103 protein-coding genes and 1 pseudogene (2 of these 104 only partly in view) are annotated in these 115343 nt (G+C 49.4%); 74 read left to right on the top strand and 30 right to left on the bottom strand.

The genetic code is table 11. The annotated features are described in order from the left end of the window. Both ACFPYJ_RS04350 and ACFPYJ_RS04345 read right to left on the bottom strand, forming a co-directional pair. Positions 1-103 carry the 5' end (the start) of a hypothetical protein gene (locus ACFPYJ_RS04350; protein WP_379186809.1) on the bottom strand. It extends 485 nt beyond the left edge of the window, so only the first 103 of its 588 coding nucleotides appear in the window; its start codon is at positions 101-103; its stop codon lies beyond the left edge, outside the window. Positions 104-149: 46 nt separating this feature from the next. Further along, positions 150-1190 (bottom strand): LacI family DNA-binding transcriptional regulator, encoded by a 1041-nt coding sequence (locus ACFPYJ_RS04345; protein WP_379186808.1) that lies wholly within the window; start codon positions 1188-1190, stop codon positions 150-152. 259 nt (positions 1191-1449) lie between these two features. Between ACFPYJ_RS04345 and ACFPYJ_RS04340 the strand changes: the two genes are divergently transcribed. The 5 genes from ACFPYJ_RS04340 (at position 1450) to ACFPYJ_RS04320 (ending at position 10761) form a co-directional block, all read left to right on the top strand. After that, positions 1450-2886 (top strand): L-fucose/L-arabinose isomerase family protein, encoded by a 1437-nt coding sequence (locus ACFPYJ_RS04340; RefSeq protein ID WP_379186827.1) that lies wholly within the window; start codon positions 1450-1452, stop codon positions 2884-2886. Between the two features lie 17 nt (positions 2887-2903). Continuing rightward, on the top strand, positions 2904-3743 hold the full coding sequence (locus ACFPYJ_RS04335) for a transketolase (protein ID WP_379186807.1): 840 nt from the start codon (positions 2904-2906) through the stop codon (positions 3741-3743). Positions 3744-3745: 2 nt separating this feature from the next. After that, the gene (locus ACFPYJ_RS04330) at positions 3746-4684 is read left to right on the top strand and encodes a transketolase family protein (RefSeq protein ID WP_379186806.1); all 939 of its coding nucleotides are present in this window, start codon (positions 3746-3748) and stop codon (positions 4682-4684) included. A gap of 12 nt (positions 4685-4696) precedes the next feature. Beyond that, the gene (glpK, locus tag ACFPYJ_RS04325; protein WP_379186805.1) at positions 4697-6199 is read left to right on the top strand and encodes a glycerol kinase GlpK; all 1503 of its coding nucleotides are present in this window, start codon (positions 4697-4699) and stop codon (positions 6197-6199) included. Positions 6200-6771: 572 nt separating this feature from the next. Beyond that, positions 6772-10761, top strand: coding sequence for an S-layer homology domain-containing protein (locus ACFPYJ_RS04320; protein ID WP_379186804.1), 3990 nt, complete (start codon positions 6772-6774; stop codon positions 10759-10761). A gap of 55 nt (positions 10762-10816) precedes the next feature. Here the strand turns inward: ACFPYJ_RS04320 and ACFPYJ_RS04315 are convergent, their stop codons facing one another. Further along, complete coding sequence (locus ACFPYJ_RS04315) at positions 10817-12589, bottom strand: cache domain-containing sensor histidine kinase (protein WP_379186803.1); 1773 nt, start codon at positions 12587-12589, stop codon at positions 10817-10819. Positions 12590-12606: 17 nt separating this feature from the next. Beyond that, positions 12607-14163 carry a response regulator transcription factor gene (locus ACFPYJ_RS04310; protein ID WP_379186802.1) on the bottom strand — a complete coding sequence of 519 codons (1557 nt, stop codon included), beginning with the start codon at positions 14161-14163 and terminating at the stop codon, positions 12607-12609. A gap of 214 nt (positions 14164-14377) precedes the next feature. Between ACFPYJ_RS04310 and ACFPYJ_RS04305 the strand changes: the two genes are divergently transcribed. The 6 genes from ACFPYJ_RS04305 (at position 14378) to ACFPYJ_RS04280 (ending at position 23555) form a co-directional block, all read left to right on the top strand. Next, positions 14378-15352, top strand: coding sequence for an ABC transporter permease (locus ACFPYJ_RS04305; RefSeq protein WP_379186801.1), 975 nt, complete (start codon positions 14378-14380; stop codon positions 15350-15352). A gap of 25 nt (positions 15353-15377) precedes the next feature. Further along, positions 15378-16271: a carbohydrate ABC transporter permease gene (locus tag ACFPYJ_RS04300; protein WP_379186800.1), complete on the top strand. Its 894-nt coding sequence runs from the start codon at positions 15378-15380 to the stop codon at positions 16269-16271. 135 nt (positions 16272-16406) lie between these two features. Then, the gene (locus tag ACFPYJ_RS04295; protein ID WP_379186799.1) at positions 16407-18044 is read left to right on the top strand and encodes an extracellular solute-binding protein; all 1638 of its coding nucleotides are present in this window, start codon (positions 16407-16409) and stop codon (positions 18042-18044) included. A 73-nt stretch (positions 18045-18117) separates the two neighbouring features. Further along, entirely contained in the window at positions 18118-20169 is a 2052-nt protein-coding gene (locus ACFPYJ_RS04290) for an alpha-galactosidase (RefSeq protein ID WP_379186798.1), read from the top strand. Between the two features lie 182 nt (positions 20170-20351). Continuing rightward, on the top strand, positions 20352-21110 hold the full coding sequence (locus ACFPYJ_RS04285; protein WP_379186797.1) for a phytanoyl-CoA dioxygenase family protein: 759 nt from the start codon (positions 20352-20354) through the stop codon (positions 21108-21110). Positions 21111-21296: 186 nt separating this feature from the next. Further along, a complete protein-coding gene (locus ACFPYJ_RS04280; RefSeq protein ID WP_379186826.1) occupies positions 21297-23555 on the top strand; it encodes an ATP-dependent helicase in 2259 nt (752 codons plus the stop codon). Between the two features lie 218 nt (positions 23556-23773). On the opposite strand, the gene ACFPYJ_RS04275 is transcribed toward ACFPYJ_RS04280, so the two are convergent. Next, complete coding sequence (locus ACFPYJ_RS04275; protein ID WP_379186796.1) at positions 23774-25027, bottom strand: MFS transporter; 1254 nt, start codon at positions 25025-25027, stop codon at positions 23774-23776. 14 nt (positions 25028-25041) lie between these two features. Next, entirely contained in the window at positions 25042-25479 is a 438-nt protein-coding gene (locus ACFPYJ_RS04270; RefSeq protein ID WP_379186795.1) for a MarR family winged helix-turn-helix transcriptional regulator, read from the bottom strand. Between the two features lie 382 nt (positions 25480-25861). Here ACFPYJ_RS04270 and ACFPYJ_RS04265 point away from each other — a divergent pair, with 382 nt between their 5' ends. The 4 genes from ACFPYJ_RS04265 (at position 25862) to yunB (ending at position 29422) form a co-directional block, all read left to right on the top strand. Further along, on the top strand, positions 25862-26839 hold the full coding sequence (locus ACFPYJ_RS04265) for an ABC transporter ATP-binding protein (protein ID WP_379186794.1): 978 nt from the start codon (positions 25862-25864) through the stop codon (positions 26837-26839). Beyond that, positions 26836-27639 carry an ABC transporter permease gene (locus tag ACFPYJ_RS04260; protein ID WP_379186793.1) on the top strand — a complete coding sequence of 268 codons (804 nt, stop codon included), beginning with the start codon at positions 26836-26838 and terminating at the stop codon, positions 27637-27639. Before ACFPYJ_RS04265 ends, ACFPYJ_RS04260 begins: the two co-directional genes overlap by 4 nt. A 6-nt stretch (positions 27640-27645) precedes the next feature. Then, a complete protein-coding gene (locus tag ACFPYJ_RS04255; protein WP_379186792.1) occupies positions 27646-28428 on the top strand; it encodes an ABC transporter permease in 783 nt (260 codons plus the stop codon). Positions 28429-28525: 97 nt separating this feature from the next. Next, complete coding sequence (gene yunB / locus ACFPYJ_RS04250) at positions 28526-29422, top strand: sporulation protein YunB (RefSeq protein WP_379186791.1); 897 nt, start codon at positions 28526-28528, stop codon at positions 29420-29422. Positions 29423-29574: 152 nt separating this feature from the next. Here yunB and ACFPYJ_RS04245 read toward each other — a convergent pair whose 3' ends face one another. Further along, a complete protein-coding gene (locus ACFPYJ_RS04245; protein ID WP_379186790.1) occupies positions 29575-30675 on the bottom strand; it encodes a M23 family metallopeptidase in 1101 nt (366 codons plus the stop codon). Positions 30676-30849: 174 nt separating this feature from the next. Here ACFPYJ_RS04245 and lipA point away from each other — a divergent pair, with 174 nt between their 5' ends. Both lipA and ACFPYJ_RS04235 read left to right on the top strand, forming a co-directional pair. Beyond that, positions 30850-31746: a lipoyl synthase gene (lipA, locus tag ACFPYJ_RS04240; RefSeq protein WP_379186789.1), complete on the top strand. Its 897-nt coding sequence runs from the start codon at positions 30850-30852 to the stop codon at positions 31744-31746. 19 nt (positions 31747-31765) lie between these two features. Further along, positions 31766-32698: a YutD-like domain-containing protein gene (locus ACFPYJ_RS04235; protein ID WP_379186788.1), complete on the top strand. Its 933-nt coding sequence runs from the start codon at positions 31766-31768 to the stop codon at positions 32696-32698. A gap of 76 nt (positions 32699-32774) precedes the next feature. On the opposite strand, the gene ACFPYJ_RS04230 is transcribed toward ACFPYJ_RS04235, so the two are convergent. From ACFPYJ_RS04230 to ylbJ, 3 genes are all read right to left on the bottom strand, one after another. Further along, the gene (locus tag ACFPYJ_RS04230) at positions 32775-34514 is read right to left on the bottom strand and encodes an ABC transporter ATP-binding protein (protein ID WP_379186787.1); all 1740 of its coding nucleotides are present in this window, start codon (positions 34512-34514) and stop codon (positions 32775-32777) included. Then, positions 34514-35311: an NAD kinase gene (locus ACFPYJ_RS04225; protein WP_379186786.1), complete on the bottom strand. Its 798-nt coding sequence runs from the start codon at positions 35309-35311 to the stop codon at positions 34514-34516. The genes ACFPYJ_RS04230 and ACFPYJ_RS04225 overlap by 1 nt, the downstream gene beginning before the upstream one ends. A gap of 69 nt (positions 35312-35380) precedes the next feature. Then, positions 35381-36481 carry a sporulation integral membrane protein YlbJ gene (gene ylbJ, locus ACFPYJ_RS04220; RefSeq protein WP_379186785.1) on the bottom strand — a complete coding sequence of 367 codons (1101 nt, stop codon included), beginning with the start codon at positions 36479-36481 and terminating at the stop codon, positions 35381-35383. A 449-nt stretch (positions 36482-36930) separates the two neighbouring features. Between ylbJ and ACFPYJ_RS04215 the strand changes: the two genes are divergently transcribed. Beyond that, positions 36931-37311 (top strand): globin domain-containing protein, encoded by a 381-nt coding sequence (locus ACFPYJ_RS04215; RefSeq protein ID WP_379186784.1) that lies wholly within the window; start codon positions 36931-36933, stop codon positions 37309-37311. 25 nt (positions 37312-37336) lie between these two features. Next, positions 37337-38041 (top strand): DUF2225 domain-containing protein, encoded by a 705-nt coding sequence (locus tag ACFPYJ_RS04210; protein ID WP_379186783.1) that lies wholly within the window; start codon positions 37337-37339, stop codon positions 38039-38041. Between the two features lie 61 nt (positions 38042-38102). Here ACFPYJ_RS04210 and ACFPYJ_RS04205 read toward each other — a convergent pair whose 3' ends face one another. Next, a complete protein-coding gene (locus ACFPYJ_RS04205) occupies positions 38103-38339 on the bottom strand; it encodes a hypothetical protein (RefSeq protein ID WP_379186782.1) in 237 nt (78 codons plus the stop codon). Then, a complete protein-coding gene (locus tag ACFPYJ_RS04200) occupies positions 38336-38533 on the bottom strand; it encodes a YycC family protein (RefSeq protein ID WP_379186781.1) in 198 nt (65 codons plus the stop codon). The genes ACFPYJ_RS04205 and ACFPYJ_RS04200 overlap by 4 nt, the downstream gene beginning before the upstream one ends. 204 nt (positions 38534-38737) lie before the next feature. Here ACFPYJ_RS04200 and ACFPYJ_RS04195 point away from each other — a divergent pair, with 204 nt between their 5' ends. Beyond that, complete coding sequence (locus tag ACFPYJ_RS04195; RefSeq protein WP_379186780.1) at positions 38738-40546, top strand: M3 family oligoendopeptidase; 1809 nt, start codon at positions 38738-38740, stop codon at positions 40544-40546. Between the two features lie 197 nt (positions 40547-40743). Next, on the top strand, positions 40744-41208 hold the full coding sequence (gene ndk, locus ACFPYJ_RS04190) for a nucleoside-diphosphate kinase (RefSeq protein WP_379186779.1): 465 nt from the start codon (positions 40744-40746) through the stop codon (positions 41206-41208). Between the two features lie 66 nt (positions 41209-41274). On the opposite strand, the gene ACFPYJ_RS04185 is transcribed toward ndk, so the two are convergent. Beyond that, positions 41275-41913 (bottom strand): nitroreductase family protein, encoded by a 639-nt coding sequence (locus ACFPYJ_RS04185; protein ID WP_379186778.1) that lies wholly within the window; start codon positions 41911-41913, stop codon positions 41275-41277. Between the two features lie 306 nt (positions 41914-42219). Between ACFPYJ_RS04185 and ACFPYJ_RS04180 the strand changes: the two genes are divergently transcribed. From ACFPYJ_RS04180 to ACFPYJ_RS04130, 11 genes are all read left to right on the top strand, one after another. Further along, positions 42220-43383 carry a P-loop NTPase family protein gene (locus ACFPYJ_RS04180; protein ID WP_379186777.1) on the top strand — a complete coding sequence of 388 codons (1164 nt, stop codon included), beginning with the start codon at positions 42220-42222 and terminating at the stop codon, positions 43381-43383. Further along, positions 43340-44578, top strand: a complete 1239-nt coding sequence (locus ACFPYJ_RS04175; RefSeq protein WP_379186776.1) for a CpaF family protein — start codon at positions 43340-43342, stop codon at positions 44576-44578. Before ACFPYJ_RS04180 ends, ACFPYJ_RS04175 begins: the two co-directional genes overlap by 44 nt. Then, complete coding sequence (locus ACFPYJ_RS04170) at positions 44575-45399, top strand: type II secretion system F family protein (RefSeq protein ID WP_379186775.1); 825 nt, start codon at positions 44575-44577, stop codon at positions 45397-45399. Before ACFPYJ_RS04175 ends, ACFPYJ_RS04170 begins: the two co-directional genes overlap by 4 nt. 34 nt (positions 45400-45433) lie before the next feature. After that, a complete protein-coding gene (locus ACFPYJ_RS04165; protein WP_379186774.1) occupies positions 45434-46270 on the top strand; it encodes a type II secretion system F family protein in 837 nt (278 codons plus the stop codon). 72 nt (positions 46271-46342) lie between these two features. After that, a complete protein-coding gene (locus ACFPYJ_RS04160) occupies positions 46343-46528 on the top strand; it encodes a Flp1 family type IVb pilin (protein ID WP_379186773.1) in 186 nt (61 codons plus the stop codon). After that, positions 46512-47279, top strand: coding sequence for a TadE/TadG family type IV pilus assembly protein (locus ACFPYJ_RS04155; RefSeq protein WP_379186772.1), 768 nt, complete (start codon positions 46512-46514; stop codon positions 47277-47279). The genes ACFPYJ_RS04160 and ACFPYJ_RS04155 overlap by 17 nt, the downstream gene beginning before the upstream one ends. Continuing rightward, a complete protein-coding gene (locus tag ACFPYJ_RS04150) occupies positions 47279-49492 on the top strand; it encodes a hypothetical protein (RefSeq protein WP_379186771.1) in 2214 nt (737 codons plus the stop codon). Before ACFPYJ_RS04155 ends, ACFPYJ_RS04150 begins: the two co-directional genes overlap by 1 nt. Further along, positions 49455-50438: a TadE/TadG family type IV pilus assembly protein gene (locus ACFPYJ_RS04145; protein ID WP_379186770.1), complete on the top strand. Its 984-nt coding sequence runs from the start codon at positions 49455-49457 to the stop codon at positions 50436-50438. Before ACFPYJ_RS04150 ends, ACFPYJ_RS04145 begins: the two co-directional genes overlap by 38 nt. Before the next feature lie 29 nt (positions 50439-50467). Next, positions 50468-50983, top strand: coding sequence for an A24 family peptidase (locus tag ACFPYJ_RS04140; protein ID WP_379186769.1), 516 nt, complete (start codon positions 50468-50470; stop codon positions 50981-50983). 122 nt (positions 50984-51105) lie between these two features. Beyond that, positions 51106-52149: a DUF6382 domain-containing protein gene (locus tag ACFPYJ_RS04135; protein ID WP_379186768.1), complete on the top strand. Its 1044-nt coding sequence runs from the start codon at positions 51106-51108 to the stop codon at positions 52147-52149. Further along, the gene (locus tag ACFPYJ_RS04130; RefSeq protein ID WP_379186767.1) at positions 52119-52682 is read left to right on the top strand and encodes an FHA domain-containing protein; all 564 of its coding nucleotides are present in this window, start codon (positions 52119-52121) and stop codon (positions 52680-52682) included. Before ACFPYJ_RS04135 ends, ACFPYJ_RS04130 begins: the two co-directional genes overlap by 31 nt. A 19-nt stretch (positions 52683-52701) precedes the next feature. Here ACFPYJ_RS04130 and ACFPYJ_RS04125 read toward each other — a convergent pair whose 3' ends face one another. From ACFPYJ_RS04125 to ACFPYJ_RS04115, 3 genes are all read right to left on the bottom strand, one after another. Beyond that, positions 52702-53604 (bottom strand): TIGR01777 family oxidoreductase, encoded by a 903-nt coding sequence (locus ACFPYJ_RS04125; RefSeq protein ID WP_379186766.1) that lies wholly within the window; start codon positions 53602-53604, stop codon positions 52702-52704. Positions 53605-53628: 24 nt separating this feature from the next. Then, positions 53629-54165 (bottom strand): hypothetical protein, encoded by a 537-nt coding sequence (locus tag ACFPYJ_RS04120; RefSeq protein WP_379186765.1) that lies wholly within the window; start codon positions 54163-54165, stop codon positions 53629-53631. A 275-nt stretch (positions 54166-54440) separates the two neighbouring features. Beyond that, complete coding sequence (locus tag ACFPYJ_RS04115) at positions 54441-54872, bottom strand: DUF2621 domain-containing protein (RefSeq protein WP_379186764.1); 432 nt, start codon at positions 54870-54872, stop codon at positions 54441-54443. Between the two features lie 301 nt (positions 54873-55173). On the opposite strand from ACFPYJ_RS04115, the gene ACFPYJ_RS04110 reads away from it, so the two are divergent. From ACFPYJ_RS04110 to ppnP, 4 genes are all read left to right on the top strand, one after another. Beyond that, on the top strand, positions 55174-56301 hold the full coding sequence (locus ACFPYJ_RS04110; protein WP_379186763.1) for a deoxyribonuclease IV: 1128 nt from the start codon (positions 55174-55176) through the stop codon (positions 56299-56301). Positions 56302-56357: 56 nt separating this feature from the next. Next, the gene (purU, locus tag ACFPYJ_RS04105; protein WP_379186762.1) at positions 56358-57257 is read left to right on the top strand and encodes a formyltetrahydrofolate deformylase; all 900 of its coding nucleotides are present in this window, start codon (positions 56358-56360) and stop codon (positions 57255-57257) included. A gap of 435 nt (positions 57258-57692) precedes the next feature. Beyond that, positions 57693-59708 (top strand): transketolase, encoded by a 2016-nt coding sequence (gene tkt / locus ACFPYJ_RS04100; protein ID WP_379186761.1) that lies wholly within the window; start codon positions 57693-57695, stop codon positions 59706-59708. Positions 59709-59804: 96 nt separating this feature from the next. Then, positions 59805-60122, top strand: coding sequence for a pyrimidine/purine nucleoside phosphorylase (gene ppnP / locus ACFPYJ_RS04095; protein WP_379186760.1), 318 nt, complete (start codon positions 59805-59807; stop codon positions 60120-60122). Between the two features lie 169 nt (positions 60123-60291). Here the strand turns inward: ppnP and ACFPYJ_RS04090 are convergent, their stop codons facing one another. Continuing rightward, entirely contained in the window at positions 60292-61242 is a 951-nt protein-coding gene (locus ACFPYJ_RS04090) for an NAD(P)-dependent oxidoreductase (protein WP_379186759.1), read from the bottom strand. Positions 61243-61575: 333 nt separating this feature from the next. On the opposite strand from ACFPYJ_RS04090, the gene ACFPYJ_RS04085 reads away from it, so the two are divergent. The 6 genes from ACFPYJ_RS04085 (at position 61576) to ACFPYJ_RS04060 (ending at position 67546) form a co-directional block, all read left to right on the top strand. Further along, positions 61576-62925 carry a glucose-6-phosphate isomerase gene (locus tag ACFPYJ_RS04085; RefSeq protein ID WP_379186758.1) on the top strand — a complete coding sequence of 450 codons (1350 nt, stop codon included), beginning with the start codon at positions 61576-61578 and terminating at the stop codon, positions 62923-62925. A 6-nt stretch (positions 62926-62931) separates the two neighbouring features. Continuing rightward, entirely contained in the window at positions 62932-63564 is a 633-nt protein-coding gene (locus tag ACFPYJ_RS04080; RefSeq protein ID WP_379186825.1) for a YigZ family protein, read from the top strand. Between the two features lie 205 nt (positions 63565-63769). Continuing rightward, the gene (cysT, locus tag ACFPYJ_RS04075; RefSeq protein ID WP_379186824.1) at positions 63770-64576 is read left to right on the top strand and encodes a sulfate ABC transporter permease subunit CysT; all 807 of its coding nucleotides are present in this window, start codon (positions 63770-63772) and stop codon (positions 64574-64576) included. After that, positions 64573-65370 (top strand): sulfate ABC transporter permease subunit, encoded by a 798-nt coding sequence (locus ACFPYJ_RS04070; protein ID WP_379186757.1) that lies wholly within the window; start codon positions 64573-64575, stop codon positions 65368-65370. Before cysT ends, ACFPYJ_RS04070 begins: the two co-directional genes overlap by 4 nt. Positions 65371-65373: 3 nt before the next feature. Then, a complete protein-coding gene (locus ACFPYJ_RS04065; RefSeq protein ID WP_379186756.1) occupies positions 65374-66438 on the top strand; it encodes a sulfate/molybdate ABC transporter ATP-binding protein in 1065 nt (354 codons plus the stop codon). An 82-nt stretch (positions 66439-66520) separates the two neighbouring features. Further along, positions 66521-67546, top strand: a complete 1026-nt coding sequence (locus ACFPYJ_RS04060) for a sulfate ABC transporter substrate-binding protein (protein WP_379186823.1) — start codon at positions 66521-66523, stop codon at positions 67544-67546. A gap of 123 nt (positions 67547-67669) precedes the next feature. Here ACFPYJ_RS04060 and ACFPYJ_RS04055 read toward each other — a convergent pair whose 3' ends face one another. Further along, positions 67670-68842, bottom strand: a complete 1173-nt coding sequence (locus ACFPYJ_RS04055; RefSeq protein WP_379186755.1) for a PdaC/SigV domain-containing protein — start codon at positions 68840-68842, stop codon at positions 67670-67672. Positions 68843-69056: 214 nt separating this feature from the next. Between ACFPYJ_RS04055 and ACFPYJ_RS04050 the strand changes: the two genes are divergently transcribed. Both ACFPYJ_RS04050 and ACFPYJ_RS04045 read left to right on the top strand, forming a co-directional pair. Next, positions 69057-70115 (top strand): YeiH family protein, encoded by a 1059-nt coding sequence (locus ACFPYJ_RS04050; RefSeq protein ID WP_379186754.1) that lies wholly within the window; start codon positions 69057-69059, stop codon positions 70113-70115. A gap of 37 nt (positions 70116-70152) precedes the next feature. Then, positions 70153-70239 (top strand): annotated as a pseudogene (locus ACFPYJ_RS04045) (spore germination protein); the annotation flags it as partial. Positions 70240-70477: 238 nt separating this feature from the next. Here ACFPYJ_RS04045 and ACFPYJ_RS04040 read toward each other — a convergent pair. Then, complete coding sequence (locus ACFPYJ_RS04040) at positions 70478-71284, bottom strand: Cof-type HAD-IIB family hydrolase (RefSeq protein WP_379186753.1); 807 nt, start codon at positions 71282-71284, stop codon at positions 70478-70480. A gap of 82 nt (positions 71285-71366) precedes the next feature. Next, the gene (locus ACFPYJ_RS04035; protein ID WP_379186752.1) at positions 71367-72215 is read right to left on the bottom strand and encodes a helix-turn-helix transcriptional regulator; all 849 of its coding nucleotides are present in this window, start codon (positions 72213-72215) and stop codon (positions 71367-71369) included. Positions 72216-72349: 134 nt separating this feature from the next. On the opposite strand from ACFPYJ_RS04035, the gene ACFPYJ_RS04030 reads away from it, so the two are divergent. The 3 genes from ACFPYJ_RS04030 to ACFPYJ_RS04020 all read left to right on the top strand — a co-directional run bounded on the left by ACFPYJ_RS04030 (position 72350) and on the right by ACFPYJ_RS04020 (position 76824). Further along, complete coding sequence (locus ACFPYJ_RS04030; protein WP_379186751.1) at positions 72350-73291, top strand: aldo/keto reductase; 942 nt, start codon at positions 72350-72352, stop codon at positions 73289-73291. A gap of 219 nt (positions 73292-73510) precedes the next feature. Continuing rightward, positions 73511-74932 carry a S41 family peptidase gene (locus ACFPYJ_RS04025; protein ID WP_379186750.1) on the top strand — a complete coding sequence of 474 codons (1422 nt, stop codon included), beginning with the start codon at positions 73511-73513 and terminating at the stop codon, positions 74930-74932. Positions 74933-75324: 392 nt separating this feature from the next. Then, positions 75325-76824: an IMP dehydrogenase gene (locus ACFPYJ_RS04020; protein WP_379186749.1), complete on the top strand. Its 1500-nt coding sequence runs from the start codon at positions 75325-75327 to the stop codon at positions 76822-76824. Between the two features lie 123 nt (positions 76825-76947). Here the strand turns inward: ACFPYJ_RS04020 and ACFPYJ_RS04015 are convergent, their stop codons facing one another. Beyond that, on the bottom strand, positions 76948-77553 hold the full coding sequence (locus ACFPYJ_RS04015) for a DUF2087 domain-containing protein (RefSeq protein ID WP_379186822.1): 606 nt from the start codon (positions 77551-77553) through the stop codon (positions 76948-76950). A gap of 772 nt (positions 77554-78325) precedes the next feature. Here ACFPYJ_RS04015 and ACFPYJ_RS04010 point away from each other — a divergent pair. Further along, complete coding sequence (locus tag ACFPYJ_RS04010) at positions 78326-78991, top strand: MBL fold metallo-hydrolase (RefSeq protein WP_379186748.1); 666 nt, start codon at positions 78326-78328, stop codon at positions 78989-78991. A gap of 25 nt (positions 78992-79016) precedes the next feature. Here ACFPYJ_RS04010 and ACFPYJ_RS04005 read toward each other — a convergent pair whose 3' ends face one another. The 3 genes from ACFPYJ_RS04005 to ACFPYJ_RS03995 form a co-directional block, all read right to left on the bottom strand. Beyond that, positions 79017-79982 carry a helix-turn-helix transcriptional regulator gene (locus ACFPYJ_RS04005; protein ID WP_379186747.1) on the bottom strand — a complete coding sequence of 322 codons (966 nt, stop codon included), beginning with the start codon at positions 79980-79982 and terminating at the stop codon, positions 79017-79019. Between the two features lie 15 nt (positions 79983-79997). After that, the gene (locus tag ACFPYJ_RS04000; RefSeq protein ID WP_379186821.1) at positions 79998-80924 is read right to left on the bottom strand and encodes an RluA family pseudouridine synthase; all 927 of its coding nucleotides are present in this window, start codon (positions 80922-80924) and stop codon (positions 79998-80000) included. A gap of 682 nt (positions 80925-81606) precedes the next feature. Next, on the bottom strand, positions 81607-82425 hold the full coding sequence (locus ACFPYJ_RS03995) for a phytanoyl-CoA dioxygenase family protein (protein ID WP_379186746.1): 819 nt from the start codon (positions 82423-82425) through the stop codon (positions 81607-81609). Between the two features lie 138 nt (positions 82426-82563). On the opposite strand from ACFPYJ_RS03995, the gene ACFPYJ_RS03990 reads away from it, so the two are divergent. The 7 genes from ACFPYJ_RS03990 (at position 82564) to ACFPYJ_RS03960 (ending at position 91344) form a co-directional block, all read left to right on the top strand. Then, a complete protein-coding gene (locus tag ACFPYJ_RS03990; RefSeq protein WP_379186745.1) occupies positions 82564-83439 on the top strand; it encodes an AraC family transcriptional regulator in 876 nt (291 codons plus the stop codon). Positions 83440-83569: 130 nt separating this feature from the next. After that, the gene (locus ACFPYJ_RS03985) at positions 83570-85129 is read left to right on the top strand and encodes a stalk domain-containing protein (protein WP_379186744.1); all 1560 of its coding nucleotides are present in this window, start codon (positions 83570-83572) and stop codon (positions 85127-85129) included. Between the two features lie 123 nt (positions 85130-85252). Then, on the top strand, positions 85253-87067 hold the full coding sequence (locus ACFPYJ_RS03980) for a B12-binding domain-containing radical SAM protein (protein WP_379186743.1): 1815 nt from the start codon (positions 85253-85255) through the stop codon (positions 87065-87067). Positions 87068-87132: 65 nt separating this feature from the next. Then, the gene (gene mgrA, locus ACFPYJ_RS03975; protein ID WP_379186742.1) at positions 87133-88122 is read left to right on the top strand and encodes an L-glyceraldehyde 3-phosphate reductase; all 990 of its coding nucleotides are present in this window, start codon (positions 87133-87135) and stop codon (positions 88120-88122) included. 303 nt (positions 88123-88425) lie between these two features. After that, positions 88426-88710 (top strand): hypothetical protein, encoded by a 285-nt coding sequence (locus ACFPYJ_RS03970; RefSeq protein WP_379186741.1) that lies wholly within the window; start codon positions 88426-88428, stop codon positions 88708-88710. A 177-nt stretch (positions 88711-88887) separates the two neighbouring features. Continuing rightward, positions 88888-89865, top strand: coding sequence for a phosphotransferase (locus ACFPYJ_RS03965; protein ID WP_379186740.1), 978 nt, complete (start codon positions 88888-88890; stop codon positions 89863-89865). 219 nt (positions 89866-90084) lie between these two features. After that, positions 90085-91344 (top strand): MFS transporter, encoded by a 1260-nt coding sequence (locus tag ACFPYJ_RS03960; RefSeq protein ID WP_379186739.1) that lies wholly within the window; start codon positions 90085-90087, stop codon positions 91342-91344. Between the two features lie 519 nt (positions 91345-91863). On the opposite strand, the gene ACFPYJ_RS03955 is transcribed toward ACFPYJ_RS03960, so the two are convergent. From ACFPYJ_RS03955 to mnmL, 4 genes are read right to left on the bottom strand one after another with little or no spacing between them, the layout of a single operon-like run. Continuing rightward, the gene (locus ACFPYJ_RS03955) at positions 91864-92829 is read right to left on the bottom strand and encodes a type I phosphomannose isomerase catalytic subunit (RefSeq protein WP_379186738.1); all 966 of its coding nucleotides are present in this window, start codon (positions 92827-92829) and stop codon (positions 91864-91866) included. 55 nt (positions 92830-92884) lie between these two features. Further along, positions 92885-93277 carry a VOC family protein gene (locus ACFPYJ_RS03950; RefSeq protein ID WP_379186737.1) on the bottom strand — a complete coding sequence of 131 codons (393 nt, stop codon included), beginning with the start codon at positions 93275-93277 and terminating at the stop codon, positions 92885-92887. A gap of 46 nt (positions 93278-93323) precedes the next feature. Then, positions 93324-93974 (bottom strand): class I SAM-dependent methyltransferase, encoded by a 651-nt coding sequence (locus tag ACFPYJ_RS03945; protein WP_379186736.1) that lies wholly within the window; start codon positions 93972-93974, stop codon positions 93324-93326. Next, positions 93975-94943, bottom strand: a complete 969-nt coding sequence (mnmL, locus tag ACFPYJ_RS03940) for a tRNA modification radical SAM protein MnmL/YtqA (protein WP_379186735.1) — start codon at positions 94941-94943, stop codon at positions 93975-93977. A gap of 324 nt (positions 94944-95267) precedes the next feature. Between mnmL and ACFPYJ_RS03935 the strand changes: the two genes are divergently transcribed. Next, positions 95268-95453 carry a hypothetical protein gene (locus tag ACFPYJ_RS03935; RefSeq protein ID WP_379186734.1) on the top strand — a complete coding sequence of 62 codons (186 nt, stop codon included), beginning with the start codon at positions 95268-95270 and terminating at the stop codon, positions 95451-95453. A 157-nt stretch (positions 95454-95610) separates the two neighbouring features. Next, complete coding sequence (gene trmB / locus ACFPYJ_RS03930; protein ID WP_379186733.1) at positions 95611-96393, top strand: tRNA (guanosine(46)-N7)-methyltransferase TrmB; 783 nt, start codon at positions 95611-95613, stop codon at positions 96391-96393. On the opposite strand, the gene ACFPYJ_RS03925 is transcribed toward trmB, so the two are convergent. Beyond that, a complete protein-coding gene (locus tag ACFPYJ_RS03925) occupies positions 96312-96869 on the bottom strand; it encodes a phosphatase PAP2 family protein (protein ID WP_379186732.1) in 558 nt (185 codons plus the stop codon). The genes trmB and ACFPYJ_RS03925 overlap by 82 nt on opposite strands. A gap of 367 nt (positions 96870-97236) precedes the next feature. Between ACFPYJ_RS03925 and ACFPYJ_RS03920 the strand changes: the two genes are divergently transcribed. The 6 genes from ACFPYJ_RS03920 (at position 97237) to ACFPYJ_RS03895 (ending at position 102009) form a co-directional block, all read left to right on the top strand. After that, a complete protein-coding gene (locus tag ACFPYJ_RS03920) occupies positions 97237-98415 on the top strand; it encodes a glycosyltransferase family 4 protein (RefSeq protein ID WP_379186731.1) in 1179 nt (392 codons plus the stop codon). Between the two features lie 304 nt (positions 98416-98719). Next, positions 98720-99958 (top strand): glycosyltransferase family 2 protein, encoded by a 1239-nt coding sequence (locus ACFPYJ_RS03915; RefSeq protein ID WP_379186730.1) that lies wholly within the window; start codon positions 98720-98722, stop codon positions 99956-99958. Positions 99959-100157: 199 nt separating this feature from the next. Then, positions 100158-100745 carry a translation initiation factor IF-3 gene (infC, locus tag ACFPYJ_RS03910; protein WP_379186820.1) on the top strand — a complete coding sequence of 196 codons (588 nt, stop codon included), beginning with the start codon at positions 100158-100160 and terminating at the stop codon, positions 100743-100745. A gap of 27 nt (positions 100746-100772) precedes the next feature. After that, on the top strand, positions 100773-100976 hold the full coding sequence (rpmI, locus tag ACFPYJ_RS03905; protein ID WP_379186729.1) for a 50S ribosomal protein L35: 204 nt from the start codon (positions 100773-100775) through the stop codon (positions 100974-100976). A 49-nt stretch (positions 100977-101025) separates the two neighbouring features. Beyond that, positions 101026-101385 (top strand): 50S ribosomal protein L20, encoded by a 360-nt coding sequence (gene rplT / locus ACFPYJ_RS03900; RefSeq protein ID WP_379186728.1) that lies wholly within the window; start codon positions 101026-101028, stop codon positions 101383-101385. Between the two features lie 213 nt (positions 101386-101598). Next, positions 101599-102009, top strand: a complete 411-nt coding sequence (locus ACFPYJ_RS03895; protein ID WP_379186727.1) for a hypothetical protein — start codon at positions 101599-101601, stop codon at positions 102007-102009. 6 nt (positions 102010-102015) lie between these two features. Here ACFPYJ_RS03895 and ACFPYJ_RS03890 read toward each other — a convergent pair whose 3' ends face one another. Then, positions 102016-102471, bottom strand: coding sequence for a GNAT family N-acetyltransferase (locus ACFPYJ_RS03890; protein ID WP_379186726.1), 456 nt, complete (start codon positions 102469-102471; stop codon positions 102016-102018). 533 nt (positions 102472-103004) lie between these two features. Here ACFPYJ_RS03890 and ilvB point away from each other — a divergent pair. From ilvB to ACFPYJ_RS03835, 11 genes are all read left to right on the top strand, one after another. Beyond that, positions 103005-104750: a biosynthetic-type acetolactate synthase large subunit gene (gene ilvB, locus ACFPYJ_RS03885; protein ID WP_379186725.1), complete on the top strand. Its 1746-nt coding sequence runs from the start codon at positions 103005-103007 to the stop codon at positions 104748-104750. Continuing rightward, positions 104747-105232, top strand: coding sequence for an acetolactate synthase small subunit (gene ilvN, locus ACFPYJ_RS03880; RefSeq protein WP_379186724.1), 486 nt, complete (start codon positions 104747-104749; stop codon positions 105230-105232). The genes ilvB and ilvN overlap by 4 nt, the downstream gene beginning before the upstream one ends. Positions 105233-105395: 163 nt before the next feature. Continuing rightward, the gene (ilvC, locus tag ACFPYJ_RS03875; protein WP_379186723.1) at positions 105396-106388 is read left to right on the top strand and encodes a ketol-acid reductoisomerase; all 993 of its coding nucleotides are present in this window, start codon (positions 105396-105398) and stop codon (positions 106386-106388) included. A 203-nt stretch (positions 106389-106591) separates the two neighbouring features. Beyond that, complete coding sequence (locus ACFPYJ_RS03870) at positions 106592-108136, top strand: 2-isopropylmalate synthase (protein WP_379186722.1); 1545 nt, start codon at positions 106592-106594, stop codon at positions 108134-108136. A 229-nt stretch (positions 108137-108365) separates the two neighbouring features. Then, positions 108366-109727 carry a sensor histidine kinase gene (locus tag ACFPYJ_RS03865; RefSeq protein ID WP_379186721.1) on the top strand — a complete coding sequence of 454 codons (1362 nt, stop codon included), beginning with the start codon at positions 108366-108368 and terminating at the stop codon, positions 109725-109727. Further along, entirely contained in the window at positions 109727-110386 is a 660-nt protein-coding gene (locus ACFPYJ_RS03860; RefSeq protein WP_379186720.1) for a response regulator, read from the top strand. Before ACFPYJ_RS03865 ends, ACFPYJ_RS03860 begins: the two co-directional genes overlap by 1 nt. A gap of 320 nt (positions 110387-110706) precedes the next feature. Then, positions 110707-111786, top strand: a complete 1080-nt coding sequence (gene leuB / locus ACFPYJ_RS03855; RefSeq protein WP_379186719.1) for a 3-isopropylmalate dehydrogenase — start codon at positions 110707-110709, stop codon at positions 111784-111786. A gap of 295 nt (positions 111787-112081) precedes the next feature. After that, a complete protein-coding gene (locus ACFPYJ_RS03850; RefSeq protein ID WP_379186718.1) occupies positions 112082-112630 on the top strand; it encodes a peroxiredoxin in 549 nt (182 codons plus the stop codon). 181 nt (positions 112631-112811) lie between these two features. Then, a complete protein-coding gene (locus tag ACFPYJ_RS03845) occupies positions 112812-113225 on the top strand; it encodes a hypothetical protein (RefSeq protein WP_379186717.1) in 414 nt (137 codons plus the stop codon). A 129-nt stretch (positions 113226-113354) separates the two neighbouring features. After that, on the top strand, positions 113355-114182 hold the full coding sequence (gene sigI, locus ACFPYJ_RS03840; protein ID WP_379186716.1) for an RNA polymerase sigma factor SigI: 828 nt from the start codon (positions 113355-113357) through the stop codon (positions 114180-114182). Beyond that, positions 114179-115343, top strand: partial view of an anti-sigma factor domain-containing protein gene (locus ACFPYJ_RS03835; RefSeq protein WP_379186715.1) — the 5' portion only. It continues 191 nt past the right edge of the window; 1165 of the gene's 1356 nt are visible here — the first part of the coding sequence; its start codon is at positions 114179-114181; the stop codon falls past the right edge of the window. The genes sigI and ACFPYJ_RS03835 overlap by 4 nt, the downstream gene beginning before the upstream one ends.

Below are 115343 nucleotides of genomic sequence, written 5' to 3'. Positions count from 1 at the left end.
GGCGCACCCCGCCGCATACTCGCGCTTCGCATTGGCGGCGCACCCCGCCGCATACTCGCGCTGCGCATGGCGGCGCACCCCGCCGCATACTCGCGCTTCGCACTGGAGGCGCACCCCGCCGAATATTCGCACTTCATGCCGGGGGGCGGTTACTCGGCGGGAGGGCGCGTCGACTGTCTTTGTTTGAGCTGCGTATCGACGATCGTCTTTGTTTTTGCCGATTCGTTCGACTCGATCGTTTGGAGAACGAGGTCGACCGCCAAATGGGCCATCCGCTCCTTGTCCACATGCACGGTCGTCAGTTCGGGCGTCACGATGACCGCCTCGGAAATATTGTCGAAGCCGACGACCGATACGTCGTCTGGAATTCGGTAACCAAGCTCGCTGAGCGTTTTGATAGCGCTGATCGCGATATAGTCGCATTCGCAGAAAAACGCCGTCGGAAGCTGACGGCCGGCTTCGAGATAAGCGGCCAGCTGTCGTTTCAGCGCCTCCTGGGAGGTCAAGATCGTCGGGGCGACGGAGAACATGCGCTCCTCCTTCACATCCAGGCCGTATTCGCGCAGCGCTTCTTTGAAGCCGCGCTTCCTGTCGTCGAAATTGCGGATGCGCACATCCGATGCGATATAGCCGATCTCGCGGTGGCCGATACCGCATAAATGAGAGCCGACCTGGTACGCGCCCATCACATTGTTGATAGAGACGAAATGAACGGGCAGTGTTTCGTAGCAGGTATCGAGCACGACGAGCGGAGCGGACAAATCGTCTGCGACCGCCGCAATTTGCGCCTGGTTCAGGTTCGTTCCGAGCAGAATGATCCCCGCGCTGCCGTTCTCCTCCGCGACGGTTTTTATTTCTTTTGCAAAGCTGTCCATCTCAATGGAAGAGAAAATGAGCGAATAGCCTTTGGTGCGGCATCTTTCCTCAATATAGTGAATCAACTCCCGGAAGAAGGGCTGCTGATAGTACTGCTCAAGCACGATGCCCGAGTTTGCGAAGGCCAGAAACGTCAGCGATTTCATTGGGCCGTCCGCCGGCACGGCTCTGAATTTCGGAAGGTAGCCGTTTTCTTTCGCGATCCGTAATATTTTGTCGCGGGTTTCCGCGCCGATCCCCTGCTTCCCGCTAAATGCAAGCGAAACGGCCGATTTTGACACACCCGCCAGCTTTGCGATATCCTCCATTTTCAACGGCGACAGCCTCTTTCCTTGTGGTGTTGATCAGTAATTTTAGTTTACATGGCCTATCCATTTAAAACAAGATAACTAAACTAAATTATTAATTTAGTCAAAAATACTAAATTATAATCACTTATTAACTAAACTAATTGACTTAACTAAATTATGGTGTTAATTTTGAGGAATAACTCATTAAATCGTATAAACTGTTTATTTGTTTAGTTTAGTGTTGCATCCGATTTATTACATCTATTCAGAGGAGAAAAGCGAAATGAAACCCACATTTAAATTAGGCTACGCGCCTACGCGCCGTTTTGTGTTCAGCACGGAAGACGCTTTCAGGTACAAGGTGCTGATCAAGGAGAAGATCGAAAGCTTCGGTATGGATATCGATATTGTCGATCTGGAGGGAATCAACAGCGAAGGATTGCTGTACGACGACAATATCAATGCAGATCTCATTGCGGAGCGTTTCCGGAAGGAAAACGTCGACGCGGTCTTTTTCCCGCACTGCAATTTCGGCACCGAAGATACGGTCGCCCGCGTGGGCAAGGCGCTCGGCAAGCCGGTACTGCTTTGGGGACCGCGTGACGAAGCTCCGCTTGAAGACGGCATGCGGCTGCGCGACACGCAGTGCGGCCTGTTCGCAACCGGCAAAGTACTTCGCCGTTTCAGCGTGCCTTTTACTTATGTGACGAACAGCCGTGTGGACGACCCCGTGTTCGAGCGGGGCTTTACCAACTTCGTTGCTGCAGCCAACGTGGTGCGTCAGTTCCGAAACCTGCGCATCCTTCAAATCGGACCGCGCCCTGCGTCCTTCTGGACCATGATGTGCAACGAGGGCGAACTGCTGGAGCGGTTCGGCATTGAAATTCACCCCATTACACTGGTCGATATTCAGCGTGCATCCAAACGCATTGAGAACGGTACCAGCGCGGAATTGGCCGAGGCCATCGATTACATTAAAGCTAAGCTGGATTGGTCCGAGGTGACTGAAGCCGATGTACGGCGTATCGCATCGCTGAAGGTCGCCATGAAGCAGTACGCGGTTCAGACCGGAAGCACCGCAATCGCGATCCAGTGCTGGTCTTCGCTGCAAGACGCCATGGGCATCATGCCTTGTCTGGCGAACGCCATCCTGACCGACGAGCAAATTCCGGTCACCTGCGAGACGGACATCCACGGAGCTATCACGAGCGTCATGATCCAAGCGGCCACGATGAACACGCAGCCGACCTTTTTCGCAGATCTTACGGTGCGTCATCCGGACAATCCGAACGGCGAGCTTTTGTTCCATTGCGGGAATTTTCCGGTATCGCTCTCGGTCGAGAATAAACCACGGCTACGGAAGCATTTTCTGTTCGACGATCATTCCCCGGGAACTCACGAAGGCGAGATCAAAGGCGGCAGTATGTCTTTGGCCCGCTTCGACGGCGACCATGGCGAGTATCAGCTGTTCCTTGGCAAGGCCCGCGGCATTCAGGGACCTTACACGCGCGGCTCCTACGTATGGGTAGAGGTGAACGATTGGCCGCTGTGGGAAGAAAAATTGGTCAAAGGACCTTATGTCCATCATTCGGTTGGCATTCACGCCAACGCTATCCCTGCTTTATATGAAGCGTGCAATTATATTCCCGGTCTTACGCCTGATCCGGTTGATCCGACAGAACAAGAAATTGGGGCCTGGCTGCGTGGAGCAGGGCTCTAAACAAGGAGGCTTAACCAATGGACACGAAGACATTGCAGGTAAAGGCCGCGCAGATCCGGATGGATTTGCTGCGCATGATCCATGGCGCCAAGACTGGCCATACGGGCGGCTCACTCAGCAACACGGATATTCTCACAGCGCTGTATTACAGGGTGATGAAGCTTGATCCTGCGAACCCGAAGTGGGCTGACCGGGACCGTTTCATCGCAAGTAAAGGCCATTCGGTCGAATCGTTATGGTGTATCCTTGCGGATCTTGGTTTCTTCCCGAAGGAGGATCTTGCAACATTCAGCCAGTTTGGAACGAAGCTTATCGGCCATCCGAACAATAAGGTGCCGGGCATTGAGATGAATACAGGTGCTCTGGGTCATGGGCTTGCGATTTCTGTAGGAATGGCGCTGGCTGCCAAAAGGGATGGCAAAGCGTATCGCGTATTTTGCCTCATGGGCGACGGGGAGCAGGCTGAAGGCTCCGTTTGGGAGGCGGCCATGGCAGGCGCATTTTATAAGCTCGACAACCTGATCGGTATCGTGGACCGCAACCGGCTTCAAATCAGCGGTTCAACGGAAGAGGTTATGGGGCTCGACCCGCTCGACGAGAAATGGGCTTCGTTTGGCTGGAACGTTGTCCCTGTAGATGGTAACGATATCGAGTCGCTGCTCGGCGCATTGGAAGCCGTGCCGTCCGTACAGGGAAAACCGACGCTCGTGATGGCAAATACGGTGAAGGGCAAGGGCGTTTCCTTTGCCGAAAATGTGCCGCACTGGCATCATCATGTGCCAAGCGACGAGGAATTAAAGTCGGCGTTAATTGAGCTGTCGGCCGGGCTGCAAAATCAGGAAGGGCAGGTGCGGTAACGATGGCAAATAAAATACCTAACCGTCAAGTGATCTGCGAGACGCTGGTTGAGCTGGCGAAAGAGGACCGTGATATCATGGTGCTCGCCAGTGATTCCCGGGGTTCAGCAGCGATGGCGCCGTTCGCGAACGCTTATCCGGAACAATTCGTGGAAGTGGGTATTGCCGAGCAGAACATCGTTGGCATTTCCGCCGGCTTGGCACACAGCGGTAAGAAGCCGTTCGTGACTTCGCCGGCCTGTTTCCTCAGCATGCGCAGCATTGAGCAGATCAAGGTTGATGTGGCCTATTCTGCGACGAATGTGAAACTGATCGGCATCAGCGGCGGCGTCAGCTACGGCGCGCTCGGCATGTCCCACCATTCGGTGCAGGATTTGGCGGTCACCCGCGCTATTCCAGGGCTTGCCGTTCTGATGCCTGCCGACCGTCATGAGACGAAACGGATGACGGAGGCGCTCGTTGACTACGAGGGAGGTGCCTATATCCGTATCGGTAGAAATCCGGTCGAAGACGTGTACGAATCAGAAGTGTACGAGTTCAAGATCGGTAAAGCAGTCAAGATGCGCGAGGGTTCCGACTTGACGATCATCGCATCCGGCGAGACGGTCCGGGTTGCGCTTGATGCGGCAGCGGAATTGGAGGAAGCAGGCGTAATGTGCCGTGTTCTGAATATGCATACGATCAAGCCGCTGGATGAAGAAGCGATTATCCGAGCGGCGAGGGAAACGGGAAGAATGATTACCGTGGAGGAACACAGCATCCATGGAGGGCTCGGCGCAGCGGTGGCAGAGGTCGTTGTGCAGAATCAGCCGGTTCCTGTTAGCATCCTGGGTATTCCGGACGAACCGGCCATTGCAGGCAAGACCGCCGAGGTGTTCGAACACTACGGCATCAGCGCTGCGGGCATTAAGCGGGTGGCTCTGAATATGCTCGGCAGATAGGGGTGTTTTACTGTGAACAAACAATATCTGCTTACGATCGATCAGAGCACATCGGGCACCAAAGCGTTTGTCATTAACCTTTCCGGAACAATTGTTGCGAGAAGCAATGCCGAACACAAGCAATTTTATCCGTTTCCGGGATGGGTCGAACATGATCCTATGGAGATTTATCATCATGTCATCGAGACTTCGAGAAATGTGCTCCGGAAGGCAGGCATCCAGCCGTGCGAGCTTGCTGCCGTGACTATTACGAATCAGCGCGAGACGGCCGTGATGTGGGACCGAACCACCGGGAAGCCGATAGGCAGCGCCATTGTTTGGCAATGCCAGCGGACGGCGGCGGCTTGCGAATCACTGAAAAAAGCAGGATATGCCGATATCGTTCAAGATAAAACCGGACTTTTGCTTGATCCCTATTTCTCTGCTTCGAAATGGGGATGGATGCTGGAGAATATCGAGGATGCAGCGAAAATGCTGGAAGCAGGAACACTGCTCGCCGGAACGATGGACAGCTGGCTCATATGGAAGCTCAGCGGAGGAGCCGTCCACGCAACAGATGTGACCAATGCAAGCCGAACTTCTTTGTTCAATATTCATAAGCTTCGATGGGATGGGGAGTTATGCAAGATATTTGGCATTCCGCCCGAGATTCTACCTGAAGTGAAATTCTCAGACGACCGATTCGGATTCACGAACATTTCCGAGCTTTTTGAAGAGCAGGTGCCTATTACCGGTATCATCGGGGATTCTCAAGCAGCGTTGTTTGGCCAGCTTTGCTTCGAGCCGGGTATGGCCAAGGCAACTTACGGGACAGGGACATCGGTGTTGATGAACGTAGGGGAGAAGCCGGTGCCGGCAGCTAACGGTCTTGTCCTCGCAATTGCCTGGGGGATGGGCGGGAAAGTGACCTATGCTTTGGAGGCGGTAATCAGAACTTCGGGCGACAGCATCAAGTGGGTTCGCGATAATTTGGGGTTGTTCGCGACTTTCGAGGAGATGGACAATCTGCTTGCCCAGGTGCATGATAACGAGGGCGTCTATCTGGTACCCGCTTTTGTAGGTTTGGGGGCGCCGTATTGGGAGCCGAACGTCAGGGCATCCATCATGGGGATGAACCGCGGCTCAGGCAGACCGCACATCATTCGCGCCGCATTAGAAAGCATCGCCTACCAGGTTTATGACGCCGTCCAGCTTATGCAGGAGGAATCGGGCATTCCTCTTGCCGGACTCCGCGCTGACGGAGGCGCTTCCGACAATGGTTTGCTGATGCAGTTCCAGGCCGATATGATCGGCTCATCCGTGACAAAATCAGATGTCGCAGAGCTCTCTGCGATGGGATCCGCTTATATGGGTGGGCTCGGGATCGGTTTCTGGAGCGGTATAGATCAGATTGCCGGTCAGCACCGGTCCCGCCGGTATTATGAACCGTCTATGGTTGAGGCTGAACGAAAACGCAACTATGAGGGCTGGGTGAGAGCGGTTGCCGCGGTTCTTCACGGCAGTAAGGAAGCTTAGTTGAAAGAGGCTGCGGCTATTCATCATCGATAATAGGGTAGAGGTTGTTCATTCCGACCCTAAATTCTCTTGAGGCAGCAGCCAAGCCTGACACATTTCCGGACATGTGAGCGGACTCCTGTCACCTGCGCCCCTTCAATACTGAATGGAATGACAACCACAACATAGGTTTACCCCTCAGGCAGTTTCAGCTCTACATGCAGAAGCTGCCTTTCTTTGTGTCTGCACTTGGCCTTTCTTGTGTCTGCACTTGTACCTTTCTTTTGTCTGCACTTGTGCCTTTCTTTGTGTCTGCACTTGTGCCTTTCTTTTGTCTGCGCAGCGGCAGTTCCCAGTGTCCACGATGCTTCGAAGGGAGGGTTTTAGCGCTGCATATCGATTAGCAAGCTTTCGATAGACAAACTTAGTCGGATTCCGGTATGTATCGGAGCATCCGGTTATAGTGAAAGTTATGAAAACGCTTCATAATGAGGAAGGATCATAGGAGTAAACCAAGCGTCTTCTTCCAAAACGATACCGCTGCTGATAGGAAGAATCCGCCGAAGAAACTCCATAACAGAAGGAGGAAGTAAATGATGAACAGGCGACTGGTGAAGAAATCCATGTTATTTCTCATGCTGGTGTCCCTTATACTAACATCGAATTGGCAAAGTGCAGCCAAGGTATATGCGGACAGCTCGCAAAGCTATGAAGCTGAAGCTCAAGGAAATACAATGACAGGGAACGCGGCAGTGAGCAGCTGCAGTACATGCTCGGGAGAGAACAAGGTGGGCGGCATGTACCAGGGAAGCTCCTTGCAGTTCAATAACATCACGGTTAGCGAGGCAGGTACTTATACGGTAACCATCGATTATATTTCCGGCGATCCACGTTCGGCAAATGTTAGTGTGAATGGGACTGATATGCAGTATGTGGAGTTTCCTAAGACAACGGATTGGGATACCGTGGGCAGCTTCGAGATTTCAATAGCGCTGCAGGCAGGCAGCAATACCATTCTGATCGATGATAATAACTGGTATGCGCCCGATATCGACCGGATCTCCATAGGAGACAAGGACAACGGGAATCCTGGCGACCCCGGCACGGTGACAGGGGTTACATACGAAGCTGAGGATGCTGCTAATGTCATGAGCGGTAACGCGCAAATAGCCGATTGCAGCGGGTGCTCAGGCGGGAAGAAAGTAGGGAACCTGTACAATGGGAGCTCCCTGCTGTTCCCTAAGGTGACCGTAGAGAAAAGCAGGGATTATGCAATAACGGTCTCTTTCATTTCCGGCGACCCCCGCTCCTTCTATGTCAGCATTAATGGCGGTGAAGCGCAATATTATGATTCATTGAAAACAGAGGATTGGAATACGGTCGGGACGTATAAATTGACCGCGCCCTTAGCGGCAGGCGATAATACGATACTGATCTCCGACGGGAATGGGTATGCTCCGGATATTGACGGTATTCAGGTTCAGCCGGCCGATGACGGGGACGGAAACCCTGCTGAAGATGAGGGCAGCATAGGCGATCCGCTTGAGAAGCAAAACTTTGGATCCATTGAGGTCACCCCATATACGAGCGGTGTTGTGATCGGCAACGGCCAATATAAGGTGACTTATCACTCGTCTACCGGCTATCTGGATTACGCCTGGACGAATGGGCAGGAATTAAAGGGCGTCTACGGATCGATGAAGCTGAACAATCAGATGCTGGAAACGAAGGGCTACGAGACGCATGACTATACATCGGAGAAGATTACTCCCATTGCCAATTCCTTCGGAACAGGGATTGAACTGACCTTTATTCATACGGGGGCGGGTAAGCCGACACTGAAGCAGGTCTATCAATTTTATGAAAATAAAGCTTATTTCCTGACACGGCTGGATGCGCTGAGCGATCAACCCATCAGCACCAACTACATGGCGCCGATTGTGGTCAACCGTACTGGCGGCGTAGTGACGGGCCATGATACGGATAACCGCGCCTTATCCGTTCCATTTGATAATGATGCATGGATTCGCTATAAGTCGCAGACGGTTAACCGGTCTGATGCCAGTTACGAGGTAACGGCTATTTATGACAATACCTCCCGGAATGGACTCGTTATCGGTTCGATCAATCACGATACTTGGAAGACGGGAATCGAATGGACGGGCTCCAGCAGCAAGCTGAACCAATTCACGGTTTATGGAGGAGCTTCATCCAGCGTCACGCATGATTCACAGCCGCACGGAAGTATTTCCGGAACGAAACTGTCATCACCCCTGATCCTGACAGGCGGATTTGCGGATTATCGCACAGGCCTGGAGCAATACGGTGAAGCAAACGCACTAATCGCTCCGCCATTGCAGTTGAGTGCTAAGCTGCCTCAGGGCGTTCCGGTCGGCTGGAACAGCTGGGGCGCTTATGGCAGTGATTTGAGCTTTCAAGACGTTGTCGACACATCGAATTACTTCAAGAATCAGCTGCCTGCTATGAACAATAATGGTGCTGTCTACATCAATATGGACTCTTATTGGGATAACCTGACCGCGGAGCAGCTGAATCAGGCTGTAGCTACCATCAAGGGCAACGGTCAGCAAGCCGGCATCTACTGGGGGCCGTTCGTTTATTGGGGCAATAACATGAGCCAGATCGTTGAAGGCACGAATGATCAGTATACGTACGGCGACATTGTGCTGAAGGATGGATCGGGTACGCCGCTGCCTACCATCGACGGCGCGTATGCGCTTGATCCGACCCACCCGGGGACGAAACTGCGAATGGATTATTATTTGAACAAGTTTAAAGGGCTTGGCTTTACGTTCATTAAACTCGATTTCCTGACGCATGGATCTCTGGAAGGCGCTCATTACGATCCTAAGGTGACAACGGGCATTCAAGCCTACAATGAAGGAATGCGCTACATGAATGAAGTGTTGGATGGCTCGATGTTCATCAGTGAATCGATCGCACCGATCTTCCCATCACAATACGCGCACAGCAGACGTATTTCTTGTGATACGTACGGAGCGATCAATGAATCCGAATATGAGTTAAATTCATTGACTTACGGCTGGTGGCAGAACGATACGATATACAGCTATACGGACCCTGACCACATGGCTTTGACGCGGGCCCGCTCATTAACAGAAGCCCGCAGCCGTGTTAATTCAGCGGTCATTTCAGGGACAGTATTCCTCGATTCGGATGATGTCCATGATGCAGCAGCTCAACAATATATGACAGAACTTTATTCCAACCCGCTTATTAATCAATTAGTGGTCAAAGGAAAAGCTTTCATGCCCGTAGAGGGAAATACCGGAGCCAATGCAGCAGATACGTTTGTTTTGCAGGACGGCAGCGACTATTACATCGCTGTATTCAACTACAGTGCGAATAACGCGGCTGACAAAACAATTGATCTGGCCCGTGCGGGACTAAGCGCGGACCAAACGTATAACCTTCTGGACGTTTGGACAGGAGATACGACATCCTCAAGCGGGTCGCTGTCCTTGACGTTGCAGCCGGCGGAATCGAAGCTGTTCAAGCTGACGCTGAAAGCCGTAACGCCGACGCCGGATCCGGGTACGGAAACTCCAAATCCGGGACAGCCTGCGCCAAATCCGCAGCCTGAATCTCCGAATCAAGTGCAGCAGGTGCTCAGCGGTAAAGATGGCGGTACTCTGCAATGGAAGGGAGTAGCCGCAATTGAGGTGCCGGCAGGAGCTTTCACAGGCTCCGGCACATTATCGGCCCGCTTGCTTCCGGAAGGAGAACAGCCAGCCGTTAATGATTATCAAGCAGTCAGCCCCATCGTTGAACTTCTGAACAGCGCAGGCTCCGTCTTTACTGCTCCTGTCCAGTTAACGTTTAACTATAATGCCGCTGCCTTAACGGGCGATGATACTGAACCGGCGATTTATTATTTCAACGAACAGCAGAAACGCTGGATTTATGTAGGCGGAACTGATAACGGTGACGGAACGATAACGGTTTCAGTCAATCATTTCACGAAGTATGCTGTGTTTGCTGTTCATCCGAAGAAATTTGCCGATCTGACGGGACATTGGTCCGAGTCTTATGCCTCGCGGCTTATTGGAATGAACAGTATGAATGGCTTCGTGGATGGTACCTTCCGCCCGAATGATCTTGTAACCCGTGCGCAATTTGCCCGCATTCTAGCCGATTCACTCGGGTTAAAAGCATCGCTTTCCAGCAGTCAGCCATTCGCTGATGCGTCATCTTTCCCTGCATGGGCACTAAACGGGATTGAAGCCGTGAAGGAAGCGGGGCTGATGCAGGGTTCGCAAGCGGGCAACCAGGCCTACTTCAATCCGAATCAGCAAATGACCCGCGCAGAGATAGCGGTTGTTATCGCTCACCTGCTTGCCTCCACGGAAACAGATGATAAACAAATGGAGTACAAGGACGCTGCGGACATCCCTCAGTGGGCCCAGGCATCCGTTGACAGGATTCAGAGCAAGCAGGTTATGACCGGCTTCCCGGATCAAACCTTCCGCCCGGCTGCTCATGTGACCCGCGGCGAAACGGCAAAGGTCATTGCGCTCCTGCTCGATAATCTTCATGTCTAGATAGAAACATAAAAATCCCGAGCATCGCCAGGCGGCAATGCTCGGGATTTTTATATTAAAGCACACCTCTTGCCGGCATTCGGATTCGTATGCTCGTTCCAATGCCCAGCCTGCTGTATAAGGAGACGCCATATTCCTCGCCGAACGCGAGTTTAATGCGCTGATCGACATTTGTGATTCCGTAGCCGACATCTTCTTTGGCGCGGAGCTTCTCCAAGGTTTGAGGCGTCATGCCCATGCCGTCGTCAATGACCTCCAAGTAGATATCATCGTCTTTCCTGTAGGCTTTGATGATAATGTTGATGCCCGCATCATCGTCCCACACGGCATGATTGATGCAATTTTCCACGAAAGGCTGAAGCGTCAGCTTAACGGTATGGTGGACAAGCACGCATTCATCGATCTGAAAATGAATATGGAGCAGGTCCTCGTACCGGATTTGCTGGATGGAAAGGTAGTATTTGGTCAGGTTGATTTCTTCGTTCAGAGAGATCAAATTCTTCCCTTTATTCAAGGAGATCCGATAAAACTTCGCTAAGTGTGCGACCATGTCCTGAATTTTGGGATCCTTATGCTTCATGGCCAGCGCAGAGATAGAAGCTAAGGTGTTGTATAGGAAATGGGGATTGATTTGCGCCTGCAGAATTTCCATCTCTGCTTCCTGCTTGGAAATTTCCTTCTTGTACACTTCATTAATCAGGTTCTTAAACCGGGAAGCCATTTTATTCAGGGCAAACGACATCTGCCCGATCTCATCGTGGCCCATTGGAATCATCTCCAGATCAAAGTCCTCTCGTTCCAATCGGCGAATGCTCTTCAGCAGCGATTCAATCCGTTTGGTAGACATGCGGGCAACCATATAGATGAGGATGACACTGAACAGGATACAAATAGAAGCCATGAACAAGATACGGTTGGAGGAAGCTATAGCCGGCTGCATAAATCCGCTGTAAGGAACGATGGATACGGTCCGCCAGCCGTTAGGGCTGGCATCGTAGACGACAAGCACCTTCTCCCCTTTGTAGGTGCTCTCGTATTTACCGGCATTACCTGATTTGAAGTTTTCGGGAAGGAGCAGACCCAGATTGGTGTTCAGCAGATCTTTATTCTTGCTCGAGATAATGACACCGTCTTCGTTCACAATGAAGATATCCTTATTATTATCCTCTTTGCCCATCAGGGAGTAGAGGTCTGACTCTTTCACATCGATCGTCAGCACGCCATACGGGAAGTTCAGGCTGTTGTAGTTCAAATAACGAACGAGCGTAAACATAGGCGGCTGTGCAGTTAGCGGAGGAACGGCAGGGGCTTCCGGCGTAATGGTGAAAATCACGTTGCCATAAGTCTGCTGAACCTCTCTGAACCAGGGCTTCTGAAGGATCGAGCCATCCAGCTTCTTGATGAACATATTATCCAAGGGCATGTGCGGATTGGTCGAATAGATGGTAATCCCATTTACCTCCGGATTCGTTGTTAATACATTATTCATTACATTATCGATATACCTGTAAGCATCCAGATACTCCGAATTACCCGTATATGATTTACTCAGATATTCTTGAAGCGTGGAATCCAAGTAGAGTGAAGCTGAGATTTTATTGTAGCTGTTCAGTTTGCTCTGCAGATTGCTGCTGATTTGGGAGGTCGCGAGCGTCATGCCGGAATAGGTCTGGTTAATCAATTGATCTTTGACAGAATGATACGAATAGTAAACGAAAAAGAGAAGCGGAAGTATAGAGACGAGCAGGAATAGGCTGAAGAGTTTCCCCCTCATGCTGAGGTTTAGAAACGGTGCCGTGATGTAGTTATACCATGAGCTCTGCGCCATATCGCATTTCCTTTCGCCTACAATAGTTTCTTGCGGTATTGATTGGGTGTAACCCCTTTATGCTTCTGGAATAAGGAGCAGAAGTAGGAAACATTCTCGTAACCGATCGCTCTGGAAACCTCATGAATCTTCAGCGATTTGTCCTTCAGCAGGTCCGAGGCACGCTGAATGCGGACCTTGGTTAAATATTCAAGTATCGTCTCGCCTGTCTTTTGCTTGAATAGGGTTCGTATATAATTCGGCGTCAGATAAACGTGTTCAGCAAGATCCTCTACCGTTAGGGCTTGACCATACCGGATGTTAATCATTTCAATAATTTGATGGATGACCGTAAGGTTCTTATCATGATCCTTCTCACGGATGACATGCATGATCTGATTGGACCATGCTGTGAGAAAAGCGTGAAGATGCTCAAGCGACTCCGGCTCCATGACAGCCTTCCAGTCGACGATAATCGGGTGCTCGCTGCCGACAGTGCTGTTCTCAAGCAGCGGAGCGAAAAGGCGTTCGATCTCCGAGATCAGCTGCATGGTGCTCGCGATAATGGCATCTTTGCTTGTTCGGTTCGTAGCGAAATAATCGAAGAATCCGGCTATAATAGAAGCCGCTTCATCGGATTGCAGATGAGAGATGGCATGACTGAGCTGTTCAGCCAGGGCAATGGGCTGCGCAGGTGAAGCAGGGGAAGCGGCATGGGGCGTGTAAGGAATGACACGGCCTGTACCGCTGTAGAACTTGTCACCATTGGCTTCCCTTGCTTCGCCATAACGGTCATGCAGCTCCTCCAGGTAACGCCCGACCTCTGATAAACCCACCGACAAGACAACCTCATAACGGATGTTGGCTTCCCCGATTACCTCGTGCCAGCAGCGCATAAGCTCTGCATAATCCGGCTCACCGTTCAGATAAGCGATGGTGCAGTACCGGAATTCATCTACCGGCCAGCTGTAACTGACTGTATTCAGCTCCGCAAGCTTCACAGCGGCAAGCGTCAAGACGGCCTCTTTATTCTTGCTTGATACAGAATCGGAATCAAAGCTGTAGAAACAGACCGTGTACATCCCGATTGATGGGAGTGGATAAGGAAGCATCGCAATGCGGCGAACCCATTTCTTGCGCATGTCTGCAGACTGTTCTATAGATAAGGAACGCACGAGCTTCTCTTTCGTCCCTTCCGAGGATTCGGAGAGCTGCTTGTCTTCCTGGCACTTCAGGATAACACGCTGCATGAGCTGAGCGAGCTCCGCGGTATCAATGGGCTTGAGCAGGTATCCCATCGCTTCAATGCTGAGCGCCGCCTTAATATATTGAAATTCGTCATGTCCGCTTAAGAAGACGATTTTAACATTCTTGTCCATTTGCTTCGCCTTGGAGGCGAATTCCAGCCCATTCATGATCGGCATCCGGACATCGGTCAGAATAATATCCGGCTTGCAGGCTTCCATTACCTTCAGGGCTTCCCGGCCGTTCTTAGCGGTGCCTGCTACAACGATGCCCATATCTTCCCAACGAATGTAATGCTTAATCGCATCCAGCTCCAGCTTTTCGTCGTCCACCAGCAATATTTTGTACATGCCGCAGCACGCTCCTCGTCTTATGTGCATACCGGATTCAACTGCTTTATTGTAGGGTTTGTAACGGATTTCAACAATATCTTTTTTTGAGGTGTGTAGGTTTGCGGTGTGTTTCCACGAATCCGGTTATGGAATCCAATCGGAACCGGCACTTATAATGAGTATACAAAAGCGAACTAGACAAATGAACGGCCGTCATTTGAGGAGGAAAGGCATGGAGGCATACGTAAACAAACAACAACCATCCGCGCTCGGGGGCAATTTCAAACCGAACAAGTGGAGAAAGATGAAGCAGCAAAAATATCTTTATTTCATGATTTTGCCGGCACTTGTGTGCACGTTAATTTTCTCTTACGGTCCGATGTTCGGACTGTATATGTCGTTTATCAACTATTCACCTGGCGGAGGCTCGTTCTTTCACCAGTTCTTTCACAGTAAATTTGTCGGCTTTCAGTGGTTCGAATATTTCTTCACCAATGGCGACTTCTACACGGTCATGCGCAATACGCTCGCCCAGAGCATGCTGTCCCTGCTGATCGGATTCCCTGCTCCGATTATACTCGCGATTATGATCAACGAGGTCGGCCGGGGCTGGTTCAAGCGGACTGTACAGACCGTATCTTATTTACCGCATTTTGTTTCTTGGGTTATTGCAGCGAACATCATCGTCACGGTGCTTTCGTCCGAAGGGGTTATCAATCAAATCCTGATGTCTCTTCATCTGACCGAAAAGCCGATTACCTTCTTGCAAAACGGCCACATGTTCTGGTGTATCATCGCTTTCTCCAATACCTGGAAAGACATGGGCTTCAATGCAATCATTTATCTGGCTGCGATTGCCGGCATCAACCCGGAGCTCTATGAGGCTGCGCGGGTGGATGGGGCTAACCGCTTGCGGCAAATGTGGAACGTCACGCTGCCTTCACTGAAACCGACAATTGTGATTCTTTCGATCCTAGCTGTCGGCAATGTGCTGAATGCGGGATTTGACCAGCAATATTTGCTTCAAAATACGACGGTGCTTCAGTATTCGGATGTCATCGATACGTACACCTACCGATATGGCCTGCAGAACGGAATGTTCTCATACGGTGCTGCCGTTGGATTGTTCAAATCCGTTATTTCCTTCGTGCTGGTCGTTCTGGTGAACGCGTGGTCCAAAAAAGTTAACCAGCAGTCGCTGTATTGATTCCCATGAAAGGAGGACAAAGTCTTTGATAGCATCCAAGAGCTCAAGCGATAGAATTTACCTGGCCTTTGTTTATATCATTCTAACCTTTGTGTTCATCATCACGTTTTACCCCTTCTGGAACATTCTGGTTTTATCCCTGAACAGTGCGGAAGATACGGTACGAGGCGGTATCTATTTATGGCCCCGAGTCATTAATTTCTCTAGCTATGTTCAAATTATGCAGGATCAGGAAATCTTAAATGGTATCAAAATAACCGTTCTCAGAACGCTGATCGGAACACCTCTTGCTCTTGCCGTCATCAGCCTGCTTGCTTTTGCGCTCAGTAAAAAGGAACTCGTAGGCGGCAGGATCATTACGATCTTCTTCATTTTCACGATGTATTTTGGCGGCGGGCTTATTCCGTACTACATGATTTTGAAAAACGTTCACCTGATTGACTCCTTCTTAGTGTATATCTTCCCGAATTTGATGAATGTATTCTTCGTCATCATCGTTAGGACGTTCATGCAGGAGCTTCCGATCGAGGTAGAAGAATCTGCGAAGATGGACGGAGCGAATGATATCCAGATTTTCTGGCAAATCATTCTTCCGATCTGCGTGCCTGTCCTCGTGACAATCGGCCTGTTCTCCGCCATTAACCATTGGAATTCGTGGTTCGATTCTTATGTGTTTACCTATAAGCCGAATTTGAAGACTTTGCAGGCCGTGCTCGTGAAGATTCTTAACCAGTATCAGACCGAATCCTTTACCTCCAGCGCGAGTCAAATGGCGGATTCCTCCAAACGGAACGCTGTATCCTCGGATACGATCCGAATGGCAGCGACGATGGTGGCTACACTGCCGATTATTATGGTCTATCCTTTCCTGCAAAGGTATTTCGTTAAGGGTATGACGCTTGGCGCAGTTAAGAGCTAAAAGAACATGGCATCATTCTTCGAAGTTTGAGGGAATTTAAGGAGGTGAGCACGGCAAGGCGCCAGTAGAAGCAAGCATGCAGGATGAATTTAGGGCAGGGTAATATACAAAAATTGTTACAGGGGGTCTCGTTCCATGTCAGCACTTAAAAAATGGGCTACAATCTCAACCAGTCTCGCCTTGGTCGTCGCATTATCCGCTGGCTGCGGCAATAATAACGGCGGCAATCAGGCTTCTAATGCGGGTACACCGAACAATACGGCAGCTAACGCGAATTCCAAATCCGATGATTTGAAGCCGCTCAAAATCACTTTTTTTGACAAGAATACCGGAGACGCTTTCACCAATGAAGTGGCTCAGGAAATTACGAAACGGACGGGTATTACCGTTGAAATTCAACAGCCGACAGGCAATCCTTCAGAGAAATTGAATTTAATGCTCGCCAGTGACGATCTTCCGGACCTCGTACTGATGGACCGCAGCGGCGACATCGTCAACAAATATATCTCGACGGGCGCTTTGATTCCGCTGAACGATCTCATCGATAAATACGGCCCTGATGTTAAGACGATGTATGGCGATGTCCTCAACAAAACACGTTATACAGACGGCAAGAATTATTATTTGTCCAATTGGTACGGATTTGAAGAAAACGAACCGGTATTCGGCTTTAACCTGAAGATGAATATCCTCAAAGAGCTGGCACCGGACAAAGCGGCAGGGGGTAAACCCTTCAGTGCCGACGAGTTTGAAACGCTGTTGAAGGATTTCAAAGCCAAATATCCGCAGATCAACGGCAAGCCGACAACTGCCCTGACGATGGATGGCTCGAATATGGGAGCGGTTACGGGAACATTCAAAGGCATGTTCGGTTTGAAAACATATTACGAGACGGACGGCAAGCTTCAGTACGATGTTGAAGATCCGAAATACAAAGAAATGATTCTCTACATGAACAAATTGTATACTGAAGGTCTAATCGATACGGACTGGGCGATCAACAAGAAGGAATCGTGGCTGCAAAAGCTTTCTTCCGGAACCGTATTCGGTACAACAGGCGCTTACTGGGATATCGGAAGCGCGAATACGGCGCTCAAGAAAGACGGCGGCGAAGAGAATGAATTTTACGATTATAAAGTTGTAGGTCCAGGCGTTGATCCGGGCAAGACGACTTACGGTCCGAAGGGCTCCCTCGGCTGGGATGCAATTGGTATTACTAAAGCGAACAAGGATCCGGAACGCACGATGAAATTCATCAACTTCCTGGCCAGTGAAGAAGGCCAATACCTGCTGATGTGGGGAGTGGAAGGCAAGCACTGGGATATGGTAGACGGCAAGCATGTTCCGAAGCCGGAAGTGCTTCAAGGCTTCAAGGATGATTGGGCGAACTATTCCAAGACATCAGGTATCCGCAAATGGACATGGTTCATTAAGGGCGGCAAAGGCACCGACGGAACCGTTCTTGATCTGGCCGGCCGCTATGAGCGCAATGAAATCGACAAAATGGCGATCAAGAATCTGGGAGACTCCGTCTGGAACACCGATACGTATGACAACCTCGGCCCGCAGGGCGGAACACCGGAAGCGCTGATCTCGCAGAAGGTATCCGATATCATGACGCAATCCCTTACGAAAGCGATCATTTCCAAATCGGAAGCTGAAGCAGGCGCAGTCTTTGACAAAATGCTATCCGACATGAAAGCGGCGGGAAGCGAAAAAGTCGAGAAAATCATCAACGACAATTACAAGGCAAGACTGGATCTTTGGAAATAAACAAGGAAGAGAATAGGGGGCGGCTTGAAGATGCCGGCCCCTTTTCCTTTTCACAAATTGGAGGCTGAGCAAAATGGCGATTACGAGCGTGGAACAGGATCATACTCTTACGGTGAGCAATGGGATTATGAGTATTCAGTGCGATTTGGCAAGCGGAACAGCACGGTTTCTTTGGCAGGATACGGCCGCTGTCCAGAACGCAGTCAGCCGAATCTCCTTGGGAGACAGGATGCTTACTACCCTCGAAGGGCAGAACCGTTCTTATCAAATCAATGAGGTGGAGAACAGCTTCGGCAAAGGAATGGAGCTGCGGGTCCTTCACCAGATGAATGATCAGCTGGAGCTCGTGCAGATCTTCACGGTTTATGAGGGGTTGAATTACTGCTTCCTGCAGCTTAAAGCCCAGAGCCAAACGATAATCTCAACCAACTATATCGCACCTGTATATTGTATGGACGAAGGAAATGCCGGCGTTTTGAAGGTGAAAGGCGGAGATTCTGCGCAGGAAGAGCTGCTGGCGCTGCTTGTTCCATTCGATAATGACAAATGGGTGCGGTATGAATCGGTAAAGATGCCGGGCCGGTTGGAAAGCTATGAGGTCACGGCTGTCTACCATCATTCATCGCGTCATGGACTCGTATTTGGGTCTGTTACACATGATACATGGAAGACGGGTATCCAACTTGAAAGTGCAGCGGATCAAGCGGTGCAGCGGTTAGAAATCTACGGCGGGGCGGCGGGAGAATATACCCGCGATACGATTGCTCATGGATCGATTTCAGGTACGGAAGTGGTCTCCCCGGCTGTATTCATCGGCTCCTTCGATGATTACAGAGAAGGGTTGAAAACCTTCGGTGAAGCCAATGCCCGCATCGAGCCTCCGCTTGAATGGGAAGGTACGATTCCTTTTGGCTGGAACAGCTGGTCGGCCGTTGGAGGCGAGCTCAGCTTCGACAGCTATACACAGGCGTCGGATTTGATTAAAGAAATGCAGGAGAAAGGATTCCATGACCATGGAGTCGTGTATTTGAATTTTGATTCCTTCTGGACCAACCTCACCAAAGAAGAGCGGCGGCTTGCCGTTGCCCATGTCCATAATAACGGACAGAAGGCGGGAACCTATTGGACTCCGTTTGCCTATTGGGGAAAAAGTGAAGAAGCGGCGGAGCGGACTGTCGAGGGAACGAACGGCTTGTATACCTATGATGATCTCCTGCTCCGTGATGGGGAAGGCCGCGTCCTCCCGGATTTGGATGGCGGCCTTGCGATCGATCCCACGCATCCGGGTAACCTCATGCGAACTGAGTGGATGCTGCAGCAGTTCGTCGAGGAAGGCTTTGAATATGTGAAGCTGGACTTCATGGCTCATGGAACGCTCGAGGGCAAGCATCACCATCCGGAGGTTGACACGGGAATACAAGCCTACAACCTGGGGATGAAGCACATCTGCTCGCTGCTTGATCCCGCGCGAATCGGAAGACGGTTCTTCATCCATCTGTCGATTGCGCCGCTCTTTCCTCATCCCTATGCACATAGCCGCCGGATCTCGTGCGATGCTTTCGGAGAGCTTAAGGACACGGAGTATATGCTCAATTCCTTGACTTACGGATGGTGGATCAATAATACCTTATACCGGTTCAATGATCCTGATCATACGGTCTTATACAAGAGCTATAATCATGAACCGACCACAGAGCATGAAGGCCGCAGCAGGCTGAACGCATCTATCATCGCAGGGACATTGATGCTGATGGGTGATGATTTCCGCATGGAGGAGGCCCGCAAACGCGCACGCGCCTGGCTGACGCAGCCGGCATTAATGGACATCGCGCGCAAGGGAGAGACATTCCTTCCGCTCGAAGGAAATACGGGGCAGCAGGCTGCGGATGTCTTCTATCTGCTTGACCGTTCACCGCTGCAGGAAGTCATCTATGTCGCGATATTCAACTATGATAAAGAACAAGCAGCCGACAAATTCGTGGATTTAACAAGAATGGGTTTGTCCGCGGAGACCGAGTGGCGCTGCGAGGAGCTGTGGTCGCAGGAAGTGAAACAGGTTAAAGGAGATTTACAAGCAGCGCTTGCGCCGGCCGAGTCCGTGATGCTGAAGCTTACCCGGCCTTAGGTGAATGATCGAAAACGCCGTTGAATCGATAACCGCCTCTAAGCACTTCCCTATTATGGATAAGCAGTGTTCAAAGCAGAGTGAGAGTCCTGAATAAATCCTGACGGAAAACGTTTACAGCCGCCTCCTGCATAGGCTATGATGGTGTGGACAACTTCCAAATTCAAGGAGGATCATCGCAGATGAAGCTATCTTATGAACAGAAGCAGTCCATGCTGGAGCACGGTTATGTTCATGTGAAGGATGTAATACCGAAGATTATGGTTGATGAGGCGCTGCGGCATATTAATCACTCCGTGGGGGAAGGGATGAATCCGGCTGATTTGCCTATTTTCAGGTCACAATCCTTTTGTCCGGAGCTGCAAAGCACGCCGCCAATTACGGATCTGTTCAACCGGACACCGGTAAAGGCTTTGGTGGATGATTTGATAGGGGCCGATATGACGGGCCATATCGGCGGCGGGCAGGTGGCGCTCCGCTTCCCTACGCTGCAGGATCCTCCTCACCGTCCAGGTCCTCATCTGGATGGAACCTACTCGCCGACGAATGGAGTGAAAGAAGGCACGATCGCTAATTTCACGATGCTCGTAGGCGTACTGTTAAGTCCTGTAAGGGAGGCAAATTCGGGTAATTTCACCGTTTGGCCGGGAACGCACCAACAGTATGAGCAATACTTTCGTGAGCATGGACCGGAATCTTTACTGAAGGGGCTGCCGAAGGTAGAGATGCCGGAACCGGTTCAGACCATGGGAGAGCCGGGAGATGTATTCCTCGTTCATTACCAGCTGGCGCACGGTGTTGCCCCTAATACTTCGCCGTTCCCAAGATATGCGATCTTCTTCCGGGTGAAGCATATCCATCATAATGAAGATTGGAAAGCGCCGATGACGGATATCTGGCTGCATTGGCCGGGAATGAAAGACATCGTCTCAGGCAAGTGAACGGTGGGCTTCGCGAACTTCTCATCTGCTGCAGATCGAATCCGGAAATAATTTAGCTATTGCTACAAGCGCGAAGTAGAGAGATACTAATAGCATAGATGTTTACGAACTTAAGTTCCCTCTTCACATCGCTGGAGAGGGAATTTTGATGTTGATCGACGGAATGATGGAAGGAATATTGGCATGATGAACAAGAAGCTTGATTTTTTTACGCGCAAAAAAGAAGAGATTGGCGTTTCACTAAATCCCGTGCAGCGTCAGGCTGTGCTGCATACGGAAGGCGCGCTGCTGCTGCTCGCTTCGCCTGGCTCAGGGAAAACGACCACGATTATTATGCGGATCGGGTATCTGATTGAGGAGAAGGGCGTTCACCCCTCACGCATCAAGGCGGTTACGTTCAGCCGGGCTTCCGCGCAGGATATGAAGGAGCGGTTTAAGCGCTTTTTCCCCGGTCATCCCGAGAACAGCGTTGACTTCTCCACGATACATAGCTTGGCCTTCGAGGTGATGCGCGAATATCTGCGTAAGAACCGGATCTCCTTCCAGATCATTGAAGGCACGATTGAGAAGGAAGAGGAAGACGAGGGCGGGGACCAGCCGCCGCTTCATAAGAAGCTGATTTTGCGGGATCTATACAGAAAGATCAAGGGTGACAATATTACGGAAGATCAGATGGAAGAGCTGACTACCTACATCAGCTACATCAAGAATAAACTGATTCCGCCTGATCAATGGGCACAGGTCAAATGTGAAGTGCCTGAGGCAGAGCGTATTCTTCAGGAATATGAAGCGTTCAAGCGGGCGCAGCAAGGCAAGCTGTTAGTTGATTATGACGATATGCTGGTGATCGGCAACGAAGCGCTGGAACGCAGCATGGAGCTGCTCTGGAAATATCAGAACCGGTACGATTATGTGCTGACGGATGAAAGTCAGGATACGTCATTAGTGCAGCATGCGATTGTGGAGAAGCTGGTGAAGAGGCATGGCTGTCTCTGTGTGGTTGCGGATGATGATCAAAGCATCTACGGCTGGCGGGCCGCAGAGCCGCAGTACTTGCTGGACTTCAAGAGAGTCTATCCCGATGCGGATCTGTTGAAGATGGAGCAGAATTACCGTTCCTCGAAGAACATTGTGGGCATCGCCAACCGCTTCATTAAGCGAAACCGGAACCGATACGACAAGAATATGTTCACCCATAATGCAAGCGATAAGCCGATTATTATCAAAAGCCTTGGGGACTACCGCTCACAAGCCAAATACGTCGCCGAGAAGGCGGCAAGGATCGACAATCTGCGCGAAGCCGCGCTGCTTTACCGGAACAACTCATCGTCGATTTCGCTTATGAATGAATTTGACCGCCGTGGGATTCCTTTCTATATGAAGGATGGCGATAACCGCTTTTTCTCCCATTGGATCATTGAGGATGTGCTCAATTTCATGCGGATGTCGTTTACAGACAGGCGTCCTGAGCTTCTGGAGAAAATTCACACCAAATGCACGGGCTACATCACCAAAGCGCAGATGGCGGCAATCATAGGCATCGATAATAATGAGTCGGTATTCGATAATCTGATTAATTTTGCTGCGCTGCAGGATTATCAGCCTAAGCAGCTGCAGGAATGTAAAGAAACGTTCCAGCAGATGAACGGCATGCCGCCCCGGAAAGCAATCCTTACGATTCGGTACAAGCTTGGCTATGAGAAGGCGCTGGATCGAATGTGTGAACGGCTCGGTTTTCGGCGCGAGTATTTGACAGGCATATTGAATACACTGGAAGATATCGCCGACGGACTGGAAACATTGAAGGACTTTGCGGAGCGGTTGAAATATCTGGAGACGATCATGAAGTCCTCCAAGCGGAATAAGAATATGAACGCCATTACGTTCTCTACGCTCCATAGTGCCAAAGGTCTGGAGTTTGAACGGGTATTCATGGTAGATCTGATCGATGGTATCGTGCCGTCAAGCGATGACATGAAGAAGGTGGATGGCGAGGATTCGCCGGAAATGGAGGAGGCGATTCGACTCTTCTACGTCGGCATGACGCGGGCGAAGCAGCATCTGGAGCTCATCTCCTACGCAAAGCGGGACGGAGAAGAGGTTAAAGAGTCGCAATTCGTGACTGCGGTAAGGAATCTTCAAACGCCTCCGAAGGTGGAATCAGCTGCTGCTGAGAAGCCGGCCGCAAGCGGCAGGAACAAAGCGTCTGCGTCTGTATCTGCGGGCAAACCGGGTGATGTGATTATACCCCCAAATCCTTATGCGCTCCGAACCTTTGCCGGAGTGGAAGCCGGGGACCAAGTGCTTCACCGCGTATTCGGCAAGGGGAAGATCACAGCGATGGATGATGCATTCATACACATTCAATTCACGAACGGCTTGAAAAAGCTCTCAGTCGATGCCTGCCTCGATATGGGTTTGCTTGAGCTGGTAAAGCCGGGCTAAACAGGGCGAAGGGGCTGCCTCAAAAGGGCAGTCCCAAGGGATTCAATTCCATCATTCATGAATAAAAGAACCTTAATACCCACTAGGAAAGTGTGGATTTACCCTCAAGAATTTCATTGGAATAAACCGGCGGTTTATTCCAATGTCCATTCTAAGAGATGCACTTTAAGTGAAGCTTAAGGTTCTTTTGTGTGCTAATAAGAGGATTGGACGGCCTTCTAGGAGGCATTCGCGGCTGTATTCACACGAATCTTCCGTGGCTTTATCGCCAGAAGACCAATATATACGATCACGAAAAGCACCATGAATCCTGCTGTCCAGCGGTACATTACGGCATAGCTTGTTGCCGATGCAATCGTGCCAAGCAGCATGGCGCCAACGGCAACGCCAAAGTCCGTCGAGTTGTAAAACAGGCTATTCGTAAATCCATGATGCTCAGGAGCGGATTCGCGGAGCATCCATGCTTGCGTTGTAGGCTGGATAACACCGAGGCCAAGTCCGTACAGCAGGGCAGATCCGATTAACATGGACATGGAGGCTGTATATGAAAGCACCAGTAAGCTTCCTATAATGAACAGGGCTCCCGGAATGAGGAGGACGATATGACCTTTGCTGTCGAATAACCGCCCCGAAATCGGCCGGATGATCAATACGGTAACCGCATTGAACAAGAAGAATATTCCAATATTCTTGAGGTGGACCTCTCCTCCGAATAAAGCGATGAAGCTCAGTAGTCCGCCGTAGGTAACCGAGAACAAGGCATTGAGCAGCGCTGGGAACAGCACTCTTTTATTAAATGGCCGTGATTGGGCCGCAGTTGAGGAAGCATGCATCTTCTCAGCTACCTTGACCGGCTGCTGCGGCATGCTGCGGCTGATCAGAAGCAGAGGTATGATGATGGCTGCCGCGGCAGTCCCAAGCAGAGTCAGCAGAGGAAATCCGTATGAGCCCAGAACCGATAATCCAATCGCCGGCCCGATTGACATCGCCAAGCTGGTCGATAATCCGAAATAACCGATACCTTCTCCAAGCCTCCGCTTCGGAATGATTTGGGATACTAAGGTCGGAAGAACCGTGCTGCTCATCCCAAAGCCGATACCAAAGCAAGCTTTCAGCAACAGCAATATGCCTACCGAATTCGCGAAGGGATAGCATGCAGTGGTTATTGCCGCGATTCCAAGACCTGTGAACAGTAAGGTGCGGCGCTGGAACCGGCGCATCAATGCTGCAGTGGCAAACCGCGCGACAATTGCCGAGAGGGCAAATAAGCTCGTTAATAAACTAAGCGTGAAGGCCCCGGGATCAAACTGATCCTTTACATAGGATGGAAAAGGGGAAAGCAGCATTTGCAGACTAAGGAACAATAAAAAATAGGACAAGGTGAGCGAAATAAAGCTGTTCGTCCAAAGCTTCTCGGGCTTCTCCAGCAGGGTTGGCGGTTGTGACTGATCTTGTAGTGCGGCTGCGGCCATGTTCGTATACACTCCTATTCATGTTGTTGATCTGATATCCCGCTTATGGTATCTCCGATTCTCAGCAGCAGGTCAATGAGCAGATTGTGCTCCTCGTCACTTATTCCTGCCGTAGCATCCTTAATAACCTGCTGCTCGATGGAGACCGTTTCGGCTATAAGCCGGGAACCTTTGACGCTCATGAAGATTAACGTGGATCTTCTATCGCTTGCATCAGGTTGTTTCTTAATTAAGCCTTTGGCCTCGAGTGTATCTAATATACGTGTGGTGGTTGGCTTGTCCTTGCCGGAGCGAAGAGCCAGATCTTTCTGAATGGTTCCTTCCTGCTCATAGATCCGGTGAAGTACAGACCACTGCTCAGGGGTAATATCATAATTGCGCAGCCTCTGCAGCAGTAAATTCGACAGCTTGCGATAGGTTACACCCATAAGAAAACCGATGGAACGATCCAAGCTGCTTGACGTATTTGTGGGCTCAGTCAGGAGAATCACTCCCTTTCATTATATAGTTGTTTTGACAACTATATGCCAGACAACTATTTATGTCAATAAGGAGAAGAGGATGAATGGCAAAAGATTCCTTAAACGCAAAAATCGCCTGCTGCTCAAGGCAATAGGCGATTTCCACTATATGTTAATTCATATTTGGCAATATAAGATTAAAAAAGCAACATGTTCGATGTCGCAAAATTAATTTTTTGAATCTTTGGGTACGAAATAGATGTCCACGACCTCTATAATATTATTATAAACGAAGATTTATTATAAGTCTATACTTTTTTTGCGATTTTGGATATATTTTTCAAGCGGCAAAAAGAGGAGGTTTTGAGTAGAGATGATTACACTTCAAGGCATCAGCAAATCGTTCAAGGTAGCCAGACGATCTGCAGGAATGCGACAAGCGATGAAAGCGCTGTTCGTCAGAGAGCACACTATTGTGGAGGCGCTCCACGATATCTCATTTACCGTTAATGAGGGTGAGATCGTAGGATATATCGGGCCAAACGGAGCGGGCAAATCCACAACCATTAAGGTTATGAGCGGCATACTTGTGCCGGACCGCGGAACATGTTCCATTATGGGATACACTCCTTGGCAGGAACGAAAGGCGTATGTGAGCCATATCGGCGTCGTATTCGGCCAGCGGTCTCAGCTGTGGTGGGACGTACCGGTTATCGACTCATTCGAGCTGCTGAGGGATATTTATAAGATCCCCCAAAGCATGTACAAGAGCAATCTCAATCTGCTCACAGAAACGTTAGGACTCAGCAGCCTGCTTCAAACTCCCGTAAGGCAGCTCAGCTTAGGCCAGCGAATGCGCTGCGAGATCGCGGCATCGCTCCTGCATGGCCCCAAGATTCTATTCTTGGATGAGCCGACGATCGGGCTTGATGCGGTCAGCAAAATCGCGGTCAGGCAGTTTATCAAAACCATCAATAAAGAGAAAGGTGTGACTGTCATTCTAACGACCCATGACATGAGCGACATTGAAGCTCTGGCTGATCGGATTCTGATGATCGGCAATGGGACACTGCTCTACGACGGCAATCTGAGCGAGCTTCGCGGAAGGTTCGGCACACATCGAACGATAACGGTCGATTACCGTGAGAATGCCAAGCCGCTGGAAGTTCAAGGCGCCTCGCTGCTTTCCTGGTCTCCGGAGCGTGCAGTACTCAGCGTGAATACAGAGCAGGTGTTAATGGCTAACGTAATCTCGCGAATATCGGAGCAGGTTGAGCTGGTGGATATGGCGATTGAAACCAAACCCGTCGATGAATTGATTGTCGAGCTGTATAAGGAGCATCAAGTATGAACGCGTATCTATCCGTTTGGAGGCTGCGGTTCATTAATGGGATGCAGTACCGTGCAGCCGCATATGCCGGCATGGTCACCCAGCTGTTTTTTGGTCTTGTATTTATTATGATTTATGTAGCATTTTACGGCCATAGCACGCATGAACAGCCGATTTCCTTGAAGGATGTCGTGACGTATACATGGCTGCAGCAGATTTTTCTCGCTTTTATTATGCTGTGGTTTCGTGATAACGAGATCTTCCAGCTCATTACCGGGGGCAATATCGCTTACGAGCTTTGCAGACCGTGCGGTATTTATGAATTCTGGTTCGCCAAGCTGCTGGCACAGCGGGTGTCAAGCGCGGTTCTGCGCTGTTTTCCTATTCTTCTCATCGCCCTACTGCTTCCACAAACTTATCGGCTCAGCCTGCCTCAGTCAGTGACGACCTTCATGCTGTTTCTTGTAACACTTCTTCTAGGCCTGCTGTTAATTGTCTCCATTTCGATGCTGATCTATATCTCTGTGTTCTGGACGATGTCACCAACCGGCTCCATTCTGATGATCGCCGTGGCAGGCGAGTTTTTTGCGGGGTTGATTATTCCTGTCCCGCTTATGCCGGCATGGCTGCAGCAAGCCTCCTACGCATTGCCTTTCCGCTGGACAGCGGACTTCCCGTTCCGGGTGTACTCCGGGCAGATTCCGCAGACCGAGGCACTGTGGGGAGTGCTGATTCAGTTATTGTGGCTTGCGGCTCTGATCGGTTTTGGCAGGTGGAGCTTGAACCTAGCATTACGACATGTTGTTGTGCAGGGAGGTTGATATGAGATGCGTCTCTATTTCAAATATTTATCTATTTTATTCAAGTCGCAGATGCAGTACAGAACTTCGTTCTGGCTCCTGACTCTTGGCCAATTCTTTATTCCATTCTCGGTATTCGCGGGATTGTATTTCATGTTTGAACGATTCGGGCAGGTGAAGGGCTGGAGCTTCTATGAAGTGACGCTTTGTTTTGCCGTCATTCACCTGTCCTTCTCACTTAGCGAATGCTTCTCCCGGGGTTTCGATGCGTTCTCAAGCTTGGCCCGCAATGGCGAATTCGACCGCTTGCTCGTTCGTCCAAGAAGCACGGCGCTTCAGGTGCTGGGTTCCAAGTTCGAATTCACCCGGTTCGGCCGCCTCATTCAGAGCAGTTTCGTACTGGTCGTGGCGCTGATTCATCTACCCATTGCGTGGAATTTGGCAAAAGTGTTTACGCTGATCCTTATGGTATCCAGCGGAGTCATGATCTTTACCGGTATTTTCATACTGGCGGCGACGCTATGCTTTTGGACGATTGAAGGGCTTGAGGTGGCAAATATCTTTACCGACGGAGGCCGGGAGATGGCGCAGTACCCCCTCAATATCTACCAAAAATGGGTTACGGTGTTCTTTACCTTCATCATTCCGTTTGGGTGTGTGAACTATTTGCCGATGCTCTATATTCTTAACCGGGCGGATGGCAATGAGATCCTCTACATGTTAACCCCCCTCGCAGGATTCTTATTTCTGCTGCCATGCATAGTTGTTTGGCAGCTTGGTGTTCGTCATTATCGGTCAACGGGGTCTTAAGCAGGCTCCCTTGGCGTTAGTTGTCTTCTTTTTTGGGCGGTCCCCGCATAAGCTTGGAATGGGAATGCGGACAACGTACAGAAAAGGAGGCCTTCGCATGCCAAGATGGGGGAGAAGGCGCTGGCTAAGCGTAGTCAGCATAGGCAGCAGCAGCCGCAGCCGGCCACGAGCAGGTAAACGGAGGCCGAGGCGCCGAGGGATGCTGCTATTCATCCTGCTGATTGCCTGCCTATTCATTGTTCAAACCTTTATTTTCGTTGAGCGCAATTTGCAGGAACCGCTGATGACCGTGGCCAAGGTTCGTGTGAAGCAGGTAGCTACGCAAGCCATCAACCAAGCCATCTCTGAACAAGTAGCCACACAGGCCAATCCGGATAAATTAATTGACTGGAAAACCAATGCAAGCGGAAAAATCGCAGGTTTTATGCTGAATTATGCTGAGCATATGCGGATTACTTCCGATACTGCTTTGAAGGTGCAGAATACATTGAACCATATGGGTGACATTCCGGAGAAAATCCCGCTCGGCCAGGCTTTAGGAAGTGCGATTATCGCTTCATTTGGCCCGCGTATTCCTGTAAAATTCGAGCCGATCGGGGCGGCAAAGGTTGATCTGGAAACCAGACAGCAGGACGCCGGCATCAATATGATATTGGTTGAAGTCTACATGCACATCGTTGCGGAGGTTTCCATCATTATCCCATTCGACACAACGCCTGAGCTGGTTGAAACGGATGTGCCGATCTCCTATCTGCTGGTCGTAGGGGATGTACCGATGTATTATTACGACAATAACGGGAAGCCTGTCGGTGACTCCGCGCCTGATGCGCCCAGTATTTCATTGCCGGTTCAGAATGGCCAGAACGGGGTCTCAACGACAGTTCCGCATTCGAATACAGACAGCGACGAGACGGACTCAGCGCTCTGGAACAGCAGCAATGAGAATCAAACAAACAGCTCATCGAATGATACATCCTCCAATAACCAGGAGTGAAAAAAGCGGCTGCCTCCGAGTGGACTAAAGCGGTGACCGCAGGACGGTCGCTTTTTTCAAAGTGTCCGTCCTGCGGGTCACCGTTCACGAGGAGACTGCCGCTTTTTGCTTGAAGATCATAGGACGGCACATTCGCCGTTTGGTCTTTCTTGTTACCGTTTCTTTTTCAGCCTTCTGCGTTCTTCATTTTCCCATTGGCGCAGCGACGGATAAGGATCAAATGACCATTCCATCAAGCCGCGGTCGCGATAAACCCCATAATGCAAGTGAGGCGGGAATTTTCCCTGCGTACCAGGCTTGCCATAGCCCGAGCTGCCTACCCAGCCTACGACTTGACCGGGTTTAACAACGGAGCCCACCTGAATCGTCTTATCGTAGCCCGACAGATGAGCGTAGTAATGATAGATGTTGTTGAGGTCCCGGATTCCGAGCCGCCAGCCGCCGTAAGGGTTCCACCCCTTCACTTCGACAATGCCGTAGCAGGTGCTGCGTACAGGGAGGCCGTGATTGGCAAAGATGTCGGTACCCTCATGAATGCGATAGCCGCCCCAGCTGCGCCTTGTTCCCCACGTACCTTTGTAGGAATAATTGTTACCTACAGGAACGGGGAAAGCATGCTCGAACAGATCGAGCTTGCCGAACGTTTCATAGATCTTCGAGAACTGCTGGATGCGCTGAACCGATCGCGTATTATGATAGTAATCCCAGACACCAATTGAAAAATCATCCTCCGCATCGCCGTACCGCATCAAATGACTTGCAATCGAATACAGTAAATCTGTATCGTTCTTGCGCGAAGCTACGCCGTCACCGTCGCCATCGGAGCCTAAGCCCTTGAACCAACGGATTGAGACAGGAGCTTCGTCTTGGTTGTCCGGATTTAACTGGCCGGCCCATGCCTCTTCCGTTACGAAAATGCTGATCCAATTGCCCAGCTGCTCACGCGTCTTCGAACGGACCTTGGTTATATCCCGTTCATACTGGTCAATGGCAGCAAGTCTGAACCATGGTATTCCCGTTATCATGCTGGTTTGAATATAAAGCTCTTTGCGTTTGTCAAAAGCATTGATTGTTTCCTGCGCTTGTTCTTTCTTTGACGGGCTCGCTGCAGCTGCAATTTGATGGGAGTAGGCATCTAGCAAGCTGGGCTCGGGCTGCTTTTTGGCTGCATAGCAGGCATCGGCGCTGACTGATTGTGCCATTCCGAGCACGCAGGCGGTCAGCATTGTAAAGCGTAATAGGTGATGTCTCAATTGCTTATACCCTCCAACCACAAAAGGTTAGCCTAACAGCTAGGCCGGAATTCAATGCTAAGCGGAGCAAAAAGGCGTCTAACGCAATAACGGTATGATTTGCAAATCATTGGTTTTTATGCGAAACATGCTATAATGAAGGCATAGGATATAACAGAAAGCAGGTATGCCCTCATGAATACGAAGCAGAAAGCATCGCTTCCTAAACCGGACTGGCTTCGCATAAAGTTAACAACAGGCGGCAATTATGCCGAACTTAAAGATATGATGCGCTCCAAAACGCTCCACACCGTATGTGAAGAGGCACGCTGCCCGAATATTTACGAATGCTGGGCGAACCGGACGGCTACTTTTATGATTCTCGGGGATATTTGTACGAGAGCGTGCCGGTTCTGTGCCGTGAATACCGGCATGCCGACTGAGCTTGATCTCGGAGAGCCCGAACGCGTAGCGGATGCAGCCGAGCAAATGGGCCTTCAGCATTGCGTTATTACTTCTGTGGCACGCGATGATTTAGCGGATGGCGGAGCGATGATTTTTGCTCAAACGATTAAGGCGGTTCGTAATCGGATGCCGCTTTGCAGCGTTGAAGTACTTATTCCTGATTTTCTGGGCAACAAAGATGCGCTTCAAACCGTTATGGATGCGAGTCCGGATATTCTTAATCATAATATTGAAACGGTGGAACGCTTATCAGACCGCGTTCGTGCCAAGGCCAAATACAGCCGTTCCATGGAACTCTTGAAGCGTGCGAAAGAAATGAAGCCTGAAATCCCGACCAAATCAAGCATTATGCTTGGAGTCGGAGAGGAATGGGACGAGATTTTGCAGACGATGGACGACCTGCGCGCCCATGATGTTAATATTTTGACATTGGGTCAATATTTGCAGCCTTCTCCAACGCATTTGGCAATTGAACGTTATGTACACCCGGACGAATTTGCAAAGCTGAAGGAAGAGGGACTAAAACGCGGATTCAGCCATGTCGAGTCAGCGCCGCTGGTCCGAAGCTCTTATCATGCTCATGAGCAAGTAAAGTCCGCTACCGAGGCAACGTCGGCATCAATGTGAGAAGGAGTGGGGAAAACCTTTGATCCATATCAGCGGCAGAACATATGAGCTAATACATGAAAATAAAAACGGATGGAACATTGAGGCGTTTCGAGAACGATTCAGTGACGTGCTTGAACGGTACGATTACGTTGTCGGTGATTGGGGATATAACCAGCTCAGGCTAAAAGGTTTTTTTCGCGATAATCACCCGAAAGTAACGCGCGACAGCGCTTTTTCCAGTATGGTGGATTACTTGAATGAATACTGCAACTTCGGATGTGCTTACTTCGTTCTGCATAAGCAGCCTGGAAGCGTGAAGCTGGGCGAGGATGGCGAACCATCCCAGCATGACGATGATTCAGTACCTGCAGACCCGCGCGAAGGGACTGAAGAGATCTATGAGACCGGACCTTCTCGTACTGCGACTGCAGCCGAAGGTGAAGAGGGCGCTCAGGAGTATCAGCAGGTCAAATTCATGCCGCGCCATCAAAGGGATCAGCGCAGAGAATTCCACCATAAGAATGGGCGGAAGGATGCGTCTAAGGACGTGGATAAGGATAAGGAACAGCCGCCGGTTAAAGAAGGCAGGAAGCCGTTTAACAAGGATCGCGAGAAAAGCTCCCAAAAACAGCAAAATGCCGGGGGCGGGAATAACCAGCAGCAAGAGCGGGCCAATAACGATCGGTCAGATCGTGGTGAGCGCGGGGATCGAAATGAACGAAACGAGCGCAGTGAGCGCAATGATCGCGGCGACCGCAGCGAACGGAATGACCGCAGTGAGCGCAATGATCGCGGAGACCGGAATGAGCGCAACGACCGCGGCGACCGGCCTGAACGTTCGGAGCGTAATGACCGTAATCGTGCGAAGAGACAGCATTTCTCAAACGCTGCCAAAGCTCCTGTTGCTGCGGCATCTGAGACCGGTGCTCAGCCTCAACAACGAGCGAAAGATCAAGGGCCTAAAGCCTAGTTGAAATAGAAAAAAGCTGCTTCAGCCATGCTTATTTTAGCATGAATGAAGCAGCTTTTTTGTTCAATATCGATGATTATAAATGCTGCACGTTATAAAGTCTTGCATAAGCCCCATCCTGTTCCATGAGCTCGTTATGGGTTCCTCGTTCGGTTATGGAACCGTGCTCGACAACAACAATGAGATCCGCATGCGTGATGGTTGACAGCCTATGGGCAACAATAAGGGTCGTCCGGTTCTGTGCAAGCTCTGCAAGTGACTCCTGAATGGCATGTTCCGATTCAAGGTCGAGTGCTGAGGTTGCTTCATCCAGGACGAGAATGGCCGGATTCTTCAAGAATACCCGGGCAATTGCAATACGCTGCTTCTGACCGCCGGAGAGCTTGACGCCGCGTTCCCCGATTTCGGTATCATAGCCACCCGGCAATGACATAATGAATTCATGCGCATTCGCCTGCTTGGCTGCCAGAACCAAGTCTTCTTCAGGCCCAAGCGGATTGCCCAGCTGGATATTCTCACGAACGGATCCGCTGAACAGGATATTATCCTGAAGCACCATACCGATATGCGAGCGCACACTTTGCTGTGTAACGCTGCGGATATCCTGCCCATCGATCCTAATCTGTCCCTCGCCCGTATCGTAGAACCTTGCCAGAAGGCTTACAAGCGATGATTTACCGCCGCCGCTCATCCCGACAAGCGCAACCGTATGTCCTTGCGGGATGGTCAGATCAATGTCGCGAAGAATCCATTCTCCTTCTTCCCCGTACCGAAACGAAACATGGTCAAAATGAATGTCTCCGCGTACCATCTTCATCATCGAGGCCCCAGGCAAATCCTGAACCTCAGGCTTCTCTGAAAGCAGCTCCATCACGCGCTCAAGTGATGCAGAAGCTTGCGTCAGCTCGGTTGAGGAGTTAACAAGCCGCCGGAGAGGGCCATACAGCCGGTCCAGATACCCATAGAAGGCCACGAATTCTCCAAGCGTCAGCTGCTTCTCAATGACAAGATAACCGCCGAATAGAAGGACAAGCAGCGGGGCGATTTCTGTCAACGTATTGATAATGGATTGCGTCAGTGCATTCCACCGTGTGAGAGCAAATGCACGCTCCAGAAACTTTTTGTTGCGAACGCCAAACTGCTCCTCCTCGTAAGACTCCAGAGTGAAGCTTTTGACAACGGAAATGCCGTTCACATGTTCATTTAGGTAACCCTGCATTTCTGCAAGGGATTGAGAGCGGGATCGGGAGTAAGAGCGCAATCGTTTATACAGCTTCTTGACGGCGTAGCCATAGAAAGGCAGGATGGCAATCGCAACAAACGTCAGCATCATATTCATATTGAACATAATGACAAGCGCGATGCATAGGGTGAACATATCGAGCCAGATGTTCATAAGCCCGGTTTCGACTAAGGATTTGGTCTGCTCGGCATCGTTGATCATGCGTGATATGATTTCACCGGATTTACGGTTTTGATAGAACCGGATGGAAAGCTGCTGAAGATGGGCGTACAGCTTGTTTCTAAGATCGAATAAAACACGGCTTGTTGTAAGCTGCGCAAAATATTGACGGAAATATTCAATCGGATAACGAATGACCACGAATAAGAGAAAGGCAAGTCCCACAGCCCGGAACAGCTTCTCGTATTTATCATGAGCCGAAATCGGAGCGAGCAGCACATTATCGACGACGTATTTGATGAAAAGCGGCAGCGTAAGCGGAATGGTGAATTTGATTATACCTATGAGAATGGTCCAGCCAATTAACCATTTGTAGGGCTTAACAAATTGCAAATAAGCGCGGAATACCCTCATTATTTCACGTCAAAGTCGATGAAAGCTTCACGCACGCGATTCCAGAATGGAAAAGGCCGGTAGCGTGCAAAGCTGACTTTAAGATCAGCCACACTGCAGCGGATTGAGCGGATGTCGCTGCGGGTAATATTAAGATGATCGAACGTCAGCTGCAGACGCTGATCTTTGCGCGAGATAATATCGCAGTGGTGATGCTGCGGCAGAACGACAGATGAGCCAAGAGTACGATAGACCCTGTTGTTAATGGAAGCAATTTCAGCCAGCTGAAGGGATTCAATGGACGGGTGAATGATTGCGCCGCCTACGCTTTTGTTATAGGCCGTACTGCCTGTGGGAGTGGAGACTACAATTCCGTCTCCTCTGAACATTTCGAAGAGCTGATCATTAATGTTGACTTGTGCAACCAGCGTGTTATCTACACCTTTAATAGTAAATTCATTCAATGCGAGCCGGGTCGAAAGTCCTTCTTCTGTATCGAGCTCGATCTGTGCCAATGGGTAGCGTACGATGCGGGGTTCACTCTCCGCCATCATCCGGACCAGCTCGTCCAGCTCGTCCGCCTTCCAGTCGGCAAAAAAACCGAGGTGGCCTGTATGTACGCCAATGAAGGCTACATCGGCAATCCGATCTGCATAGGTGTGGAAAGCTTGAAGCAGCGTACCGTCACCGCCAATAGAAATAACCATTTCAGGGAGGTCATCATTTCGCTTCAGGCCTGTAGCTCCCGCCAGGGTATGAAACCGTTCCACGAGCTGTTTAGATAGCTTGTCTCCTCTATCCACAACGACATAGTTCAAAAGAAAAGCTCCTTCCGTACCGATGATAAGATATATCGATCATATCGGAAAAAGCGGATGAATACAATGTCAGGCGGTGGGACCCATACTATTCCAGAGGAGATAAATCAAACCGGCCGCAATGAAGCCGTGAACGAGCCGGGCAATGAAGAAAGGGCGATAACGCAGATCCGTACGGCTGAGCAGGCTGGCAATTTGAGCGTGAACGGACAATCCGCCCCAGGATAAGACGAAGGCAGCGATGGCTGCCTGGTGGATAAGCCCGCTTCCTGCGGCTGCTCCCGCCGCACGTGCGCCAAGCGTGACTTCGAAGAGGCCGTTAACGACGGCATCCGATAACGCGGGCGGGACATGAATGATGCTAAGAACAAGACGGATCGCCTCAGATAAGACGCCGATCGCACCTGCTTGTTTAAGGAGCTCCATAATGACGGAGAAGACAACGACCAGTCCGCCAACGACAATCATAAGCCGCAGCGCCGCTTGAACAGCATCCTGCAGCAGAGCGCCTGTGGTGCGTCCATCCAGCAGTCTTGCACGATGCATGGCCCTTAAAGCCTCGCTTATCCGAGATTTTCTTCTCGCATGGGCAGCTTTATTGCCAGTTGGCTGTTTATGATGTGATGGAGATTCGGTAGCTGCTGCCCCTCGGTCATGGAACCGCATGAGCAGTCCGACAATGATGCCGCCTCCGTAATGAGCGGCAGCGAGGACGGGAGCTAAAGCAACGTTGTGGAAGAAACCGACAGAGACGGCTCCGATTAAGAAGATCGGGTCAGAGGTAGTCGTGAAAGCGACCAGCCGCTCTCCTTCAGCCCGTGTTACGAGCTTCTGCTCCCAGAGCTGGGCTGTTAATCTGGCACCTACCGGATAGCCTGACGCATAGCCCATGGTAACGACAAACCCGCCGCTGCCCGGCAGCCCGAATAAGGGCCGCATGAAAGGATCGAGCAGTGTTCCGAAGAAATGAACGATACCGAAGCCGAGCAGGAGCTCGGATATAAAAAAGAAGGGGAAGAGTGCCGGGAACAGAACCTGCCACCAAATGGCCAATCCACGGAGCGAGGACTCAAGGCCAGCGGCCGGGAAGAGAATGAGCAGTATCGAGATAAGCACGGCGGACCATGCTGGAATGACAGCTGGACGGAGTAAATATCGGATGATTGTCATAATCGGCCCTCCATTAGTCGGTGAATAACCCTTTTTATTTTATATGTTAGAAATAGGACAAACATCACTGGTTAAATGAAAAGCTTGTATATATAGTCTAAGGAAATTTGGATCGATCTGGAAAAATAAATTTGGAAAACGCTTGCATAAATAGGTATTATTTTCGACATAACTATGATACAATAGAAGAACATCGAACGCTTGGGGTGATGACTTATGAGTATTATTGCCGGCATCCTCGTATGCGCATTCGTTTATGTCATCCGCGAGTCATTATTGGCTCCTGGGGAAGAGGATTATGAGAGCTGATTCAGTAGTCTATTTGTACTAACACACACCGAATGCCCTCCTTGTGAAGGGCATTTTTTTGTATTCTTGATGTTCTATGTACATGAAAAAAATTATATAAAATAATTCTAAAGACCTACAAAATGGAGATGAATGTGACGATGAATAACTATAGCACTATTTATGAGGCTGTTGGTGGTACTAAAGGAGTAGAACGAATTGTCCAATCCTTTTATCCTAAGGTGCAGGAGCATCCGCTGCTTGGACCTCTTTTTCCAAGTGATATTACACCCGTTATGGAAAAACAGACTTTGTTCCTATCCCAATTTTTTGGAGGGCCTTCCCTATATTCAGATCAATACGGACATCCGATGATGCGTGCGCGCCATATGCCCTTCCCGATTACACCGGAACGCGCTGAGGCATGGCTTGATTGTATGAACCGGGCCTTAATGGAGATCGGGATGCCGGATGAGCTGCGATTGTTCATCATCGAGCGTCTGTCCGGACCCGCCCATCATTTTGTCAATACGGATGATTAACCAATAATCAAGGAGCTGTGATTGTATGGATCCGCTTTACTTATCGACTATAAACTGTATTTGCTGTGAGACTCCATACAAAACGTCGCGTGTAAGACCGAGCTTTAAGAAAGCTTATTCAAGAGATAGTGATTTTTGTACCTATTACAAGGATGAGATCAATCCGGACTTCTATGTTGTCCGTGTTTGTCCAACCTGCGGGTATGCTTCAACGGAGAATGGTTTAAGTCAGCTGACGGATAAACAGAAGATGCAGTATTATGAAGGGCTGGGATCCCAATGGGTGTTCAGAGACTATGGCGGTCAGCGGAATCACAGTCAGGCGCTGGATTGTTATAAGCTGGCCCTTCTTTGCGCACAGGCGGTTGATGAGAAGGATCGGGTTATTGCCGGGATTCTGCATCATATCGCATGGTTGTATCGCTATACAAGCAATCAGCAGCAGGAGCATCGGTTTTTAGGTTTTGCTCTGGATGCTTACATATGCGTCTACGAAACTGAAGGCGATTCGCTTAATAATGCGAAATTGATGTTCCTTATTGGGGAGCTGAATAGACGGTTAGGGGATGCAAAGACCGCAGTACGTTGGTTCTCACGCGTTGTTAATGATAAGAAAATTGTGGATGCAGCTATGATCCGGGCTTCCAGAGAGATGTGGCAGCAGATTCGAAATGAGCATGAAGGCAACGAAATTTATGAAGATGAACAAACTGCCGTTACCGCATCATAAGTGAAAAGAAAAAGCCGCTTGGTCCATGTGACCGAGCGGCTTTTGAATGTCGCAGCATCTGTTACAGCTTGCGCAGCTTCGTATCCGCCAGCAAATAGTCCTGGTCGGCATCTACAATTGTCACCCGGCTGTGGCAGCAGGGGAATACGAGCAATCTTTTCTTCCCGGTGCGGATGTCGCCAAGCTCTCTTGGCCGAAGGGGAAGCAGGACATTTTCACTGCCGCAGAAAGGACAGGTAGGCACATAAATATCTTTCATAATGATGTCATAAGGCCATGTTCGTTCAAACGGGATCACGAGTCGGATGCTCCTTTATCGGCTCCGTCATTCTCAGAGGCTTCAGGCTCTGAGGCTGTCGTTTTCTTGGCAAGCTCGGCGAGTTTCTGGAGAAGAATGTGTTTTGGCATATGCATCAAATGCTCAAGCGGCACGTTTAGTTCCTTGGACAATTTAACAGCTGTTTCTGCCGATAATTGCAGAGGTTGGGACATATGATCAGCTCCTTCTAGCGTCCTTTGCAGACTGGCATTGGTTCGCGATTGATATTGATTGGCCGTGCGGGATGCTTATTCGTTATAATTCAGTTATACACTGCACAGATAGATAACGCAACGTAAGCCGCGCATACATAAGGCTGAAATGACTGGCAGGGAAGTATCCAAGCGGGCAAACGAATAAAATTATGGAGGCTGACCATGGACCATTATTCTTTGACTTGGGACTTAGATGCGATTTATGACGGTGGATCAGAATCGGCTGCTTTTGCAGCGGAGCTAAGTGGGATGGAGACCGATATTGAACAATTGTCACGTGAGCTTCAAGCAGCCGCAGAGACGACGGCAGGTGATAAGAGCAGCGTTTCTCGGGATCAATTGTCTGCATGGACAGGGGCTGTTCAATCTATTCTAATACGGCTTCGTCAGGTCGATTCGTATGTCGCCTGTTTATTAGCTCAGAAGATGAAGGATACTGCTGCTCAGGGCTTGAATGATCGTGTGAAAACAATGGCTTCGAAATTCAACAGTGCTCTGACCGGCTTCGATGAACAGCTTCGTCTCGTTAACGAAGCGCAGTGGGAGCAGTGGACGAAGCAGGAGTCGATCAGCCCTGTAGCTTTTGTTCTGAGTGAACGCCGCGAAGCGGCCAAAGAGAAGCTGCCGCCTAGTCTGGAGGCATTGGCTGGAGAGCTGGCTGTTGATGGCTACCATGGCTGGGGAGATTTCTATAATACGATAGTTTCGCGTGCACGCTTCCAGGCCGTGGATGAAGAAGGCAATTCGAAGACGCTCTCTGCGGGTCAGATGCACAACCGGCTCTCAGATCCTAATCGTGCAGTGCGTACAGCTGCGTTTGCCGAATGGGAACGGGAATGGGGCGAGCAGGCTGAGTTATGCGCAGAGACGCTCAATCGAATTTCAGGTTTCCGTCTGAAGCTGTACGGGAAGCGGGGCTGGGAGTCAGTGCTTAAAGAGCCGCTCGAGATGAACCGGATGAGCGAAGCGACGCTGAATGCGATGTGGACGGCTGTAAGCGAAGGCAAGCCGGAGCTTGTTCGTTATTTGGAGCGCAAAGCGAAACTGCTCGGAATCGAGAAGCTCGACTGGCATGATGTTGAAGCGCCTGTCGGATCTGCAAGCAAGGCAGTGCCCTATCATGAAGCGGCGGATTTCATCGTTGATCAATTCCGTGCGTTTAGTCCGGATCTTGCGGATTTCTCCAAGAAAGCCTTTGAGGATTGCTGGATCGAAGCGGAGGACCGTCCAGGCAAGCGGCCAGGCGGGTTCTGCACGTCTTTCCCGGTCAGTAAACAGACCCGTATCTTCATGACATATTCAGGAACGGCATCGAACATCTCCACACTTGCCCATGAACTAGGCCATGCTTATCATCAATACGTAATGGATGATCTGCCGCCCTTGGCCCAAGAGTACGCAATGAATGTTGCGGAGACTGCCTCTACGTTCGCAGAGCTGATCGTATCGGATTCGGCGCTGAAGACAGCGGCTGATCCGGAGGAGAAGCTGGGTCTGCTGGAAGATAAGCTGCAGCGCTCGGTCGCCTTTTTTATGAACATCCACGCCCGGTTCTTATTTGAAACCCGTTTCTATGCCAAGCGCAAGAGAGGCATGCTGAGTCATGAGGAACTGAGCAGCTTGATGGAGGAAGCGCAGCGTGAAGCGTACAATGGCGTGCTTGGCGAGGTGCATCCGAATTTTTGGGCGTCTAAGCTGCATTTTTATTTAACCGACGTACCGTTCTATAATTTCCCGTATACGTTCGGCTTTCTATTCAGCTGCGGAATCTATGCAATCGCGAAGAAGGAAGGCGCAGCATTCGCTGAGCGTTATGTGGCGCTGCTTCGAGATACGGGTCTGATGACCGTGGAAGAGCTCGCGCAGAAACATCTGGGTGTGCGCCTGGACGAGCCTGAGTTCTGGCGGGGTGCTGTTGCGTTGACTACAGAGGATGTGCACACCTTTCTCGCACTTACAGACAAAGGATAAGAATGAGCTGAAGAGGGCTGATTCTGAATTTTGCAGCGAGTTGGAATTTTCCTGGAATATTCTTTCCCTCTACGGGGTTGAAATTTGGTGAATCATGGAAAACTGAGGATAGTGGGGCGGTCTTGCGGTCTTGGCCGTGCCCTGATACCCGTCGTTTTTTTCGCAAAGTTTACTTCCGGAGGGAGACAGTGATTCACATGGAAAGCACATTCGTTATGATTAAGCCTGATGGGGTGAGGCGGGGGTTGATCGGTCCGATCATTACCCGCTTCGAACAGAAGGGTTTCACGCTCATTGCTATGCAATTCATGCATCTTGAACGTTCGCTTGCCGAGCAGCATTACGGGGAACACAAGAACAAGCCTTTCTTCAATGAGCTGGTAGAATATCTCACTTCGGGTCCGGTATGTGCCATGGTTTGGGAAGGCCGCCATGCAGTGGCTAATGCCCGTTCGATTATCGGTAAAACCAATCCGGTTGAAGCATCCCCGGGAACGATTAGAGGGGATTATGGAATGGATATAACCGGTAATATTGTGCATGGCTCCGATTCGCCAGAGAGCGCGCAGCATGAAATCAGCTTATTCTTCCACTCTGCAATGTCAGCGCCGATGTTTATGGAGATCTCCGATTTTGGGCATACAGCGAATATTTCACATTAAAACGACAAGAAGCCCTTCCGTTCTCCTGTAGGAGAAAAAGAAGGGCTTTTTGCATGCGGATCTGAATTAGAATGATTCGTTGATCACAAGCTGATCTAGTGAAAGTCGGGCTGTTGGGCGAGCCGGAGTTGCCGCTTCACCGATTGGAATCATCATGACCGGGATATAACGGGATGGAATTTTGAGTGCCTCGACCAAGCGGTTTTTATCGAATCCGCCCATTGCCACTGTATCGTAGCCTTTGGCTTTTGCTGCAAGCATGAGCTGCATAGCTGCCAGACCAGCGTTTTTATTGGCTTCGTCACGGGCAACCTGCTCATTTTTATAAGCGCCATCGATTTGACCAACCAAGGTATCGCGGATTTCCGGTTTAAGATGACCTGCATCTACCGCTTCGCCATAAATTTGGTGGCCTGTCAGGTTAGCTTCCAGGTCGCCTAGAATAACGACAACAACTGATGCGTCGGAAACTTGCTGCTGGCCATAAGCGATACCTTTGACCAGATCCTTCTGCGCCTGCTCCTGAATAACGAGAAAACGCCAATGTTGAATGTTCCAAGACGAAGGGGCGAGAGCTGCCAGCTCCAGAATTTCGTTCAATGTGTTTTCTGGAATTTTAACATTGGGTTTGTACTGCCGAACGGAATGACGGGCTTTAATAACTTCTTCTGCTGTTAATGTGCTGACTGATGCATTTTGGCTCATGATTTACTCTCCCTATTTACTAAATATGATGCAAGTTACTTACCTTAGGTGCTCAAACTTACATTATTATAGTGCGGTTGCATTTAATAAGCAACTGTTAACATATTTATCATTTTGCAGAGGCATCCATTCTTTACTTAAAAAATGTGGATTGACTGATCGCCTATGTCTGTGGTAAATTATGGGCAATTGAAAAAGCTTATACGGAAGCACCGTAATAGCGCAGATATTCTGCGTTGTTAGGGTGCTTTTTTGCATTCATTTGATCCCTTCCATCGGCATGAAGGAGTTTGGAGGTATTTAAACATGAGCAAGCAGAGTTTAATTCTTGCGGTGAAAGAAGCAGATTATCTCGATCGTCTTGCGGAATATGTCCGGCATTCCTCAATTGGCGAGACGTGGCAGATTACGGCATTTACGAACCCGGCTGCACTTAAGCATTTTATCCGCGGGGGATATCGGATCGATTTTATCGCAGCTCAGCCGGCCATGCTTGAAGGGCTTGGCGAATCTATGGGTTCAATTCCCAGAGCTGCGCTCGTCGCTTATCTTGGACAGACTCAAGATTATCCTGAGGTGCTGCAGTATCAGCCTCTGCCTCAATTACTTCAGGCCTGCTCGGCGGTCTATGCAGCTTCCGGTGAACGGTTGTTAGTCCAGGGAGGCAGCGGCGGCGATCGTCGGACAGATGTAATTTCGGTGTATTCGGCCAGTGGCGGAATCGGCAAAACAACGTTGGCGCTTCAGCTGGCACAGCAGGCAGGACTTCGGGGTATGCGCGTATTTTATTTGAACCTTGAACAGTGGAATGCCACTTCAATTTGGTTCGGTGAAGAAGGCGGCGATGATTTCTCACAGCTGCTGTATACGCTCCAGACGCAGCCAGGCAAAGCATTCCTTCGATTAGCGGAGCTGCGCAAAAGGCACCCCGCTTTGCAGATTGACTATCTGCCGCCTTGCAGCAACGCGGAGGAGAGGCTTTCTTTAACCGCCGATCACGTCAATCAGCTGCTTCAGGCTGTAATAGGGATTGGTCATTATGACTTGGTCGTTGTTGATTTGGACAGCCGGCTGGAACCCCTTCATTATGAGGTATTTAAGGCATCGGATCACACACTCTGGTTAGTAAACGAGCAAGCAGTCGTTCGTCGTAAAACCGAGTTAGCTCTAATGTATGGGGAACAGAAATGGGGAGTGGCTTTTCAAGAAGGCAGGCGCAGCTTCCGCTTCATTCAGATACAATTCGAATCAGGGGATCGACTGGAAGTGGAAGGAAAGTTTAATTTGCAAGCAGAAGGGTCCCTCCCCTATATCGAAGAATGGGCAAAGGGCCGGCTGCCTAATAACATCCATAGTTCCCCTGCTTATCTGGGAGCGGTGGAGGTTTTGCTTAATCGATTCTTTATGTCTGAGAGGGGAGCAACAGATGCAGGAGGACGTGGTGCTGCAGTTAAAGTCGCGAATCCGTGATCAGCTTGATCTGGATCATGCTATGACAGATGAAGCTTTAATGGAAAGAATCGAGCAGACGGTCTTTCAGTGGTGCAGCAGTCATCCTCTAACATCGCTCGAGAAAGTCCAGCTTGTACGAAGACTGTTCCATTCCTTCCGCGGTCTTGATCTGCTTCAGCCTTTGATGGAAGACAAATCAATTACGGAGATTATGATTAACAGTCATGACGAGTTATTCGTAGAAAGGGAAGGGCAGCTTCTTAGGCTTCCGATTACCTTCGAAAGCCAGGCGCGGCTGGAGGATCTTATACAGGCCGTTGTCGCAGGTGTCAATCGTGTCGTGAATGAATCATCACCTATCGTCGACGCTAGACTGAAAGACGGCTCACGTGTTCATATCGTTCTGCCGCCAGTAGCGCTCAAAGGGCCTACGATGACGATTCGTAAGTTTCCGGAGCAGCCGCTGCAGATGGAGGATTTGATCCTGCGGGGAGCTATAACCGAAGAGGCTGCGGCCTTCCTGGCACAGCTTGTTGCGGCCAAATACAATATTTTCATCAGCGGAGGTACCGGTTCGGGCAAGACGACTTTTCTGAATGCCTTGTCGCAGTTCATTCCTTCTGATGAGCGAATTGTAACGATTGAGGATTCCGCCGAGCTTCAGATTCGAACGGTTCCGAATTTAGTTTCGTTGGAAACGCGCAATGCGAATACAGAAGGGAAAGGGGAAATCACCATCCGGGAATTGATTCGGGCATCGCTTCGGATGCGGCCCAGCCGAATCGTTGTTGGCGAGGTTCGCGGAGGGGAATCCATCGACATGCTGCAGGCGATGAATACTGGACATGATGGATCATTGAGTACCGGGCACTCGAACAGCGCCCGCGATATGATGGCCAGACTGGAAACGATGGTTCTAAGCGGGGCTGACCTGCCTATAGCCGTCATACGTCAGCAAATCGGATCGGCTATTGATATTGTGGTCCATTTATCCAGACTTCGCGATCGGACTAGGCGCGTAACGGAAATTTGTGAAATTACAGGTGTACAGAATGGCGAGGTAAGTCTTCAGTCGCTGTATAAGTTTGAAGAAAAGGGCGAGAGGGAAGGCCTTGTTATCGGCGCCCTCAAACGAACCGCTCATCCGCTGCAGCGGACATGGAAATTGCAGATGGCAGGTCTCTCGTCTGAGAAGGGAGAGGAGAGTGCTTGAACAAGCGGCAGCGAAGTTGGCTGGACTGGTTAGGATGGCCTGATTCTAAGAATGAACCCGGTGTTCGAAGCGGCAGCAGTTTACCTGTGTATACGGAATACCGTTTAACGGAAAAACAGTTTGTTTTGGCTTCTGCTGCCGGGGGGATGATTGCATTTACGGCTGCCTTTTTATTCTATCATTCGATTCTTGTATCGCTGATCTTCTCGGCTGGAGGGATTCTCGCGCCCCGGCAGCACCGGGATTCACTTCTGCTTAGGCGGAGGGAACGGCTGAAAATACAGTTTAAAGAAGCTCTATATTCACTAACCTCGTCGCTTGCTGCAGGCCGATCGGTAGAAAATGCTTTCATTGCCTCGCTTGAGGATTTACGGCTGCTTTATCCGGATCCTCAGACGGAGGTGATTATGGAATTTGAAATTATTCGCTCGCGAATGGCATACGGAGAGCCGCTTGAGCAGGCTCTGGATGATTTTGGAAGACGGGCGCAAATAGACGATATTACCCAGTTCGTTGATGTGTTCATGATCTGCAAACGTTCGGGCGGTGATTTGGTTGAAGTGATCCGTCGTACGTCGCAAACGATCGGAGAGAAATTGGAGATTCAGCAGGAAATCGCAGTCATGGTGGCACAAAAGCGTTATGAATCCAGAATCATGATGGCTGTTCCGTTTGTCTTCCTCGCTTTTCTTAGTATGACGGCACCGGATTACATGGCTCCTTTATATAAAGGAGCAGGTTATGTCCTGTTAACCGTCTCTCTTCTGCTTCTAGCTGTTTGCTGCTGGTTCATGATAAGGGTGATGAGCATCCGATTGTAGATAAGAATAAACGTTAGGGAGAGGCTTCATTGCTGTGGCTATTCTGATTGGGGCACTGCTTACAATAGTTTGGATTGCAGGATTCACCATAAATGAACGCAGTCAGGCGCGGCAGAAAGTGATTAAAACCGGCGATGAGAAACTGGATCACCCGACGGTTCGCCGTTTACTGATTATCCCTATGCTGTGGGTGCTGGAAAAAAGCGGCCTATTGGACCGGATGCAGCCCTTCCTGTCGGCCCTGCACGGTAAAATGTTTGTGCTCCATGGGGCGACCTGGACGGTGGATGCGACGAAGCAGTTTGCGGTATTCACTATAGGCTGCGGTTATGCGGCTGCTGCCTGCGGTGCCTGGCTGTCCTTATTAAGCGGGGAAAGATCTTTGTTGTATATGGGTTTGCTGCTCGGAGTCATTATTCCGGCTGCAAGGTGGCGCGACACCATCCGTAAATTCGAGCAGCGCAAGCAGGATATTCTGCTTGTTATTCCAGAGGTCATGAGTAAGCTGATGCTTCTGCTGGGGGCGGGTGAGACGGTTCAACGCGCGCTGATCCGCTGTGCTGAACGAAGAGACGATAGAGATAAAAGGGAAATTCCGCTGTTAATCGAGCTTCGCAGAGCCAATGAGGAGATCCGCAACGGCCAATCCTTCAGCGCTGCAATGGAAGCGTTCAGCAGACGCTGCGCAGTCCAGGAAGTTTCTTTATTTACGACGACCATCCTGCTTAACTACCGCAGGGGCGGCGATCGTCTCGTATTGTCTTTGAAGGAGCTTTCCTATTCGCTTTGGGAGAAAAGAAAGGCGGTTGCCCGCTCCAGAGGCGAGGAAGCATCTTCTAAGCTTGTATTTCCGCTGGTAGGTATTTTTTGATTCTAATGGCGCTTGTCGCCTCGCCGGCCATCTTGATGATGGGCGGATAACTCATTCAAGGGAGAGATAAAGATGGGAAAATGGACGAATCAAATTCGAAAGTTCTGGCGTGAGGAAGAGGGACTCGGCACACTCGAGATCGTGCTGATTATTGCGGTTGTTATTATTCTGGCGCTTTTATTTAAGGATTGGATAATTAGCCTGCTGCAGAAGCTGATGGGCGACGCGGATGACAAAGCGAATGAAATCTTTAATTAAACGACTGGTGCGTCTTTGGCCAAGAGGAGACGAGGGGAGCTTTACAGTGGAATCATCTATTGTCTTCCCGGCTATTTTCTTTGCTCTACTGGCAGTCATCATATTTAGCATGTATACCTATCAGAAGGTCGTTCTCTATCATTCAGCTTCTTTGTCTGCAGAGCGTGCGGCATTCCGCTGGGATAACAGTAAGCGCGAGGTATTAAGCGGAATCGGAATAACAGGGCAGTATGATGGATTGTATTGGCGTATGTCTGGAAACGGTGCTCTTCAGTCTCTTTTTGGATGGGGCAGCTCAACAGATCATAAGGGGGGGACGGTTGTTCAGATCGGCGGCGGCAGCAGCCAGGGCGAGATTACAAGACGTCAGGATATTCAGGCTAGTGGTGATGCTACTTCTAGTAATAATGCCGAGGCTTCGCTTCCGGCTGCCAAAATGAATCGTATTATACAGAGAATACCTGAACCATTTGAGGGTCAGATGAGTTATGAATACGGTCTATTGGAGAAAACAATCGTCGTTAAGCTTCTCCAGCCAGTATCGATTGGCCCGCTGGAAGCCATGCTGGGAGCATCCGATCCGAAGGCGGTAGGACATGTTGTTGTCGTGGATCCGGTAGAAGGGATTCGTAACGTGGATTTGGTACGTTATTATACAGCTAAATTTGGTCAATCGGCTGATGGTAAAGCGAAGCAGCAGCAAGCATCGGAAGTGCTGAGCAAGCGGCGAACCCTGGAAGTGAAGAGGTAATGAGAAAAAAATTCCGATTGGAACGGTTCGCGGACCCAAATGGATCCGTTTCGGTTTTTCTCATCATCGCTACGGCAGGTATTCTATTATTTACAGCGCTGCTTGTTGACTATGCCAGAGTGGCTGCTTTTCAAAAGCAAATCGAGCTGGCTGCGCAATCCGGGATTCGCTCATCACTATCTGCCTATGACGGAGCACTTTATGACCGTTATGGACTATTCGGAGCAGGAGGATCTGATCGGGGAGAGCTGTTTGCTCATGCTGCAGAGAATAACTGGGAGCCTGATGGATATAACCATTTTAGACTGCTGCAGATTGAAATGAGCTCCTCCCACGTAGACAGCTATGAGGTGCTTGGAACTCATGCGGTATTTAATCGTCAGGTGCTTGAAGAAATGAAATACAAAGCGCCTATTGATTTTACACTGGAGGTTGCTTCGCGCTTTGCCCCCATTGCATCAGCGATGAAGGAAGCATCCGCTTCTGTGGTTGTGCTCGAACAGATCCGTAAATTATATGATCAGCGTGAAGCTCACTTACATGCAATTTTGGATAATCAACGTAATGCGGCAGCGGCTGGCGGGGCTATTGAACCTCTGATTACCGGGGTCCATGCAGGTTATTCACTTCTCAGCATAGTTAGTGGATATAGCTCTTATATCGGATGGCGAAATCATGATGCCGTATTGAAGGAAGGTGAGCAGCCGGCGTATACAAATGAAATCTCCTCCTATGTGAGTCAAGCAAGTTCACAGGCAGGTGAGCTTGTCAGCTCGGCCATAACAGCCGCAAAGCTTCATCAAGAGCTGGAGATGAAGTCGCTTAAGGAGCTGCAGGAAGCCGAAAGCTGTGATACCCAGATGAGGAGCATCATTCAACAGACGAAGCAGGAGCAGATGAATACAGGTTACGACCGTATGAATAAGCAGCAGCTTCCCGGGAACCCCGCTACAGCGGTGAGTGAGGGCGAGCTTTCTCAGATGCAGCAGACCAAGCAATCACTCGAGCAGCTTCTGCTCTCACCGGAGTGGTATGTCAATTATCGAAGAGACATCTCGGATCAAGTTGTTTCCTTCTCAGAAGTTGAAGTGAAGTCTCTCGGCTTTCAAACCAGCTTATCCAGCGGGCTATCCAATGCAACGTCGGCAGTGGAATTGAGTGAAAGCCTTAATATTCTGCAAAACATTTATAGGGACTACACCCAGCGATATATTCGGCCTGGAGTCGCCCTACAAGTTCGAGAACAAGAATTATTAAACCGGGAATCTTCTGATTCGCAGCGGAAGCGTAAAGAGCAAGCAGCGCAGAGTAAATGGAACGAGGCAAAGGATCTGCTTCAAAGCATGAAGACTGTACCTCAAAAGGAAGAGCATCAGAAGCAATTTGACGATGTCAAGAAGCGTTATGAAGCCAATCTGCATTTTAATGAGCTATTCGAGGACGAATCAGCCGCTGAACCGGATTCGAATCTGGACCGGGATAACGGTGATGCTCATGAGGCAGCAGAAGCATCGATGTCCGCGATGGGCAATATATTTGCCGGCATGGCGGACATGCTCGATAATATCCGGGATCCCCTATATATGAATGAGTATATTGTCCATCGATTTACAGCCTTCAACCCTTTAAAGTTCAAAGCTATACTGCAAAGCGCGGATCGCAGCGAATTTGCCGATGCACTGAGTTTAAATAATCAAGAAGTGGAGTATGTTCTGTATGGGTTCCATCAACCTGCTGCCAATGTTTCGGCTGCTTATGGAGAGATTTTCGCAACCAGGCTGGCGATCCGTACGATGGAAGGGCTGATCGAATGCCGTTCACTAGGTCATCCGCTTCTTGTGCTCGCAGCGGCATTATTATACGGACTCGAGAAAACGATGGAGGACATGGTTTCACTATCCCAGAAAGGCACTACGCCTCTATCTAAATATGCCGCAGTTGATTTGACATACCTTGATTATTTGAGACTGTTTTTACTCCTGCATGGCAGTGATGAACAAAGAATATCTCGGACGATTGCCGTTATTGAGCAGAATACGGGATTGACTTTGACCAAGACATCTACTGGGCTTAGCGGTGAATTAACGGCTTCCGTTAATCTTTGGTTTTTACCTGGACTCATGAAGAGCTTTACACGATTTAATATTTTGAAAGGAAAGGTCAAGGGAAACCGGTATGAAACGACAAAAACTATTGGCTGGTCATACGGTTAACCTGCGAAGTGAAACAGGAAGCATCGCGCTTGAAGCTTCTCTTATCATGCCGATCGTGCTGATGGTGTTCATCTTTTTTATTTGCCTGATCCGCTTATCCGCTGTACAAATGGCGCTGCACGGAACGTTGTCACAAACGGTCCGCCAGGCAGCGGCTAATATTTACCCGGTTGAACTTGCGTACAATAAAGCTGTTTCATCAATGCCGCCTGCGGCAGAACCATCTGGAGCTGGGACTGGAGCTTTAGCAGCGGCACCGCTGCCAGGTATTGAAATGGTTGCCGATAAACTTGAGGGATGGCTGCCGTCACCGGCAGGAAGGTTACTGGCAGCCGTACTTGAAGGCGATTGGAAACCCGTTGTTGATGCGGCAGCAACGGAAATTGGCCGTTCCGTTGTGGAGCCGCTGCTTCGACATGAGGCTGATCGAGCGGTATTGAATCCGGAACTGTTGAGGCTCAGCCGACTTTCGCTGCCTGATTTGAAAGGAAAAACCGAGGCTTACATTCGAATTGAAGCGGAATATACATTTAAGCTCGGTTTTCCCTTTACAAAGCGTTCTCTTACTCTGCGCGAGCAGGCTGAAGAACGCGTATGGGTCAGCGATCCTGTCCCAGCTAATAGAGATGGCGAGGGCACTGATAGCACGCATGCCCAAATTCAAATTGTTTCATTGGAACCAGATCCGCTGCGGCCAGGCAACAAGGCCAGGTTGGTTGTTCAAACAGACCCGGGCCGCATCTTGAATCTGACGGTTACGTATAAGAGCGGCCGAAGCCAAGCGAAGCATGTCGGAGAAGTATCAGCAGATGCTTCAGGAAAAGCAGAATGGACGTGGCTGGTCTCAGGCAATACAACGCCTGGTGTCTGGGAACTGAGCGTCTCGGCTGCTGATGGAACAACGGTATCCAGACATTTTGTCGTTGAGAAGAAGAAAAGCGCGTAGCAAGCAGGTCGGGAGGGTGATTGGCGCAGGTGGCAGCTACGATATCTATTTTGGCAGCATCATTGCTGCTGGTAATAGCTTTTATTCATGATGTTCGGGTCATGAAGATTCCGAATCGTTTAACGATATCTTTTATTATTGCAGGGATCATCTATCAATCGGTCGTGTATGGAATGTCAGGAAGCATTCATTCTTTTCTTGGTGCTGCAGCGGGGTTTATCCCTTTGCTTGTTCTATATGCACTAAAGGGAATTGGAGCGGGGGATGTCAAGCTGTTCGCTGCCCTTGGAGCCTGGATAGGTGCTTCATTGGTTGTTCAGGTGCTCATTTATGCGATCTTGTATGCTGGAGCAGCAGGCGTGGTCCTTATTTTTGTAAATGGCAGCTTTGGCAGACGGGTGATGAGAGCCGTTATCTCCATGATCACACCGTCAGCCGGTGGCAAGGTTGAAGCTATAAAAACTTGGAGCAAAGATGGATTGCGGTTTCCATTTATGATAGCCGTAGTTCCGGCTGCCCTGACTGCTTGGTTTCAGACAGTATAATCTGCAGAGACATCTCTTCGGATATATTGCAAAAGCTTTAGCTTATCTTTCTTCGGAAGTAGTTTTTGTTTTTCAAGAAGTAAATCAAGGATGTGTCACAAAAACTTTTAGGAGGGACTAGAATGGTTAATGATCAACTTCGTGTTGATTTCTCGTCGAGTCGTGGTCATGAGATGATCATTGATCGGGAATTAGGGATTTTACGGGAGGAATTGGATGAAGTAGAGATTCAAATGCTGCAGGCGCAGAAGATTCCCAAACTGCTTCCGATTGATTGGGTGGATATAGACGGCAGAGTCACTTTCCGTTATGCCTTATCGGGCAGAAGAATGCTTGTACACAGGCTGCAAACCCAGCAGCTCTCAATGATTGATTTTTATAGCATGTTATTATCCATTGCTGAGGCACTTGATGATTGCCATCATTACATGCTGAGGACAGAAGGCTTTATGCTGAATGATCAATATTTGTTTGTGGGTGAGTCGTGGTCGGATATTGGACTTGTTTATGTACCGCTTCGACAGAGCAAACTCGCTGTTTCTGCCGGGGAATCGGTTCTTGCGATGGCTGTGCGTTGGCTTGGTTATGTCAATCAACCGGATGGTTTAGGTTTTCAGCGAATTGTTCAGCATCTACGCGGCGAACACGTCTCTTGGAGCAGCTTGCGGCAAACGATCATCTCTTTATTAGGAGTGATTCATAGTGCAGGTTTGGAGCAGGTAATAGTAAAGTCCGCTGCACCTTTTGCTCAGGCTTCAGCCTCAAGGCTATCTAAACAAATCGAACTCCTGGAAAAGGAACTACCAGAAGTCAATCAATCCTCTCTTCCTGCTCGGGTTAATCAGGATATCGAAGAAGAAATCCCTTTCACACCTTTGGAAACGGATCAAGAAGATCAAGTTCGATCCAGACAGGTATGGATACTTGGAATGGGACTTATCATCATAGCTGCTCTTATATGGAGATTTCTGTATTTGGCATCACCTAGCCGGACAAGTCTGCTCATCAGCGGCGGCCTCACACTCATCGCTGCTGCCGGACTGCTCTTTTATTGGAAGAGGAGCTCTAGAGACGAGTCGCTTCTTGAGGAAAGCTGGCACCAAGACTCAAAGTGGGCAGGGGAGGATGAGGGTTTGTGCCAAATTCTCCTCTTCTTAGCCATGTAAGCTCAGCTTCAAATCAGCCGATTCGCGCAAGCATAGATGTAATTAACAAAGATCTTGCCGATAGCACAGGAAGTAATCGGCGTTTTGGTTTGATGGAAAGTATCGAGCGCAGGACAGCTGTATCGGAACGGCAAGAAGGCGTGCAGCTAAGCAGAATGATCAATAATGATGCAACTGTTTTACTAGGTCAGGATAAACAAGCAGAGGAGAACGAGAGTCGCCTGCCAGCTTGTTGGCTGGAAAGGGAAGCAGAGGGAGTCACGGAGCAAATTGTGCTTCAAGCAGTGAGTTTTGTTATTGGCCGGGCAGGGGACGGGGTCCATTATGTAGATAGCTCTTCAGGTATATCACGAGCGCATCTGGAATTATCGGGGAAGCAAGGGGAATGGGCGGCTAAGGATGTGGGATCTAGAAACGGCAGCGCTTGGAATGGTCAAATGATGATTCCGTATAAGGCCTATCCATTAAAAAGCGGTGATTGCATTCAGCTGGCAGGTAATAAAGGTCCGAAATATTTCTATCGGACCTTATAATTCAATGATGCAGAAGACGTTATTTATGACTTCCCACCAATGGGGCCATGGCACTCTCAATTGTAGGATAGCTAAATGTGAATCCATGCTCCATCGCTTTGCGAGGTACAGCACGCTGACCTTCCAATAGCAAAAGTGAGAGCTCGCCTAACACGGTCTTCAGTATAAAGGCGGGTACAGGGAACCAATGAGGTCTTCCCAATGCACGACCGAGTGCACGGCCGAATGCATCATTGGTTACTGGATGTGGAGCGCATGCATTTACAGGTCCCTCTAGATTAGGATTATCGATACAGAACAGAATAAGACGAACCATATCTTCGATATGCAGCCATGGCATCCACTGCTTTCCGCTGCCAACCTTGCCGCCTGCGAACAACTTGTAAGGCAGTGACATTAGTGGAAATGCACCGCCACCCTTTCCTAACACAAGTCCTACTCGAAGTTTAACGAGGCGAAAAACGTTAATTCGGTCCGCCGCAGCTTCCCATTTCTCAACAACAGAAGAGAGAAAGTCACTAATGTTCCAAGGGCTGGATTCATCAAAGGTGTCACTTCGTGACATGCCATAAATAGAAATACCCGACGCGTTTACGACGACATCGGGTTTGACATTCAAGGAGGCGACTAGATGTTCAATGCGGCTGGCAGCATCCAGCCTGGATTGAAGAATTCGAGTCTTTGCCGCTTCTGTCCATCTTTGGTTTATCGATTCTCCCGCCAAATTAACGATGGCATCGATGCCATCCAGCCGGGATGGAGATACAGCTATTTCAGACCACGTTACCCGATGTACATCACTGCGGCTCTCTGATTTTCCCTTTGATCTTGAGATTATCCATACCTCGTCACCACGCTGACGCAGCGCATCGACGAGATGACCGCCGACAAAGCCAGTTCCACCGGTTACGGCAACTTTCATTGCACATTCCTCCGACAATAGGGGTTAAGTAGCTTTAATGCTTGTAAGCCATAACTGCTTAATTTTCTCTCCGCTAATTTCTTTCTCCATATAAGTGTATGTAACAGGAGTGTTTTCTTCCAGCTGGTTGACCTTTTCAAACATTTTATCGTCTATCTGATAGACAGTCGATGTACCATCGGAGGTTTTTATTTCAATAGAATTTGTGTCCGCCTGTCCAATGTAGGTACCCTTGCCTTGTTTCTCAGTTTCAGTTACAGGATCCTTCTCCTTATCCGTACTGGTTTTATCATCCGGCTCGGCAGGCTTAGGCTCGACTGGTGCCGGATCCGGAACATCAGGGTCGGTTACCCCGGCATTATTATTAACGCTTCCGGATTCCCCATTCGCAGCGCCAGCGTCTTCATTATATACCTTACCATCAACATTATTAGATGTATTGGCATTACTGTTCGTATCATTATTACCGCATCCGGCTGCGGTGAGTGAGACTACGACGACTAAACTCATGACCAATGTAAGCGTGCGTTTTTTTCTTGTTGTTGTGTTTGTTTGTTTCATGATTGACCCCTCCTAAAGTTTTTGCGCGCTCTGCTGCGGTACCGACTGCCGGTACCGATAGCAAAAACTACATCGAAAGCATAAGCTAAGTTTTTGCGCGCTCTGCTGCGGTACCGACTGCCGGTACCGATAGCAAAAACTACATCGAAAGCATAAGCTAAGTTTTTGCGAGCATTGCTTACTCTCTATAACGTTTGTATACCCTTGAAAGTTTCCCTTCAATCGTTAAGAGATGCTTATAATGCAGCGAAAGCCGCCTGCTTAGGCGGCTTTCACTATTTATTGAGTAAATGCTTGTAGGGCGAATAATCAATGTTTTGCTTCTCCAGAAAGGAGATCAGGCTGCGGTAATCCCGTTTCGGAGTTGCCCGTATGTAGCCTTCGATGCAATGTTTTTCTGAAACTTCTGTCGCACCGCTTTCTACTGCGACTTGTGCAATTTTAGCGGCAATCGAATGTCTGGCAATGTCACGGAAAGCACCTGGCACCGGCGCTACCAATCGTTCTAGGAATGTTTTGGAGTCTTCGGGCCACATCCCGCGGCTCCGTTCCACCCAATAGTTTTGCCAATCGAGCTTTGATTTGCCATCACGCTGAGGCAGGACCTTCAAGAACTTGCGGAACATGAAATAACCGCCAATCGACATAAAGCCAAGCATGACGAAGGCCCAAAACACAATAAAATACATAAACCAGCTGTTGCCCATAACGCTGTTTCACCTCTGCCTGCTAAGTATATCTCATTTGCGAGCCCTAAACTCACTTAAAATGAAAGGGTCTAATTAACGTTTTGAAAATTGATTCCATTATAAGCTATGGCTGATAGACCTCGCAACCTGCTGATTACTTAGAAGAAACTTGCAACGATGCGGTTTATTGGCGGCTATCCCTTTCTTCTTGAACCTAGATTTATTTCGGTATTCCTTGTAAAATAGATAGGACAAGCGTATTCATATGCCGACCTCCGAAATAAGGACTGGCAATTAGGAAGGGAGCGAAACAATAGCAATGTTGAAGATTGGATCTCATGTTTCATTTTCCGATAAGGGCTTGCTGACTGCGGCGAACGAAGCCGTAACTTATGGTTCCAGCTCATTTATGATTTATACGGGCGCTCCGCAAAACACCCGGCGTAAGCCGATTGAGGATTTATACATCGAAGAAGGCAATGCAGCCATGAGTCAGGCGGGGATTGATGAAATCGTCGTTCATGCTCCATATATTATTAATCTTGCTTCTTATAAAGAGGATACCTTTGAACTTGCGGTGCGGTTTCTTCAAGAAGAGATCCGCCGGACGAATGCAATTGGCGTCCGTAATATTGTGCTGCACCCAGGAGCTTTTACGGATAAGGATGCGGAATACGGTATTGCCCGTATTGCGGAAGGCTTGAATGAAGTGCTGGATGGCACCAAAGAAACGAATGTAAACATCGCGCTTGAAACGATGGCCGGCAAAGGAACAGAAATCGGCCGCAGCTTCGAGGAAATTGCAGCGATCATCGATAAGGTTGGTTCGAATGACCGTCTAACCGTATGCATGGATACCTGTCATATGCACGATGCCGGTTACGATTTGGTAGGTAACATTGACGGTGTGCTCGAGGATTTCGATCGTATCGTTGGACTTAACCGCGTTGCAGTCGTTCACGTCAATGATAGCAAGAATCCGCGCGGGGCCGGTAAGGACCGCCATGCACCTGTCGGCGCCGGCTGGATCGGATACGAAGCGATTCGTAATGTTGTGCATCATGATGCTCTGAAGGGTCGTCCGTTTATTCTCGAAACGCCTTGGATCGGACAAGAGGATAAGACGCAGCGTCCGATGTATGAAGCGGAAATTGCATTGCTCAGAGGAGACGCGATGAGCCGTTTTGGCGGAGAATTCTTTGAGGATGTCGAGCGCCTGCGGTTTTTCTTTGATAAACAGGAAATCGACCACCGCGGATATGTTCTGAATGTCTGGGATCTGCTCAAAAATGATGCCAAAGCGAAGAAAGCCGACCCGCGTGAGCCGATGGACCGTTTATATCAGCTAGTAGCGGAACACCGCATTCTTCCTGAGCTATCGGAAGAAGCGATCAACCAGCGTATTACGGCTTGGTTTGCAGGCAAAGCACTGCTTGTTAACGTATAAGGCTGAAGCTTGCAGGCAGCATAATCAATTGGTAATGGAAGGAAGTCTCTCACCTCATGCAAAACATGTATCAACCCCAGCAATCCTCGCAGCGGCCGGATAAATCCAACCGTGCGAGAATGCTGATTTCATGCCCGGACCGTCCAGGTATCGTAGCGGCAGTGTCTCATTTTCTATATGAACATGGCGCTAATATTGTGCAATCCGATCAGTATTCGATGGATCCGGGAGGCGGGATGTTTTTCATCCGCTTTGACTTTGATTTAACGGATATGGAACGCGAGCTGCCTGTGCTTCAAGAGGATTTTGCGCGCGTAGCAGACCGGTTTGATATGAAATGGAGTACGTTTCGTGCGAGCCGCAAGAAGCGTCTTGCGATCTTTGTTTCTAAAGAGGATCACTGTCTGCTTGAGCTGCTGTGGCAGTGGCAGGCAGGTGACCTGGAAGCGGAAATTGCGATGGTCATCAGCAATCATAACGACATGAGACCGCTGGTGGAATCTTTCGGGATTCCATACCATCATATCCCGGTAACTGCTGATACCAAGGCGGAGTCGGAGAAGAAGCAGCTTGAGGCTGTAGCGGATAAAGTGGATCTAGTCGTGCTTGCCCGTTATATGCAAATTATTTCGCCTAAATTCATTGAGCAATTCCCGAACCGGATTATTAACATTCACCATTCGTTCTTGCCTGCTTTCGTCGGCGGTAAGCCTTATGCCCAAGCCTACCAGCGCGGTGTCAAAATCATTGGAGCGACAGCTCACTACGTAACGGAGGAGCTTGACGGCGGTCCGATTATTGAACAGGACGTTCAGCGTGTCAGCCACCGGGATAATGTAGATGACCTGAAGCGAATCGGTCGAACGATTGAACGCGTCGTTCTCGCAAGAGCGGTAAAATGGCATTCGGAGGACCGTCTGCTTGTGCATCAGAACAAGACAGTGGTTTTTAATTAGCTTATAGATTTTACAGATGCGAAAATGCAGGGAATCTTGTCATATTTTGTGTCAACAAGGTCAAGCGATGGATGAACGCCGGCAAAAAGGCGCGTCCTGCTTGACCTTTTTGCATATGTGGTTTGTATAATTATTGCATGGCTTGTCGCATTAAGGATGGAAATGACTGAAAGGTAATGGTACAATATTTCGTAGCCAGTGCGTGAAAAGCGCATATTAAACAAGAGAGAATAACATTTTTACGGTAGTAAAGCCTATATGTGATCAGTTACAAAAGCGAGCATTTTGCTTGAGCAACGCTGAGATCCAATTCGTTTAGGCAGAGCAACGTAAAAACCAAGTTATGCTTACGAAGCGAGTTTTCGCTTGAAGATGCCGCAATAAGGCTTATTTATGCAAAAAGCATCGCAAAAACTTTTAGGAGGAACAAACGCAATGACTGTTACACAGAAATCGATTGATCAGCTCTCCATTGATACGATCCGTACACTAGCAATTGACGCGGTTGAGAAAGCTAATTCGGGTCATCCGGGAATGCCGATGGGCGCTGCTCCAATGGGCTATCAATTGTTTGCCAAAAGTATGAGGCACAATCCTTCCAACCCAACATGGATTAACCGCGACCGTTTCGTTTTATCTGCGGGTCATGGTTCCATGCTGCTTTATAGCATGCTTCATTTGTCTGGATATGGCTTGTCCATCGATGAGCTTAAAAATTTCCGCCAATGGGGATCCAAAACACCTGGACATCCGGAATATGGCCACACAGCAGGTGTTGATGCTACGACAGGTCCGCTCGGCCAAGGGGTTGCAATGGCAGTGGGTATGGCGATGGCTGAGACTCAGCTCGGCGCAACGTACAACAAAGATGGATTGAACGTAGTCGATCACTATACATACGCGATCTGCGGCGACGGGGACCTCATGGAAGGTGTTGCAAGCGAAGCGGCTTCCCTTGCTGCACACTTGAAGCTCGGCAAATTGGTCGTTCTTTACGATTCCAACGATATCTCACTTGACGGTGAACTTAACCTTTCCTTCTCCGAGAATGTTCAAGGACGTTTCGAAGCTTATGGCTGGCAGGTCCTTCGCGTTGAAGACGGCAATGATTTGACTGCCCTTGCTAATGCAGTTGCTGCTGCTCAAACGGAAGCTGGCAAACCAACACTGATCGAAGTGAAGACAGTTATCGGCTACGGCAGCCCGAATAAAGGCGGAAAAGGCGGACATGTTGGTCCCCATGGTTCACCGCTCGGCGCCGACGAGACAAAACTGACGAAGCAATTCTACCAATGGGATAATGAACCGTTCTTCGTACCGGATCAAGTCCGCGCACATTTTGCAGAGGTAAAAGCAAACGGTGAGAAAGCAAATGCAGAATGGGATGCGTTGTTCGCTTCTTATAAAGCAGCTCACCCTGAGCTCGCAGCACAATTTGAAACAGCCGTCAGCGGTAAGCTTCCTGCTGGCTGGGACAGAGATCTTCCCGTGTATACCACAGAAGACAAGCCTGTATCGACGCGTGTTGCTTCCGGTAACGCGTTGAACGGACTAGCTAAGAACGTACCGAATCTCGTGGGCGGTTCTGCTGACCTTGAGAGCTCGACAATGACTCACCTTAAAGGCTTGCCGGTATATAAAGCAGGTAACTATGACGGCCGCAACATTTACTTCGGCGTTCGTGAGTTCGCAATGGCTGCTGCGATGAACGGTATCGAGCTGCATGGCGGATTGAAAGTATACGGTGCAACGTTCTTCGTATTCACGGATTACCTTCGTCCGGCAGTTCGTCTTGCTGCGTTGATGAAACTTCCTGTTGTGTACGTATTGACGCATGACAGTATCGCTGTTGGTGAAGATGGTCCTACGCATGAGCCGATCGAGCAGCTTGCTTCGCTCCGTATCATTCCAGACCTGACTGTTATTCGTCCGGCTGATGCGAATGAAACATCCGCAGCTTGGGCTTATGCGCTTGAGAATGGCAGCAAACCGGTTGCGCTTGTTCTGACTCGTCAAAACTTGCCGATCCTGAAAGGAACAGTTGCTAATGCTCGTGATGGTATTGCTAAAGGCGGTTATGTGGTATCCGAAGCCGCAAACGGCAAACCGCAAGCGCAAATTATCGCTACGGGTTCTGAAGTGCAGCTTGCAGTAGCCGCTCAAGAGGCGCTTGCTGCTGAAGGTATTCAAGTTCGTGTAATCAGCTTGCCAAGCTTTGATTTGTTCGAAGCGCAGTCCGGGCAATACAAAGATTCGGTTATTCTGCCGGATGTAAAAGCTCGTCTTGCCATCGAAATGGCTTCCCCGTTTGGCTGGGAGCGTTATGTAGGCGAAAAGGGCGCGATCTTGGGTATTAACACATTCGGGGCTTCTGCTCCTGGTAACAAAGTCATGGAAGAGTATGGCTTCACAGTTGCTAACGTAGTCAGCAAAGTAAAAGCTCTTCTGTAGTCTTCCGCAGCTTATTATAGAAATCAAAATTGGGGCTTGTTGCTCTTAACGGGCAGCAAGCCCCGCCTTATTTTACATAAAAGGAGATCACACAACATGTCTCAATTTGAAAACGTAACAGTTGTTAAGCAAGCGAATGTATATTTCGAAGGTAAAGTAACAAGCCGTGCAGTGATATTTGCCGACGGAACCAAGAAAACTCTCGGCATCATGCTGCCAGGCGAGTATGAGTTTGGTACGGATACTAAAGAAATTATGGAAATCCTTGCTGGTGACCTGCAGGTTCTGCTGCCTGGAGATTCAGAGTGGATCAGCATTTCCGGTCAAGGTGAGTTTACAGTTCCTGCAAATGCGAAATTCAAGCTGAAGGTAGCAGCAGTAACTGACTATTGCTGCTCATACGTGCAAGAGTAAGTTCTATATCTGTCTGTAACCATGATTAAAAGGCTGCACGTTTACGTCGATTACGACGTAAACGTGCAGCCTTTATCTGAATAAGCTGACCACAAGGACTAATCAGCAGGGATGATTTGCTTTTTGATGTACGCTTCGAGCTGCAGTCGCTGATAGGGAGCAAGTCCAGCTAGCAAGCATCCGTGGTGTCGATCGGAGTTTCCAAAGCAGCAGCAATTGTACTGTGGGCCGCGGAATTGGTAATTCGTTTATCGATCCACTGCTCATAGCAGTGCGCGACAGCTGAGAGGTCAAGTGCTCCGAGGCCCATGGAGTCGGCGATCTGGAACAAGCTTTTTACGGTTTCCAGCACCGGGGTCGGTGTTTTCAGGTTGTCTGATAAAACGGATGAAAGGCGCAAATCCTTCAGCATAAGCTCCAATGAGAATTGAACGCTGAAATCACGTTCGAGCAGCTTCTGGGACTTCAGTTCAGCAGCTTTGCTTGAAGCTCCTCCGGATTGGACGAGCTCCAGGAAGGAAGCTGCATCAATACCGCCGCTTGCAGCGATGGCCATACCTTCAACCAATGCCGCAGTATTAATGCCGACGATTGTATTGTGGGCAAGCTTCGCCGTTGCTCCGCTTCCGCTTGGACCCATAGGAATGACTTTTCGGCCCATAGCAAGAAGGATGTCGCTTACTTTATGTACAACGTCTGGATTGCCCCCGACCATGAATACGAGCGTTCCTCCCTCAGCTGCCGGCTTACTTCCGGTTACCGGTGCGTCAAGGAAATCTCCAAATTTGGACGATGTGTCCCTTGCAAGCTCACGTACAAGCGATGGTGAAATGGTGCTGCTGTCAACGATGACCGTTCCTGGCGTAAGACTGCTTAGGATCCCGTTATTGCCGTAATAAACTTCACGAATGGCATCGTCATTACTGATCATCGTGATGATCAACTCGGATGTCTTTGCAACGGCTGCCGGAGTTGCCGCTTCCTTTGCTCCCAGCTCAATCAGCTTGTCCGCTTTGCCGGGTGTGCGATTAAATACAGTGACCTCATAGCCTTTGCGCAGCAAATTAGCAGCCATAGGCGCACCCATAACTCCAAGCCCGATAAATCCAATTTTTTTCATGATTTTGCTCTCCTTGTAGCGAATAATGGAATGGATATATTCTAACACATAATAAGCTGAAGAAGAATTTGAGGAGTTAGTTCCTTGTATTTGCGCAGAAAATCCATTATCCTAATGCTGATGCAAAAGGGGACAACCCTCGTGGTCATGGCGAAAAATGATTAAAATAGCATGTGTGCTTACGAAGCGGGTTTTTGCTCGATCGGCTTACTCAAGCCTGATCGGGTAGAACTCCGCAAAAACGAGCGTAAGCTTCCGAAGTCAGTTTTTAGCCTGCATGGCTGATGATTACTTGGGAAGCGCGCTAAAAACTTTTAGGAGGTTTCTTTTCTAATGTCAAAAGCGGTTCAATTTGATTACAGTAAAGCACTGGCCTTTATCGGGCAGCATGAGGTTGATTATTTGGCGGATCAAGTACGTGCGGCGCACGACCAGCTGCATAAAGGCACAGGTGCAGGCTCTGACTACTTGGGCTGGATCGACCTTCCGACTAACTATGATAAAGAAGAGTTTTCACGCATTCAGCAGGCGGCAGCTAAGATTAAATCGGATTCGGAAGTGCTGGTCGTCATTGGTATCGGCGGTTCGTACCTCGGTGCCCGTGCAGCAATCGAAATGCTCTCCAACTCCTTCTATAACCTGCAGCCGAAAGAACAGCGCAAAGGTCCGCAAGTGCTGTTTGCCGGTAACAATATCAGTTCTACATATGTCACTCACCTGCTTCAACTGCTTGAAGGCCGCGATTGGTCGATTAACGTCATCTCCAAATCCGGTACAACGACAGAACCGGCTATTGCTTTCCGTGTGTTCCGCGAATCGCTTGAAACCAAGTACGGCAAAGCTGAAGCACGTAAACGCATCTATGCAACGACTGACCGTGAGAAGGGCGCTCTGAAGAAGCTGGCAACCGAAGAAGGTTATGAATCCTTCATCATTCCAGATGATGTTGGCGGACGGTACTCCGTTCTCACAGCTGTAGGCTTGCTTCCAATCGCTGCAGCCGGCATCGACATCGAGTCGATGATGAAAGGCGCAGCCGACGCTTCCGTCGCTTACAGCAGCCCTAACCTTGCTGAGAATGAAGCTTACCAGTATGCAGCAGCCCGCAATGCGCTTTACCGCAAAGGCAAAGCAACTGAAATTCTCGTAAACTACGAGCCTTCCCTGCATTTCGTATCCGAGTGGTGGAAACAGCTCTTCGGCGAAAGCGAAGGTAAAGACTATAAAGGTATTTTCCCGGCGGCTGTTGATTTCTCAACCGATCTGCACTCTATGGGACAGTTCATTCAAGAAGGTAACCGCAACATCTTCGAAACGGTTATCCAGGTTGGAAAGGTTGCGGAAGAAATTACGATCGCACATGATGCGAACGATTTGGACGGATTGAACTTCCTGACAGGCAAAACCATGGATTTTGTCAATAAAAAAGCTTTCGAAGGCACGCTGCTTGCTCATACAGACGGACAAGTTCCTAATTTTATCGTGAACATTGCTGATTTGACGCCGTATACGTTCGGCTATATGGTGTATTTCTTTGAGAAAGCTTGCGGGATCAGCGGTTACCTGCTGGGCGTTAATCCATTTGACCAGCCGGGCGTTGAAGCTTACAAAAAGAACATGTTTGCCCTTCTTGGCAAACCAGGCTACGAGAAAGAAAAAGCGGAGCTTGAAGCCCGTCTATAATTAGTGATGCTCAGCAGATACAAGACGGTAAGGCAGCAGGCCAGCAAAGAAATTGTCATTAAGAAATCCCGCTTTATCGGATTTGGTAAGCCTGCGGCGACCGAAGCGGACGCGATCGCTTTTATCGAAGAAATCAAGAAGCAGCACTGGAATGCAACCCATAACTGTTCTGCTTATATGATTGGCGAGCGGGACGAAATTCAGAAGCAATCCGATGACGGTGAACCGAGCGGTACGGCGGGCAAACCGATTCTTGAAGTGATGAAGAATCAGGGGCTCAAAAATACCGTCATTGTCGTCACGCGTTATTTTGGCGGAATTATGCTTGGTGCAGGAGGGCTCATTCGGGCTTATACGGACGGCGCCGTAGCCGCTATTGAGGCGGCTGAGCCGATCGTTCAAGTGCTGCATCAGGAGGTCATTGTTAACGTCGACTATACGTGGTACGGAAAGCTCGAGAATGAGTTCCATGCTCGCGGCGTACGCCTAGGAGCTGTGGATTTTACGGATCGGGTTATGATAACATGCTTGCCTGAAGCCCCGGAGGCGGAGCGGTTCACAGCATGGATTACCGATGTTACACAAGGACAAGCGCTCATTACGAGCGGTGAAAGCCGCTATTATATTGAAGGAGAGTAATACCGATCTCCATGTTACTCAAGAACTCCCCCATAAATTAAATGGGGGAGTTCTGTTTTTTTCATAGAATCAATCACTTTTTCTTATATTAATCATTGACTAGACATGCGGCTGAATGCTAAATTATTAATTACCTAGTAATTTAATAGGGATTAGCGCGATTCCTCAAGGAAAGCGTCAGGGGGTTAAGTCAGCTTTGAATTTCATGATGCGCAGCCGGTGGTGGAGCTTCGGATTCCGCAGTACCATTATGCTGTATTTTATTGTACTTATCGTATTGCCCATTATCGGCATCTATTCACAGTCTTTATCACTGGGCTGGCTTCCTTTTTGGGAAAGCATTACTGATCCCCTCGCGTGGAAGGCCGTATGGCTCACATTGAAGCTAGCCATTCTAGCTACGGTTATTAATGTGCTGTTAGGCACGATGATTGGCTGGGTTCTGATCCGTTACCGGTTTCCCGGAAGAAGATTATTAAACAGCTTAGTGGACTTGCCTTTTGCGCTGCCGACGGCTGTTGGCGGATTGATGATACTGCTGCTGCTCGGTCCGAACAGTTTGGTCGGGGGACTTGCAGAGAAGCTTGGCACTGAAATAGTTTTTCATGAACCGTCCATCATCATTGCAATGGTATTTGTCACATTCCCTTTCGTCATTCGCGCGGTGCAGCCGCTGCTGGAGGAGCTGGACAAATCCGAGGAAGAAGCCTCGTATACACTTGGCGCATCGAAAGCCAAGACGTTCTTCCAAGTGATCTTCCCGTCTATGCTTCCGGGTATTCTGAGCGGAGCGATGCTGGCCTTCTCAAGAGCATTGGCCGAATTCGGTGCCGTCGTTCTGGTAGCAGGCAATATTCCCGGCAAAACGCTTATCGCGGCGGTTTACATTTTCGGGGAAATTGAAAGTGATAATACGCAAGGGGCTGCGGCTGTATCGGTGCTGCTGCTCACGCTTTCCTTTCTAATTCTATGGGCTGTCAACCTCGTCCAATCGAGGAGGCTCGGCAAATGAGGAAGCTATGGATCACACTTACGTACGCTGTATTTCTTGTCCTCATCATTGCCCCGCTTATTAAGATTTTTACCGGGTCTTGGGAGGATGGCTGGAGCGGTTTCGTTGATGCCTTGACACGCAAGGAATCCTTACATGCCTTAATGATGACCGGTATTATTGTAGTTTTCGTAACTGTTATTAATACGATTTTCGGTGTTATGCTGGCTTTATATCTGGTGAGAGCGACTTGGATTGGCAGACGTCTGAAACAACTGCTTAACAGTATTGTGGATCTGCCATTTGCCGTATCGCCTGTCATTGGCGGCCTTATGATTGTGCTGATGCTCGGACCAAATTCCATTATCGGTGCTTTCTTTGAAGACATTGGGTTTAAAGTCGTTTACGCGCTGCCGGGTATGATTCTGGCTACTCTGTTCGTTACCTTCCCCCTCATGGTACGTGAGGTTATGCCGGTACTGCAGGAGATCGGGGCACAGCAGGAGGAGGCTTCCTCTACGCTCGGCGCATATTCTTGGTATACATTCTGGTATGTCACCTGGCCATCGATTCGCTGGGGCGTTATCTACGGCATTGTATTGACCGTTGCGCGTTCACTCGGAGAATTCGGCGCAGTGCTTGTCGTTTCAGGCAATATTATGAACAAAACACAGACAGCGACAACGCTTGTCTATCAAGATGTTGAGAATTTCAATGTGACGGCGGCCAGCAGCGTAGCGCTTGTGCTTGCGGCTTTCTCGGTCGGATTGCTGCTTCTCATGGAATGGGCCAAAAAGAGAAAGGAAGTGCATTGAGCGATGCATATCGAGGTGCGCGGTTTAAATAAACAGTTCGGTGATTTTCATGCGGTAAATCAGGTCAATTTTGAGATTGCCAAAGGTCAGCTGATTGGTCTTCTTGGACCAAGCGGCGGTGGTAAAACGTCCATTCTGCGCATGCTGGCTGGGCTTGAGACACCAACGTCAGGCGATATCATTTTCCATGGTAAACGGGTGAATGAGCTGCCTCCTCAAGAGCGGGGAATCGGCTTCGTATTTCAAAACTATGCCCTGTTTAAACATATGACGGTGTTTGATAATGTTGCTTTCGGCTTGAAGGTCAAGAAGACGCCTAAGGATCAGATCCGTGATCGCGTGATGACACTGGTCGAGCTTACCGGCCTCAAGGGCTTCGAGCATCGTTATCCGCATCAGCTCTCCGGCGGACAGCGTCAGCGTGTTGCCTTTGCCCGCGCGCTTGCGCCTGAGCCGCAGCTGCTGCTGCTCGATGAGCCATTTGCGGCGATTGACGCCAAAATCCGTTCCGAGCTGCGTACTTGGCTCAAGGATATGATTGAACGCCTTGGCATCACTTCAATCTTCGTTACGCATGACCAAGACGAGGCGATCGAGGTTGCTGACGAAATTATGATTATAAGCAAAGGGCGGCTTGAGCAAAAAGGAACGCCTTGGGATATTTATAAAAACCCGCAAACACAGTTTGTCGCCAGCTTCATTGGGGAGTCCACCATTGTCGAGCAGGTAGACCGGCTTCCCGGTTTCGAGGAAGCGGCGAAATGGCCGGGTACACAAGCACTTATTCGTCCCGAATATATCGAGATTGGCAGGCTTAACGAATTCCGTATGCCGTCGGCAACCGTCGCAGGGAAAGTGAAGCACGTTCATTTCCGCGGCAGTGAATGGATGATTGAGGTAGAGGTTGGCGACATCAAGCTGATCACCTACCGTTCGCTGGAGAAGGATGTCCTTCACCCTGGCGATCAAGTGCATGTCCTTATCCACCGGGCATATCTGTTCAATGACAACGATACCTGGATTATGGAGAACAAGCTCAAAGAAGACCCGATGCCGGTTTATATCTAAAATATAAGGCTATAAAGAAAGCGTTGTGTACACAATGAAACCTACCCTAACTAAAGGATGGCGTTTGATAGGCTTGACCCTGATGAGTGTTACCCTGCTTGCGTTAGCAGCATGCAATGGCGGCAGCGGGCAGAATGAGGGAAGTAAGCCGGCGGCTGCTGCAAAGGGCGATGTCACGCTCGTCATCGGCGCCTATTCTGTCGACAGAGATGCATTTACGGAAATTCTCCCTAAGTTCCAGGCCAAGTGGAAGGCCGAGACCGGTCAAACCGTAACCTTCCAAGAGTCTTATGAAGCATCCGGCACTCAAGCGCGCGCCATTGCAGGCGGCTTCGAAGCGGATGTAGCGGCGCTTGCCATGGAAGGCGATATGGACAAGATTAAGAAGGCCGGATTTATTACGAAGGATTGGAAGAAAGCCGAGCCAAACGAGGGTATGATTACCCGTTCAGTGGCTGTACTTGGCACCCGTGAGGGCAATCCGAAGGGCATTCATGACTGGGAGGATTTGACCCGTGAAGGAGTAAAAGTTCTCTATCCGAATCCGAAGACCTCCGGCGGGGCGCAGTGGGATATTAATGCGATGTACGGAGCGGGGCTGAAGCAATCCGAAGCTGAAACCGGCAAGAAGGATCCAGCCTTTGCAAAAGCGTTTCTGGAGCGGATCCATGCGAATGTCGAATCGCTTGACAAGAGCGGACGCGCATCGATGGCGGCTTTCGAGTATGGGGTCGGGGATGTCATCGTAACCTACGAGAATGAGCTGCTCGCTCGTATTAAGCAGGGGGTTCATTATGAGGTTATCGTCCCGAAGTCGACGATCCTGATTGAGAATCCGGCTGCTGTCGTAGATGTAAATGCGGACAAACACGGTACGCGCAAGGTGGCGGAAGCTTTTGTCCATTATTTGCACAGTGAGGAAGCCCAGCAGCTGTTTGCAGATCACGGCTTCCGTCCTGTGGACGAGAAGGTCATGCAGCGCGTAAGCAAGAACTACGTGATCCCTGAGGACCTATTCGATATCAGCTATCTGGGAGGCTGGGATAACGTTCGTAAGACGCTGTATTCGCCTAAAGGAGTCTGGTATCAGGTGCTTGCAGGCATTTAAATCCGTTTATTCGGAAGCTTGGCTGAGCGTTTATTCTTGCTCAGGACTGCTCAATAGAATCATGCGCAAAGAAGCTCCCGGCTGATAAAGCCGGGAGCTTCTTCATTTGGATCAGGCATTCTTTCACTTGGATGCCGAAGTAATGGTAAGCGCGTCAGTCGAATAAGCAGCTTTGGCTTTCAGCACTTTTGTAAAGAAAGAAACAGGAACGTATACCTGGTTATTCTTTAGAGCTGGAGCCGCTCCGAGAGTGAATTCGGGCATTATATCCGTCCAGTAAATGTCTCTGTTTATCTGAACGTATAGGGTTGTACCGCCTTTAGACAGCTCTACTTGATGAGCGGGGGCTGAATAATTCAGCTTATAGCCAAGTGCACTTGCAATCGAACGTAACGGCGCCATCGCAATCCCTTCTTCATTCGCATAGAGCGCTGAAGATTGCAAGGTTTTGCCGTTCACTATGACGTTTAAAGAGCTGAGGTTACCGGGTGCATTCGATTTATGACCGGGAAGCGCGATATTAAACTCTGGTATTCCAGCGGCATAAGGAGCGATTTCGTACTGCTGGAACACGATAACCGCCCGGCCGTCTTGAACGTAGAAGCTCTGCCCGTCCGAAATGGTTTTGAAGCTGTCTTGAAAGTAACTTTCCGGATCCTTGGCGATGGCTGCGCTGATTTTGGCATTGACGATCTTTCTATAGTCGTTGCCGTACAGATCCTTTAACGTGATTCGCGCGGCTGCAGTTTTGTTGCGGACATTATAGGTATCCACGCGTGTAGAGCCATGAGCACCACCGGTGTAGACGTAGGTGAGAATCTTGAGGGATAGAATTCCGTTGACTCCACGGCTTCCATCCGACTTTAATTCATATTGGACAATGACTTCGTAGGGATGAAATTCATATCCGGCGTCGGGATTTTTTTTGAGGGAGGCCGCTTCATCATTGGCTTGTTTCTTGATGACGGTGAAATCCTCCATCGCATGACGGGAAATCATATCGTTAAGCTCCGCTTGATACTGCTTATCTAATAATCCCGCAATAACAGGGATTTGCAGGGTTGCGTTATAGTTAGCCGTTTTCTCATTAAATGCTTTTGTTGTTACTTTGACTGCTGATTGAAGACCGGCAGATATGGATACAGTTTTGGCAGAAGCTGCTGATGCTGGCGGCTGTGCAGCGGCAGATGTATGTGCAAATAAGAATTGAGCTCCGGCAGTAAGCAAGAGACCGCTCAGGGCACCGAATGCCATTACTTTGACAGGATAGTTTTTATATTTCGATTTGATGTTCATGCTTGATCCCTCCATGTTGCAAGTCATTTGGTTATACCTCGATTATAGGCGGCCGCAGAAATGAAGAAGTTACAAAATAGTAAATAACGCTAGTTCTGCTTTACCCGGCACATCTGTATAACGAACCGTTATCCCTTTCATCATAATGATTGATTTCTCTTATCAAGCAATGCCCCGTATAATGAGAACCATCATTAATCAGGAGATGCCCAACATGCAAACACAACCAATTCAGAGCCTTCTTAACGGTAAAATCAACCTCTCTATGACAGCCAAAGCCTGGTTCGGCGGAATCGGCTTTACCCTTGCCTTTGCAGGTATTGGATTCGGATTATCATTACTGCCCGGTCTTCATCTGATCGGACCAATGGCTTGTGCCATTCTGCTTGCGGCTGGTTACCGGCATTTTAACGGATATCCCAAGACGCTTCGTTCCGGTATCCAATTCTCCAGCAAGCAGCTGCTGCGATTGGCGATAGTTCTCTTCGGACTGAAGCTTAATATTCGTGTTGTGCTTCACCAAGGACTTGAACTGCTCATTCGGGATGCCGTTATGGTTATTGCTGCGATCGGGATTACGGTACTGCTCTCCAGATGGATGAAGGGTGACGTCTCCTTATCTCTGCTGCTTGGTATTGGCACAGGGGTATGCGGAGCGGCAGCGATAGCCGCTGTGTCGCCGATTCTGAAAGCGAAAGAGGAGGAAACGGCTCTTGGCGCTGGCTTGATTGCCTTAATTGGGACGGTCTTTGCGGTTGGGTACACGATCATTCGCCCATTCCTAGAAATTACCGATATTCAATATGGCATGTGGTCCGGCGTAAGTTTGCATGAAATTGCCCATGTTGCTTTGGCGGCTGCACCAGCTGGGCAAGATGCGCTTGCCGTTGGCCTGCTTGCCAAGCTTGGACGTGTTTTTCTGCTCGTACCGCTCAGTTTCGTGCTGATGGTCTGGATGAGACGCAAAGGGAAGGCAGGTCAAATGGTTGAGGGTAAAGGTCAAGAAGGCGGAAAAATAGAGTTCCCATGGTTTTTAGTCGGGTTTGTGGGGATGAGCTTATTGGGCAGCTTCGTTCTTGGAGCTGCAGTTCCGCTGCCGGCATGGTTATCAGATGGCCTATCGAAGATAACGGCTTTTGTTCTAACGATGGCCATGGTCGGGCTTGGCCTGAATGTGAATCTGCGGAATTTGCGCATGACCACCGTCAAATCGCTGGCGGCCATGGCGATTGCATCGGTTCTGCTTTCGTTAGTAAATCTGATCACTGTGTAACACAGCACACAACAGCCGGAGCTTACGGCTTTTTTACCAGGCTGTCGTTCGCGGACCTATGGAAGCATTCACGGAAAACCTGCGTACAAATACCGCCTTAATCCGGCGTAAAATCAAGGATCCTTCGAGGTCCACATGTAATGGATGATCGGTTTTGTTGCTGCAGAGTGAAATCCATTCGACCTCCTTGAGAGCTGGCTCGATAGGATGCTGCTCATGAACCGCAGTTCACTTGCTAATAACCCCTGCTTCAGCTGCATAAGAAATCATCCCTATTTTCACCCAATGATGGCCGAATTATCAAAAAATAGAGCTGATCCCTGGCCGTCACCTTCGGTGACGGGGGATCAGCTCTATCTGCTTTAAACTTGTACTTTGCCTAATACAAATTTATCAATGACATGCTTAACTCCATCTTCATTGTTGGATGTGGTTACATACTGCGCCAGTTCCTTCAGCTTCGGTATCGCATTGCCCATTGCGATGCCAAGTCCGGCAGCTTCAATCATTTCATGGTCGTTCCAGGAATCGCCGATGGCGATTACCTCGTCCACGGTACAGCCGATATGTTCGGCCATGAATGCAATCGCGTGACCTTTCGTGCCTTCTTTATGTGTCACCTCGAGGTAATGCGCTTTGGATTTCGTAATATGGGTACGATCACCGATGAGAGGCGCCAGCTCCAAGGCGATTTGGTCCAAATAGTCCGGATCGCCGATCATCAGCATTTTGGTGGAAGGCTGTTCGATCAGCTTCTCAAAGTCGGGCTCTACGACGAATGGAATCTTGGAGAGCGCCGAGTAGCCGCGGGCTTCCTCGTTGTCTTCTCTTACATAGAGGACATCATTAATATACAGCTGGAGATGTAGGCCGCGTTCTAGGCAAAATGCCATTAATTCCTTTGCTGCATCCATAGGAACGCTGCGCTCGTATAGAATCTGCTCATCCAGCAGCGTCTTGACCAAGGAGCCCTGATACGTAATAATCGGGACGTTCAGCTCGATCTGCATGGCGATTTTCTTGGCCGACGGGAACATACGCCCGGTTGCCAGCGTAACGAATACGCCGCTTTCGATAGCCTCGGCAAGTGCCGCTTTCGTTCCTTCCGTTACGACTAGATCATCATTAAGCAGCGTATCATCGATATCAATGGCAATCATTTTGTACATGGGATTCTCCAGCTCCTTTTATTTCTCTTTATAGGTTTGCATTGATTGTAGCGCACAACCGTAGAGCGGGACAAGCAAATAATCACGATTTTGACGAAAGGAACAGGTTCCGGTAGGCACTGGGCGTCATTTGCTCATTCTCCAGAAACCGTTTGTTAAAATAGCTGGGGTTCTCGTAGCCCGACATTTGGGACACCTGATTTACCGGCAGCTCAGCCCGCTCGACCAGGAGCTGCTTCGCGCGCTGGATGCGGCATGCGGTGATGAAGTCCAAAGGGGTTTGACCCGTAGCGTGCCTAAACCATTTGCAGAAGGCAAAGCGGTTCGTCTCCGCCCGCTGCGCCCAGGCGTTCAGATCAAAGGGGGAAGTAGCGGAAGCCTGCATGTCGGGAAGCAGGGCAATAATGCGCTCGATCGCCGAAGCTCCTGCCGTTGGGACGGATAGCGGCTCAGCCTGCTCCATCAGCTCAGCGACAACGCCGTACATGAGCATGGAAAGCCGGGTGGGATGCAGTGTTTTGTGCTGTTCCATTTCCTGCAGCAAATCGTCCATCCGGTATTCAAGCTGCTTGGGTGCCCGTATTCGCCAAACGACGGAGCGGTGGAAACCCCGCTCGGTGAGATCGGCAAGAACGCCGCTGCCATAGAAATGAATCCATTTGACATCCCAGGGCTGCTCCGGATTCGAATAGTAGCACTGCTTCTCACCGGGGAAAAACAATAAAGCATCGCCGGCCCTAAGCTCATAGCGCTGCTGGTCTGTCTCTACGAATCCTGCCCCTGCCGTAATGAGATGCAGGTTGAATTCCTGCAGCAGGCCTGCAGGCCTGTTCACCTCATGGGTTTTTCGATGCTCATAATAGCCCGTTGACTCGGGATAACAATAGAACCGGTCTCGCCTCAGCAGAGGGACCGTCAAATGATCAGCCATACTTCGCCTCCAAGTACAAGTGATGAACAATATTGTTGTATAGGCATCAATATAATATGATTTACAGTGCGGTATGCTTCATTATAATTATCAATATAGAACTAAACAAGATCAGATGGGGAGTGTTAAGTCAGATGATGAAGCGAATCGCAGTTGCCGGAGTAGCGCAAGGTGTTTCCCAGCTCGTCCAAGGTTCGATGATGCTCGGGCTTGATAAGATAGAATATTCGATGGAACTGCTGGATGCCTATGTATCCATTGGCGGCAATACGATCGACAGCGGGCATATTTACGGTCCCAACTCTGCGGGGGCAATCGGGGCGTGGCTGGAGGAGAGGGGCAATCGGGATCAAATCGTTCTGATTGGCAAAGGCGCTCATCCCTACGAACAATCCCGGATGACGAAAACGATCATCGCCAGTGATTTGGCCGAGTCGCTTGAGCGAATGAAAACGGATTACCTGGATATTTATATGCTGCACCGTGACGATCCCAACGTGCATGTCGGGTATATCCTTGAGGGGCTTAATGATCAGCTGGCCGCCGGCCGCTGCCGCTCCTTAGGCGCGTCGAATTGGAGTGTTGCGCGTATCCGCGAGGCCAATGCTTACGCTGCGAAGAATGGGATGACCGGCTTCTCGAACAGCAGCCCGAATCTCAGCTTATCGAAGCCTAATGAACCGCGCTGGGCAGGCTGTGTATCCACATCTGCGGAGGATGAGGCTTGGCATAAGGAATCGCAGCTGCCGGTTCTTTCCTGGTCTTCCCAGTCAGGCGGCTTCTTCACAGACCGATTCTCACCGGAGATCGTAAGCGATGCGGATATGGTTCGTGTGCAGTACAACAGCGACAACTGGGAGCGGAAGCGCCGTGCGGCAGTTTTGGGAGAGAAATATGGTGTAACCGCCAATCATATTGCACTGGCTTACGTGCTTAATCAAGATTTTCCGGTGGCTGCCATCATCGGGCCGAATCAGCCATCAGAGCTGTACGACAGCGCCAAGGCGCTATCGGTCGAACTGTCCGCCGAGGAGCGGAATTGGCTTAATTTGATCACAGAAGCACAGCCGGCTTGATAAGAGGATCCTTTTTTCGGCTCAATAGTAACGGGAAAAGAAGATATAATCGGAGAATTAGGCGCCTGTAGGAGGAGAGGATGCTGCATCATGCAGCGTCCTTTTTCGTTTGATGAGGCGCCTTTTTGGCGAAGCTTGCGGCGCATGCTGGAATGCGATAAAGTGAGTAACAGATCGTTTTTTCGAAGAAGGACTTGTTAGACGGGAAGAGGTGGAGGATTGAGCATTTACGGAGAGAAGGCAGTAAAGCAGCGCAGAGGCGTAACCGTCGGTATTCTTGTAGCTGCAGCTTGTTTAATTGGTTTTGTCGGAGGCCGCATGAGCTTCGAATGGCAGTATCCGATAACGAAAGTAGCAGCCTTCAGTAATTTATCTTATGCCTATAAGGAAATCAGGAATAACTATCTGAATGGAGCGGATTCAAAGGCGCTTGTTGACGGGGCGACGGAAGGGATGGTCGCATCGCTTGAAGATCCGTATTCCGTTTATTTATCCGGCGATAAAGGCGAGCAGTACATGCAATCATACGAGGATCATTTTGTCGGGATCGGGGTTGAGATCCGCGAGCAGGACGGCGACTTTATCATCGAAGATACGATTAAAGGCGCTCCGGCAGAGAAGTCCGGCTTGAAGCCGGGAGATGCCTTTATAACCGTGGACGGGAAGAAGACGAAGGGAATTACGTTAACCGAGCTGAAGCAGCTGGTGCAGGGCAAGGAAGGTTCCATCGCCAAGCTGACGGTCAGCAGAGACGGACTGAAGGAGCCGCTGGAGATATCTGTTGCACGAGGTGCGGTTCCGGTGCATACCGTAACCTCCCAGATGGATAAGAACAAAATCGGAGAGATTGTCATTACCCGGTTTGCCGAGAAAACAGCGGATGAATTCAGCGAAGCAATTGAATCGCTTCAGAAAGAGGGCATGAAAGGGCTGCTTATTGATTTACGCGGCAATCCCGGCGGTCTGCTCGACCCAACCATTGCAATAGCGAACCGCTTCGTACCGAAAGGCAAAGTGATCGTTCAAGTGGTGTACAAGGGAGAGAAGCAGATTATTACGCATAAATCGGATCAGGAAACGCCGTGGAAGCTTCCGATCGCGATCTTGGTTGACGCGCATACCGCTAGCTCGGCTGAGGTGCTGACAGCTGCGCTTAAAGATACCGCGGGAGCGACCGTAATCGGCCAGAAGACGTTCGGCAAGGGAATCGTTCAGAATTTCCGCCAGCTGAAGGACGGCTCGGTGCTTAAGCTGACGGAAGCGCAGTGGCGTTCGCCGAATGGACAATGGATTCACAAGAAAGGCATTGAGCCGACGTTATCGATTGAGGCGCCCGCTTACGCAGAGCTGCCGAGACTGCCGACAGGCCTGCAGCTGAAGAACGGCGATTATGGCGAGATGGTTCAAACCGCGCAGACCATGCTGCAAACGCTTGGTTATGACGTTGGAGCCGGCAAAGGAATTTACGATGATGCTACGGCTGAAGCTGTAAAGGCTTTTCAGCGCGCGGAGGGATTGCCTGATTCAGGCGTGCTGAATGATAAGTCGGCTTATCGCATGACGACTCGTTTATTGGAGAAATACAAGCTCGAAGATCCGCAGCGCAATAAAGCGATGGCGATGCTTACCGCGGCGGAGTAAGCAACGCAAGAGTACGATTTCATACTGCAATGATGCTGCAAAGAGAGTATGAAATTGGAGGGAAACCCTGGATTTGGCTGGGGTTTCTTTTCTTTTCATAGTGTCTGAATGTATAATTATCACTTGTTTTATCTGATCCTTCTAAGGGAAGAAACTTAACGGCAGCACAGTCGGAGGTTCGAATTCAAATCTTCTCGAAGCTTCCATTGATTGTTTCAAAACCGTGTGATATGCTTGTAAAAATTTATTCGGAATCAATTGACAAAATGAGAGCTTATTCTTCCAGAGCTGGTTTACCTGAGGGGAATTCTGGAAGAAAAGCTTCACAAGCGGGGGTTTATTACCCGCAAGGATGGAAGGAACATAAAAACTTTTTAGGAGGGCTTAGATTCATGGCGTTTTATTACACAGAACCATCCCGTACATTCAGTGAATTTCTATTGGTGCCAAACTTAACGACAAAGGATTGCAATCCTTCGAATGTAAGCTTGAAAACACCAATCGTTAAATTTAAAAAGGGCGAGCAGCCTGCCTTTTCTTTAAACATTCCTTTCTCCTCAGCTGTTATGCAGGCCGTATCCGATGACCGGATGGCAGTTGCTCTGGCGCGCTCCGGGGGGATTTCCTTCATCTTCGGTTCCCAATCCGTCGAGTCTCAAGCAGAAATGGTACGCAAAGCGAAAAGCTACAAAGCCGGTTTTGTTGTGAGCCGTTCGAATTTGACACCATCCCATACGCTGAAGGATATACTGGAGCTTAAAGAAAGAACCGGGCATTCCACCGTTGCGATTACGGATGATGGAACGCCAAAAGGCAAGCTGGTCGGTATCGTTACAGGCCGTGATTACCGGTTAAGCCGGGACCCGCTGCATAAGCAGGTCAGCGACTTCATGACCCCTTTCTCGAAGCTTATCTACGGTAAAGCGGGTTTATCACTGTCCGAAGCCAATAATTTGATCTGGGATCACAAGCTGAACTGTCTGCCTGTCGTGGATGAGCAGCAGAAGCTGGAATATCTCGTATTCCGTAAAGATTACGATGAGCACAAAGAAAATCCTTATGAGCTGCTCGATGCGAATAAAAGCTACATCGTAGGTGCAGGAATTAACACCAAGGATTATGAGGAGCGGGTTCCGGCACTCGTGGCGGCTGGAGCTGATGTACTGGTTATCGATTCCTCCGACGGTTTTAGCGAATGGCAGAAAGAGACGATTCAATATGTTAAATCGAACTTCAATGTGAAGATCGGAGCGGGGAATATCGTCGATCGTGAAGGTTTCCTGTATCTTGTTGAAGCCGGAGCTGACTTTATTAAGGTCGGTATTGGCGGCGGATCGATCTGTATCACGCGTGAACAAAAAGGGATCGGCAGGGGCCAGGCTTCCTCTCTAATCGAAGTGGCGGCAGCCAGAGATGAATACTTCCAAGAAACCGGTATCTACATTCCGATTTGTTCAGACGGCGGTATCGTTCACGATTATCACATTACGCTTTCACTTGCGATGGGAGCCGATTTCGTAATGATGGGCCGATATTTCGCCCGTTTTGATGAGAGTCCGACAAGAAAGCTGAAGATTGGCAACAATTTCGTTAAAGAGTTCTGGGGCGAAGGCTCCAACAGAGCCCGCAACTGGCAGCGATACGATACAGGGGGCAAGCAGGGGCTGGTCTTCGAAGAGGGTGTAGACTCCTATGTTCCATATGCCGGCGGCCTGCAGGAGAACCTGGACAAGACGCTTCACAAAATCAAATCCACCATGTGCAACTGCGGATCGACGACGATCAGCGAGCTGCAAAAGAATGCACGTATTACGCTCGTATCCGCGACAAGTATTGTCGAGGGCGGCGCTCATGACGTTATTTTGAAGGAAAACAGCATTTCCGGCGAATAATACCGGTTCATTAACGGGGTGTATCCTCAGGTCGCAATGACCTGTGGGTACACCCTTTTTGGTGATCTGGCAGCAAAAAACCGCAAACCGGGTTCAAACGGTTCACGGCTTCGGATGTAAAAGTCAGGACAGCGTCTCCCATTGCTCCCACATATCGCGTGGATTGCACTCGTAGATTTCCTTTTCCCGGTAAAGATAGGCATGCATGATGAATTCACGTCGAATCGTTGCAAAGTCGGGATGGAACTGCTGAATGAACGTATTCAGTTCTTTCTCCGTATAGGATTTGCCTTGCTCGAGCTTCTCGGCCATGCTCTCGAGCACGATTCGTTTCTTCTTCAGCTGGGCTGGGATATGCTTCAGCTTCCCTTCAGCAGTGAAGAAGTTACGAAGCACGGATTGTTTTAATTTTGCGTTCTTCTCGTCCATGGTATGGGGCTCCCTTGTTTCTTCACTTTGTCCTTCGATCAAATCCTGAAGAGCAGCGGCATACTGCTTCAGAAAGTACCGGTCCAGTGAGAAGTAAATGGCATTCTTATCCCGCCGTTCATGAATCAGACTAACTGCTCTGAGCTTCGACGCATGGTGGGTAATCGTAGCGGGGGAGAGGCACAGCTTCTCTGCAAGCGTCTGTCCGGTTAATTCACCCTCGGCTAATAAAACCAACAGCCGGACACGCGTCGGATCGGCTAAAGCTTTATGGTAATTCACGATTTTATCCAATTGCATCATGGATGGAGATTCACCTGCCTGCATTTAAATTTGATATATATCTAATTAAATATTAATCTAATTTAATTGGCGATGTCAACAGTCAATAAGACCGGATATCTATTTCCGCGCATAATAATAGGGATCCCGCTTGTCAGTTGACAACCAGAATCCCTACCGAATCTTCTCAAACGTATTCAATTGGTACTGCACTCCATTCAACAACTTCCGTTGCTATTGATTAACTGTTCTTACAGTTTCTTTGATTAACCTACACCTAGTGATCGACGTTATCCGCTTTGCTGGGCCCCGCATGTCCTGTAAGCAATGAACCTAATCCTGCTTACTCCTTCCCAAATTAATGATAGGACATACTTCGCTTACCTGCTTCATTGGACTATCCCCTCTCGGTATAGTTTTCCAATCATTTCCTGATAATCATCCAGTGCGTACTGCTTACTGCTTACTGCTTTGCTCTGAATGATATGACCTAAGTGTACAGGCATTCTATGTATTTTGTAAATATTCAGAATAATCAAAAAATAAGCAGAAAGGCTCACTTTTTATCAATTTTCTCCTCTATACTCCTTTTTCTTTACAATTTCGCAACTTAATGCGTCTGAAGGCAGATCCCGATTAATCCCGTCGGCGGAAGTTGGAGATAAGCCGGGATCGATAATTTCCCCTAACGGTGTTAAGTAAAAACTATTGACATATGTTTTTATCTTGGTTATATTGTAACCAACGGTTAGTAACCAACGGTTATAAACAAGAAACGGAGCTGATAGAGATGAAAGTTAAACAATTGTCTAAGCATATTTGGAGTCTTAAAACATGGCTGATCATCCCGATTCATGTATGGGTTGTCGTGGAAGAGGACGGCGTTGTTCTTGTGGATACGGGGATTGGACTCATGACGAAGGGAATATTAGCTTTCATCGATAAGCTGGAAGCAGGTCCGCTGAAGGCGATTATGCTTACTCATGGCCATTCTGATCATACAGGAGCGATTAAAGGAATCTTGAAGCAGCGTTCCGTTCCAGTCTACGCCCACCGTATTGAAATTCCTTATGCGGAAGGGAAATTGCCTTATCCAGGCCGTAAGAAGGCACAGCCCTCCATCGAGCCGGGTTTAGCCAAACCGCTCCAAGAGGAAGCCTCAGGAGAGCTTGCATTAATCGGGAGCCTGAAGCCCTATCTTACACCGGGGCATTCCCCCGGCCATGTTGTGTATTATCATGAGCAGGATCAAGTGATGCTTGCCGGGGATTTATTTACCTCGAAGAAAGGTCAGCTGCGCAAGCCTATGAAGATGTTTACGCATGATATGAAGGAAGCTGTTGCAAGCAGTGTAATTGTACGAAAGCTGCAGCCCAAACGTCTTGAAATTTGCCATGGGGATTCCGTCCTGCTGCCTGGTCAGCAAATAGATGCCTATTTAGCGGGTCAATATTAATCCGGCAGCGGCTATTTAGCCATTGCTAGACGGTTCGATAGTGTTCATACAGTTCAGCTGCGATGCAGGACAGGCGCTCCCGCAGCGAAAGCGGCTCGAGTATTTGCAGCTGCTGGCCGTAAGACAGGAGCGTATAAGGAGCAAAGTCATGAAGAGTGGATTCATGCATTTTGATATGAAGCGTATCCTCAGTTTGTTCAACGATGGATTGATTGAACAGCCAATGATCGGCCAAATAATTAATAATTCGGGGTCTGGCCTGAATGCGGACGGAAACCATATCCTCCATTTGCTCCTCATCAGGCAAAAGCATGTTCAGAAAGTGCTCGCGGGCGTTAAATTCCGGCGGCCGTTCGAACTGGAGCTCTGTCCGGTATAAAACATGAATGCGGTCCACACGAAAGCTGCGAATTTCCTCGCGGAGATGGCAATAAGCTGTGATGTACCAGTTTCCTTTCCAATAGACAAGACCATAGGGGTCGATCCTTCGTGTTTGAACATGCTCGCTATTGCCCTTCTGATAATCCATTTGCAAGGTGCAGGCGTTGGCAACCGATACTTCCAGCACCTGTAGGACAGACTCATGAACGGAGTTTTTGGATGGATTAATCACGTCAAAATGGGCCTCATGACGGTTGATCTGGCTTAGCTGCTCTTTATTCGTATAGGTTTTTAGCTTCGTAATCGCCTGGCTCAAGGCATCGCCGAAGGGATACCCGGCCTCTTGGGCGAACTTGGCTGCATGGATAAGCGCCTTTTGTTCATTTAAGTCAAAGAACAGCGGCGCTTTCGTAAAGTTATGCAGCAGACTGTAGCCTCCGTTATGGCCGGAATCGGAGACGATCGGTACCCCGCTGGCGCACAGTGCATCAATATAACGGTATACCGTGCGAATATGGATCTCTAGTTCGTCGGAGAGCTGTTTGGCGGTCATCTTCTTCTCGCTTTTGAGCAGCCAGAGGATAGCGAGCATATTATCTGCCTTCGACATGTTCTAGATTTCCTCCTATTTTGCCGTGAATCCCTCGCGGAACGGATTCAGGAACATTTTTGGAATTTCAGTCTCGAACCTAAGAAGAGCCCCTGTTTTCGGATGAACAAAGCTTAGAACCCGCGCATGCAGCCCGAGCCGGTTAATGGCACGTGATTTGGAACCATATTTCTTGTCGTTGACAATCGGATGGCCGATGTCCTCCATATGAACACGAATCTGGTTTTTGCGCCCCGTCTCCAGCGACACCTCAAGCAGAGAGAAATTGCGATTCGATTGAATGACTTTATAATGGGTTACAGCATGCAGCCCATCGTTAGGGTAATGGCTGGAGTACATCTTGAGCGTTTTGCTTTCCTTCAGCCAGGATGAGATCGTTCCCTCCGGCTTCTTCAGCATCCCCTCTACAAGCGCCACATAGGTGCGCTCCTTCACGGTTTCCTGCCATGAATTTTGCAGCAGCTGCTGTACTTCTTCGCTCTTGGCGAACATCATGACCCCGGAAGTATCCCGATCCAGCCGATGAACGACAAAAATCCGGTTGAACTCGTTGCCGTCTGCACGAACATGTGCAGTTAGCTGCCGGTAAGCAGTCAGATCCGTTTCTTTATCAGAGGCAATGGAGAGCAAGCCCGCATCCTTCACAACAACCAGCAGATGCTCGTCCTCATGAAGAATAGACAGTCCGATCAGCGGAGGAGCTTCGATTACTTTTTCTTTGGAGAGCGTAACCGTCTGTCCGGTCTGCAGCTGATAATTATAAGCGGTTTCCGGCTTGCCGTTGACAGCGATTTGTCCGCGGCTGAGCATCGACTTGATTGAATTCCGCCCTGCATTCGTGACGTTCTTTAACAGGAAAGGCAGGAGCTCCGCCGGTTCCGTGACAGGAAACACTTTGGCCGCAGATTCACGAGTTTGGCGATTTGATGCTGATGCCTTCATAGTTCCTTTCACGGGGGGCTTCTGCGCGGGTTTGCCCGTAGCTGTTCTCCGTCCTGGCAGGCTCTGTTTGCCGCTCGGCTGACGTCTTGTATCTGTTCTTCGTTTATCCATTTCTTACATACACCGTCCTATTCAAGTTACCCTTCATATTAGCATGAACTGCCTGCCAAAAGCTATGAGCCTCCCTGTTCATCGCGGCCCCCGAACCTTGCCGGGCATCTCAAGATGAAGGGATATGAAGAAGGGGATGAATGGGAAATGATGAAAATATAGGGAGTAATTAATAAAATCGTTAAATGGTCATTTGGTGCTCAAATTTCGTGAATTTGATGCATCTATATGAATAAGCCGTCTAACAGGCAGCACAGAATTGGGGAGTTCCAATCCTTATCCCGGGCCAGACATAAGGTGAGTGAGTAACGCAAACGTATCCGTCTTCGGGATTACGTACAAGAGTGGAGCGAGGTACTGACCTACACGAATCGACAGCAGTATTCGCTCAGCGATGTGATGGGACTGACAAGCCAAGCTCTCCGCTTGACCATCCGGGCAGATACCGTTGATCCGACAGAGCCGGCGATGTATTTTTGGGAATCTTCATGGTCGCACATAGAACGAGAAAGAAGCCGGTTCCCTCCCGTAAGGGAATTCGGCTTCTTTCTCGTCTCGGCTTATGGCGGCTCTACTTCTGGTAGACAACCGGAAAATGTGCGCCAGTCAGCAGCTGGCCCGGCTCCACTGTGACATAGGGCAGCATCGCATGGCCGCCAACGGGCTCATATCTGGTATGACCCGGCATATAGTGAACCGCGATCGCCCGGCGTTTCATCTCGGAGCGGTTATGCGGGCTGCCATGCCAAGTGAGGCAGTGATGATAGCCGACTTGGCCTTTCTTGATTTCGAAGGGCACCGCTTCGACATTGGCATGGTTAGGGAGCATTTCCGGCTGTTTGTGGAGAGGTTTAAAGTCCTTCGTGCTCGACAAATACCGCTGATGATTGCCCCATTTATGGCTGCCCGGCACCATCCACATGCATCCGTTCTCAATAACGGCATCATCAAGCGCTACCCATGCGCTGACAAGATCGGACGGCTGAATGATCGGCCACAGCGGATGATCCTGATGCCAAGCCGTCGGTCCGCCGGTTACAGGCGGTTTATATTGAATCTGATCATGCCAGATCCGCAGGGTGTCGGTATGCGATAATTGCGCGATTTCCTCGCAGATCGTCCGGTTGGCTGCATGCTTCAGATACAGGTCGCTGGCCATCCAAATATTGACGATCTGCACAACCGTGGAGCTGACGGTCATTTTCATATTATCGTAAGGAGAATCCTCATTAAGCATATCTCGGTTTAGCACAGGCTTCTTAACCGATTGGCCTGCCATGACAAGATCGAGCTCTTCACGGAGCGCTTCCACTTCTTCCTCGCTTAGCACGACACTGCCCTTTAAAAATCCGTTGTTTTCAAATTCGTCTACTTGTGCTTGACTTAACATAGTTGACACCTCTTTGCTTTAATTTTATTTGCTAAAGCTATCATAATCGAGAACCAAGCCGCGGTATTTACATTAACGCAACAGGGTGTTGCACTTTTCAATTATTATTCGCGCTTCGACAAGGGAGATGTCCACGCATTGAACAGCCATCGATTGGGAGCGATCTACGAGCTTCAGCCAACAGTTAATTTCATCGGATATACGGAAGCGGACATTGGCACGGCATGGGGGCCGAGGAGGATACCGGATTACCAGATCTTCTATGTGGTCTCAGGTGAAGCGGAGGTTTGGTATGGCCAGCAGCACTTTCATCTAGGCCCCGGAGATTGTACGTTCTATGGGCCTCAGATCCCTCACAAGCTGGTTATTAAGAAGCCGGTTGTTTATTTCAGCCTTCATTTTCTTTGGCAGCATTCGTCACCGGTGCCTGAGCATCCCGCCTATAAAATCGAGCCCTGCAGCGAAGATGAGCTGCTCCGTCATGTCCGGACGGACTATTATCTCGATATTCCGGGTCAGGAGTCCCTGCATATTCCTCCGGTGTTCCCTGCGGCGGTTATAGAGCCTTATTTGATGCGTATTGTGAATGAATACTTGAATGAGCAGCCCGGCTATGCCATCGTGCTGCGCGCTCTGTTGACCGAATTAATAGCGGGCATCGTCAGAGATCGCTTAGCATCGCGTCCCCATTCTATAGAGCGGATGAAGATCGACCCGGCGCTTCGCGCAATCAGCGGGCAGCCGGAGAAGAACTGGACGATTCCCGAGCTTGCCGCCCTCTGCGGCTATCATGTCATCTATTTCTCATCTTTATTTCGCAAATGCACGGGCGCAAGTCCCAAGCAATATCTCATTTCCGAACGGATCCGCAAGGCCAAATACTATTTGTTAAGCGGGGAGAAAGCGGAGAATATTGCATCGAAGCTCGGCTATGCCAGCATTCATTATTTTTCCAGAAATTTCAAAGAAGAGACGGGGCTTACGCCTACCGAATTTAAGCAGCAGGAGCTGTAATGGCGGGGTTTTACGTTAATTTCATGGCGGCTTCACACGCGATTCTAGCAAATCAATTATCATAGACAAAAGAGATAGCGGGTGTTACGATAACGTCTGAGAGATTAGGAGATTACTGGAGAAAAGAGGCGTGAAATTGAAGTCGAAGTTGAAGCATAAACTGCTCTTATCCGTATTAGCTGCCGGACTTCTAGCTGCTCCTCTGCCAGGATTGACGGACCAAACTGCCGCTGCAGCACCAAAGGCTGCGGTATCCGCTGCACAGACAGACCGCATTTCAGTATTCATTGACGGGAAGAAGCTTGCATTAACACCTGCGCCTGTCATGCTGAAGGGCACCACCGTCGTGCCTATGCGTACGATTTTCACTGCACTTAAGGCTGCCGTTACGTGGGAGCCTGCGACCCGCACGATATTTGCTGTTAAGGGTAATACGACGGTTACACTGCAGCTTGGATCAAGCCAGGCGTATAAGAACAGCAAAGCAGTCAAGCTTGCTCTGCCGCCTCAGCAAATTCATGGCAGCACGATGGTGCCGCTGCGTTTTGTAGCGGAAGCGCTTGGCGCTGATGTTCAAGTGGATGCGGCGCATACGGTCCGCATCACTTCAGCGGAAGCTCTGCTCAAGCAAGCACAGGAGAAAGAAGCGGCCCAAGCGGCATTAGCCGAGAAGCTGGCGGAAGAGGCTGCGCTCACAACCCGGGAAAATATAGATTTAAACGATGACAAGGTCGTTATGATCAACACAGATATAGCGCAGGGAAGCGGCGTTATCATCGATAAGAACCAAATTCTGACCAATTTTCATGTCATGCAGGGGGCTTCCGAAGGAAATGTAGTCCTGCTTAACGGTAAAACAATCGAAATCCAAGGTATTGTGGGCTATGACGAGGATTCCGATTTAGCGGTTATTCAGACGAAGTCACCGCTTAATGTGGAGCCGGTAACGATCGGTGTTTCTGCCCGCAAAGGGGAGCATGTCGTAGCGATTGGAAGTCCGCTTGGCTTACAGAATACAGCTTCCGAAGGAATTATCAGCAATATCCTTAATGATGGTAATCAGACCTATCAAATCAGCGTTCCTATCGATCATGGAAGCTCCGGCGGAGGGCTGTTTAATGATCAGGGAGAGTTGATCGGCATCACCTCATCAGGGGTCGACTCTACGAATGCTGACTTGAATTTTGCAGTTTCCGTAAACAACATCTATTCGCTGATCTATCAAATTGAAGATGAGCCGGCGGAGAAGATTGAATTCCTGCCTAGCGATCTGCCTGATTCTCTTGAAGGAGCATCTACGGATGAGATTCGCAGTTTACTGGAGAAGCACTTCGCTGAGATACAGACCTCACAGGGCACGACAGAGCTCAAGCGCTTTGAGGTTACGCGTGATTCGAAGGGATGGCTCGTTATCAGCGCCGTCATCGATCCTGCTTTCTATATGGTCTATGGCAACAGCTCCAATGATGACCTTCGCTACTGGGCAATTAATACAGGCTATGAACTGACGAAGAGGCTGCCCAAAGACACCATTCAGCTGACGGTCTATTATGATCAGGTGTTCAGCTTTGAACCCCGCGGCTACGCGCCGGGAGAAGTAACAGCTATTGGGGACGGCACTTATCGGGTTCGTTACCCAGTCATCGATATGCAGGGCAAAGAGAAAATGATTGTGAAGGTCCGTACTTAAATCTTCAAGAGGGGTCTCCTCAGGTAAGCAGCACAAGCTGTTCCGCCGGGGCGCCCTTCTTTTTTTGTCCGATATTCGTTACAATAGTAGTCATTAAGAAAGACAAATGAGGGATTGAACCAGATGAAAGTTGTCCTGTCAACATTGAACGCCAAATATATCCATACCTCGCTCGCGCTGCGCTGCCTGAAGGCCTTCAGCCAGCATGAGTTTGACATCGATATTGCTGAATACACCATTAAAGATCCCGTTATGAACATCGTAGCCGATATTTTCGCGCGCGATCCGGAGGTTGTCGGGTTCTCCTGTTATATCTGGAATATTGAAGAGACGATCACAGTCATCGATATGCTCAGAAAAATCAAACCGTCGCTGCGTATTGTTCTCGGCGGACCGGAGGTCAGCTACGATACGGCGTTTTGGATGGAGCGGCTGCCCCAGGTGGATTACATTGTCGTTGGCGAAGGCGAAGAGACCTTCCATCACCTGCTGACAGAGCTCCGGGACAGCTGCAAGCTTCATATGGTCTTCGGGCTTGCTTACCGGAAGGAGCGGGCAAATGGCGAGATTGAGATTATCGTGAATCCGCCAAGACCGAAACCGAGCCTGGCGTCGCTTCCGTCACCGCACCGATTCCCGGAGGATATTCCGCATCTCGGGAGCCGGGTAACCTACTTCGAGACCAGCCGGGGATGTCCATTCAGCTGCCAATTCTGTTTGTCGAGCATCGAGGTCGGCGTCCGTTACTTCGATATCGAACGGACGAAGGCGGACCTGCTGTACCTGATCGATTCGGGAGCGAAGCTGATTAAGTTCGTGGACCGAACGTTTAACATTAAGCGGGACTATGCGCTGGAGATGTTCCAATTTCTGATCGAGAACCACCGCGGCTGCGTATTCCAGTTCGAAATCACGGCTGATATTATGCGTCCGGAAGTGCTTGATTACTTGTCCGAGAATGCGCCGCCGGGTGTGTTCCGGTTTGAGATCGGCGTACAATCAACGAATGATATCACGAATGAAGCCGTGCAGCGCCGCCAGAATTTCACGAAGCTCACCCGTACCGTCATGAAGGTGAAGGAGAGCGGCAAGATCGATCAGCATCTCGATTTGATTGCCGGTCTGCCGCATGAGAATTACGACTCCTTCCGTAAAACGTTCAATGATGTATTTGCCCTTCGTCCAGAGGAGCTGCAGCTCGGGTTTCTGAAGATGCTCCGGGGAACAGGCATGCGTAATGATGCGGACAAGCACGGGTACATCTATATGGATCGCGCGCCGTATGAAATTCTAGGTAACGATATATTGCCTTTCTCGGACATTGTCCGGATCAAGCGGGTAGAGGATGTTCTGGAGAAATATTGGAATGCCCACCGGATGGATCATGCACTGCTTTATTTGGTGGAGAGAGCTTTCACATCGCCATTCGACTTCTTCCAGCAGTTCGGTGACTTCTGGGAAGGCCGGGGCTGGCAGAAGATCGGCCATCAGCTGGAGGATCTGTTCTCAAGGCTGTGGTCCTTCTTATCGGAAGCGCATGCGCAGCGGGCGAAGCAGGAAGGTCTCGACTGGCAGCCGGATGTCGCGCTTGGCTTGATGAAGCTGGATTATTTCCTGGGACATAAGTTCAAGCCGCGCAAGCTGTGGTGGGACTTCACGATGGACAAGTCGGCCTGGGGCGGCTGGATGCAGCGGCTGGCACAGCGTCCGGAGGAAGTATCCGAGGCATTCGCGGCACTGGGCCTCGTCGAGAGAGAGCTGCAGAAGCACGCGGTAATCGAGCTGCTTCCATTTGACCTGAATCTGTATTTACAGGAAGGCATCGTGTCCTTGGATAAGGAAACACTGCTGATTGTGATCTATAACGGCGGCGGCAAAGAGGATGTCACGGCTGCTAAGCCGTTCATGCTCACACTGGTTAAAGCCGAACATTCTTGAGCTATTTTGGACATTAGTGTAGAATGAAAGAGGTTTCATCATTAGCGGATAAGGGAGCGATAGACTTGGTATATGCAGCAAATAACGAGCGCTATGCGTCGATGACGTACAATCGAACAGGAAAATCAGGCTTGAAGTTGCCTGCGATTTCACTTGGATTATGGCATAATTTTGGCGGAGTGGACACATTCGAGAACGGCCGCGCCATGCTCCATCGTGCATTTGATCTGGGCATTACCCATTTTGATCTGGCTAATAACTATGGACCGCCAGCCGGCTCTGCGGAAGAAATGTTCGGCCGCATCATGACGACCGATTTCAAACCGTACCGGGATGAGTTGATTATTTCCTCTAAAGCGGGCTACTATATGTGGCCGGGACCTTACGGTGAATGGGGTTCGCGCAAATATCTGATTGCAAGTCTGGAGCAAAGTCTGAAACGGATGAATATTGATTATGTCGATATTTTCTATTCACACCGTCCGGATCCGGAAACACCGCTTGAAGAAACCATGGGCGCGCTTGATCATATGGTGCGTTCCGGTAAAGCTCTGTATGTCGGTATTTCCAGCTACAGTGCTGCTCAAACTGCAGAAGCAATTGCCATTATGAAGCGTCTTGGCACACCGCTAGTCATTCATCAGCCGAGCTACAACATGTTCGACCGCTGGATTGAAGGCGGATTGCAGGATGTGCTTGAAGAGAACGGAGTAGGCAGCATTGCATTCTGTCCGCTTGCACAGGGTTTGCTGACGAACAAATATTTGGGCGGTATTCCTTCTGATTCGCGTGCAGCAAGTGCTACTGGCGCCTTGAATGAAAAAGCCGTGACGCCGGAGCGGGTTGCGCAATTGCAGAAGCTCAATGCCATCGCTGCAGAGCGCGGTCAATCCCTCGCCCAAATGTCTCTGGCATGGGTACTCCGCGGCGGTCGCGTAACGTCGGCGCTGATCGGTGCCAGCCGTGTCAGTCAAATAGAGGATAATGTTGCAGCGCTGAATAATCTGGCGTTCTCAAGCGATGAGCTTGGACAGATTGAAGCCATTTTGCGATAAGTCATAGCGAATGAACAAGCAGAGAATGTCCGTACAGGTTATCAACTAACCTGAGGGCATTCTCTTTTTGCATAGATCCTTGGATTCATAAACGTAATGAGGGTTCGATACGATGAATATATGAAATCGCCAGGCGTGCTTGCGGTCTGCTTCTTATGCTGCTCAGTGATGATGGGCTGAAATAGTGAATAATGACGATCCGGTAAAATGACTATTTACCCTCTTACCGGCACTCGCCAATACTTTTGAGCAGCGGATGGTCCTTCCAGCCGTTTCCATATGAGCGATAAGGAGGCTGTAATAGTGAAGTTTGCCGATACGAGCAGAGGAAGAGCATATGCTAAGGATCCGGCTGTCGTGCGATTTGAAGGCGTTTATTATATTTATTATTCCATTCCGCCCTATCATGACAGCCGCGAGGAAGATGGCTGGGCAATCGGAATTGCGAAGAGTGAAGATTTGGAGAATTGGACAAAAGCCGGAGAGATGCTCCCGGAGCAGCCATGCGAGAAACGCGGGCTATGCGCACCCGGAGCCAGGCCGGGTTTTTTGTGTTTCAATTCCTTGACTAAGGCAGCCATTGCATAGGAAGCGCACACGCGACAAGAAGCTGGCAGACATGGCGTCTGCCAGCTTCTTTGTATGCCGAATTTTATCAAGACCTAATTCAACATCATACCAGAGCGTTCAGAAACAGTCTATATTTTTATTGGTTTTCCCTGTAAATTAGACCAGAAACGAATCTGATGAATGGAGTTGAAGGCAATGGTAAGGAATGAAGGTTGTCCAATTGAGCGCAATTATTTGTCGCAATGCATGCAGGATGCGTTTGGCAGATCGCATCGGATCGCAAGCTTGTCAAACTTTCACGGCGGTGCCCAGAAAACGGTATTCAGAGTGACGTGCGAGGATGGATTTCAGTTCGTGCTGTACATCTGGGATATGGCGAACAATTACTTTCAAGAGGAAATACAAGCCGCTTCGGATCATCAGGAATCCTTCGGCGCTGAGCTGTTCGAGAATAATAACCGCTTCCTGCTCCAGCAGGGAATCAAGACACCTGCGCTCTATTATATGAATAAGGAACGGTCGGTATATGCGAATGATTTCGCTTTTGTAGAGTATATACAGGGAGACTATTTGAGTTCTTATTTTACAGCAGAACGAAGCGTCCAGGACCAGATATTCATTCCTTTCAGAGATCAGCTCATGCGGATGCATGACAGCAGGAGACAGCTTTGGGGAAAGGCAGGCAGGAGTGCTGGGGGTTATTCGGAGTCTTGCCATACGGAAATTTATGAAAATGCGATTGAGCAGCTTCGGTATGCAAGTCTTTACGAGGATTGTTTAGCGCGGAACCGAATGAGGCTGACGCGACTGCTGGATGGATTCGCAGCCGCTCTTACACCGCGCAGCGATTACGGTTTTATTCATTCGGAACTGGGGCCTGACCACGTTCTGGTGAACGACAAGCTGGAGCCGTATATCATCGATATTGAAGGTGCGATGTTCTTTGATGTGGAGCATGAACACAGCTTCATGGAATTTCGGTTTGATAACTACAGGCATTATCTGGATCGGGCTGATCTTGATGAGGATCGGATGCGGATGTATAAGCTCTGCCATCATTTATCCTTATCGGCAGGAGGCTTGAAGCTTATGCAGCGGGGATTCCCTAACCGTCTGTTGGCTGAGGAAATCATGCAGTCCAATGTGGAGAATTCCCTTCGTTTCTTGGACTGATCGATGGATAGAATAGGCTGATACAAACCTTAATGATACGCTCCAGCTGACGAAATAGGATTCATGCCAGGAGGGATTCGAATAGAGAAGCCCCCGCTGACAAAGCGGCTGCGGAGTTGAATGGATAAAGGAGTTGACAAACGAGTCCGGATGAGAGGAAAATGTAGGGAGTTCCGTGGACTTCAGGGGGCGCAAATTCATACAAAGAGGAACAAATTCATGCACAATTCCATGCACAAATCCAATACACGGACCCGGCTCAGGCTCAATGATATTCTATTGCTGTTCGTCGTTTTCGGAGGGTTCCTGATCTTCGGTTTCTCCGAAAATATTAAAGGCCCCGCGATTCCAAGGATGCAGGCCGACTTCAGCTTAGACGAAGGGCAGCTTGGCATGCTGCTCGCGCTGAACTCTCTTGGCTATCTGGCTGCCTGCACGTTCACATCCGCATTATCCAAACGAATCGGCATCAAATGGACCGGCATCACGGCATTTGCCTCCATGACGATCGCCGGGGTACTCATGTACGCGGCGCAGGGCTACGGATTCCTGTCCGCATCCTACTTCCTCATGTATATCGGCAACGGCATGCTGGAGATCGGACTCGCCATCATGGCAGCCCGGATTTTCACCAAAAACACGGGAACGATGATGAATCTGGCGCATTTCTTCTATGGGCTGAGCTCGATTGTCGCGCCGCTAATCGCCGCATCCATGATGGGCTGGCATGGACCGGGCGGGGAATTGGGCTGGCGGGGGATGTACCTGATCATGCTGTCCCTCGCCATTCTGCCGATCATCCCTTCGCTTTGGGGCAAGTTCCCGGAAGAGATGCACGAACCGTCCGAGCATATTTCATACAGAAAGCTCATTCGCGATCCTATTGCATGGCTGATCGTCTTCATATTATCATTCGGGGTCGTGTCTGAGCTTGCCGTGGGAAGCTGGCTGGTCAATTTTCTGGAGAAAGCATACGGCTGGAGCATGTCGGATGCCTCCGGGATGCTGTCCGCCTTCTTCCTCTTCTTCACGCTGGCCCGGTTGTTCCTCGGTCCTGTCACCGACCGGATCGGGTATACGCTATCGGTAATGATTTTCGCCGCATTCTCCGGAATTTGCAGTCTGGCGGCAATTGCAATCGGCGAGAAGGGAGCAATTCTGTTCGCCATTGCGGGCGCGGGCATTGCGCCGATCTATCCGACGATTATGGCGATGATAGCCAAGCGCTACCCCAAGGGGACGGACACGGCGATTACCTTCACCGTCACGCTCATGGGCATTGCCAGCGTCGTGGGCAATCTCTTCATCGGATATATGATCGATTTCGTGCACAGCCTGTTCCAAGGGCGAGGCGCGAACGAGGGACAGATCCTCGGTCTTCAGGCCGGATACGAATTCATCGCCCTGCTGGCGCTCCTTTGCTCGGCCTGCTGCCTTATTCTGTATATGGTTCTCCGCAAGCGGGGGGAAGTTATATAAGCGCAGGAAGCAATTCTCAATAATGGCGGCTGCTGCGCTTTTGGCTGCTTATTACATGTCCTGCATGCGGGGCATGTTTTTTTGCATTCGGAATGTATGAAAGGGAGGATTGGTACGTTCATGCAGTTTGGATCCGGAAGAAAGCCGCGCTGCTTGCTGCGCTTATTACCTGCAGTCTGGGCAGCTCGTATTATGCTCTGTCTGCAAGTGAAAATTCGTATACGGCCGTCGTAAATCCGGGAGTTCAATTTCAAAGCCCGGAAGGGCGGGAGGAGAGCGGATCCAACGCGTATCGATCTGAGCGCGCTGCAATGAGGAGTTGACGGGAGATGCAGAAAAAATGGCAGGCACCCTAGCGGCTGGTACCGGGAGCAAAGCTCTCCGGAAAAGCCGCCATGGTGCCTGCCAAGACTGGCTGCGAATCGCGAAGTGAGAATCGTTATTGGATCATCAACTTCGGCCTTCATTCATCTGACCGGCCAGGTCATGGCCGAATGTCTCCTGCGATTACGACAACGATTAAGGCGTTACACTGCGCAGCACAGTCAAATTCCCGTCCAGCTCATAAGCGCCAAGGCTTGCAGGAAGCAGGAAACATTCGCCGGCTTTGAGTTCCAGCTTGCCGCCGTCCCAGCTCAGTGAGCCTGTTCCTTCAGCGATAACGAGAATGACGAAGCTCTCAGGCGCTGTCGACAGCTTCCAAGGCGCGCGAACGAGCCCTTTTTCCACGATAAAATAGGGGGATTCCGCAATTTGAAGCCATTCATTATCACCGATATTATCGGTCTTCATGCGGCTTGCTCCAGCGCCTTCATAAGCGGTTACGTTGAGTGAATCCTCTACGTGCAGCTCGCGGAGCTTGCCGTCGAGTCCAGGGCGGTTATAATCGAACACCCGGTAAGTCGTATCGGAGTTCTGTTGAATTTCCGCAACCACGACACCGGCGCACAGCGCATGAACGGTGCCTGCAGGGATGTAGAAAGCATCTCCGGCTGCAACCGGCACTTCCTGCAGCGTATCCATAACGCGGCCCTCTTCAATGGCAGCAGCAAGCGCAGCGCGGTCAACGCCTTCCTTAAGTCCGTAGATGATCTTGGCACCCGGCTCAGCATCAAGAACATACCACATTTCAGTCTTGCCAAGCTCTCCTTTTGGAAGGCCTTCATAGGAATCAGTCGGATGTACTTGGATCGACAGGTCATCGTTACAATCGAGTAATTTAATAAGAAGCGGGAAACGCCCTTCCTCGGAAAAGCCCTTCGTACCGAAGAATTCACGGCCATAACGCTCGCGGATGTCATCAAGTCCAAGTCCGGCAAGCTCCCCGTTCATTACTTTTGTCGTACCGTTCGGGTGATCGCCGATCATCCAGCCCTCACCGATTGATCCTTCTGGAAGTGTAAGGCCGAACTGCTCGAGCGCTCGTCCACCCCAGATGCGTTCTTTCATTTCCGGTTGAAATTGAAGCGGGTATGCTTTAGTCATTATGGTAATCTCCTTATATCTATGTAGTGGTTAATGAAGCAGTGGAAACCGGTTGTTACTTAGAAGCAGGCTGGAACATTTCCAGAAACTCACCGTCCGGGCCGTAGAAGAAGAAATAGCGGGCGCCGTTAGGCAGTGTTGTAATTTCGGTGTCGCGCAGCGGAACGCCAAGTCCCTTAATACGGGTAAATTCGGCTTCTACATCGTCAACAGTAAAAGCGACATGATGGGTGCGGCCCTCAGCTGGAAGCTCACCGTCATAACCTTCAATCAGCTCGATTTCGGATTCGCGCGCTTCTGCTCCGGCCAGGAAAGCAAGACGAATGATCCCATTGGTATGAGGCAGGGTGTATAAGTAAGTCAGACCAACAACATCCGTATAAAAAGCAATTGACTTCTCCAGATTCTTAACCATGATTCCAACATGCTCCAGCTTGCGTACGCCCATCTTAACATCCTCCTCAAATTAACTTCTTATTATTTAATAAACTTGCTCAAGGTGCAAGGTGAACCTTTTTTTCAATGGCAATCAAATAAGGGGCATCTGCTCTTTGCGCCATCCGGTAGATAACAGATTGGCAATCCTGCACGGATAAAGAGGATGCCCACTGCTCGACTTCGCGAGTCTCCGTGTCGCCGCCGGAGTGCCCCGGATATAAGACGACAGTAATAATGCCGCCTATGCGAAGGAGACGAACAGCCGAATCAAGTGCTGCTATTGTCGTTTCCGGCTTCGTGATAACCGTCTGATCGGCGCCTGGCAGATAGCCTAAGTTGAACATAACCGCAGCTGCACGGCCATGTGAACCAACAGGTATATGATTAGCCATCGCTTCATGACTGTCAAGTACCAAATGCACTTCCGGCTTTCGCTTCTGTTTCGCGGCGCTCCCATTCCCCTCAATATGGGACGGGCTTTCCGCAGCTGAATCATCGCCAAATGCAGCGGCAAGCCGGTCGCGTGTTCGCTCCAACGCCTGCTCTTGAATGTCGAAGGCGTAGACGCAGCCGCGCGGACCGGTAAGCTCAGCCAGCATCAGCGTATCGACTCCGTTGCCGCAGGTAGCGTCAACCACCAGATCGCCTGGCGAGACACGCTCCTTGATAAGCTTATGAGCCATGCTGAGTACGGATAGGAAACCCATTTACCGAGCCTCCCACAGCCGGCCTTGCCAGGTGTTCCGGCGGCGCAGTTCATCATCAATAGCGTTGAGCACTTCCCACTTCTTCAAGCTCCACATCGGCCCAATGAGCAAATCACGCGGAGCATCGCCGGTTAACCGGTGGACGATCATATCGGGAGGGAGAATTTCCAGCGTGTCTCCAATGAGCTTCACATACTCGTCCTGATCGAGGAAACGAAGCAGGCCGGCCTCGTACTGTTTAACCATCGGTGTTTTGCGCATGAGATGGAGAAGATGGATCTTAATACCCTGGATATCCATGGCAGCGACAGCTTTGCCGGTTTCGAGCATCATTTCATGCGTTTCTTGAGGCAGGCCGTAGATGATATGCGCGCATACGCGAATGCCGCGGGCCCGGAGCCGCTTGACCGCATCGATGTAGCATGCGGTATCATGCGCACGGTTAATCAGGGTTGAGGTCGACTCGTGAACGGTTTGCAGCCCCATCTCAATCCACAGATAGGTGCGCTCGTTCAGCTCGGCCAGGTAATCAACGACATCATCGGGCAGGCAGTCGGGACGGGTGGCAATAGATAATCCTACTACACCCGGCTGGATGAGAATTGCTTCGTAGTATTCCCGCAGCTCTTCTACCGGGGCATAAGTGTTGGTGTAGGCTTGAAAATACCCAATGTACCGTGCATCCGGCCATTTTTGATGCTGCAGGTCCCGGATGTTATTGAATTGGGTCACCAAATCATCCCGGCGGCTGCCTGCAAAATCTCCTGACCCCCGCGCACTGCAGAAGGTGCAGCCCCCGGCGGCAATCGAGCCGTCGCGGTTGGGACAAGTAAAGCCTGCATCCAGCATGACTTTAAAGACTTTCCCGCCGAATTGCTCCCGCATTTCGTAATTCCATGTATGAAATCTCTTGTCGTTCCACAGGATAGGTTCTATAGAAACGAAATCAGTTCGTGGTTCTACCGGCATCTTAAGTGCTCCTCTTGCTTTAAAATCGCTTGTACGGTGTTAAAGTTAATCATAACGAAAATTGCTTGGAAACGCCATTATTCTACCCAGAATCTTATGGAAATCAATTGATTTTGACGTCTGATGGATGTCGAATGAACTGGAAATTTTCCGAGAAATATTTTCAAAATAGGCTTGCAATACCTAACATAAGGTGTTATATTAAAAGAGTAGGAAACAGCGAAAGATCAAGGTTTAAACATTACATGTATCATATTCCAATCACTTGTCATAGCAGGTCAATTGCTGGAAAAGGTTTTAAATAAAACCAAGAGGTGATGAGAGATGAACACACAAGTTAAGATTCCCCAAGGGGACGAGAAAGTAACGGTTGAATTAACGAGAAAAGAACTTATGGCACTTGCCGGCATCCGTTTCTACGGAAACCATAATATTGAAGTATCCGCTCGCAAGAAACTGAATGAAGTATTAGATGCAGGCCAAAGCCAGCCGGACCAACTGCTGAATTAACTTCACCAAATTTACATTCCATAAGCCGACAGGTGCATGAAGCGCCTTCGGCTTTTTGTTTTTTATTTGTCTGCCGAAGGCTGCTTTACAATTTGCCCGATGTTCGGCACAATAAGGACTAGCTTATTTTTATGTTACGTGAAGGAGTCAATCAAACATGCGTCTAAGAGGCAGAAAAGGAATTCTTGAAAGTTTAGAAGCGCAGCCGGAGCTGGTTGTTCTGGATGCGGCACCGCTCAAGGGGCGCTGGCGTGATTTCTTCGGCAATGACAAGCCGATTTATGTGGAGCTGGGCATGGGGAAGGGCCGCTTCATCAGCGATATGAGCGTCCGTAATCCGCATATTAATTTTATCGGCATCGACATGTACGATGAATTGATCCGTAGGGCCAGCGATAAAGCCCGGCTTGCGTGGGAAGCGCATGGTGCTCCCCAAACACCGAATTTAGCGCTGCTTCGGGCTAATATTGAGAAAATCGAAGACATCTTTGGCTCGAATGAGATTGAGCGGATTCATTTGAATTTCAGTGATCCTTGGCCTAAAGCCAAGCATGGCCGCAGAAGATTAACCCATCCGAGGTTTGTAGCCAAATACATCGAGATTCTTAATGATAAGGGAGAAATCCATTTTAAGACGGATTCTCAATCTTTATTTGAATTTTCGTTGAACAGCTTTTCGGATATGGAGCTGCATATGCGTAATATTTCACTTCATCTGCACAAAGAGACTTTGCGTGATGATTTGGTGCTTACGGAATATGAGGCGAAATTTGTCGAAAAAGGGAATAACATTCACCGGGTTGAAGTGGTCATTGGTGAGAAAGCACTAGCAGCTCATCGCGAAGCAAAGCTTGCGGCTCAGATCATAGACCAAGCCGCAGCGACTAACGATGACGTTAATAAACCAAGCACAGAGCCAGCAGCAACATCGGAAGGATAATGGAGTCCGAGATACATCCGCGACCATGCGACTGAAATGCCGAGTACGAGGGCAATCGGGAGCAGGAGCGGCAGAAGTGAAAGATCTGCCAGCAGCCATGGCGTCAGCCAGGCAAATATCGCCGTTGTATGGCCCGATGGAAATGAGGAGTCATGCAGCGGCTTGCGGCAGGTATTCAGATAAGGCATAGCCTGATAAGGGCGCAGCCGGCTGAATTTGCGTTTCACAATAGCGACTGGAATATGGCTGATTGCCACGCCCGCAGCACACTGCAGCCCGGCAGTTCGCCAAGGCCCGGGTGCCAAGAGCGCGCATAGCAGGGCGCTAACAAGCGTGAACGTAGCTCCCCCTGTATGCGTAATGAAACCCAGCCACCGACTAAGCCACATGTTTATCCCCTGATGCACCGGTCTCCGATTTGCCCACAGCAGCATGCGCTGCTCACTCAAAAGAAGCCAATCCATCATACGATCCATGCTGACCCCTCCTAAAAGGTTTGTGATACTCCAATGAAATTTCTTCTAGGCAAGCAAAACCGCTCCGAAAGCCACCGCTTAAGTTTCTAATCATCCAACGAAATACTTGCTAGGCAAGCAAAACCCGCTTCGAAAGCCTGCGTTAAGATTGTGCATACACCGGTGAAACTCGCATAAACTTAGTTTTTGTGACAGCTCTATTTTAATCCCTTATTGTTCACGCCGTGTCATCGGACTGCTAACGAACTATTAACGATCTATTCATTAGTTGTTGATTCCTGGAAAACACAAGACCTTTATACTAGCGTCAAACGACTATCCGGGCATGGCAATGTCCCGTGCATCCGGACAAACGGAGGCGATTGCAGTGAGGTTAGCGCTATTTACAGATACGTACGAGCCGGATGTTAATGGGGTAGCAAGAACTCTTGCAAGGTGGGTTGATTACTTGAAACGCCAAGGGATTCCCTGTCTCGTATTTGCACCCGATCCTGCGGCCCGTGATGAATATACCTCCATGTCATCGGTTGAGCGCTTCACAAGCTTCCCCTTCTTCCTCTATCCGGAATGCCGCCTTGCCCTTCCAAAACCTCTTTTTATACGCCGTGCTCTTCATGATTTTCAACCGACACTTATTCATGTAGCAACGCCATTTAACATGGGATTATGCGGGGTTCACTACGCCCGGAAGTACCATGTTCCATTAATTGCCTCTTATCATACGAATTTTGACCGATATTTGCCGTTTTACAATTTGCATTGGATGGTTAAGATGTTATGGAGGTATATGAACTGGTTTCATCATGATTCACGTTCTATCTTCGTACCCTCCAAATCAACCTTGCTTGAATTGAAGGAACGGGGGTGGGATGAATCACGTCTGGCCGTATGGTCACGAGGCATTGATACCAAGCAGTACCATCCTGGAGTCGATCGCAACGCATTACTCGCTCAGCATGGTATTTCACCTGATACATTCATCGTACTCTATACGGGTAGATTGTCTCCTGAGAAAAATGTCGATGTAGCACTTACAGCATTTGCTAAATTTCAGCGTGATGTGTGTCCCGAGTCTCTCCTGGTTCTTGCAGGTGACGGCCCTTCATCCGAGCAGCTTAAGCTACAGGCCGAGCGTGAGCGTATCAGGGTTCAGTTTCTTGGGTTCACCGGCATGCCGGCGCTCCAGCAGTGGTATGCGGCGGCAAATGTATTTTTATTTCCTTCCTCTACGGAAACTTTCGGTAATGTTGTCCTCGAAGCAATGGCATGCGGGACTCCCGTAATATGCGCCGATGCAGGCGGTGTCGTCGATACGGTGGAGCATGGCTGGAACGGGCTTCGCTGCGAGCCGGGAAATGCGGATGCTTTCAGCGATGCGCTTTCACAACTCTACAAGGATAAGGAGCTTGGCATGAGGTTTGCGGCGCGCGGGTTTGCTCATAGCTTGCGTCAATCGTGGGATGGCATTTTTGCCGAGCTTCTTCATCGCTGCGAAGAGGCTGAACTTCCCGATCATCGTTCAACGATCCGTCACATAAGCAGATAAATAAACGAAACTTTTTTTATTCGTAATTCGTTTATGATAAAGTGTCATGATTTTTTAGTAAATGGATGAAAATAAGGGTGAGACGTCAGAAAACATGGATAACGGTTCTATGATGGACAATGCAAGCGTTTTTCCAAGGTTTCCTGACGTTCAGTCCCGATTTCAAGTTTTGACAAAGAGACGTAATGTGTGGAAAATCATTATGGTTGCGGAATAAATAGACAAAGAGAAGTCTGCATACTTGAATGAAACAGAAAAACTTAACAGAGAGAATATGAAAAATGGGGTCTCAAGGGGGCAGTATATGTTCAACATCATTATTATTTTTGTGCAAATCTTTTTGGCGTTCGTCGGCGTGTATCAATTCAGTATTTCTTTGTTCGGTATTGTAAGGAAACGTAAGGCACTCCGGCATAAGCCGCAGAAGTCGTTCGCAGTCTTGGTAGCCGCTCATAACGAGGAGCAAGTCGTTGGGGCACTCATTGAGAACCTGAAAAACCTGGAATACCCGAAGGAACTCTACGATATTTTTGTCATCTGTGATAATTGTACCGACGGCACGGCTGAAATCGCCCGCAGCTACGGTGTTCAAGCTTGTGAACGCAAAAATCCTCATCTGCGTGGTAAAGGTCATGCAATTGAATGGATGCTCAAAGAATTGTGGGCCATGCCCAAGCAGTACGATGCCATCGTTATGTTCGATGCAGACAACCTGGTAGGCAATGACTTCCTGATCCACATGAACAACGATTTGTGTGAAGGTCATAAAGTTATCCAAGGCTATCTGGATACGAAGAATCCTACAGATTCATGGGTCACTGCATCCTATGCGATCACCTACTGGTACTGCAACCGTCTGTGGCAGCTTTCCCGCAGAAATCTTAATATGGCCAACTATCTGGGCGGCACAGGAATGTGCTTCGAGACCGGCCTGATGAAAGAAATGGGATGGGGAGCAACAAGCCTTGTCGAGGATTTGGAGTTCTCAATGCGCTGTGTGCAGCGAGGCGTTCATCCTGTTCTGAACTACGAAGCGAAGGTTTACGATGAGAAGCCGCTTTCCTTCAAAGCTTCTTCCCGTCAGCGTCTTCGTTGGATGCAGGGGCATTTTACAGTCGCCCGCCATTACTTCTTCCCGCTGCTTTGGTCAAGTATCAAGGAACGCAGCTTTGTGAAATTTGATGCCGCATTGTATTCCATCTCGGTGTATAACACGTTCATCGGATTTTTGGCAACGGCACTGCTTTGGGGAGATAACATCATCCCGGCAGACAATTTGTTCACGTCCATTTATTATTATCTGCCGAACTGGGTGCCGGTTGTAGCCATCTCATTAGCGGTCGTCATGTTCCCGCTCGTTATGATGCTGGAAGGAATAAAGTCAGGCAAGATGTATGCACATTTGCTGTCGATGGTGGTTTTCCAGCTTTCCTGGCTGCCGATCACCTGTTATGCCTTCTTCACGCAAAACAACAAGCAATGGAGTCATACGCAGCATACGCGAGTTCTCCGGCTTGAAGAGGTGCAAAGCAAGCAAGTTTAGCCGCATATAAGTTTGTTGACAGTCACTCCCTGTCTGTGATATAGTTTTTCAGTACCATGCAGCAAAGCGTGGTTACGCACAAGTAGAGGCACCCGCTTCTCACCTACTCGGTTTTGGCCGAATGGTTATGCGATCGATGATTGGATTGAACATGGAGCTTCGCAGTTCTTGCGTTGCAACAACAATCTTGGTTATTGGAATGCGGGTCCCGAGCGGATCCGCATTTTTTGATTTTTGTAAGACGATTCGTAAATTTTGGAGGTGGCAGGTTATTAGCAGGGAACATCAAATTAATGATGAAATTCGGGCCAGAGAAGTACGCGTCGTCGGTGCTGAAGGCGAGCAAATTGGGATCAAATTGTTTCGTGAAGCACTTCAGATGGCAATCGATTTAAACTTGGATCTGGTGAATGTAGCGCCTACGGCTAAACCACCGGTATGCCGAATCATGGATTACGGCAAATTCCGTTACGAGCAGCAGAAGAAAGATAAAGAAGCCCGGAAGAATCAGAAGATTGTGGATACGAAGGAAGTATGGTTCCGTGCCAACATCGACGAGAACGATTACCAGACTAAATACCGCAATGTTGTTAAATTCCTAGGCGAAGGCGACAAAGTAAAGTGCTCGGTTCGTTTCCGCGGCCGCGAAATTACACATGCTTCTGTCGGCCAACGTATACTTGATCGTCTTGCTAACGAAGTTGCCGAGCTATGCGTCATGGAGCGTCAGCCAAAGCTTGAAGGCCGCAGCATGATCATGATTTTGGCACCTAAAACGACTAACTAACTTACATTCTTTGAGGAGGAACACCACATGCCTAAGATGAAAACACACAGCAGCTTGAAAGACCGTTTCAAAATTACGGGTACTGGTAAAGTTATGCGTTACAAAGCATACAAAAACCACTTGCTTTCCGGTAAATCCGCTCGTCAAAAACGCGTATTGGCTACTCAGCCACTGCTTGCTACTGGCGACTACAAACGTCTTCAACAAGGTCTTTCAAACATTAAAGGTTAGTCCAAATATAGCTTTCATAGCTTAAACAACATTCGGGAGGTTTCTACTCATGGCAAGAGTTAAAGGCGGATTCGTCCGCGCACGTCGTCGTAAAAGAATTTTGAAACTAGCAAAAGGTTATTTCGGTTCCAAGCATCGCCTGTTTAAAACAGCTAAAGAGCAAGTTATGAAATCCTTGCTTTATGCTTACCGTGACCGTCGTCAACATAAACGCGACATCCGCAAACTGTGGATCGTTCGTATCAACGCTGCAGCTCGCCAAAACGGCTTGTCCTACAGCAAATTCATGTACGGCTTGAAACTTGCGGGTATCGAAGTTAACCGCAAAATGCTTGCTGACCTTGCGGTTAACGATATCAGCTCGTTCAACTCGCTTGCAGGCGTAGCCAAACAAAAAGTAAACGCATAGCGTTTTCTCATTTGTAAGAAGATCGAGCGTCTTTCCATGTGGAAGACGCTCTTCTTTATGTTCATTTAAATCTGCCGCAAACCTTCAACGACCTATCTTTAGCTCGACTATGGACAACGGTACAATCCAAGCGGGACGTACTGGAATACACTATAGGACAACTAAGCGAATAGCTTACGCGAGATATGAAAATTGTTGAAGGAGGAACAACGCATGCAGCGCGTCTCCAAAGAGCAAGTCAAAAAACTGGTAGGCAAAACCGTTTACGCAGTTCGAAAAGACGGCTCGTTAGCATCAGGCAAGCTTGTAAAGATCCAACAGAATAAACTTTACTTGCGTCCAGTGGGAAGCGATAAAGGGAAAGTGGTCAAAACGAAGGCGATACTGCCTCTCGTTCTATTTGACTTACTGGCAATTGGTACGCTTCCTTTCGCAGGCTTCGGAGGCGGCTTCGGCGGCTTCGGCGGCGGCTTCGGCGGCGGCTTCGGAGGCGGTTACGGAGGTGGCTTTGGCGGCGGTTACGGCGGAAGCTGCGGAGGCTTTAATCAATGCTGTCCAAAGCCTTGTGGCGGCTTTAACGGCTACGATGGTTTTAACACCGGGTATAACAACACCTTTTATTAAGTCTTTCTAAAATGGCGCATTCAAAGGTTTAATCATTTCGTAGCAGCGTAATTGCTCATAGTAATTGACGGTCTGGAATCCAAGCTCTGCATACAATCGCTGTGCTTTGGGATTTCCACGATCTACGTACAGCCTTGCTAAGGTGCAATTTTTGGAGCGGCCGTAACCTTCTGCATACGACATGAGCGTGGTTCCAATCTTCCGGCCGCGATGCCGGGGATGAACGGCGAGCATATCATATAGGAGTAAATCCTCTCTGACATAGAAGTGGATGAATCCGAGTGGTGTGCTCGTTTTCGTACGTGAGAAGACAAGAGTAACACCCTGTCTAAGACGTTTAGGGAGCTCCCGGATGGTCTGTGCGTCACGGGGCGAAGCTGTATGGGATAGCGGTATAAGTTCCGCCTTGATTAAGCGGATGATCTCCGACTCGTCAGTCCGACGGCGCCAAAATCGTATCATCAATCCTCCTGCTTTCCGTCTCATTTAAGATATCGTATGTTGAGGAAATGCGAGCGTGCGCATTCCTTATTGTCTGCGGGTACATAACTTTTTGCTGAAATGCTCATCCTAGTTCTTGACTAAAGGTATACCAAAGCATATAATAAATTTTAAGCGAAGAAGAAATGGCTGATGCCATTATCATAAAGTTAATTGCTATGAAGAGGACGAAGTGTTAAGGGCTCTTTTGCTCAGAGAGCGGACGGATTTGCTGCAACCGTCGCCAGAATCCCTTTCCAACGAGCTCACCTCGGAGCTGTTTCCTTGAAAAGAACTTAGGCATATTGCCGGGTTGCTATTAGGGGAAATCGTAAGGCACACGTTAATGTGCCAAGGTATGAACATTAACCCGTTCTTACCTTTTGAGGTTGCATGCTGCGAGGTATGTAACAAATTTGGGTGGTACCACGGAAGATTTCAACCTTTCGTCCCTAGACGTTATTGTGTCTGGAGACGAGAGGTTTTTTTGTTTTTTAAGAAGGGAGGACGACTTGATGGTCGCTCAAAACGCAACGCTAAGGTCAAAAGAAGAATTACTGGAAAAACTGAATAAGTCAGAGGTCATTTCAGGTTCGGAAATTTTGCTTCGCAGCTTGGTGCTGGAGGGTGTCGAATGTGTCTTTGGATATCCCGGCGGTGCTGTATTGTACATCTATGATGCTATGCACGGATTTTCAGATTTTCAGCATCTGCTGACCCGCCACGAGCAAGGCGCCATTCATGCGGCAGACGGCTATGCACGGGCAAGCGGCAAAGTCGGTGTATGTATCGCAACGTCAGGCCCAGGTGCCACTAATCTAGTAACAGGGATAGCAACCGCCTATATGGACTCGGTACCGCTTGTTGTCATTACAGGTAACGTAGCTACAACCCTCATTGGAACGGATGCTTTCCAAGAAGCTGATATTACCGGCATCACGATGCCGATTACTAAACATAGCTATTTGGTGCGCAAGGCTGCTGATCTGCCGCGTATCATTCACGAAGCGTTCCATATTGCCAATACAGGACGCAAAGGTCCAGTGCTTATCGATATTCCGAAGGATGTTTCAGCAGAGCTTACAATGTTCGAGCCAGCTAAGGAAGTAAGCATCCGCGGCTACAATCCAACGGTAACGCCGAAAAAACAGCAGGTTGATAAGCTGCTGAAGGCGATTCAAGAAGCAGAGCGTCCGCTCATTCTTGCAGGCGGCGGAGTCGTTTACTCCGGAGCTCATGAGGAGCTGCATGAATTCGTTACGAAATCAGGCATTCCAATTACAACAACGCTGCTCGGTCTGGGTGCTTTCCCTAGCGGCGAGGATTTGTGGATCGGCATGCCGGGCATGCACGGTACGTACACAGCCAATATGTCCATTCAAAGTGCAGATCTATTGATCAATATCGGCGCAAGGTTCGATGACCGGGTGACTGGTAAGCTAAAAGGATTCGCTCCGCTGGCCAAGATTGTTCATATTGATATCGATCCTGCGGAAATCGGTAAAAATGTACCGACGCATATCCCGATTGTCGGCGATGTAAAGACGGTTCTTGAAATGGCTAACAAAGAAGTGAAATATGCGGAGAAAGCCGATGCATGGCGCGAGCAAGTAGCGGCATCCAAGAAAGCGAAGCCGTTCCAATATGTAGATTCTGATGTCGAGCTTAAGCCGCAGTGGGTCATCGAGATGATCTATGAGGAAACAAAGGGCGATGCAATTGTAACGACTGACGTTGGTCAGCATCAAATGTGGGCAGCGCAGTATTACAAATTCAACAAACCGCGTTCATGGGTCACTTCAGGCGGCCTTGGAACGATGGGCTTTGGATTTCCGTCCGCAATCGGTGCTCAAATGGCAAATCCGGATCGTCTCGTTGTCTCAATCAACGGTGACGGCGGTATGCAAATGTGTGCACAGGAACTTGCGATTTGCGCGATTAACAATATTCCGGTCAAAGTGGTTATTATCAATAACCAAGTGCTTGGAATGGTACGCCAATGGCAGGAGCTTATCTATGAGAACCGTTACAGCCACATCGACTTGTCGGGCAGCCCTGACTTTGTTAAATTGGCAGAAGCTTATGGCGTCAAAGGCTTCCGCGCATCGAACAAGGAAGATGCACGGGCTGTATGGCTTGAAGCGATGAATCATCCGGGACCGGCCGTAATCGAGTTCGTTGTTCGCAAGGACGAGAACGTATATCCGATGGTTACGCAGGGATCCACAATTGACCAGATGTTAATGGGGGATTCGGAATGAAGAAACATACGATTGCAGTTCTCGTAAATGATCAGCCCGGCGTCCTTCAGCGTGTATCCGGCCTTTTTGGCCGCCGCGGCTTCAATATTGAAAGTATTACAGTCGGGACAAGCGAGGAAGCCGGCTTGTCCCGGATGGTAATTGTAACAACAGGCGATGACAGTACGCTGGAGCAGGTTATTAAGCAATTGTACAAGCTTATTGATGTTATTAAAGTTATTGATTTGAGTGCAAACCCGATGGTTGGCCGCGAGCTCGCGCTGATCAAGGTAAATGCAGAGCCAACAGCCCGTCCGGAAATTCTTGGGGTTGTTGATACATTCCGTGCTGCCGTTGTCGATATCGGGACAAGTACGCTGATGGTACAAGTTGTCGGCGACTCGGAGAAAATCGATGCGATGGTAGAACTCTTGAAGCCTTACGGCATTCGGGAGCTGTCCCGTACTGGTGTTACGGCTATGATTCGCGGAAATGGTAAATAATCAGTACGCTGCAGTTCTGTTGGTAAAGTTATAGGCGTTACCCGGCTTTACGCCCAATTTTGGGCGGGAGTTAAAGAGGGGGAGATCGGATGACCTTCAATCCGACCGTCCCTCCTTTAACACCCGCTCAAAAGGGTTAAATTAAAGGAGGCTTCATTTACAAATGGCAGTTACATTGTACTATGAAAAAGATGCAGACCAAAGCGTTCTGCAAGGCAAAACAATCGCAGTTATCGGTTACGGCTCCCAAGGTCACGCACAAGCACAAAACCTTCGCGACAGCGGACTGAAAGTGGTTATCGGTCTTCGCGCTGGTAAATCCGCAGAAAAAGCAAAAAATGACGGCTTTGAAGTATTGTCCGTTGGCGAAGCAGTAAAAATCGCAGACATCGTACAAATCCTTATGCCGGATGAAACGCAAGCACGTGTATACAAAGAAGAAATCGAACCAAACCTGAAGCAAGGCGCAGCACTTATGTTCTCCCACGGCTTCAACGTTCATTTTGGACAAATCGTAGCTCGCAAAGATACAGACGTATTGCTTGTTGCTCCTAAATCACCGGGCCACATGGTTCGTCGTACGTATACAGAAGGTTTTGGCGTTCCAGGTCTGATTGCAATCGAGCAGGATGCGACTGGTAATGCGAAAGCAATCGGTCTTGCATATGCAAAAGGTATCGGCTGTACTCGTGCAGGCGTTATCGAAACTTCATTCCGTGAAGAAACAGAAACCGATTTGTTCGGTGAGCAAGCTGTTCTTTGCGGTGGCGCGACTGCACTTGTTAAAGCAGGCTTTGAAACGCTTGTTGAAGCCGGCTATGCTCCAGAAATGGCTTACTTCGAGTGTCTGCATGAGCTGAAACTGATCGTCGACCTGATGTATGAAGGCGGTCTTTCCACAATGCGTGATTCGATCTCCAATACAGCAGAATACGGTGACTATGTTACTGGACCACGCATCGTAACGGATGAAACGAAGAAAGCGATGAAAGCGGTTCTGACTGATATTCAACAAGGTAAATTCGCTCGCGACTTTATCTTGGAGAACCAATCCAACAATGCATTCATGACGGCAACTCGCCGCAACGAATCCGAGCACCCGATCGAAGTGGTCGGCGGACAGCTTCGTGAATTGATGCACTGGATCAAAAAGTAAGATAACGCTGCCGATCCCGGCGTATAGATAAGCAATTCAGCATCCCGGATGAACGGGACGGTCCTTCTCGTGCCGCTAAGGCAACAGCAGGACCGTTTCGTCGTCCGGGATCATTGTTAAATACGAAGTCGTTTTGCTTCGCAAAACTTAAGGTTCATGCTTACGAAGTAGTTTTGCTTCGCAAAACTTTCAGGAGGTGCAAGATGCGTAAAATTTATATTTTCGATACGACGCTGCGTGATGGAGAGCAATCCCCGGGCGTTAACTTGAATACGCAGGAGAAGGTCGAAATTGCATATCAGCTGGAGAGACTTGGTGTTGACCGGATCGAGGCTGGCTTCCCTGCTGCTTCCCCAGGTGACTTGGCGGCGGTTAATGCGGTTGCGCGTGCTGTGAAGAATGCGACTGTTATCGGCTTATCCCGTTCCCGTGAGCAGGATATCGATGCTGCGCGTGAGGCGCTTAAAGGCGCCGCGGATCCTTGTCTTCATTTGTTCCTGGCTACCTCGCCAATCCACAGGAAGTATAAGCTTCGGATGGAGAAGGAGCAGGTGCTTGAGAATGCTGAGCGTGCGATTCGTTATGCGAAGCAGTATTTTGACAAAATCGAATTTTCTCCTGAGGATGCAGGACGCACGGAGCTTGATTTCCTCTGCGAAGTTACAGCTATGGCTATTCGTGCGGGAGCTACTGTCGTTAACATTCCGGATACGGTTGGCTATATGAACCCTTCGGAGTTCGGGAATATCTTCAAAACGTTGAAAAACGAAGTGCCTGGCATCGAGAAGATCCAGCTTAGCGCACATTGCCATGACGATCTCGGCATGGCAACAGCCAATGCGCTCGCGGCGATTCTTAATGGCGCTGATCAAATTGAGGGTACCATCAATGGGATCGGTGAACGTGCGGGTAACACGGCGATTGAAGAAGTCGCAATGGCCCTTGCAACCCGTGCTGATTTCTTCCAGGCGACAACTTCCCTTAACCTGAAGGAAATTGCAAAGACGAGCCGATTGGTCAGCAAGCTGACAGGTATGGTTATACCGGGTAACAAAGCAATCGTTGGTGCTAATGCTTTTGCTCATGAATCAGGCATCCATCAAGACGGTATGTTGAAGGAGAAAACGACGTACGAAATCATTTCTCCAGAAACGATCGGCTTGGTCGATTCGAAGCTGGTTCTAGGCAAGCACTCAGGCCGGGCAGCATTCCGTGAGAAGCTTATCGATCTTGGCTATGACCTTGGTGAGAATGCTGTTAACGCGGCATTCGGTAAATTCAAGGATCTGGCGGATAAGAAGAAGAACGTCAGCGACGAAGATATTCGTGCGATGCTCGAAGAGAAGCTGATTGATACACCGGAAGTGTACACGCTTGAGAAGCTTCAAGTGAGCTACGGCAATCAGTCGACACCTACAGCGACGGTATCGATCCGGGTTGTAGAGGATGGAGTCCGGGAACAAACGGCTGAAGGCAACGGCTCTGTTGATGCGATCTATAATGCAATTGATGCGGTTACAAGCGAAACGGTGGAGCTCGAGGATTACTCGATCAAATCGGTTACGCATGGCAAAGATGCGCTTGGCGAGGTGCATGTTGTTCTCAAACAGGATGAAGTGTCTGCGCAAGGCCGCGGCCTCAGCACGGATATTCTGGAGGCGAGTGCGCGTGCTTATATCGATGCGCTCAACCGTCTCATTGAGAAACGCAAATCACCTGGACGCCGCGATAAAATGAGCTTGATCTAATTCGAATCGGAAATAGAACACCGCAGCAGCCGTTATCAGGGCTCCTGCGGTGTTTTTTTGCATGCAGGAAGATTGATCAGGACCAAGAATAAGAGATGAGGCCATTTACTTATGTGCAGACTGCTTTGCAAATGCAGTCTTTACTTCTTACTCACTTCGAAGCCGAGGAGCATGCTATAATGTAGGAAATTCATTCGACATTTTCTTCACGCACGGGGGATAGAGACAAATGTTATTTGTATGGATCGTGCTTTGGCTGGTTTCTGCACTGCTGCTTGCCGCCAATCGGAGCAATCCGGCAGGGCGCTGGCTCAGCTTCGTATCCTTCTGCGGAGGGATGGGCGCGCTCGCATCGGTGCTGGAGGGCTGGATTGTATCCCTTTATGGGAGCGGGCAAATTGATGCTTCTGCAGAACGGCTGCTGCGCATCGTGCAGCGCGGTTGTTCCTGGATGAGCTATTATGGACTTCCTTATGCGTTCCTCTGTTTCGGCGCGGCGTATCATTCCCATGCTTTGCCGGCTGCCCTAGGCCGGAGATTGTCTGTTATTACCGCAGTGCTGCCGCTTGGTATGCTGGCTCTTCCAATCGCGGATGAGACGCCTGTGCATTTCTCGATTCTTGGCTGCTGGGCGATTCCGTATATCTTGATCGGCGCCCTGCTGCTGCTGACCAAAAAGAGTGTGCATCCCTCTGAACGCAGGGCGCACAGAGTTCTGATCGCAGCGGTCATTCCTGTTATCTTGATTGCGCTTTTAATGAATTTTGTGCTGCCGTTATTTGGTCTATTCGGTATGTGGCGCTACAATGTTTGGCCGATAGCTGTTGCATTCGTTATATTCATTGTTGCGCTGTTCAACTTTGGTTTTCTTGGCGTGCAGCTCCTTATTGAGCGGCGTCAGCTGGATTACTCTCTTCGAGCTATTACAAGTGGAACGGCGATGCTCAACCATGCCATTAAGAATGATATTGGAAAAATAAAACTGTTCAGCGATAAGATCAACCGGTCAGCAGAAGCCAGTTCAGAGCTTCGAGAAGATCTTCGTGTTATTACCTCTGCGACCTCACATATTGAGTCCATGATACGCAGTGTGCATGAACGTACACAGGAGCTGCAGTTATTGCCTCTGCGGGTTAATCTGGCTTTGCTCGTTCGTGAACAGCTGCAGGCTCTAGAGCCGCGGACAAGCGCAGGACAAATTGCGGTTCAAGCTGAATATGATGAGCAAGCGGAGGCAATTGCCGACGTGCTGCAGACTTCGGAGGCGCTGAGCAATGTCTTGTTGAACGCCATCGAGGCGATGCCGGGGGGCGGGGAGCTGCATGTGAAGGTAATCGGCGGAAAAAGAGGCAGCACAATTGAGGTTAGGGATACCGGCGTCGGTATTGAAAAGCAGCATCTCAAGAAAATCGTGGAACCCTTCTTCACGACAAAGAGCGGCAGAGCGATGAATTTTGGCCTTGGCCTGGCTTATTGCTATCAGCTCATGAACCGACAAGGCGGAGAGCTGCGGATTCAAAGCGAGATCGGTGTCGGAACGATCGTGAGGTTTCATTTTCCATCTCTAAAAAGAAGTAAAGGGGTCTACTGATGAACCGTACACCGATTCATGTCATGATCGTAGAGGATGATCCGGATTGGCGGAGGGGGTTATCTGCGTATTTAAATAATGAGATGGATATCAAGGTCATTGCAGAAGCGGATGAGCCAGAGAAAGCTTTGCTGCTTGCAGTCCAGATGAATCCGGACATTATCTTACTCGACATTATGCTTGCAGACAGTGCGGATGGACTTCGGCTTGCCGGCGAACTATCCGGCGCTACTGGTGCCCGTATCATCATGCTGACATCCATGGAGGATCGGGCTTATGTCGTTGAAGCTTTTCGCGCGGGCGCCGTCAACTATTTGGTGAAGTCGGATTTTTCCTCTATACCTGACGCTGTCCGCAAAGCTGCGGTCGATCAATCCGCTATTGATGCATCCGCTGCCCGCCAAATGCTCGAGGAATTCAGACGGCTTAAGAAGCTTGAACGCGACTATGAGGTGGAAAAGTTTAAGCGGATGCTGACGCCCTCCGAGGTGCAGCTGCTCTCGATGATCCACAATGGCTACAGCCAGTCGCAGATTGCGGAGAAGTCCTTTCTGTCCGTTCGTACGGTCAAGAATCACGTGAACAATATTTTACGGAAGCTCGGCGGTAAAAGCAGCAAGGAAGCGGCACAGAAAGCGAAGGATAACGACTTATTCTAGAGCTGACACGCGGTCTCATCGCATCGCCTCATCGCCATTCACGGCTGTTGGTGGCTATACTGGTCTCATATAACTGCATGGAATCCAGTATAGCCGCCGCAGCGAAGCAATATCTCTCTTCTATCCTGTACGAAATCCAGTTTACGTTCTTATATTCACAGCCTATAAAAGTCATAGCTTTCATATCTTTGTCTTACGGGCTTGAATATGGTACAACTAAGAGTAGACTGAGAATCATAATCAAAAGGGAAGCCTTCCATTAGCGCGATGCATGCTGACAGGAGACTATAGGCCCTGCATAAAAGGAGAGTAACATTAGAATGGCTGACGTAAAAAAAATCGCGGTTATCGCGGGTGACGGTATCGGACCTGAAGTTGTAGGGGAAGCACTGAAGGTATTGAAGAAAACGGAGGAGCTGTTCGGCTATCAGTTCGAGACCGAACACGGCTTATTCGGCGGTATTGCAATTGATGAGAAAGGAACACCCCTGCCGCAGGAAACATTAGATATTTGTAAAAAAGCGGATGCCGTACTGCTCGGCGCTGTCGGCGGCCCAAAATGGGACAACAATCCGAAGGAGCTTCGCCCGGAAACAGGCTTGCTCGGCATTCGTAAAGAGCTTGGCTTGTTCTCCAACATCCGCCCAGCTAACGTGTTTGACTGTCTGAAAGAAGCATCCACACTCAAGCCGGAGGTTCTTGAAGGCACGGATCTGATTGTTGTTCGTGAGCTAACAGGCGGTATTTATTTCGGTGAGAAGTTCCGCCGCGAGGGCGCACAAGGGGAAGAAGCGGTCGATACCTGCGTATACAATGTTGCTGAAGTAGAACGCATCGCTCGCCAAGGCTTCGAAATCGCCCGTACTCGCCGCAAAAAGCTGGCATCAGTTGATAAAGCGAACGTGCTTGAGACCTCCCGTCTATGGCGTGAAGTGGTTAACCGGATTGCTCCTGAATATCCAGATGTTGAGCTGGAGCACATCTTGGTAGACAACTGTGCAATGCAATTGCTTCGCCGTCCATCAAGCTTTGACGTTATCGTTACGGAGAACATGTTCGGTGATATCCTGAGTGATGAAGCGGCTATGCTTACAGGTTCGATCGGCATGCTTTCCTCCGCTTCACTGGGCGAAGGCAGCTTCGGCTTGTACGAGCCGGTACATGGCTCCGCACCTGACATTGCCGGACAAGGCATTTCCAACCCAATTGCGACTATTCTTTCTGTGGCACTTATGTTCCGCCTTACTTTCGGTTATGCGGAAGCCGCACAAGTCATTGAAGATGCGGTTAAATCCGTTCTTGATGCGGGCCACCGTACGGGTGATATCGCGGTTGATAAGAGCAAAGCGATCGGTACAACTGAAATGGGCGATTTGATCATCGCTGCAATGAAAAAGTAAATTGTAATAATTATTAAATAGTATTAATTTCATTGTTGACTTTGTTACAATGTGATGGTAGGATTTTAACTAGGTCATCAAGTGCTAAAGCACATAAATAGCGCCAAATTGCGGATGCTTTCTTAGGAAGAATCCGCAGCAGCACAGCGAATGCTTTCGAAGTGAATTTTGCTTAACCGCAGAAGTCATTTCAGGAAGTGCCGCAAAAACAAAGCGAATGCTTTCGAGGTAATTTTTGCTAAATTGCAGAAGCTATTTCAGGAAGTATCGCAAAAATCTTAGGAGGTATTTTACAATGGCAGAACGTTTGGTTGGTCAACCGGCTCCGGATTTCAAATTGGAGACTGTAACAGGTGATGGAACAGATTTCAGCACGGCAGCACTTTCGGATTACAAAGGAAAATGGCTGGTATTTTTCTTCTATCCACTAGATTTTACTTTTGTTTGCCCGACTGAAATTACAGCACTTAGCGATGCTGCTGAGTCCTTCAAAGCGCTTAACACTGAAATTCTTGGTGTCAGCGTAGATAGCAAACACAGCCACCGCGCTTGGATTAACACACCAGTTAATGACAATGGTCTTGGCAAGTTGAACTTCCCGCTTGCTGCTGACATTACGAAGAGCGCTGCGCGTGATTACGGCGTTTTGATTGAAGAAGAAGGTATTGCACTTCGCGGACTTTTCATTATTGATCCAGAAGGTGAAGTTAAATATCAAGTTGTTAATCACAACGATGTAGGCCGCAGCGTTGAAGAAACGCTTCGTGTACTGCAAGCTCTGCAATCCGGCGGATTGTGCCCAATCAACTGGAAACCAGGCGACAAACACCTGGTTGCTAAATAAGAAAGTCAGACAAGCCTATTATAGAAATAGTAAATCCCGGAACCTTACGAGGTTGCCGGGGTTTTCTATATTCACCCAAAAAGCAAAGGGAAGCAGGAATTTCATCACCCTATCGCGAATAAGTTATAAAGGTTTCAAGGTGATTCAGGTTGGGTTAATGGAGGTTAAGGGGGAGAAGGGCATGAGTTTTTGTTGTGGAGCGAGCATGATTGGTACCAGCGGTACACTAAAGCATTTTCGAACGCATATTCATAATGTTCCTATTCTTTTTTGTCCTGTGTGCCACCGAGTCGATATTCACCACATGATTGAAAATGAATATGAGATATTGGCTGAGTATGCCCACGGTGACGGGGCCTCCGAGGTTGATTTTATTGAATATGTTGAGCAGGAAGAGAAAACGCTGTTCGAGAATTGTGTGAATAATGAGAACGAGGATCCCATGGATGTCGTGACCAATCAAATTGACATGGCGCTGGATCTTCTGTGCTTTGCCAAACAAATTGTGGATGAAGCTTGGGAGGCTGAGCTTAAGAAAAGGCTTGGTGTATTGAACCAACGGCGCAACAAGCTGCAGCAGCGTCTTCACTTCTAAGGTATTGAGAATTCGGATTCGGGCATGCCTCCTGAAAAGGAGGCTTTTTCATTTTTTTAATAAAACTTTTATCTATGCCCCCTCAAGTGACAGAGGCAGCACGAAAAATGTAGATGTGAGGTGGAGCGGTTGCTACTCGTACTATTCAAACGATTCTTCGGCAAGCAAACACCGGCAGTGACACGAAACGGCGAGAATGAAGAGCGGAGATCACCGGAGGAAACGGTGGAGCTTATCCGGTCGGGTGAGGCATCTCGGGATGATTTCATACAAGCCTATAAACCTTATATCGCAAAGGTGACGAGTCGGTTCTGCAAGAGATACATCGATCCCACGCGTGATGATGAGTTCAGTATTGCGCTGAGCGCTTTCAACGAAGCGATCGATCAATATTCAAGCCATGCAGGAAAATCGTTTCTCGGATTTGTAGAAACGGTCGTTCGGCGTAGGCTTATTGACTATGTCCGAAAAGAACAGCGCCATTCCACTACGGTTCCTTACAGCGCATTCGACGGAACTGATGATGAAGAAATGGCCGTTAATCCCATTGAGACGCGTGAGGCGGTTCAGCGATATGTTCAAGAACAAGATGAGGAAGCAAGACGGCAAGAAATTGAAGAATACAATACATGCTTAAAGGGCTATGGCATTTCCTTCGCGGAGCTTCCGGAAATATCGCCCAAACATGCCGACTCAAGACAATTATTAATCGCGATTAGCCGCTTATTTGTTGAGGCAGAGCATTTGTTTGAGGCTTTTGAAGTCAAACAGAAGCTGCCTGTTAAGGAACTTTGTGAGATGGCATCTGTCTCAAGAAAGACGATTGAACGTAACCGCAAATATATTATCGCTCTAGCGATTTTACATACAGGGAAATATCCATATTTACAATCATACCTGCAGCCACATCAAATTGATGAAGCACCTAACCAACAAGTGAAAGGAGGCCGGGCATGAGTCGTGGAATCGTAATGGAGAATGGGAAACGACATGTTATTGTGATGATGCCGGATGGTCAATTCCGTAAGGTACCTACGGATAAACAGCCGAAGATTGGCGAAGAGATTACCTTCTCTGAGCATGCTCGGCCGCGCAGCAGACCGCGTATCTTATATAGTTTCAGCATCGGAGCGGCAGCTGCCATGCTTCTGCTCTGCATTCCTTTGTTCATGAAGGAGAGGCCTGCTGATTCGCAGGTTGTGGCATACTTAACCATGGATATTAACCCGAGTATTGAGCTTGGCGTTAATAAAGATGAGCGGGTGGAAGAACTGCATGCCATTAATAAAGACGGGGCTGACGTTACTGCAGATCTAACCTATAAAGGTCTTCCGGTCAATCAGGTAGCCGAGGCCATCATGGAGCGTGTCGAAGCCGGTCACTACATCAAGGACGGGGAAGGCGACGTCATTATCACCAGTGTCCTTGTTAATGAAGATCATCAGCCTGCTTATGAGAAGGACCTGAAGGAACATGTAGATGCTGCCGTTCGCAAAGCACTCACGAAGACGGATCATGCAGCAAGCCAGCACGTTGAAGTAACGACGCTGTCGGCTCCCAAGGAGCTTCGGGAAGAGGCGAAGGCCGATGGATTATCCTCCGGGAAGATGGCTTTCTATCTATTAGCGAAGAGTAAGGGGCATCAGGTCACGATTCATGAGCTGAAGACGCATTCCATTCATCAGACTGCTAAGGCTTGGGGTGGAGTGAAATCGGTCATTGATAATTCGAAGTCAGATGACGCCGCTGCGCAAAAGAAGGAAGATACGCAGAAGGAACAGCTTAAGAGGCTGCTCAGCGAAGAGAAGAAACTGAAGGATGCGAAGAAACAAGAAAGAGACAGAAGGAAGCAAGAAAGAAAAAGCGAGAAGGAAAAAGAGAAGGACAAGGATATACCTAAAAAAGAACAATCTTCTAATGGGAAGCAGCAGTCTGCCAAGACGAATCCGACTCAGGATCAGGCCGATAAGGCCGGCGGCATAAAGCGCGGAAATGAAATCATAGATAAGAACAGTGAAGATAAACGTGATTATCAAGATGATAAAAATGATGATCAAAAAAACAACAATGAACGAGAAGGATCTCGTTCCAATAATGAGAAAGACAATGCAAAGGTGG

The sequence above is a fragment of the Paenibacillus solisilvae genome, assembly GCF_042656405.1.
Taxonomy (GTDB): domain Bacteria; phylum Bacillota; class Bacilli; order Paenibacillales; family Paenibacillaceae; genus Paenibacillus_Z; species Paenibacillus_Z solisilvae.
The sequence above is the reverse complement of the archived record's forward strand: the minus strand, read 5'-3'. Positions and strand labels throughout refer to the sequence as shown.

Excerpts from the sequence above, each read along its gene's own strand:
- ACFPYJ_RS04340 (WP_379186827.1), top strand. The coding sequence starts at position 1,450 with ATGAAACCCACATTTAAATTAGGCTACGCGCCTACGCGCCGTTTTGTG.
- ACFPYJ_RS04335 (WP_379186807.1), top strand. The coding sequence starts at position 2,904 with ATGGACACGAAGACATTGCAGGTAAAGGCCGCGCAGATCCGGATGGAT.
- ACFPYJ_RS04330 (WP_379186806.1), top strand. The coding sequence starts at position 3,746 with ATGGCAAATAAAATACCTAACCGTCAAGTGATCTGCGAGACGCTGGTT.
- ACFPYJ_RS04320 (WP_379186804.1), top strand. The coding sequence starts at position 6,772 with ATGATGAACAGGCGACTGGTGAAGAAATCCATGTTATTTCTCATGCTG.
- ACFPYJ_RS04315 (WP_379186803.1), bottom strand. The coding sequence starts at position 12,589 with ATGGCGCAGAGCTCATGGTATAACTACATCACGGCACCGTTTCTAAAC.
- ACFPYJ_RS04310 (WP_379186802.1), bottom strand. The coding sequence starts at position 14,163 with ATGTACAAAATATTGCTGGTGGACGACGAAAAGCTGGAGCTGGATGCG.
- ACFPYJ_RS04305 (WP_379186801.1), top strand. The coding sequence starts at position 14,378 with ATGGAGGCATACGTAAACAAACAACAACCATCCGCGCTCGGGGGCAAT.
- ACFPYJ_RS04295 (WP_379186799.1), top strand. The coding sequence starts at position 16,407 with ATGTCAGCACTTAAAAAATGGGCTACAATCTCAACCAGTCTCGCCTTG.
- ACFPYJ_RS04290 (WP_379186798.1), top strand. The coding sequence starts at position 18,118 with ATGGCGATTACGAGCGTGGAACAGGATCATACTCTTACGGTGAGCAAT.
- ACFPYJ_RS04285 (WP_379186797.1), top strand. The coding sequence starts at position 20,352 with ATGAAGCTATCTTATGAACAGAAGCAGTCCATGCTGGAGCACGGTTAT.
- ACFPYJ_RS04280 (WP_379186826.1), top strand. The coding sequence starts at position 21,297 with ATGAACAAGAAGCTTGATTTTTTTACGCGCAAAAAAGAAGAGATTGGC.
- ACFPYJ_RS04275 (WP_379186796.1), bottom strand. The coding sequence starts at position 25,027 with ATGGCCGCAGCCGCACTACAAGATCAGTCACAACCGCCAACCCTGCTG.
- ACFPYJ_RS04265 (WP_379186794.1), top strand. The coding sequence starts at position 25,862 with ATGATTACACTTCAAGGCATCAGCAAATCGTTCAAGGTAGCCAGACGA.
- ACFPYJ_RS04260 (WP_379186793.1), top strand. The coding sequence starts at position 26,836 with ATGAACGCGTATCTATCCGTTTGGAGGCTGCGGTTCATTAATGGGATG.
- ACFPYJ_RS04255 (WP_379186792.1), top strand. The coding sequence starts at position 27,646 with ATGCGTCTCTATTTCAAATATTTATCTATTTTATTCAAGTCGCAGATG.
- yunB (WP_379186791.1), top strand. The coding sequence starts at position 28,526 with ATGCCAAGATGGGGGAGAAGGCGCTGGCTAAGCGTAGTCAGCATAGGC.
- lipA (WP_379186789.1), top strand. The coding sequence starts at position 30,850 with ATGAATACGAAGCAGAAAGCATCGCTTCCTAAACCGGACTGGCTTCGC.
- ACFPYJ_RS04230 (WP_379186787.1), bottom strand. The coding sequence starts at position 34,514 with ATGAGGGTATTCCGCGCTTATTTGCAATTTGTTAAGCCCTACAAATGG.
- ylbJ (WP_379186785.1), bottom strand. The coding sequence starts at position 36,481 with ATGACAATCATCCGATATTTACTCCGTCCAGCTGTCATTCCAGCATGG.
- ACFPYJ_RS04215 (WP_379186784.1), top strand. The coding sequence starts at position 36,931 with ATGAATAACTATAGCACTATTTATGAGGCTGTTGGTGGTACTAAAGGA.
- ACFPYJ_RS04210 (WP_379186783.1), top strand. The coding sequence starts at position 37,337 with ATGGATCCGCTTTACTTATCGACTATAAACTGTATTTGCTGTGAGACT.
- ACFPYJ_RS04200 (WP_379186781.1), bottom strand. The coding sequence starts at position 38,533 with ATGTCCCAACCTCTGCAATTATCGGCAGAAACAGCTGTTAAATTGTCC.
- ACFPYJ_RS04195 (WP_379186780.1), top strand. The coding sequence starts at position 38,738 with ATGGACCATTATTCTTTGACTTGGGACTTAGATGCGATTTATGACGGT.
- ndk (WP_379186779.1), top strand. The coding sequence starts at position 40,744 with ATGGAAAGCACATTCGTTATGATTAAGCCTGATGGGGTGAGGCGGGGG.
- ACFPYJ_RS04185 (WP_379186778.1), bottom strand. The coding sequence starts at position 41,913 with ATGAGCCAAAATGCATCAGTCAGCACATTAACAGCAGAAGAAGTTATT.
- ACFPYJ_RS04180 (WP_379186777.1), top strand. The coding sequence starts at position 42,220 with ATGAGCAAGCAGAGTTTAATTCTTGCGGTGAAAGAAGCAGATTATCTC.
- ACFPYJ_RS04175 (WP_379186776.1), top strand. The coding sequence starts at position 43,340 with ATGCAGGAGGACGTGGTGCTGCAGTTAAAGTCGCGAATCCGTGATCAG.
- ACFPYJ_RS04160 (WP_379186773.1), top strand. The coding sequence starts at position 46,343 with ATGGGAAAATGGACGAATCAAATTCGAAAGTTCTGGCGTGAGGAAGAG.
- ACFPYJ_RS04155 (WP_379186772.1), top strand. The coding sequence starts at position 46,512 with ATGAAATCTTTAATTAAACGACTGGTGCGTCTTTGGCCAAGAGGAGAC.
- ACFPYJ_RS04150 (WP_379186771.1), top strand. The coding sequence starts at position 47,279 with ATGAGAAAAAAATTCCGATTGGAACGGTTCGCGGACCCAAATGGATCC.
- ACFPYJ_RS04145 (WP_379186770.1), top strand. The coding sequence starts at position 49,455 with ATGAAACGACAAAAACTATTGGCTGGTCATACGGTTAACCTGCGAAGT.
- ACFPYJ_RS04135 (WP_379186768.1), top strand. The coding sequence starts at position 51,106 with ATGGTTAATGATCAACTTCGTGTTGATTTCTCGTCGAGTCGTGGTCAT.
- ACFPYJ_RS04125 (WP_379186766.1), bottom strand. The coding sequence starts at position 53,604 with ATGAAAGTTGCCGTAACCGGTGGAACTGGCTTTGTCGGCGGTCATCTC.
- ACFPYJ_RS04120 (WP_379186765.1), bottom strand. The coding sequence starts at position 54,165 with ATGAAACAAACAAACACAACAACAAGAAAAAAACGCACGCTTACATTG.
- ACFPYJ_RS04115 (WP_379186764.1), bottom strand. The coding sequence starts at position 54,872 with ATGGGCAACAGCTGGTTTATGTATTTTATTGTGTTTTGGGCCTTCGTC.
- ACFPYJ_RS04110 (WP_379186763.1), top strand. The coding sequence starts at position 55,174 with ATGTTGAAGATTGGATCTCATGTTTCATTTTCCGATAAGGGCTTGCTG.
- purU (WP_379186762.1), top strand. The coding sequence starts at position 56,358 with ATGCAAAACATGTATCAACCCCAGCAATCCTCGCAGCGGCCGGATAAA.
- tkt (WP_379186761.1), top strand. The coding sequence starts at position 57,693 with ATGACTGTTACACAGAAATCGATTGATCAGCTCTCCATTGATACGATC.
- ppnP (WP_379186760.1), top strand. The coding sequence starts at position 59,805 with ATGTCTCAATTTGAAAACGTAACAGTTGTTAAGCAAGCGAATGTATAT.
- ACFPYJ_RS04090 (WP_379186759.1), bottom strand. The coding sequence starts at position 61,242 with ATGAAAAAAATTGGATTTATCGGGCTTGGAGTTATGGGTGCGCCTATG.
- ACFPYJ_RS04085 (WP_379186758.1), top strand. The coding sequence starts at position 61,576 with ATGTCAAAAGCGGTTCAATTTGATTACAGTAAAGCACTGGCCTTTATC.
- ACFPYJ_RS04080 (WP_379186825.1), top strand. The coding sequence starts at position 62,932 with ATGCTCAGCAGATACAAGACGGTAAGGCAGCAGGCCAGCAAAGAAATT.
- cysT (WP_379186824.1), top strand. The coding sequence starts at position 63,770 with ATGATGCGCAGCCGGTGGTGGAGCTTCGGATTCCGCAGTACCATTATG.
- ACFPYJ_RS04070 (WP_379186757.1), top strand. The coding sequence starts at position 64,573 with ATGAGGAAGCTATGGATCACACTTACGTACGCTGTATTTCTTGTCCTC.
- ACFPYJ_RS04065 (WP_379186756.1), top strand. The coding sequence starts at position 65,374 with ATGCATATCGAGGTGCGCGGTTTAAATAAACAGTTCGGTGATTTTCAT.
- ACFPYJ_RS04060 (WP_379186823.1), top strand. The coding sequence starts at position 66,521 with ATGAGTGTTACCCTGCTTGCGTTAGCAGCATGCAATGGCGGCAGCGGG.
- ACFPYJ_RS04055 (WP_379186755.1), bottom strand. The coding sequence starts at position 68,842 with ATGAACATCAAATCGAAATATAAAAACTATCCTGTCAAAGTAATGGCA.
- ACFPYJ_RS04050 (WP_379186754.1), top strand. The coding sequence starts at position 69,057 with ATGCAAACACAACCAATTCAGAGCCTTCTTAACGGTAAAATCAACCTC.
- ACFPYJ_RS04040 (WP_379186753.1), bottom strand. The coding sequence starts at position 71,284 with ATGTACAAAATGATTGCCATTGATATCGATGATACGCTGCTTAATGAT.
- ACFPYJ_RS04035 (WP_379186752.1), bottom strand. The coding sequence starts at position 72,215 with ATGGCTGATCATTTGACGGTCCCTCTGCTGAGGCGAGACCGGTTCTAT.
- ACFPYJ_RS04030 (WP_379186751.1), top strand. The coding sequence starts at position 72,350 with ATGATGAAGCGAATCGCAGTTGCCGGAGTAGCGCAAGGTGTTTCCCAG.
- ACFPYJ_RS04020 (WP_379186749.1), top strand. The coding sequence starts at position 75,325 with ATGGCGTTTTATTACACAGAACCATCCCGTACATTCAGTGAATTTCTA.
- ACFPYJ_RS04015 (WP_379186822.1), bottom strand. The coding sequence starts at position 77,553 with ATGCAATTGGATAAAATCGTGAATTACCATAAAGCTTTAGCCGATCCG.
- ACFPYJ_RS04010 (WP_379186748.1), top strand. The coding sequence starts at position 78,326 with ATGAAAGTTAAACAATTGTCTAAGCATATTTGGAGTCTTAAAACATGG.
- ACFPYJ_RS04005 (WP_379186747.1), bottom strand. The coding sequence starts at position 79,982 with ATGTCGAAGGCAGATAATATGCTCGCTATCCTCTGGCTGCTCAAAAGC.
- ACFPYJ_RS04000 (WP_379186821.1), bottom strand. The coding sequence starts at position 80,924 with ATGAAGGCATCAGCATCAAATCGCCAAACTCGTGAATCTGCGGCCAAA.
- ACFPYJ_RS03995 (WP_379186746.1), bottom strand. The coding sequence starts at position 82,425 with ATGTTAAGTCAAGCACAAGTAGACGAATTTGAAAACAACGGATTTTTA.
- ACFPYJ_RS03980 (WP_379186743.1), top strand. The coding sequence starts at position 85,253 with ATGAAAGTTGTCCTGTCAACATTGAACGCCAAATATATCCATACCTCG.
- ACFPYJ_RS03965 (WP_379186740.1), top strand. The coding sequence starts at position 88,888 with ATGGTAAGGAATGAAGGTTGTCCAATTGAGCGCAATTATTTGTCGCAA.
- ACFPYJ_RS03960 (WP_379186739.1), top strand. The coding sequence starts at position 90,085 with ATGCACAATTCCATGCACAAATCCAATACACGGACCCGGCTCAGGCTC.
- ACFPYJ_RS03955 (WP_379186738.1), bottom strand. The coding sequence starts at position 92,829 with ATGACTAAAGCATACCCGCTTCAATTTCAACCGGAAATGAAAGAACGC.
- ACFPYJ_RS03950 (WP_379186737.1), bottom strand. The coding sequence starts at position 93,277 with ATGGGCGTACGCAAGCTGGAGCATGTTGGAATCATGGTTAAGAATCTG.
- ACFPYJ_RS03945 (WP_379186736.1), bottom strand. The coding sequence starts at position 93,974 with ATGGGTTTCCTATCCGTACTCAGCATGGCTCATAAGCTTATCAAGGAG.
- mnmL (WP_379186735.1), bottom strand. The coding sequence starts at position 94,943 with ATGCCGGTAGAACCACGAACTGATTTCGTTTCTATAGAACCTATCCTG.
- ACFPYJ_RS03935 (WP_379186734.1), top strand. The coding sequence starts at position 95,268 with ATGAACACACAAGTTAAGATTCCCCAAGGGGACGAGAAAGTAACGGTT.
- trmB (WP_379186733.1), top strand. The coding sequence starts at position 95,611 with ATGCGTCTAAGAGGCAGAAAAGGAATTCTTGAAAGTTTAGAAGCGCAG.
- ACFPYJ_RS03925 (WP_379186732.1), bottom strand. The coding sequence starts at position 96,869 with ATGGATCGTATGATGGATTGGCTTCTTTTGAGTGAGCAGCGCATGCTG.
- ACFPYJ_RS03915 (WP_379186730.1), top strand. The coding sequence starts at position 98,720 with ATGTTCAACATCATTATTATTTTTGTGCAAATCTTTTTGGCGTTCGTC.
- infC (WP_379186820.1), top strand. The coding sequence starts at position 100,158 with ATGCGGGTCCCGAGCGGATCCGCATTTTTTGATTTTTGTAAGACGATT.
- rpmI (WP_379186729.1), top strand. The coding sequence starts at position 100,773 with ATGCCTAAGATGAAAACACACAGCAGCTTGAAAGACCGTTTCAAAATT.
- rplT (WP_379186728.1), top strand. The coding sequence starts at position 101,026 with ATGGCAAGAGTTAAAGGCGGATTCGTCCGCGCACGTCGTCGTAAAAGA.
- ACFPYJ_RS03895 (WP_379186727.1), top strand. The coding sequence starts at position 101,599 with ATGCAGCGCGTCTCCAAAGAGCAAGTCAAAAAACTGGTAGGCAAAACC.
- ACFPYJ_RS03890 (WP_379186726.1), bottom strand. The coding sequence starts at position 102,471 with ATGATACGATTTTGGCGCCGTCGGACTGACGAGTCGGAGATCATCCGC.
- ilvB (WP_379186725.1), top strand. The coding sequence starts at position 103,005 with ATGGTCGCTCAAAACGCAACGCTAAGGTCAAAAGAAGAATTACTGGAA.
- ilvN (WP_379186724.1), top strand. The coding sequence starts at position 104,747 with ATGAAGAAACATACGATTGCAGTTCTCGTAAATGATCAGCCCGGCGTC.
- ilvC (WP_379186723.1), top strand. The coding sequence starts at position 105,396 with ATGGCAGTTACATTGTACTATGAAAAAGATGCAGACCAAAGCGTTCTG.
- ACFPYJ_RS03870 (WP_379186722.1), top strand. The coding sequence starts at position 106,592 with ATGCGTAAAATTTATATTTTCGATACGACGCTGCGTGATGGAGAGCAA.
- ACFPYJ_RS03865 (WP_379186721.1), top strand. The coding sequence starts at position 108,366 with ATGTTATTTGTATGGATCGTGCTTTGGCTGGTTTCTGCACTGCTGCTT.
- ACFPYJ_RS03860 (WP_379186720.1), top strand. The coding sequence starts at position 109,727 with ATGAACCGTACACCGATTCATGTCATGATCGTAGAGGATGATCCGGAT.
- leuB (WP_379186719.1), top strand. The coding sequence starts at position 110,707 with ATGGCTGACGTAAAAAAAATCGCGGTTATCGCGGGTGACGGTATCGGA.
- ACFPYJ_RS03850 (WP_379186718.1), top strand. The coding sequence starts at position 112,082 with ATGGCAGAACGTTTGGTTGGTCAACCGGCTCCGGATTTCAAATTGGAG.
- ACFPYJ_RS03845 (WP_379186717.1), top strand. The coding sequence starts at position 112,812 with ATGAGTTTTTGTTGTGGAGCGAGCATGATTGGTACCAGCGGTACACTA.